This window comes from Terrabacter terrae, from assembly GCF_039529575.1.
Classification (GTDB): Bacteria; Actinomycetota; Actinomycetes; order Actinomycetales; family Dermatophilaceae; genus Terrabacter; species Terrabacter terrae.
Map to the genome: position 1 here is coordinate 1072866 of NZ_BAAANB010000021.1, position 112610 is coordinate 1185475.

The 112610-nt window shown below is 71.7% G+C and carries 102 protein-coding genes, 3 tRNA genes, 1 other RNA gene and 1 pseudogene (1 of these 107 only partly in view); 65 read left to right on the forward strand and 42 right to left on the reverse strand.

Going from position 1 to position 112610, the window contains the following annotated elements:
- A protein-coding gene (locus ABD194_RS15080) for a cation-translocating P-type ATPase (protein WP_343992792.1) crosses the window boundary here: on the forward strand, nucleotides 1–1062 show its end. Its footprint begins 1716 nt before the window's first position; the window shows 1062 of its 2778 coding nt (coding positions 1717–2778); its start codon lies beyond the left edge, outside the window; it ends in the stop codon at nucleotides 1060–1062.
- Between the two features lie 42 nt (nucleotides 1063–1104).
- Here ABD194_RS15080 and ABD194_RS15085 read toward each other — a convergent pair whose 3' ends face one another.
- Nucleotides 1105–2226, reverse strand: a complete 1122-nt coding sequence (locus tag ABD194_RS15085) for an Lrp/AsnC family transcriptional regulator (protein ID WP_343992794.1) — start codon at nucleotides 2224–2226, stop codon at nucleotides 1105–1107.
- A gap of 119 nt (nucleotides 2227–2345) precedes the next feature.
- Between ABD194_RS15085 and argE the strand changes: the two genes are divergently transcribed.
- A complete protein-coding gene (gene argE, locus ABD194_RS15090; protein ID WP_343992796.1) occupies nucleotides 2346–3572 on the forward strand; it encodes an acetylornithine deacetylase in 1227 nt (408 codons plus the stop codon).
- A gap of 24 nt (nucleotides 3573–3596) precedes the next feature.
- On the forward strand, nucleotides 3597–4883 hold the full coding sequence (locus ABD194_RS15095; RefSeq protein WP_343992798.1) for an MFS transporter: 1287 nt from the start codon (nucleotides 3597–3599) through the stop codon (nucleotides 4881–4883).
- A 193-nt stretch (nucleotides 4884–5076) separates the two neighbouring features.
- Here ABD194_RS15095 and ABD194_RS15100 read toward each other — a convergent pair whose 3' ends face one another.
- The gene (locus tag ABD194_RS15100) at nucleotides 5077–6297 is read right to left on the reverse strand and encodes a dipeptidase (RefSeq protein ID WP_425579992.1); all 1221 of its coding nucleotides are present in this window, start codon (nucleotides 6295–6297) and stop codon (nucleotides 5077–5079) included.
- A gap of 28 nt (nucleotides 6298–6325) precedes the next feature.
- On the opposite strand from ABD194_RS15100, the gene rimO reads away from it, so the two are divergent.
- From rimO to ABD194_RS15130, 6 genes are read left to right on the forward strand one after another with little or no spacing between them, the layout of a single operon-like run.
- Nucleotides 6326–7801: a 30S ribosomal protein S12 methylthiotransferase RimO gene (rimO, locus tag ABD194_RS15105; RefSeq protein WP_343992803.1), complete on the forward strand. Its 1476-nt coding sequence runs from the start codon at nucleotides 6326–6328 to the stop codon at nucleotides 7799–7801.
- A complete protein-coding gene (gene pgsA / locus ABD194_RS15110) occupies nucleotides 7798–8499 on the forward strand; it encodes a CDP-diacylglycerol--glycerol-3-phosphate 3-phosphatidyltransferase (protein WP_343992806.1) in 702 nt (233 codons plus the stop codon). Before rimO ends, pgsA begins: the two co-directional genes overlap by 4 nt.
- A 1-nt stretch (nucleotide 8500) precedes the next feature.
- Nucleotides 8501–9112 (forward strand): CinA family protein, encoded by a 612-nt coding sequence (locus ABD194_RS15115; RefSeq protein WP_343992808.1) that lies wholly within the window; start codon nucleotides 8501–8503, stop codon nucleotides 9110–9112.
- An 11-nt stretch (nucleotides 9113–9123) separates the two neighbouring features.
- A complete protein-coding gene (locus ABD194_RS15120; RefSeq protein WP_142204762.1) occupies nucleotides 9124–9426 on the forward strand; it encodes a helix-turn-helix domain-containing protein in 303 nt (100 codons plus the stop codon).
- Nucleotides 9427–9443: 17 nt separating this feature from the next.
- A complete protein-coding gene (locus ABD194_RS15125) occupies nucleotides 9444–10331 on the forward strand; it encodes a serine hydrolase (RefSeq protein ID WP_343992809.1) in 888 nt (295 codons plus the stop codon).
- On the forward strand, nucleotides 10328–11434 hold the full coding sequence (locus ABD194_RS15130; protein ID WP_343992810.1) for a mandelate racemase/muconate lactonizing enzyme family protein: 1107 nt from the start codon (nucleotides 10328–10330) through the stop codon (nucleotides 11432–11434). The genes ABD194_RS15125 and ABD194_RS15130 overlap by 4 nt, the downstream gene beginning before the upstream one ends.
- A gap of 72 nt (nucleotides 11435–11506) precedes the next feature.
- Here ABD194_RS15130 and ABD194_RS15135 read toward each other — a convergent pair whose 3' ends face one another.
- Nucleotides 11507–13138: a DUF3352 domain-containing protein gene (locus ABD194_RS15135; RefSeq protein ID WP_343992812.1), complete on the reverse strand. Its 1632-nt coding sequence runs from the start codon at nucleotides 13136–13138 to the stop codon at nucleotides 11507–11509.
- Nucleotides 13139–13297: 159 nt separating this feature from the next.
- Here ABD194_RS15135 and ABD194_RS15140 point away from each other — a divergent pair, with 159 nt between their 5' ends.
- From ABD194_RS15140 to ABD194_RS15150, 3 genes are all read left to right on the forward strand, one after another.
- Nucleotides 13298–13564 (forward strand): DUF3046 domain-containing protein, encoded by a 267-nt coding sequence (locus tag ABD194_RS15140; RefSeq protein ID WP_343992814.1) that lies wholly within the window; start codon nucleotides 13298–13300, stop codon nucleotides 13562–13564.
- Nucleotides 13565–13825: 261 nt separating this feature from the next.
- Nucleotides 13826–14875, forward strand: a complete 1050-nt coding sequence (gene recA / locus ABD194_RS15145) for a recombinase RecA (protein ID WP_343992816.1) — start codon at nucleotides 13826–13828, stop codon at nucleotides 14873–14875.
- Nucleotides 14876–14877: 2 nt separating this feature from the next.
- Nucleotides 14878–15738: a regulatory protein RecX gene (locus tag ABD194_RS15150; RefSeq protein WP_343992818.1), complete on the forward strand. Its 861-nt coding sequence runs from the start codon at nucleotides 14878–14880 to the stop codon at nucleotides 15736–15738.
- Between the two features lie 193 nt (nucleotides 15739–15931).
- Here ABD194_RS15150 and ABD194_RS15155 read toward each other — a convergent pair whose 3' ends face one another.
- A complete protein-coding gene (locus ABD194_RS15155) occupies nucleotides 15932–16537 on the reverse strand; it encodes a YceI family protein (RefSeq protein WP_343992820.1) in 606 nt (201 codons plus the stop codon).
- 215 nt (nucleotides 16538–16752) lie between these two features.
- Between ABD194_RS15155 and miaB the strand changes: the two genes are divergently transcribed.
- The 4 genes from miaB to dapF all read left to right on the forward strand — a co-directional run bounded on the left by miaB (nucleotide 16753) and on the right by dapF (nucleotide 20883).
- Entirely contained in the window at nucleotides 16753–18285 is a 1533-nt protein-coding gene (gene miaB, locus ABD194_RS15160; protein ID WP_343992822.1) for a tRNA (N6-isopentenyl adenosine(37)-C2)-methylthiotransferase MiaB, read from the forward strand.
- 42 nt (nucleotides 18286–18327) lie between these two features.
- A complete protein-coding gene (def, locus tag ABD194_RS15165; protein WP_343992824.1) occupies nucleotides 18328–18981 on the forward strand; it encodes a peptide deformylase in 654 nt (217 codons plus the stop codon).
- A gap of 131 nt (nucleotides 18982–19112) precedes the next feature.
- Nucleotides 19113–20030 (forward strand): tRNA (adenosine(37)-N6)-dimethylallyltransferase MiaA, encoded by a 918-nt coding sequence (gene miaA / locus ABD194_RS15170; RefSeq protein WP_343992826.1) that lies wholly within the window; start codon nucleotides 19113–19115, stop codon nucleotides 20028–20030.
- Nucleotide 20031: 1 nt separating this feature from the next.
- A complete protein-coding gene (gene dapF / locus ABD194_RS15175; RefSeq protein ID WP_343992828.1) occupies nucleotides 20032–20883 on the forward strand; it encodes a diaminopimelate epimerase in 852 nt (283 codons plus the stop codon).
- 298 nt (nucleotides 20884–21181) lie between these two features.
- On the opposite strand, the gene ABD194_RS15180 is transcribed toward dapF, so the two are convergent.
- Nucleotides 21182–21793 carry a class I SAM-dependent methyltransferase gene (locus tag ABD194_RS15180; protein WP_343992830.1) on the reverse strand — a complete coding sequence of 204 codons (612 nt, stop codon included), beginning with the start codon at nucleotides 21791–21793 and terminating at the stop codon, nucleotides 21182–21184.
- Nucleotides 21794–21915: 122 nt separating this feature from the next.
- Here ABD194_RS15180 and hflX point away from each other — a divergent pair.
- Nucleotides 21916–23424, forward strand: a pseudogene (gene hflX / locus ABD194_RS15185) (GTPase HflX).
- Between the two features lie 50 nt (nucleotides 23425–23474).
- Here the strand turns inward: hflX and ABD194_RS15190 are convergent.
- Nucleotides 23475–23825, reverse strand: a complete 351-nt coding sequence (locus ABD194_RS15190; protein WP_343992832.1) for a hypothetical protein — start codon at nucleotides 23823–23825, stop codon at nucleotides 23475–23477.
- 128 nt (nucleotides 23826–23953) lie between these two features.
- Here ABD194_RS15190 and ABD194_RS15195 point away from each other — a divergent pair, with 128 nt between their 5' ends.
- Entirely contained in the window at nucleotides 23954–25060 is a 1107-nt protein-coding gene (locus tag ABD194_RS15195; RefSeq protein WP_343992834.1) for a GNAT family N-acetyltransferase, read from the forward strand.
- An 89-nt stretch (nucleotides 25061–25149) separates the two neighbouring features.
- On the opposite strand, the gene ABD194_RS15200 is transcribed toward ABD194_RS15195, so the two are convergent.
- Nucleotides 25150–26853, reverse strand: coding sequence for a formate--tetrahydrofolate ligase (locus ABD194_RS15200; RefSeq protein WP_343992836.1), 1704 nt, complete (start codon nucleotides 26851–26853; stop codon nucleotides 25150–25152).
- Between the two features lie 207 nt (nucleotides 26854–27060).
- Between ABD194_RS15200 and ABD194_RS15205 the strand changes: the two genes are divergently transcribed.
- The 3 genes from ABD194_RS15205 (at nucleotide 27061) to rpsT (ending at nucleotide 30781) form a co-directional block, all read left to right on the forward strand.
- Entirely contained in the window at nucleotides 27061–29301 is a 2241-nt protein-coding gene (locus ABD194_RS15205) for an ATP-dependent DNA helicase (RefSeq protein ID WP_343992838.1), read from the forward strand.
- A gap of 54 nt (nucleotides 29302–29355) precedes the next feature.
- Nucleotides 29356–30315 (forward strand): DNA polymerase III subunit delta, encoded by a 960-nt coding sequence (gene holA / locus ABD194_RS15210; protein WP_343992840.1) that lies wholly within the window; start codon nucleotides 29356–29358, stop codon nucleotides 30313–30315.
- Nucleotides 30316–30520: 205 nt separating this feature from the next.
- Nucleotides 30521–30781 carry a 30S ribosomal protein S20 gene (gene rpsT / locus ABD194_RS15215; protein WP_343992842.1) on the forward strand — a complete coding sequence of 87 codons (261 nt, stop codon included), beginning with the start codon at nucleotides 30521–30523 and terminating at the stop codon, nucleotides 30779–30781.
- A 55-nt stretch (nucleotides 30782–30836) separates the two neighbouring features.
- Here the strand turns inward: rpsT and ABD194_RS15220 are convergent, their stop codons facing one another.
- Nucleotides 30837–31370, reverse strand: a complete 534-nt coding sequence (locus ABD194_RS15220) for a type II toxin-antitoxin system PemK/MazF family toxin (RefSeq protein ID WP_343992844.1) — start codon at nucleotides 31368–31370, stop codon at nucleotides 30837–30839.
- Nucleotides 31371–31508: 138 nt separating this feature from the next.
- Between ABD194_RS15220 and ABD194_RS15225 the strand changes: the two genes are divergently transcribed.
- On the forward strand, nucleotides 31509–32747 hold the full coding sequence (locus tag ABD194_RS15225) for an MFS transporter (RefSeq protein WP_343992846.1): 1239 nt from the start codon (nucleotides 31509–31511) through the stop codon (nucleotides 32745–32747).
- 6 nt (nucleotides 32748–32753) lie between these two features.
- Here the strand turns inward: ABD194_RS15225 and ABD194_RS15230 are convergent, their stop codons facing one another.
- The gene (locus tag ABD194_RS15230) at nucleotides 32754–33794 is read right to left on the reverse strand and encodes a M48 family metallopeptidase (RefSeq protein WP_343992848.1); all 1041 of its coding nucleotides are present in this window, start codon (nucleotides 33792–33794) and stop codon (nucleotides 32754–32756) included.
- Nucleotides 33795–34017: 223 nt separating this feature from the next.
- Here ABD194_RS15230 and lepA point away from each other — a divergent pair, with 223 nt between their 5' ends.
- Complete coding sequence (lepA, locus tag ABD194_RS15235; RefSeq protein ID WP_343992850.1) at nucleotides 34018–35862, forward strand: translation elongation factor 4; 1845 nt, start codon at nucleotides 34018–34020, stop codon at nucleotides 35860–35862.
- Between the two features lie 110 nt (nucleotides 35863–35972).
- Nucleotides 35973–36239 (forward strand): VOC family protein, encoded by a 267-nt coding sequence (locus tag ABD194_RS15240; RefSeq protein WP_343992852.1) that lies wholly within the window; start codon nucleotides 35973–35975, stop codon nucleotides 36237–36239.
- 22 nt (nucleotides 36240–36261) lie between these two features.
- On the opposite strand, the gene ABD194_RS15245 is transcribed toward ABD194_RS15240, so the two are convergent.
- Nucleotides 36262–37131: a tyrosine-protein phosphatase gene (locus ABD194_RS15245; RefSeq protein ID WP_343992854.1), complete on the reverse strand. Its 870-nt coding sequence runs from the start codon at nucleotides 37129–37131 to the stop codon at nucleotides 36262–36264.
- A gap of 121 nt (nucleotides 37132–37252) precedes the next feature.
- Between ABD194_RS15245 and ABD194_RS15250 the strand changes: the two genes are divergently transcribed.
- From ABD194_RS15250 to ABD194_RS15265, 4 genes are all read left to right on the forward strand, one after another.
- Nucleotides 37253–38503, forward strand: coding sequence for an MFS transporter (locus ABD194_RS15250; RefSeq protein WP_343992856.1), 1251 nt, complete (start codon nucleotides 37253–37255; stop codon nucleotides 38501–38503).
- 424 nt (nucleotides 38504–38927) lie between these two features.
- Nucleotides 38928–40163, forward strand: a complete 1236-nt coding sequence (gene hemW / locus ABD194_RS15255) for a radical SAM family heme chaperone HemW (protein ID WP_343992858.1) — start codon at nucleotides 38928–38930, stop codon at nucleotides 40161–40163.
- Nucleotides 40164–40186: 23 nt separating this feature from the next.
- Nucleotides 40187–41641, forward strand: a complete 1455-nt coding sequence (locus ABD194_RS15260; protein WP_343992860.1) for an aldehyde dehydrogenase family protein — start codon at nucleotides 40187–40189, stop codon at nucleotides 41639–41641.
- Between the two features lie 162 nt (nucleotides 41642–41803).
- The gene (locus ABD194_RS15265) at nucleotides 41804–43492 is read left to right on the forward strand and encodes a CHAP domain-containing protein (RefSeq protein WP_343992862.1); all 1689 of its coding nucleotides are present in this window, start codon (nucleotides 41804–41806) and stop codon (nucleotides 43490–43492) included.
- Nucleotides 43493–43526: 34 nt separating this feature from the next.
- Here the strand turns inward: ABD194_RS15265 and ABD194_RS15270 are convergent, their stop codons facing one another.
- A complete protein-coding gene (locus ABD194_RS15270; protein ID WP_343992864.1) occupies nucleotides 43527–44411 on the reverse strand; it encodes a DUF3097 domain-containing protein in 885 nt (294 codons plus the stop codon).
- 207 nt (nucleotides 44412–44618) lie between these two features.
- Here ABD194_RS15270 and hrcA point away from each other — a divergent pair, with 207 nt between their 5' ends.
- The 3 genes from hrcA to ABD194_RS15285 all read left to right on the forward strand — a co-directional run bounded on the left by hrcA (nucleotide 44619) and on the right by ABD194_RS15285 (nucleotide 47693).
- Complete coding sequence (hrcA, locus tag ABD194_RS15275) at nucleotides 44619–45680, forward strand: heat-inducible transcriptional repressor HrcA (protein ID WP_343992866.1); 1062 nt, start codon at nucleotides 44619–44621, stop codon at nucleotides 45678–45680.
- A 117-nt stretch (nucleotides 45681–45797) separates the two neighbouring features.
- On the forward strand, nucleotides 45798–46931 hold the full coding sequence (dnaJ, locus tag ABD194_RS15280; protein ID WP_343992868.1) for a molecular chaperone DnaJ: 1134 nt from the start codon (nucleotides 45798–45800) through the stop codon (nucleotides 46929–46931).
- An 18-nt stretch (nucleotides 46932–46949) separates the two neighbouring features.
- On the forward strand, nucleotides 46950–47693 hold the full coding sequence (locus ABD194_RS15285; protein WP_343992870.1) for a 16S rRNA (uracil(1498)-N(3))-methyltransferase: 744 nt from the start codon (nucleotides 46950–46952) through the stop codon (nucleotides 47691–47693).
- 164 nt (nucleotides 47694–47857) lie between these two features.
- Here the strand turns inward: ABD194_RS15285 and ABD194_RS15290 are convergent, their stop codons facing one another.
- A complete protein-coding gene (locus ABD194_RS15290) occupies nucleotides 47858–49093 on the reverse strand; it encodes a Gmad2 immunoglobulin-like domain-containing protein (RefSeq protein ID WP_343992872.1) in 1236 nt (411 codons plus the stop codon).
- Nucleotides 49090–49725, reverse strand: coding sequence for an RNA polymerase sigma factor (locus tag ABD194_RS15295; protein ID WP_343992874.1), 636 nt, complete (start codon nucleotides 49723–49725; stop codon nucleotides 49090–49092). Before ABD194_RS15295 ends, ABD194_RS15290 begins: the two co-directional genes overlap by 4 nt.
- 79 nt (nucleotides 49726–49804) lie before the next feature.
- Between ABD194_RS15295 and ABD194_RS15300 the strand changes: the two genes are divergently transcribed.
- The 8 genes from ABD194_RS15300 to ABD194_RS15335 all read left to right on the forward strand — a co-directional run bounded on the left by ABD194_RS15300 (nucleotide 49805) and on the right by ABD194_RS15335 (nucleotide 59338).
- On the forward strand, nucleotides 49805–50164 hold the full coding sequence (locus tag ABD194_RS15300; protein ID WP_343992876.1) for a histidine triad nucleotide-binding protein: 360 nt from the start codon (nucleotides 49805–49807) through the stop codon (nucleotides 50162–50164).
- On the forward strand, nucleotides 50161–51693 hold the full coding sequence (locus ABD194_RS15305; protein ID WP_343992878.1) for a S10 family peptidase: 1533 nt from the start codon (nucleotides 50161–50163) through the stop codon (nucleotides 51691–51693). The genes ABD194_RS15300 and ABD194_RS15305 overlap by 4 nt, the downstream gene beginning before the upstream one ends.
- A gap of 13 nt (nucleotides 51694–51706) precedes the next feature.
- Entirely contained in the window at nucleotides 51707–52939 is a 1233-nt protein-coding gene (locus ABD194_RS15310) for a PhoH family protein (RefSeq protein WP_343992880.1), read from the forward strand.
- On the forward strand, nucleotides 52936–53403 hold the full coding sequence (gene ybeY, locus ABD194_RS15315; RefSeq protein WP_343992882.1) for an rRNA maturation RNase YbeY: 468 nt from the start codon (nucleotides 52936–52938) through the stop codon (nucleotides 53401–53403). Before ABD194_RS15310 ends, ybeY begins: the two co-directional genes overlap by 4 nt.
- A gap of 28 nt (nucleotides 53404–53431) precedes the next feature.
- Nucleotides 53432–54757: a hemolysin family protein gene (locus ABD194_RS15320; protein WP_343992884.1), complete on the forward strand. Its 1326-nt coding sequence runs from the start codon at nucleotides 53432–53434 to the stop codon at nucleotides 54755–54757.
- Complete coding sequence (gene era, locus ABD194_RS15325; protein WP_343992886.1) at nucleotides 54738–55712, forward strand: GTPase Era; 975 nt, start codon at nucleotides 54738–54740, stop codon at nucleotides 55710–55712. The genes ABD194_RS15320 and era overlap by 20 nt, the downstream gene beginning before the upstream one ends.
- A gap of 298 nt (nucleotides 55713–56010) precedes the next feature.
- Nucleotides 56011–57780 (forward strand): 2-isopropylmalate synthase, encoded by a 1770-nt coding sequence (gene leuA, locus ABD194_RS15330; RefSeq protein WP_343992888.1) that lies wholly within the window; start codon nucleotides 56011–56013, stop codon nucleotides 57778–57780.
- A gap of 16 nt (nucleotides 57781–57796) precedes the next feature.
- Nucleotides 57797–59338, forward strand: a complete 1542-nt coding sequence (locus tag ABD194_RS15335) for a glycosyltransferase family protein (protein ID WP_343992891.1) — start codon at nucleotides 57797–57799, stop codon at nucleotides 59336–59338.
- On the opposite strand, the gene ABD194_RS15340 is transcribed toward ABD194_RS15335, so the two are convergent.
- Together ABD194_RS15340 and ABD194_RS15345 are read right to left on the reverse strand one after the other, a co-directional pair.
- On the reverse strand, nucleotides 59319–60134 hold the full coding sequence (locus ABD194_RS15340) for a maleylpyruvate isomerase family mycothiol-dependent enzyme (protein WP_343992894.1): 816 nt from the start codon (nucleotides 60132–60134) through the stop codon (nucleotides 59319–59321). The genes ABD194_RS15335 and ABD194_RS15340 overlap by 20 nt on opposite strands.
- A 12-nt stretch (nucleotides 60135–60146) precedes the next feature.
- Complete coding sequence (locus ABD194_RS15345) at nucleotides 60147–60797, reverse strand: alpha-ketoglutarate-dependent dioxygenase AlkB (protein WP_343992896.1); 651 nt, start codon at nucleotides 60795–60797, stop codon at nucleotides 60147–60149.
- Between the two features lie 122 nt (nucleotides 60798–60919).
- On the opposite strand from ABD194_RS15345, the gene recO reads away from it, so the two are divergent.
- Both recO and ABD194_RS15355 read left to right on the forward strand, forming a co-directional pair.
- A complete protein-coding gene (gene recO, locus ABD194_RS15350; RefSeq protein ID WP_343992898.1) occupies nucleotides 60920–61648 on the forward strand; it encodes a DNA repair protein RecO in 729 nt (242 codons plus the stop codon).
- 63 nt (nucleotides 61649–61711) lie between these two features.
- Nucleotides 61712–62488: an isoprenyl transferase gene (locus ABD194_RS15355; protein ID WP_343994173.1), complete on the forward strand. Its 777-nt coding sequence runs from the start codon at nucleotides 61712–61714 to the stop codon at nucleotides 62486–62488.
- Between the two features lie 31 nt (nucleotides 62489–62519).
- Here the strand turns inward: ABD194_RS15355 and ABD194_RS15360 are convergent, their stop codons facing one another.
- The 6 genes from ABD194_RS15360 to ABD194_RS15385 form a co-directional block, all read right to left on the reverse strand.
- Entirely contained in the window at nucleotides 62520–63446 is a 927-nt protein-coding gene (locus ABD194_RS15360) for an SMP-30/gluconolactonase/LRE family protein (RefSeq protein WP_343992900.1), read from the reverse strand.
- A gap of 123 nt (nucleotides 63447–63569) precedes the next feature.
- Entirely contained in the window at nucleotides 63570–63989 is a 420-nt protein-coding gene (locus ABD194_RS15365) for a Fur family transcriptional regulator (RefSeq protein WP_343992903.1), read from the reverse strand.
- Nucleotides 63986–65077: a metal ABC transporter permease gene (locus ABD194_RS15370; RefSeq protein WP_343992905.1), complete on the reverse strand. Its 1092-nt coding sequence runs from the start codon at nucleotides 65075–65077 to the stop codon at nucleotides 63986–63988. The genes ABD194_RS15365 and ABD194_RS15370 overlap by 4 nt, the downstream gene beginning before the upstream one ends.
- Nucleotides 65074–65934, reverse strand: a complete 861-nt coding sequence (locus ABD194_RS15375) for a metal ABC transporter ATP-binding protein (RefSeq protein ID WP_343992907.1) — start codon at nucleotides 65932–65934, stop codon at nucleotides 65074–65076. The genes ABD194_RS15370 and ABD194_RS15375 overlap by 4 nt, the downstream gene beginning before the upstream one ends.
- Nucleotides 65931–66914: a metal ABC transporter substrate-binding protein gene (locus ABD194_RS15380; RefSeq protein ID WP_343992909.1), complete on the reverse strand. Its 984-nt coding sequence runs from the start codon at nucleotides 66912–66914 to the stop codon at nucleotides 65931–65933. The genes ABD194_RS15375 and ABD194_RS15380 overlap by 4 nt, the downstream gene beginning before the upstream one ends.
- Before the next feature lie 61 nt (nucleotides 66915–66975).
- Nucleotides 66976–67266: a DUF6703 family protein gene (locus ABD194_RS15385; RefSeq protein WP_343992911.1), complete on the reverse strand. Its 291-nt coding sequence runs from the start codon at nucleotides 67264–67266 to the stop codon at nucleotides 66976–66978.
- A 78-nt stretch (nucleotides 67267–67344) separates the two neighbouring features.
- Here ABD194_RS15385 and ABD194_RS15390 point away from each other — a divergent pair, with 78 nt between their 5' ends.
- Nucleotides 67345–68739 carry a glycine--tRNA ligase gene (locus tag ABD194_RS15390; RefSeq protein ID WP_343992913.1) on the forward strand — a complete coding sequence of 465 codons (1395 nt, stop codon included), beginning with the start codon at nucleotides 67345–67347 and terminating at the stop codon, nucleotides 68737–68739.
- Between the two features lie 160 nt (nucleotides 68740–68899).
- Here the strand turns inward: ABD194_RS15390 and ABD194_RS15395 are convergent, their stop codons facing one another.
- Nucleotides 68900–69739 carry a sulfurtransferase gene (locus tag ABD194_RS15395; protein ID WP_343992915.1) on the reverse strand — a complete coding sequence of 280 codons (840 nt, stop codon included), beginning with the start codon at nucleotides 69737–69739 and terminating at the stop codon, nucleotides 68900–68902.
- Between the two features lie 25 nt (nucleotides 69740–69764).
- Here ABD194_RS15395 and ABD194_RS15400 point away from each other — a divergent pair, with 25 nt between their 5' ends.
- Together ABD194_RS15400 and dusB are read left to right on the forward strand one after the other, a co-directional pair.
- Nucleotides 69765–70514 (forward strand): alpha/beta fold hydrolase, encoded by a 750-nt coding sequence (locus ABD194_RS15400; RefSeq protein ID WP_343992918.1) that lies wholly within the window; start codon nucleotides 69765–69767, stop codon nucleotides 70512–70514.
- 8 nt (nucleotides 70515–70522) lie between these two features.
- The gene (gene dusB, locus ABD194_RS15405; RefSeq protein ID WP_425580018.1) at nucleotides 70523–71785 is read left to right on the forward strand and encodes a tRNA dihydrouridine synthase DusB; all 1263 of its coding nucleotides are present in this window, start codon (nucleotides 70523–70525) and stop codon (nucleotides 71783–71785) included.
- A gap of 3 nt (nucleotides 71786–71788) precedes the next feature.
- Here dusB and ABD194_RS15410 read toward each other — a convergent pair whose 3' ends face one another.
- Nucleotides 71789–72493 (reverse strand): hypothetical protein, encoded by a 705-nt coding sequence (locus ABD194_RS15410; protein ID WP_343992922.1) that lies wholly within the window; start codon nucleotides 72491–72493, stop codon nucleotides 71789–71791.
- A 64-nt stretch (nucleotides 72494–72557) separates the two neighbouring features.
- Between ABD194_RS15410 and ABD194_RS15415 the strand changes: the two genes are divergently transcribed.
- Nucleotides 72558–73196, forward strand: a complete 639-nt coding sequence (locus ABD194_RS15415) for a YdeI/OmpD-associated family protein (protein WP_343992924.1) — start codon at nucleotides 72558–72560, stop codon at nucleotides 73194–73196.
- A gap of 11 nt (nucleotides 73197–73207) precedes the next feature.
- Here the strand turns inward: ABD194_RS15415 and ABD194_RS15420 are convergent, their stop codons facing one another.
- Nucleotides 73208–73345 carry a hypothetical protein gene (locus ABD194_RS15420; protein ID WP_343992926.1) on the reverse strand — a complete coding sequence of 46 codons (138 nt, stop codon included), beginning with the start codon at nucleotides 73343–73345 and terminating at the stop codon, nucleotides 73208–73210.
- Nucleotides 73346–73449: 104 nt separating this feature from the next.
- On the opposite strand from ABD194_RS15420, the gene ABD194_RS15425 reads away from it, so the two are divergent.
- The 4 genes from ABD194_RS15425 to ABD194_RS15440 all read left to right on the forward strand — a co-directional run bounded on the left by ABD194_RS15425 (nucleotide 73450) and on the right by ABD194_RS15440 (nucleotide 77430).
- Nucleotides 73450–74679 carry a deoxyguanosinetriphosphate triphosphohydrolase gene (locus ABD194_RS15425; RefSeq protein ID WP_343992928.1) on the forward strand — a complete coding sequence of 410 codons (1230 nt, stop codon included), beginning with the start codon at nucleotides 73450–73452 and terminating at the stop codon, nucleotides 74677–74679.
- A gap of 51 nt (nucleotides 74680–74730) precedes the next feature.
- Nucleotides 74731–76686 (forward strand): DNA primase, encoded by a 1956-nt coding sequence (dnaG, locus tag ABD194_RS15430; protein ID WP_343992931.1) that lies wholly within the window; start codon nucleotides 74731–74733, stop codon nucleotides 76684–76686.
- A complete protein-coding gene (locus ABD194_RS15435) occupies nucleotides 76686–77204 on the forward strand; it encodes a hypothetical protein (RefSeq protein ID WP_343992934.1) in 519 nt (172 codons plus the stop codon). Before dnaG ends, ABD194_RS15435 begins: the two co-directional genes overlap by 1 nt.
- 153 nt (nucleotides 77205–77357) lie before the next feature.
- Nucleotides 77358–77430, forward strand: a tRNA-Asn gene (locus tag ABD194_RS15440).
- Between the two features lie 111 nt (nucleotides 77431–77541).
- On the opposite strand, the gene ABD194_RS15445 is transcribed toward ABD194_RS15440, so the two are convergent.
- The 6 genes from ABD194_RS15445 to ABD194_RS15470 all read right to left on the reverse strand — a co-directional run bounded on the left by ABD194_RS15445 (nucleotide 77542) and on the right by ABD194_RS15470 (nucleotide 83434).
- A complete protein-coding gene (locus tag ABD194_RS15445; protein WP_343992936.1) occupies nucleotides 77542–78450 on the reverse strand; it encodes an amino acid ABC transporter permease in 909 nt (302 codons plus the stop codon).
- Nucleotides 78447–79112 (reverse strand): amino acid ABC transporter permease, encoded by a 666-nt coding sequence (locus tag ABD194_RS15450; protein WP_343992937.1) that lies wholly within the window; start codon nucleotides 79110–79112, stop codon nucleotides 78447–78449. The genes ABD194_RS15445 and ABD194_RS15450 overlap by 4 nt, the downstream gene beginning before the upstream one ends.
- Nucleotides 79113–79180: 68 nt before the next feature.
- On the reverse strand, nucleotides 79181–80014 hold the full coding sequence (locus ABD194_RS15455; protein ID WP_343992938.1) for a glutamate ABC transporter substrate-binding protein: 834 nt from the start codon (nucleotides 80012–80014) through the stop codon (nucleotides 79181–79183).
- A 73-nt stretch (nucleotides 80015–80087) separates the two neighbouring features.
- Nucleotides 80088–80816, reverse strand: a complete 729-nt coding sequence (locus tag ABD194_RS15460; RefSeq protein WP_343994175.1) for an amino acid ABC transporter ATP-binding protein — start codon at nucleotides 80814–80816, stop codon at nucleotides 80088–80090.
- A gap of 286 nt (nucleotides 80817–81102) precedes the next feature.
- The gene (locus ABD194_RS15465) at nucleotides 81103–82428 is read right to left on the reverse strand and encodes a M23 family metallopeptidase (protein WP_343992940.1); all 1326 of its coding nucleotides are present in this window, start codon (nucleotides 82426–82428) and stop codon (nucleotides 81103–81105) included.
- A 932-nt stretch (nucleotides 82429–83360) separates the two neighbouring features.
- Nucleotides 83361–83434 (reverse strand) — tRNA-Ile (locus ABD194_RS15470).
- Nucleotides 83435–83599: 165 nt separating this feature from the next.
- On the opposite strand from ABD194_RS15470, the gene ABD194_RS15475 reads away from it, so the two are divergent.
- Together ABD194_RS15475 and ABD194_RS15480 are read left to right on the forward strand one after the other, a co-directional pair.
- Nucleotides 83600–83941, forward strand: coding sequence for a bifunctional 3-phenylpropionate/cinnamic acid dioxygenase ferredoxin subunit (locus ABD194_RS15475; protein ID WP_343992942.1), 342 nt, complete (start codon nucleotides 83600–83602; stop codon nucleotides 83939–83941).
- A gap of 207 nt (nucleotides 83942–84148) precedes the next feature.
- Nucleotides 84149–84664 (forward strand): DUF3145 domain-containing protein, encoded by a 516-nt coding sequence (locus tag ABD194_RS15480; protein WP_343992944.1) that lies wholly within the window; start codon nucleotides 84149–84151, stop codon nucleotides 84662–84664.
- A 125-nt stretch (nucleotides 84665–84789) separates the two neighbouring features.
- On the opposite strand, the gene fabF is transcribed toward ABD194_RS15480, so the two are convergent.
- From fabF to argG, 7 genes are all read right to left on the reverse strand, one after another.
- Entirely contained in the window at nucleotides 84790–86040 is a 1251-nt protein-coding gene (gene fabF, locus ABD194_RS15485) for a beta-ketoacyl-ACP synthase II (RefSeq protein ID WP_343992946.1), read from the reverse strand.
- 155 nt (nucleotides 86041–86195) lie between these two features.
- Nucleotides 86196–86444: an acyl carrier protein gene (locus ABD194_RS15490; protein WP_045193252.1), complete on the reverse strand. Its 249-nt coding sequence runs from the start codon at nucleotides 86442–86444 to the stop codon at nucleotides 86196–86198.
- A 99-nt stretch (nucleotides 86445–86543) separates the two neighbouring features.
- Nucleotides 86544–87596: a beta-ketoacyl-ACP synthase III gene (locus ABD194_RS15495; protein ID WP_425579993.1), complete on the reverse strand. Its 1053-nt coding sequence runs from the start codon at nucleotides 87594–87596 to the stop codon at nucleotides 86544–86546.
- A 136-nt stretch (nucleotides 87597–87732) separates the two neighbouring features.
- Nucleotides 87733–88662, reverse strand: a complete 930-nt coding sequence (locus tag ABD194_RS15500; protein WP_343992950.1) for an ACP S-malonyltransferase — start codon at nucleotides 88660–88662, stop codon at nucleotides 87733–87735.
- Between the two features lie 46 nt (nucleotides 88663–88708).
- Nucleotides 88709–90058, reverse strand: coding sequence for a PucR family transcriptional regulator (locus tag ABD194_RS15505; protein WP_343992952.1), 1350 nt, complete (start codon nucleotides 90056–90058; stop codon nucleotides 88709–88711).
- Between the two features lie 92 nt (nucleotides 90059–90150).
- The gene (locus ABD194_RS15510) at nucleotides 90151–90858 is read right to left on the reverse strand and encodes a class I SAM-dependent methyltransferase (RefSeq protein WP_343992954.1); all 708 of its coding nucleotides are present in this window, start codon (nucleotides 90856–90858) and stop codon (nucleotides 90151–90153) included.
- A gap of 382 nt (nucleotides 90859–91240) precedes the next feature.
- Nucleotides 91241–92665 carry an argininosuccinate synthase gene (gene argG / locus ABD194_RS15515; RefSeq protein ID WP_343992956.1) on the reverse strand — a complete coding sequence of 475 codons (1425 nt, stop codon included), beginning with the start codon at nucleotides 92663–92665 and terminating at the stop codon, nucleotides 91241–91243.
- 282 nt (nucleotides 92666–92947) lie between these two features.
- Between argG and ABD194_RS15520 the strand changes: the two genes are divergently transcribed.
- The gene (locus ABD194_RS15520; RefSeq protein ID WP_343992958.1) at nucleotides 92948–93904 is read left to right on the forward strand and encodes a type IV toxin-antitoxin system AbiEi family antitoxin domain-containing protein; all 957 of its coding nucleotides are present in this window, start codon (nucleotides 92948–92950) and stop codon (nucleotides 93902–93904) included.
- Between the two features lie 171 nt (nucleotides 93905–94075).
- Here the strand turns inward: ABD194_RS15520 and aceE are convergent, their stop codons facing one another.
- Entirely contained in the window at nucleotides 94076–96847 is a 2772-nt protein-coding gene (gene aceE / locus ABD194_RS15525; RefSeq protein ID WP_343992960.1) for a pyruvate dehydrogenase (acetyl-transferring), homodimeric type, read from the reverse strand.
- 352 nt (nucleotides 96848–97199) lie between these two features.
- Between aceE and ABD194_RS15530 the strand changes: the two genes are divergently transcribed.
- The 8 genes from ABD194_RS15530 to ABD194_RS15565 all read left to right on the forward strand — a co-directional run bounded on the left by ABD194_RS15530 (nucleotide 97200) and on the right by ABD194_RS15565 (nucleotide 102679).
- The gene (locus tag ABD194_RS15530) at nucleotides 97200–97616 is read left to right on the forward strand and encodes a DUF3052 domain-containing protein (protein ID WP_343994179.1); all 417 of its coding nucleotides are present in this window, start codon (nucleotides 97200–97202) and stop codon (nucleotides 97614–97616) included.
- 70 nt (nucleotides 97617–97686) lie between these two features.
- Nucleotides 97687–98223, forward strand: a complete 537-nt coding sequence (locus ABD194_RS15535; protein WP_343992962.1) for a peroxiredoxin — start codon at nucleotides 97687–97689, stop codon at nucleotides 98221–98223.
- 57 nt (nucleotides 98224–98280) lie between these two features.
- Nucleotides 98281–98353 (forward strand) — tRNA-Val (locus ABD194_RS15540).
- A 1-nt stretch (nucleotide 98354) separates the two neighbouring features.
- On the forward strand, nucleotides 98355–99272 hold the full coding sequence (locus ABD194_RS15545; RefSeq protein WP_343992964.1) for a Nif3-like dinuclear metal center hexameric protein: 918 nt from the start codon (nucleotides 98355–98357) through the stop codon (nucleotides 99270–99272).
- The gene (locus tag ABD194_RS15550; protein WP_343992966.1) at nucleotides 99200–100009 is read left to right on the forward strand and encodes a zinc ribbon domain-containing protein; all 810 of its coding nucleotides are present in this window, start codon (nucleotides 99200–99202) and stop codon (nucleotides 100007–100009) included. Before ABD194_RS15545 ends, ABD194_RS15550 begins: the two co-directional genes overlap by 73 nt.
- 7 nt (nucleotides 100010–100016) lie before the next feature.
- Nucleotides 100017–101018 (forward strand): reverse transcriptase-like protein, encoded by a 1002-nt coding sequence (locus ABD194_RS15555; RefSeq protein WP_343992968.1) that lies wholly within the window; start codon nucleotides 100017–100019, stop codon nucleotides 101016–101018.
- A gap of 24 nt (nucleotides 101019–101042) precedes the next feature.
- A complete protein-coding gene (locus ABD194_RS15560) occupies nucleotides 101043–101456 on the forward strand; it encodes a rhodanese-like domain-containing protein (RefSeq protein WP_343992970.1) in 414 nt (137 codons plus the stop codon).
- Nucleotides 101453–102679, forward strand: a complete 1227-nt coding sequence (locus ABD194_RS15565; RefSeq protein ID WP_425579994.1) for an O-succinylhomoserine sulfhydrylase — start codon at nucleotides 101453–101455, stop codon at nucleotides 102677–102679. The genes ABD194_RS15560 and ABD194_RS15565 overlap by 4 nt, the downstream gene beginning before the upstream one ends.
- A gap of 56 nt (nucleotides 102680–102735) precedes the next feature.
- Here the strand turns inward: ABD194_RS15565 and ABD194_RS15570 are convergent, their stop codons facing one another.
- Both ABD194_RS15570 and ABD194_RS15575 read right to left on the reverse strand, forming a co-directional pair.
- A complete protein-coding gene (locus ABD194_RS15570; RefSeq protein ID WP_343992974.1) occupies nucleotides 102736–103830 on the reverse strand; it encodes an SLC13 family permease in 1095 nt (364 codons plus the stop codon).
- A gap of 1 nt (nucleotide 103831) precedes the next feature.
- The gene (locus ABD194_RS15575; RefSeq protein WP_343992976.1) at nucleotides 103832–104581 is read right to left on the reverse strand and encodes a YaaA family protein; all 750 of its coding nucleotides are present in this window, start codon (nucleotides 104579–104581) and stop codon (nucleotides 103832–103834) included.
- A 117-nt stretch (nucleotides 104582–104698) separates the two neighbouring features.
- Between ABD194_RS15575 and ABD194_RS15580 the strand changes: the two genes are divergently transcribed.
- A complete protein-coding gene (locus tag ABD194_RS15580; protein ID WP_343992978.1) occupies nucleotides 104699–106135 on the forward strand; it encodes an RNB domain-containing ribonuclease in 1437 nt (478 codons plus the stop codon).
- A 121-nt stretch (nucleotides 106136–106256) separates the two neighbouring features.
- Here the strand turns inward: ABD194_RS15580 and ABD194_RS15585 are convergent, their stop codons facing one another.
- Entirely contained in the window at nucleotides 106257–107096 is an 840-nt protein-coding gene (locus ABD194_RS15585; protein ID WP_343992980.1) for an RAD23 family protein, read from the reverse strand.
- A gap of 174 nt (nucleotides 107097–107270) precedes the next feature.
- Between ABD194_RS15585 and ABD194_RS15590 the strand changes: the two genes are divergently transcribed.
- Together ABD194_RS15590 and ABD194_RS15595 are read left to right on the forward strand one after the other, a co-directional pair.
- Nucleotides 107271–108935 (forward strand): peptide chain release factor 3, encoded by a 1665-nt coding sequence (locus ABD194_RS15590; RefSeq protein ID WP_343992982.1) that lies wholly within the window; start codon nucleotides 107271–107273, stop codon nucleotides 108933–108935.
- 117 nt (nucleotides 108936–109052) lie between these two features.
- Nucleotides 109053–109364 carry an STAS domain-containing protein gene (locus tag ABD194_RS15595; RefSeq protein WP_343992984.1) on the forward strand — a complete coding sequence of 104 codons (312 nt, stop codon included), beginning with the start codon at nucleotides 109053–109055 and terminating at the stop codon, nucleotides 109362–109364.
- A gap of 35 nt (nucleotides 109365–109399) precedes the next feature.
- Here ABD194_RS15595 and ABD194_RS15600 read toward each other — a convergent pair whose 3' ends face one another.
- A complete protein-coding gene (locus tag ABD194_RS15600) occupies nucleotides 109400–109801 on the reverse strand; it encodes an ATP-binding protein (RefSeq protein ID WP_343992986.1) in 402 nt (133 codons plus the stop codon).
- A gap of 66 nt (nucleotides 109802–109867) precedes the next feature.
- Between ABD194_RS15600 and ABD194_RS15605 the strand changes: the two genes are divergently transcribed.
- Together ABD194_RS15605 and rnpB are read left to right on the forward strand one after the other, a co-directional pair.
- A complete protein-coding gene (locus tag ABD194_RS15605; protein WP_343992989.1) occupies nucleotides 109868–111667 on the forward strand; it encodes a GAF domain-containing SpoIIE family protein phosphatase in 1800 nt (599 codons plus the stop codon).
- A gap of 105 nt (nucleotides 111668–111772) precedes the next feature.
- An RNA gene (rnpB, locus tag ABD194_RS15610) (RNase P RNA component class A) lies at nucleotides 111773–112149 on the forward strand.
- The last annotated feature ends 461 nt before the right edge of the window (nucleotides 112150–112610 follow it).

Below are 112610 nucleotides of genomic sequence, written 5' to 3' on the forward strand. Positions count from 1 at the left end.
CGCATGATCACGGGGGACCACGCCGTCACCGCCGCGGCCATCGCGGCCGAGCTCGGCATCGAGGGACGCGCCGTCACCGGTGCGGAGTTCGTCGCCCTCGACGACGAGCAGGCGGCCGCGCAGGTCGAGGAGATCGGTGTGGTCGCGAGGGTCGCGCCCGAGCACAAGGTCAGGCTGGTCGAGGTGCTGCGGCGCAACGGCCACATCGTGGCGATGACCGGGGACGGCGTGAACGATGCACCTGCCATCGCCGCCGCGGACATCGGCATCGCCATGGGCATCACCGGCACGGACGTGGCCAAGGGCGCGGCCAAGATGATCCTGGCCGACGACAACTTCGCGACCATCGTCGCCGCGGTCGAGGAGGGCCGGTCGGTCTACGACAACCTGCAGAAGTTCCTGCGGATCCAGATCGCGAACCTCTTCATGTTCATCCTCGCGTTCCTGGGCTCGAGCATCTTCCGGGTCGCCGGCACGGCGCTGCTGATCCCGTCGCAGGTGCTGTGGATCCACATGGCGGTGGTGGCTCCGCTCGGCGCCGTGATGGGCCTTGACGTCGCCAACCCGGGGATCATGCGCCGGTCACCGCGGCCCTTCGACCAGCCCATCATCGTCAGGTCGATGATGCTGCGGCTGCTGGTCAACGGCCTCTTCATGGCCGCCGCGACGCTCGTCCTGGTCCAGATCGGGAAGACGACCTACGGCTCGCTCCAGGTGGGGCAGACCATGGCCCTGGTGGGCCTGTCCCTGATGAACGCCTTCCTCGCGCTCAACCTGCGCTTCCCCCAGGACAGCGCCTTCGGGAGCGCGACGCTGTCGAACCCGAAGCTGCTGTGGGCACTGGCGTGGACGATCGTCAGCGCGATGCTCATCACGCAGGTCCGTGTGCTGCAGGACCTCTTCGACACCGTCCCCCTCACCGGCAGGCAGTGGGCCATCGTCCTCGTTCCCGGCGTCGTCCTGCTGGCCCTGGGCGAGCTCTTCAAGGTGGTGCTGCGGATGCGGCGGGCCTCACACGAGGTTGCCGTTCCCAGCCAGGACGCGTCCTCTGCGGTGCCGTGAGAGCGAGTGCACCTCTGCCAGCAGGCGGCTGAGGCCACGCACTCAGCCCGCCGGCGGGGAAGCGGTCGGGTCGGCCCAGATGTCGAGCGGGACCGCCCGGACGCTCCGGCCGTCGGCGTCGAGTGCGCGCCCCATCCGCTTGACCGAGCGCAGGACCATCGACCGGTCGAGGATGGACATGCGGGGCACCTCGGCCGCCAGGCGGGCCTCGACGAGCGACAGCTCGTGGAGGGAATGCGTGGTCAGAGCCAGCATCAGGTTGGGCCGGCCGCCGGAGATGCGCCAGCACACGCGGATGCCCGGCAGGCGCCGCAGGGCCATGGCGACGGCGTCGACATCGGCCGCGTCGGCGTAGGCCCAGAGCCAGCTGATCACCGGCCAGCCGGAGTCGGGCAGGGCCATGTCACAGCGCAGGACGACGCGTCCGCTGTCGACCAGAGCGGCCAGGCGCCGGCGCACCGTGCTCTCGCTCAGGCCTGCCCGGGCGGCGATCGTCGACACCGGCATCCGGCCGTCCTCGCCGAGGAGCAGGGTGACCTGACGGTCGACGGCGTCGTAGGGACGTGAGAGGTTGGCCTGGTCGGAGGTCAGCCCGTCGACGCGCGGGTGCGGCGCGCGCATCATGACGGCACGCTGCGCGGCATCGAGCACGTGCAGCTGCCAGTGGTCGCCCATCGAGTAGACCTTCGTCACGGCGTGGCTGCTCGTGGTCACCACCCCGGGGATCGAGCCCAGCGACTCGAGCAGGAAGCGGGACAGGAAGGCGAGGTCCCTGACCTCGACCAGGACCGTGAGCGACCGGGGGCCGCTCGTGTGCTCGACGCTCAGCACGTGCGGGAGCTCGGTCACGCGCGCCGCGATGGCGAGGGTCTCCGCGGCGGTGCAGCTGAGCTCGACCACGGCAAGGCAGGACTCGGGCAGGCCCTGCCCGGTCGCCCGACCCGAGACCCAGGCGATGCCGGCCGAGGAGAGACGCTGCCAGCGACGGGCGACCGTCACCGGGTCGACGTCGAGCGCAGCCCCGACAAGGGTCCACGAGGCGCGTGGCTGCAGCTGCAGACAGTTGACGACGGCCAGGTCCAGCTCGTCCACGCCGTTGGCGGAATGCTGCGTGATCTCACCACGCGTCGCGTGATCCTGCGTCGCAGCGCCTCTCGCCGGCATGCCTGCAATCCTCGACCCCCGGAGCGCAAAGCCGCAAATGCGGCCCGCCGACCCGACGGCACCGGAGCCGCCCCGTCGACCGCCGCCGCACCGATCCTCGACCCCATGGAGCCCCACGTATGCCGCTTGAGACCACTGCTGCCGACACGCCGACCGCAGACCAGAAGGCCTTGGCCGCGACACCGAGCCTCGAGTGGATCGTCCGGCTCCTGCGCATCGACACGACGAGCCGCAACAGCAACCTCGAGGTCATCGACCTGCTGGCCGACGAGCTCCGCGCCCACGGGGTGGAGCCCGTCCTCGTCCCCAACGAGGACGGCAGCAAGGCCAACCTGCTCGCGACCTTCCCCGCGGTCGACGGCACCACGAGCGGCGGGATCGTGCTGTCCGGGCACACCGACGTCGTCCCGGTCGACGGGCAGGACTGGGCGAGCGCGCCCTTCGTGCCCGAGGTGCGGGACGGCCGCCTCTACGGCCGAGGCACCTGCGACATGAAGGGATTCGTCGGGTCGGTGGCCGCCAAGATCGGGCAGCTGGCCGACACCCCGCTGAGCGAGCCCGTACACCTCGCCTTCTCCTACGACGAGGAGGTCGGCTGCGTCGGCGCCATCTCCCTGGTCGACGAGATCGTCCGGCGTGGCCTGCAGCCCCGAGCCTGCATCGTCGGCGAACCCACGAGCATGCGCGTGATCCGCGGGCACAAGGCGCTGACGATGGTCCGCGTCACCCTGCACGGCGTCGCGGCCCACTCGTCGCGAACGCCCTACGGCGTGAACGCGATCGAGTACGGCGCCCACATGGTGCGCTTCGTCCGGGAGGTGGCCGACGAGTTCCGGACGGCCGGACCGTTCGACGAGCACTACGACGTGCCGTTCACCACCGCCACCGTCAACCAGATCGAGGGCGGCATCGCCGTCAACACGGTCCCCGCGGAGTGCACCCTCACCTTCGAGTTCCGTGCCGTCGCGGCCGTCGACGTCGATGCCACGGTCGACCGCTTCCGCGCCGAGGCGGCACGCATCGAGGCGTTGATGCGTGAGGAGAACCCCGACGCGCGCATCGAGGTCTCAATCGGCGCCCAGGCACCCGGGCTCGAGACCGACGCCGACGCGGACGTGATCGAGCTGGTCACCCGGCTCGGTGGGCTCCCGTCGACCGAGAAGGTCGCCTACGGCACCGAGGCGGGCCTGTTCCAGCGGGCGGGCATCCCGACGGTCGTGTGCGGCCCCGGCGACATCGCACAGGCCCACGCTCCCGACGAGTTCGTCGAGCTCGACCAGATCGGCCGTTGCGACTCCCTCCTCGACAGCCTTCTCACCCACCTCCGCGCCGAGCCGAGCGCCTGACCGGCCGTCCGGCCAAGGAGCACCATGACCGTCCTCACGCACACCCCCACGGATGTCACTCCGGAACGCCTCGCCCAAGCGCGCAAGGCCGTTCTCAGCAGCTCCATCGGAGCCGCGCTCGAATGGTTCGACATCATCGTCTACGCCTCCTTCGCGCTCGTCATCGCGGACAACTTCTTCCCGCAGACGGACAAGACCCTGGGGCTGATCCTGACGTTCGCGACGTTCGCCATCTCCTACCTGGTGCGGCCGCTCGGCGGCATGCTCATCGGTGGCTACGGCGACCGGCACGGCCGCAAGAAGGCCCTGACCCTGACCCTGCTGCTGATGATGGTCGGAACCCTGCTGATGGCGGCGGCACCCACCCACGCCGCGGTGGGCGCCTGGGCGGGAGTCATCATCCTCGTCTCACGCCTCGTCCAGGGCTTCTCCGCGGGCGGTGAGTTCGGCTCCGCGACGACGTTCCTCGTCGAGACCGCCCCGCACCGCAAGGCGTACTACGCGTCGTGGCAGGTGGCGAGCCAGGGCATCTCGATGTTCCTCGCCTCCGCCTTCGGCTACGTGCTGTTCAACCAGCTCTCGAAGCAGGACCTCTACTCCTGGGGCTGGCGCATCCCGTTCCTGCTGGGCTGCCTCATCGGTCCGGTCGGCCTCTACATCCGGGCGCGCCTGTCCGAGACGAAGGAGTTCACCGACAGCACTCCGCACCAGGCGCCGATCCGCGCGACCTTCACGCACCACCTCGGTCGCGTCCTGACCGGCTCGGCCTGCGTCGGTGTCGCCACGATCTCGGTCTACCTCATCCTCTTCATGCCGACCTACGCGGTGAAGAACCTGGACGTCCCCGCCAGCGCCGCCTACCTCGGCGGCATCGTGGCCGGTGTCGTGACCATGGTGGGCGTACCGCTGGTCGGCCGGCTGGCCGACCGCGTCGGCCCGGCGAAGGTGATGGTCTGGGCGGCCGTGGGCGCACTGGTTCTGGCCTGGCCGCTCTTCGCCATCGTCATCGCGTCTCCGACGGTCCCCGTGCTGGTGGTCGCGATCGGCGTCCTCGGCGTCATCATGGCCTTCTACTTCGGTCCGCTGCCCGCGCTGCTCTCCGTCCTCTTCCCGAGCGACGTGCGGGCCACGGGCGTCTCGGTCACCTACAACGTCGGCGTCACGGTCATGGGCGGCATCGCCCCACTCGTGCTCACCTGGCTCATCGGTCTGACCGGTTCTCTCAGCGCGCCCAGCTTCTACTACATGGTGGTCGCGGTCATCTCCCTGGTGGGCCTGGGCGTCGCGCGGCGGCGGTACGGCGTCGGCTGACACGGTGGGCGGCGGCCGTCGCGCTCGCCCGACGATCGCCCGAGTGCGCACACGGCATACGCCCGACGACGTATGCCGTGTGCGACGTGGCGCTGACGGCGTCGGCCGAGCGGGCCTTCCACCTGGTGCAACTGCCTCGGGCAGCCGTCCCGCGCGCGTCCCGTGCGCGGCAGCCCTCTCGGAGGGCTCGTTCTCAGCGGGGTCCGTCGAGCTCGGCGAACGTGCGAAGGCTCGGGGCGCGGGTCTGCTGCAGGTCACGGGCCACCGCTTCGACGTCACGCATGACGCGAAGGGTGTTGCCGCGTACGAGCTTGGCGACGTCAGCCTCCGACCAGGAGCGCTCGAGGAGCGCGGCGACGAGGCGCGGGTAGCCGCTGACGTCCTCGAGGCCGACGGGAAAGGTGTCGGTGCCGTCGTAGTCGCCGCCGATGCCCACGTGGTCGATGCCGGCGACCTCGCGCACGTGCTCGAGGTGGGCGACGACCTGCTCGATGGTGGCGTCGGGCTTCGGGTGCTCGTGCCGCCAGGTGGCGGTGAAGCCTCCGAAGGCCTCCCAGTCGCGGGCCTCCACGCCGACCTGCGCGGCTGCCGCTGCGGCCTCGACCCTCCAGGCCGCGGTGGCGGGGGAGACGAACTCGGGCACGAACGTCACCATGCAGGTGCCGCCGTTGTCGGGCAGGGCCGCGAGCACGTCGTCGGGCACGTTGCGGGGTGTGTCGCACCGGGCGAGCGCCGAGGAGTGGCTGAAGATGACGGGCGCGTCGGTCGTCTCGAGGGCGGCTCGCATCGTCGTCGCGGCGACGTGGCTGAGGTCGACCATCATGCCGAGGCGGTTCATCTCGCGGACGACCTCGCGACCGAACTCGGTGAGGCCACCGACAACAGGCACGTCGGTCGCCGAGTCGGCCCACGGCGTGTTGTCGTTGTGCGTCAGTGTCATGTACCGCACCCCGAGGACGTGGAGCATCCGCAGGGTCCCGAGGGAGCAACCGATCGAGTGGCCGCCCTCGGCGCCGAGGAGCGAGGCCACCCGGCCCGTCTCGCGGGCCCGGTCCACGTCGTCAGCCGTACGCGCGAGGGCCAGCCGGTCGGCATACGCGCCGATCATGCGGTGGACGGCGTCGACCTGCTCCAGCGTCGCCGTCACGGCGAGGTCGCCCTGGAGCGTGCTGGGCACGAACACCGACCAGAACTGGCCGCCGACGCCGCCGTCGGACAGGCGCGGCAGGTCCGTCTGGGTGCTCGTGAGCCGGCTGGCGATGTCGAGGGCGTCGAAGTCGTAGCCGACGAGCTCGCGTGCGGCCCAAGGAAGGTCGTTGTGGCCGTCCACGAGCGGGTGGCTGCGCAGCAGCTCGCGTGCCCGGGTGAGCAGCTCGTCCTGGCCGAGGGGGGCGGTTGCCGGCATGTCGGCCATTGAACACCCCGCCATCTAGAGTGGACGCATGACCCCTCCCCACCCGAGCGCCGACAAGAGCGTCGCACTCGTCACCCTCGGGTGCACGCGCAACGAGGTCGACTCCGAGGAGCTGGCGGGCCGACTGCTGGCGGAGGGCTGGCGTCTCGTCGACGACGCCGCCGAGGCCGACGTCGCCGTCGTCAACACGTGCGGCTTCGTCGAGCAGGCGAAGAAGGACTCGATCGACGCGCTCCTCGAAGCCTCCGACCTCAAGGGCGAGGGAAGCCGCACGCAGAAGGTCGTCGCGGTCGGCTGCCTCGCCGAGCGCTACGGCAAGGAGCTGGCCGACCAGCTGCCCGAGGCCGACGCCGTGCTCGGCTTCGACTCCTACCGCGACATGAGCGCCCACCTGCAGACGATCCTCGCGGGCGGCCACGTCGAGAGCCACACGCCCGGCGACCGGCGCACACTGCTCCCGCTGACCCCGGTCGACCGCCAGCAGGGCTCTGCCTCCGTCGCCCTGCCGGGCCACGGCGACACGCGGCCCGACCTCGCGGAGGCCGGCGTCCCGACTCCCGCCTCCGGCCCGCGGGTCATCCGCGCCCGCCTCGACGGCCGCCCCTGGGCGCCACTCAAGATCGCGTCGGGCTGTGACCGTCGCTGCTCCTTCTGCGCCATCCCCATGTTCCGGGGCGCCTTCCTCTCCCGTCGTCCTGCCGACGTCGTCGCCGAGGCGCGCTGGCTCGCCGAGCAGGGCGTCAAGGAGCTCTTCCTCGTCTCCGAGAACTCCACGAGCTACGGCAAGGACCTCGGCGACCTCGCGCTCCTCGAGAAGCTGCTGCCCGAGCTGACGGCCGTCGAGGGGATCGAGCGGGTGCGGGTCTCCTACCTCCAGCCCGCCGAGATCCGCCCGGGCCTGCTTCGCGCCATGGCCGACACCCCGGGCGTCGTGCCGTACTACGACATCTCCTTCCAGCACGCCTCCGAGCCGCTGCTGCGCTCGATGCGCCGCTTCGGCTCGCGCGAGGCCTTCCTCGACCTGCTGGCGCGCGTGCGCGCCGACGCGCCGCACGCCGGCATCCGGTGCAACGTCATCGTCGGCTTCCCCGGCGAGACCGAGGCCGACCTCGTCGAGCTCGAGGCCTTCCTCACCGAGGCACGCCTCGACGTCGTCGGCGTCTTCGGCTACTCGGACGAGGACGGCACCGAGGCGGAGGGGTATGCCGGCCACCTCGCGCCCGAGGTCGTCGCCCAGCGCCTCGACCGCTTCACCCGCCTCGTCGAGGAGCTCAACGCGCAGCGCGCGGAGGAGCGCATCGGCGAGCACGTGGTGGTCCTCGTCGAGGAGATCGACGACGAGGACGGCTCGGCCGTCGGCCGGGCGGACTTCCAGGGCCCCGACGTCGACGGGGTCACCATCGTGCACGTGCCCGAGGGTGCGCCGGTTCCCGCTGTGGGCGACCTGGTGTCGGCCGTCGTCGTCGGCACCGAGGGGATCGACCTGCTCGCGGAGCCGCGATGACCCCGCAGACCTTCCATCGGGGCGAGGGGCCCTCGCCGCGCCCCACGGACTGGAACCTCCCGAACGCCCTGACGGTCCTGCGCTTCCTCCTGGTCCCGGTCTACGGCGTCCTCCTCTTCCAGGCCGGCGGCACCGAGCCGTGGTGGCGGTTCTGGGCCTGGGTCGTCTTCGCCCTGGCCGCCGTGACCGACGGCGTCGACGGCAAGCTCGCGCGCCGGCGCGGCGAGATCACCAACTTCGGCAAGGTCGCCGACCCGATCGCCGACAAGGCGCTGACGGGAACGGCCTTCATCGGGCTGTCGCTCCTCGGCGTCATCTGGTGGTGGGTGACCGTGGTGATCCTCGTGCGCGAGGTCGGCATCACGGTGCTCCGCTTCGTCGTCATCCGGCACGGGGTGATGCCCGCCGGGCGCGGCGGCAAGCTGAAGACGATGCTGCAGACCCTGTCCCTGGGCGCTCTGACCTTCCCGTTGTGGGTGCTGCCCTTCGGGGACGCATGGCTGTCCGTGTCCTACGTCGTCCTCGGAGCGGCCCTCGTCATGACGGTGGTCACCGGCGTCGACTACGTCTTCAAGGCCGCGCGGCTGCGCGAGACGAGCGAGCGCACCCGGGCGCGTCGGGCCGCGCGGAGCGGGCGGGCCGTGACCGGTGCTGCCGGCGAGTCCACCCCGCCCGACCGCACGGCCAGCCGCGACTGACATGGTTCCCGCCGCTGCCGCTTCCCAGCCCGACGGCGACGCCGGCACGCCCGGGGCGCAGCTGGTGGCTCGCCTGACCGAGTCCGGCGGCACGGTGGCGTGCGCGGAGTCGCTGACCGCGGGCCTCGTCGCAGCCACCATCGCCGACACGCCGGGTGCCTCGGTGGTGCTCCTCGGGGGAGTGGTCGCCTACGCCGCAGAGGTCAAGACGCGACTGCTCGACGTGCCGGCCGGGCTCGTGGCGCAGGTCGGTACCGTCGACCCCGCCGTGGCCGTCGCCATGGCCGAGGGCGTACGCCGTCGGCTCGGCTCCACGTGGGGCCTGTCGACGACCGGCGTGGCGGGTCCCGGGCCCTCCGAGGGCAAGCCGGCCGGCACGGTGCACATCGCCGTGGCCGGACCGTCGGGAACAGTGACGCGACAGCTGGAGTTGAACGGGACCAGGGCGCACATCCGCTCGGCGACCGTCGACGCGGTGCTGCGGCTCGCGGTCCACGAGTCGGGCGCCACGCGCCGAACACCTACGCCGCCGTCGGAGGCTCGGGGTACGGTAGGGCTGTCGGGTCACCCCGGCAGTGGCTCTGCTTCCGACCGCACGACACCAGCGACCTGAAGGAGGACGGCATGACGACACTGTTGCGACGCGAGCTCGGTGACGTCCTGCGCGAGCGCCGGCGCGCCCAGGGCCGCACCCTCCGCGAGGTGTCCGCCACGGCGTCGGTCTCGCTCGGCTACCTCAGCGAGGTCGAGCGCGGCGAGAAGGAGGCGTCCTCCGAGCTGCTCGCCTCCATCTGCAGCGCCCTGCGGCTGCCCCTGTCCGAGGTCCTGGTCGACGTGTCCAACCGGATGGCCGAGAGCGAGGGTCTCGCACCCACCGTTGCGCTTCCCGTCCCGTCGGGTGACGTGGTGTCCGCCTCCGCGGCGTGATCTTCTAGCCTTCTGGGGTGCCGACCCCACCAGCAGAGCTCGACTCCAGACTCGACCAGGCGATCGCACGCCTGACTGCCGTGGCTCGCCGCGGCGATGGTGCCCCGCCCGTCGTCTCGGTGTGGCTGGGCGACCTCACGGGGCGCCCCCGCCTCGAGCGCGAGGCGCTGGCTCCCCACTACGCGGCGTCGACGATGAAGCTGCCGCTGGTCATCGCGGCGTTCCGCCGCGCCGTCCGGGGCGAGCTCGACCTGGCCGCGCCGGTGCAGGTGACGGGGACGTTCGCCTCAGTCCTCGACGGGTCGCCGTTCTCCATGGACGAGTCCGACGACCAGGACCCCGAGACCTGGGCGGCGGTCGGCCGCACCCGCACCGTCGCCGAGCTGGCCGAGGCCGCCATCACCCGGTCGAGCAACATCGCGACCAACCTGCTCATCGACGTCGTCGGCCTGGACGAGGTCGCCGAGGTCCTCCGGATCGTCGGCTGCTCGCCGGCCACGGTCGTGCAGCGCGGCATCGAGGACGCCGCAGCCCGCGCGGCCGGCATCACCAACACCGTGACGGCCGCCGACCTCGGGCTGCTGATGGCCGCCGTGGGCCGCCGCGAGCCTGTCCTCGGGGGCGACGCGGTGCTCGCTCCCGTCGAGCGGCTGCTCGGCCGCCAGGAGCACCGCGACCAGATCCCGGCCGGCCTGCCGACGGGCACCCCGACCGCGAGCAAGTCCGGGTGGATCCCCGGGGTCTCCCACGACGTCGCGCTCGTGCGCCCAGACGGGGAGGAGCCGTTCGTCCTCGCCGTCTGCACGACCGTCGACCTCGACGAGACGCGGGCCGCCTCGCTGGTGGCCGAGATCGCCGTAGAGGTCTGGAGGGCCGAGCACCCGGCAGGCGAGGAGCGGGCATGACCACCATCGACCGAGTGACGTGCACCCCGTCCTCGGTGCGGCTGCACACACCGTTCGTCACGTCGCTGCGACGCACCGAGACCACCGACACCGTCGTGGTCACCATCACCGACAGCGACGGGCGCACCGGCTGGGGGGAGGCGCCGCAGGTGTGGCAGGTCACGGGGGAGTCCCTGGCCGGCGCCACCGCCTGCATCGAGCTCATGCTCGCCCCCGCCGTCCGGGGTCGGGCCCTCGACGACCGCGACGACCTCACCGCCGCTGCCGGAGCCGTCCAGCGCGCCGTGGCACGCAACTTCGGGGCGAAGGCGGCGGTCGACGCAGCCCTGCACGACCTGCTCGCGCAGGCGGAGGGCACCTCGGTCGCGGCGGCGCTCGCGACGCGGCGGGACGGCATACCCGGCGTCCTGACGACCGACGTCACGCTCTCCGCGGGGGCGCCCGACGCGCTGGCCGACACGGCACGGCGCCGCGTCGCCGAGGGGTTCACCACGCTCAAGATGAAGGTCGGCACCGATGCGAGCACCGACGTGCAGCGCGTGGCCGCCGTGCGCGACGCCGTCGGTCCCGACACCGCCATCCGGCTCGACGCGAACCAGGGGTGGAGCCGCGAGGAGGCGGTCCAGGTGATCCGCGCACTCGAGGTCGCCGAGGTCGGTGTCGAGTTCGTCGAGCAGCCCGTCGTCGCGGAGGACGTCGAGGGCCTGGCCTGGGTGCGCGAGCGGGTCGGGCTGCCGATCATGGCCGACGAGTCCTGCTACGGGCCCTACGACCTCGAGCGGATCATCCGGCTCGGTGCCGCCGACCTGGTCAACGTCAAACTGGCCAAGTGCGGCTCCCTGACCGTCGGTCGCGACATGCTCCGTCGTGCCCACGACGAGGGACTGCGCACCATCGTCGGTTCCATGATGGAGAGCCACATCGGAGTCGGAGCCGCCGCCGCCCTCGTCGCGGCCGAGCCCACCACCGAGGTGAGCGACCTCGATGCCGCGTGGTGGTCGGTCAGCTCACCCGTCGTCGGGGGAATCGCGTACTCCGCCAACCAGATCCGGCTTCCCGAGACGGCTGGCTTCGGCATCTGCGGCTTCGCGACCGGCGGGTGAGACCCAGGCGGTGACGTACGAAGGGCCCCACGGCAGGGGGGCCCTTCGTGGCGGTGATGCCGGCCGTCGCCGTCAGTCGCCGACGACCCGGAGGGTGAACGTGCCCTCGCCGTTGCCGGTCGAGGAGGCGTTGACGCCGACCGCGCGCAGCGACTCGAGGAAGGACTTCGCCTCGCCGTGCACCTCACCCTTGACGAGGTCGTCGACCTTGTCGAGGTCGACGAAGAGGGCCGCGTTGGAGCTGCTGACGTCACCCACGGCCAGCTTGAAGGCGTCGCTGTCGCCGAGCTTGCCGCCGGCCTGGAGGTCGTCGGCGTAGCCGGGTGTCGTGGCCACGAAGAGCCTGTCGCCGTCGACCTTGTGGGTCAGGACCCCGCTGGGGGCGCCGGTCTTCTCCAGGATGCGACCCACGAGCGCGTCGGCCCGCTTGGCGTCGCTCGACACGACCTTCGCGCCGATGGTGGGCATCTCGGACTTGAAGTCCTGTCCGGGCACCGCGAGGGTGAACGACCGCCCCAGCAGGACCTTGAGGTCGTCGGGCAGCTTGATGTCCAGCTCCTGCTCGATCTCGCCGACGAAGTCCGCCGAGCCCATCCCGGAGGACCCGAGGGACTGCAGCTGCTTCTCGAACGCCGGCCAGCCGGCATCGATGCCTTGGTCGGCTCCGGAGATGGTGAGGGCGGCCATCGTGTTGGCGGGCAGGGAGGCCAGCTCTCTGCCGTCCCCCTTGACGGCCTTGGCAGCGTCGGCGCCGCGGACCTTGCCGGCGAGCTCGACATAGTCGGCCTGGAAGCGCAGGGCCATCGCGAACCGGCCCTTGGCGCCTGCTGCGGTCGACATCGATCCCATGGTGCCCATGTCGCCGAGAGTGCCCAGCCCCGAGGCCCCACCGAGCTTGACCAGCTCCTTGGCGCCGGTGCTCATGTCGAACCAGCCGGACATGACTCCCTGCTCGCCTAGGGCGGCCATGTCCTGCGTGAAGGTGGGGTTGGCGGCGAGAGAGCCCTTGTCGACGGCTGCGAGCGTCGCGTCGCCTGTCCCGCGCGGTGTGACGATCGCGTAGCCGTCCTTGATCCGTACCTCGGCCGGGGTGCCGCTCTTGTCGCAGGCGAAGAGACGGGTCAGCGTGTCCTTGGCTGCGCCGTCGTCCTTGACCTGGATGGCGACGGCGACGTTCGGCTCCTTCGCCGTGCCGCCCGGGCGGACGGCCAGGCCCACGCGGTCACCGAGCCAGGGAGCGATGTCGTTGTCGTAGCTGAACTTGGCGATGCAGGCGTTGCTCGCGTCCTTGGAGGCGAGCTCCCAGAGCTTCTTGCGGGGGTCGCCGCTGTCGAGCGTGTCCTTGACCTGCGGCAGCTTGCCGAGGAAGCGCACCGCCGCGATCTTCTGTCCGGCCGAGGGGTCGATGTCGAGCCGAAGGTAGGCGTACGCGTCGCCCGGCAGCACCTCTGCCGGCTGGGACCCGCTGCCGCTCAGCTTCTGGAAGGCGAGCGCTCCGCCTCCGCCGAGCGCCAGGGCCGCCACGACGGCGCCCACGAGCAGGACGGGGCGCCGACGACCGGCCGGCGTCTTGCCCTCCGGGTCGTCAGACAGCGTGACCTCGCCGGGCACCGTCTGGGCAGCGCCCGCGGGGAGCGGGTAGGTGTAGGGCTGGCTGGTCCCCGAGGTGGGCCCGGAAGTAGGCCGGGAAGTGCGCTCGGACATGGTGGTGCTCCCCCTGATGATTGGATGTGCCACGCGGCGGCCCGCGGGACGAGTGGACGATACCGGCACGGATGCCACCTTGGTGGGCAGTTGCGGCAATGCTCCGACGACGCCGGGCGAGCGCCCGGTTCCTCGTCCAGCGGGTGGCAGACTGCTGTGGTGCGGATCAGCCACTTCTGGACCCTGATGGACGACGAGTTCGGCGCGGCGTATGCCGGGTCGCTCGCCCGCGACCACGTGCTCGGCGCGCTGGGCAACCGCACCGTGGTGCAGGCCCTGGCGGACGGCGAGCCGCCCCGCGCGGTCTGGGAGGCGATCTGCGTCGACATGGACGTGCCCCCCGAGCGGCGCCTCGGCCGGGACACCCGGGTCGCCCGCGGTGCCCAGGGCGGGCAGGCGGGACAAGGTGGCCGGTCGAGCCGCTGAGCCGTGTCTCACCGGTGGGTCGGGCGTGACTGTGCAGGGAGGCCGTAGGACGGGCGGCGTGTCGCGTTCACTTCGAACACGTGTTCGGTACTGTTGTCCACAGGTCCTGCGCCACCACCCGCATCGTCCACAGGCCGTCTCGTGGTCCACCCGATGTCGGCGCCGGCACCTAACGTCTGACCCGACAGCGAATCTCAGGACGAGCCGTCGCCCGGGTCGAAGGTAGACGACCGCAGCGCAGACGGCAGATAGGTGACCGACATGGCATCGGTGCAGCTGAAGGACAAGGACAAGGCTCTCGCCTCGGTGATGGGCCAGATCGAGAAGAACTACGGCAAGGGCGCGGTGATGCGCCTCGGCGACGACGTCCGGCCACCGATCGAGGTCATCCCGACCGGGTCGATCGCGCTCGACGTGGCGCTCGGCATCGGCGGACTCCCGCGCGGCCGCATCATCGAGGTCTACGGCCCCGAGTCCTCCGGCAAGACGACGGTCGCGCTCCACGCGGTCGCCAACGCGCAGAGGGCCGGAGGCATCGCGGCGTTCATCGACGCAGAGCACGCGCTCGACCCCGACTACGCCAAGAAGCTCGGCGTCGACACCGACGCGCTGCTCGTGTCGCAGCCCGACACCGGTGAGCAGGCGCTCGAGATCGCCGACATGCTGATCCGCTCGGGAGCCATCGACATCATCGTCATCGACTCGGTGGCGGCCCTGGTGCCCCGTGCCGAGATCGAGGGCGAGATGGGCGACAGCCACGTCGGTCTGCAGGCCCGCCTCATGAGCCAGGCCCTGCGCAAGCTGACCGGTGCCCTCAACAACACCGGCACGACGGCGATCTTCATCAACCAGCTCCGCGAGAAGATCGGCGTGATGTTCGGCTCGCCCGAGACCACAACCGGTGGCAAGGCGCTGAAGTTCTACGCCTCGGTGCGCCTCGACGTCCGTCGCATCGAGACGCTCAAGGACGGCACCGAGCCGGTCGGCAACCGCACCCGCGTCAAGGTCGTCAAGAACAAGGTGTCCCCGCCCTTCAAGCAGGCGGAGTTCGACATCCTCTACGGCCAGGGCATCTCCCGGGAGGGTGGCCTCATCGACATGGGCGTCGAGCACGGCTTCGTCCGCAAGGCCGGTGCCTGGTACACCTACGAGGGCGACCAGCTCGGTCAGGGCAAGGAGAACGCCCGCAACTTCCTCAAGGACAACCCCGACCTCGCCGACGAGATCGAGAAGAAGGTCAAGGAGAAGCTCGGGGTGGGTCCGCGCGTCGACCAGCCGGCTCCGGTCACGGACGTGCCCGTCGACTTCTGATCATGGGGTTCTCCGAGCAGGAGACCACGCAGGACCGCCTGGCCCGCGCCGCGGCCGCCCTCGCTGAAGCAGAGGTCGTGGCCCGGGCGCGGGCCGGTGGTCCCTCCGGTACGCCGGATCCCGTTGGCGAGCCGGCCCCGCCGTCCGCGGTCTCCGGTGCAGCGGGGCCCGACGCCACGGCTGCGGCCCGCGGCGCCCGCACGCGTCCCCGGCCGGTAGACGGTGGCGCCGCCGGGCCGCGGTCAGGGCGGTCGCGACAGTCCCGGCACTCCCCACAGTCCCGGCCGAAAGGGCGGGCCACGGGCTGGGGCTCGGCGGATCCGGGGGAGAGGCCCGACTGGGCGCCTCCACCCGAGGATGTCGAAGTCGCGGTCTCCGACGCCGATGCCGAGTCGGTCGCCCGCGCCATCGCGCTGCGACAGCTCAGCATGGCGCCGCGCAGTCGCTCACAGCTCGAGAAGAAGCTGCGACAGCGCGGGTGCGACGACGACGTCGCCGCCCGGGTGCTCGACCGCCTGACCGAAGTCGGCCTCATCGACGACGAGGCGTACGCCCAGATGCTCGTGCGCTCCAAGCAGGCCGGAAAGGGCTTGGCGCGCAAGGCCCTCTCCCACGAGCTGCGCAAGCAGGGCATCGACCAGGAGATCGCCGACGAGGCTCTCGGCCAGGTCGGAACCGGCGACGAACGGGCCCGGGCGGAGCTGCTCGTCGTGAAGAAGCTGCGCACCATGCGGGGCCTCGACCCGGCCGTCCAGGCGCGCCGTCTGGCGGGGATGCTCGCCCGCAAGGGCTACTCCGGCGAGATCGCCTGGCCGGTGATCCGCGACGCCATCGACGGGCTCCCCGAGCACCAGCGCGACTGACGACGTCAGGGTCTCCACCGGTGCACGAATGCCCACTCGACGTCGAGTCGAGTGGGCACTTCGGCACCTCACACAGGGTGCGTGGACCACTGGCCGGCGCAGCCCGCACCGGTGCCAAGGGCCTCGGCGGACGACGAAGGGGGTGAGGACCGGCTGGTCCTCACCCCCTCGGGTGTCACTGTGGTCCTGCGGCTCAGACCTCGGCCGGCACGTTGGCGATGGCCGAGACGTCGAACTCGAGCTTGACCTTCTCGCTGACGAGGACGCCGCCGGTCTCGAGGGCCGCGTTGAAGGAGAGGTTCCACTCCGTGCGGTCGATGGTGACGTCACCCTCGAAGCCGACGCGGGTGTTGCCGAAGGGGTCCTTGGCCGAGCCGGTCTCCTCGAAGGGGATCGTGACGGACTTGGTCACGCCGTTGATCGTCAGGTCGCCGGTGATGGCCCACTCGGCGCCGTCGCGCTCCACGTCCGTCGAGACGAAGGTGATCTGCGGGTAGTTGGCGATGTCGAAGAAGTCGGGGGTCTTGAGGTGGCCGTCGCGCTGCTCGTTGCCCGTGGTGACGCTGGCCGCCTGGATCGTCACGGAGACGGACGACTTGGCAGGGTCGACGGTGTCGACGTGCGCGCTGCCCTCGAACTCGTCGAAGTGGCCACGGACCTTGGTGACCATCGCGTGGCGGGCCGAGAAGCCGACGCGGGTGTGGCTGGGGTCGATCGTGTAGTCGCCGGAGATGCTCTCCACGGCCACGGAGGGGGTCTCGACGACGGTCTCGTCCTTGCTGCGGTTGAACAGGCCCATGATGACGTCCTTCAGGTAGTTATTGAATCTTCAACAACTATGATGCTCACAAGTTGTTGAACTGTCAAGCATCTGAACCGCGGCCCGGCCGCAGTTATTCCGCCCGGCCCCGGTGGTCTGCCTCCGACTCCCGGTGCGGCCGCCGCCGACTCCTGGCGCGGCTGCACCGGCGCCGTCGTGCGGCCCGCGCAGCGGGACGTACCCTTGTCGGTGCCATGACAACGCAGAACGCAGCCCCGAGGACGTACGACGTCCGCACGCACGGGTGCCAGATGAACGTGCACGACAGTGAGCGCCTCGCCGGCCTGCTCGAGACCGCTGGCTACGTCGACCTCTCGAGCCTCCCCGCGGGAGAGCGACCCGAGGTGGCCGACGTCGTGGTGTTCAACACGTGTGCCGTGCGCGAGAACGCCGACAACAAGCTCTACGGCAACCTGGGGCAGCTGCGGCCGGCCAAGCAGAAGAACCCGGACATGCAGATCGCGGTCGGTGGCTGCATGGCCCAGAAGGACCGCGGCACGATCGTGCAGCGAGCACCGTGGGTCGACGTCGTCTTCGGCACCCACAACATCGGGTCCCTGCCGGCGCTGCTCGACCGCGCCGCCCACAACAAGCGCGCCGAGGTGGAGATCCTCGAGAGCCTCGAGGTCTTCCCGTCCACCCTGCCCACCCGCCGCGACTCCGCCTACAGCGCGTGGGTGTCCATCTCGGTCGGCTGCAACAACACCTGCACGTTCTGCATCGTCCCGAGCCTGCGTGGCAAGGAGCAGGACCGGCGCCCCGGCGAGATCCTCGCTGAGATCGAGGCGCTCGTCGCGCAGGGCGTCGTCGAGGTGACCCTCCTCGGCCAGAACGTCAACACCTACGGCGTCGAGTTCGGCGACCGTCTCGCCTTCGGCAAGCTGCTGCGCGCCTGCGGGCAGATCGAGGGGCTCGAGCGCGTGCGCTTCACCAGCCCGCACCCGGCCGCCTTCACCGAGGACGTCATCCTCGCCATGGCGGAGACCCCGAACGTCATGCCGAGCCTGCACATGCCGCTGCAGTCGGGGTCCGACAAGGTGCTCAAGGACATGCGCCGCTCCTACCGGAGCAAGAAGTTCCTCGGCATCATCGAGAACGTCCGTCGCCACATCCCCGATGCAGCGATCACCACCGACATCATCGTCGGCTTCCCGGGCGAGACCGAGGAGGACTTCCAGGGCACGCTCGACGTCGTGCGCGAGTCCCGCTTCTCCAGCGCCTTCACCTTCCAGTACTCGATCCGCCCCGGCACGCCCGCGGCGACCATGGCGCACCAGGTGACCAAGGAGGTCGTCCAGGAACGCTTCGAGCGCCTCATCGCCCTCCAGGAGGAGGTCAGCTGGGCCGGGAACCGGTCCCTCGAGGGACGTGAGGTCGAGGTCCTCGTCGCGCCCTCCGAGGGACGCAAGGACGTGGAGACCAAGCGCCTGTCCGGCCGGGCCCGCGACAACCGACTCGTGCACTTCGCGGTGCCCGACGGCGCCGAGGTGCCGCGCCCCGGCGACATGGTGACGGTCGAGGTCACGTACGGCGCGCCGCACCACCTCGTCGCCGACTCCGGCGTGCAGGGCGGCACGTATGCCGTCCGGCGCACTCCCGGCGGTGACGCGTGGGCAGCTCTGCAGGACGCGCCGCAGGGCACCGGCAAGCCGGCTGTCAGCCTCGGCATGCCCTCGATCGGCAGGCCGGCCCAGGTGCCCGCCGCCCCGGGCTGCTCTGTGGGCTGAGCCGATTCGGGTCGGTGCGCCGGCTCGTGCTTGACTTGGCGCATGAGCGTGCGTCCCATCGTGATCACCGGTGAGCCCGTCCTGCACCGGGCGGCGGCTCTCGTCACGGAGTTCGACGACGAGCTGCGCACGCTCGTCGACGACATGTACGAGACCAACGTCGCGGCCAACGGCGTGGGCCTCGCCGCGCCGCAGGTCGGCGTGGGCCTGCGCGTGTTCGTCTGGAAGATGGCCAACGAGGACGGCGTGCCCGAGCAGGGGCACGTCATCAACCCGACCGTCACCACCTCGCGCATCCCGCAGGAGCGCCCCAATCCCGACGAGGAGACCGAGGGCTGCCTCTCGGTGCCGGGAGAGGCCTTCCCGCTCAAGCGTGCCGACAGCGCTCACGTGGTCGGTGTGGACCTCGACGGCAACCGGGTGGAGTTCGACGCAACCGGGTGGTTCGCCCGCTGCATGCAGCACGAGTACGACCACCTCAACGGCACGCTCTACGTCGACCGCCTCGACGACCGCCAGGCCAAGAAGGCCCGCAAGGCCGTCAAGCGCAACGGCTGGGGCAAGCCCGGCAACGCGTGGCACCCCGGGGTCGACCGTGACCCGTTCGGCCACGACGAGCACGACGAGCACGAGCACGACGGCCACGCCCACGACGCGGCCACTGCTGACCGGCACGCCGACGAGCTCATCGGCTGAGCGCCACTGCCCGTGACGCACACGTCCCCGCACCGCCCCGCCGGCCGCATGCCGTGACGCCCGGGTCCACGAGCGGCGAACCGCTCTGCCGGCCGACGTCCACCCCCTCGAGCCCGCCCATCGTCGCGGTGGTGGGCCCCACCGCAACCGGCAAGTCCGACCTGGCTCTCGACCTCGCCGAGCGAGTAGGGGGAGAGGTCGTCAACGCCGACGCCATGCAGCTCTACCGCGGCATGGACATCGGCACAGCCAAGCTGCCACGAGCGCAGCGTCGGGGCATCCCGCACCACGAGCTCGACGTGCTCGAGGTGACGCAGGAGGCCAGTGTGGCCGCCTACCAGGTGGCGGCACGGGCGCACTTCGACGCCATCGCGGCTCGCGGGCACCGACCGCTGCTCGTGGGCGGGTCGGGTCTCTACGTCCGTGCAGCCCTGGACCGGCTCGAGATCCCGCCGACAGACCCACGGGTGCGCGCGCGCATCGAGGCAGAGGGCGAGCAGGTCGGCCCCGATGTCCTCCACGCTCGGCTACGGGCTCTCGACCCCGAAGCGGGAGCGGCGATCCTTCCCGGCAACGTGCGCCGGGTGGTCCGCGCGCTCGAGGTCATCGAGCTCACGGGACGCCCGTTCAGCGCGAGCATGCCGACGCGGGAGCTCGCCTCTCCCGCGATCATCCTGGGACTCCGGGTCGAACGCGAGGTGCTCGACGAACGCGTCGCTCGCCGGGTCGACCGGATGTGGGACGCCGGCCTCAGGGCCGAGACCGAGACCCTGCTCGGGGCGGGTCTGCGCGAGGGCGTGACAGCCAGCCGGGCCATCGGCTACGGCCAGGCCATCGCGGTCATCGACGGCGTCATGGGTGAGCGGGAGGCGCGTGAGGACACTGCCCGGGCCACGCGTCGCTACGCACGACGCCAGGAGTCCTGGTTCCGTCCCGACCCGCGCATCGTGTGGCTGGACGCGCAGGCCCCGGGCCTGCTCGACCGGGCGCTCGCGGCAGTGCGCGAGGCAGACGTGAGGGTGCGACCCGGCATACCGGAGAATGGCTGACATGACGCGCTTCACGAAGGGCCACGGAACCGAGAACGACTTCGTGCTGATCCCCGACCTCGAGGGCACCCTCGAGCTCACTCCCGCGCAGGTGCAGCGCATCGCCGACCGCCACGCGGGCCTCGGCGCCGACGGCGTGATCCGCGTCGTGCGCACGGCCCTGTCCACCGACGAGGCGGTCCGGGCGCAGTCGCACGACGCCGAGTGGTTCATGGACTACCGCAACGCCGACGGTTCACTCGCCGAGATGTGCGGCAACGGCACCCGCGTCTTCGCGGACTTCCTGCGCCGTGAGGGTCTCGCCTTCGGGCGCCAGATCACCATCGCCACCCGCGCCGGCGTCAAGACCGTGCGCGTCGTGGAGGAGGGGTATGCCGTCGACCTGGGCCCGTGGCGCCTGGCCGACGAGGCCGCGGCCCGCGCCGACGGCTTCGACCTCATGGTGCGACCGCGGCACGGCAAGCCGGTCCCGGCGCTCTCGGTCGACATGGGCAACCCGCACGCCGTCGTCATGCTCCCCGAGGGGATCGAGCTCGAGCAGCTCGACCTGACCGGTGCGCCCGAGGTGCAGCCGGAACAGCGCGAGGGGGTCAACGTGGAGTTCGTGCGTGCTGTGGGTCCGGGGCACATCGCGATGCGCGTGCACGAGCGCGGTGTGGGGGAGACGCGATCGTGCGGCACCGGGGCGGCAGCCGCGGCCCTCGCGACGCGCTTCTGGTCCGGTGTCGAGGACCTCAGCCCCTGGACCGTCGACGTCCCCGGCGGACGTCTCACCGTGACCCCGCTGCCGGGCCAGCGGGTCGAGCTGGCCGGACCGGCGGCCCTCGTCGCCGACGGCGACTTCCCACTGTGACGGCGCGGCCACCGAGGACCTTCCCGTCGGCGACGCTGCAGGGCGACGGCTTCGTGCTGCGTCCCCTACTGGCCGAGTGGGCCATGCTGGAGCAGGGTCTCGAGCGCGTCGCCGTGCGTGCGGCCACGGGCAATCGCCCGTCGCAGCGGGCGGCTGAGTAGGCCGGGCTCGTCCGCGAGGGCGTGGCGCGCAACGCCGGCTACGTCCACGCGGGCCGTGTCGATCTGGTGGTCTATTCCCTCATCACCTCCGACCTGACCGCGTAGGACGACTCTGGCGGTGTAGTCGCCTTGCGCGGTCAGGCGCGGCGGACCTCGAGGATGCGGAAGGCCTTGGCCGAGGACAGGCGCGTGCAGTCCAGGCCCCAGTCCCGGGCGTTGAGCCACTTCTGGAGCGAGTCCGACCCGAGGTGCTTCTGCACGACGAGGTGGGCGACGCCGTCGTCCGCGAGGCGAGGCAGCCACTGCTCGAGCAGCGCGTGCAGCGCGGGCTTGCCCACGTGGATGGGCGGGTTGGACCAGATCGTGGCGAAGCGCACGTCTTGCGGCACGTCGTCGGGCTCGCAGAACGTCACGTTGCCGACACCGGCCGCGACGGCATTGGCCCGCGCGAGGTCCAGGGCGCGGCGGTTGACGTCGACGCCCCACACGCGCGCCCGGGGTGAGCGCAGCGCCAGGGTGAGGGAGATCGGTCCCCAGCCGCAGCCGATGTCGAGCAGGTCGCCGGTGGGGCTGGGGTCCGGGGCGCCGGCGAGCAGGACCGCGGTGCCGGGGTCGAGCCGGTCGGGGGAGTAGACGCCGCGGGCCGTGGTGAGCGTCAGCCGACGCCCGTCGAGGGTGACCTCGATCGAGCGGCGCTCCTCCGGCGTGGCCGGCTCGGCGGTGAAGTAGTGGTCGGTCGGCTCGCTCATCAGGGGTCACGGTACCGGCCGCGCCCTCGAGGCCGGCATGGCCGCGGGCGCCTGCGGGTATGCGGGCAGTGGGCACAAACGAGTGGCTCGTGGCGTTGCACCAGTGGAACGATAAGGAGAACATGACCAGCAACCACACCAAGCACCCCAGTGAGTCCGCCCGCGCCACGCGGGAGCAGGACCTGTTTGCCACCCGTGCCGAGGCGCTCGCTGCGGAGGTCGACGGCCGGCCAGACCTGGACGGCGCCGTCCCCCTCTACGACGGTGAGCAGCTCGACCGCGAGGAGCGTGCGGCGCTGCGCCGGGTCCACGGGCTCTCCACCGAGCTCGAGGACATCACCGAGGTCGAGTACCGCCAGCTGCGCCTCGAGCGCGTCGTGCTCGCCGGCGTCTGGACCGACGGCACGGCCGATGACGCGGAGAACTCCATCCGCGAGCTCGCTGCTCTGGCCGAGACGGCCGGTTCCACCGTACTCGAGGGCGTCATCTAGCGTCGTCAACGCCCCGACCCGGCCACCTGGCTCGGCAAGGGCAAGGCCATCGAGCTGCGCGACATCGTCGTCGGGGAGGGCGCCGACACCGTGATCTGCGACGGCGAGCTGGCCCCGAGCCAGCGCCGCGCACTGGAGGACGTCGTCAAGGTGAAGGTCATCGACCGCACCGCCCTGATCCTCGACATCTTCGCCCAGCACGCCAAGAGCCGCGAAGGTCGTGCCCAGGTCGAGCTGGCCCAGCTCCAGTACCTCCTGCCGCGCCTGCGTGGCTGGGGTGAGTCGATGTCCCGGCAGGCCGGTGGTCGTGTCGCCGGTGGTGAGGGCATCGGTTCGCGTGGTCCCGGTGAGACGAAGATCGAGCTCGACCGCCGTCGCATCAACACCCGGATCGCCAAGCTGCGCCGCGACATCAAGGGCATGAAGACGAGCCGCGACACCCGACGGCACTCCCGTCACGCCGGCGGCGTCCCCTCCGTGGCGATCGCCGGCTACACCAATGCCGGCAAGAGCTCGCTGCTCAACCGCCTCACCGGTGCGGGTGTGCTGGTCGAGAACCAGCTGTTCGCGACCCTCGACCCGACGGTGCGCCGCACCGAGACCGCCGACGGCCGCGTCTACACGCTGGCCGACACGGTCGGGTTCGTGCGCAGCCTCCCGCACCAGCTCGTCGAGGCGTTCCGCTCGACGCTGGAGGAGGTCTCCGACTCCGACCTGCTGCTGCACGTCGTCGATGGCTCGCACCCCGACCCCGAGGGCCAGATCTCGGCCGTGCGGGAGGTGCTGGCCGACGTCGGCGGCGACCAGATCAAGGAGATCATCGTCGTCAACAAGGCGGACATCGCCGACCCGGAGGTGCTCGACCGGATCCGGCGCCACGAGAAGCACTGCGTGACGGTCTCGGCGCGCACGGGCGCAGGGCTCGACGAGCTGCGCGCCCTCATCGACGAGGAGCTGCCCAAGCCGGACGTCGAGGTCGAGGTGCTCGTGCCCTACGACCGCGGCGACCTCGTCTCGCGGCTGCACCAGGAGGGCGAGATCCTCGAGAGCGAGCACGTCGCGGAGGGCACCCGGGTGCGCGCGAAGGTCACGGCGACCCTGGAGCCCGACCTCGCGGCATACGTCGTCGTCGCCAGCTGAGCCGACCAGCCGCGACGGAGGGCCCGAGCACGGGTCCTCCGTCGTCGGCGTCAGGCGCAGGCCGTGGCTGACGCCGGTGGAGCCGACACCCGACCGAACAGCTCATGGTGACCCGCGTCATCGGTGAAGACGGCGTCCCGACCGGCACGGGTGACCCGGCCCGGCTGGGTCGGGTTGCCCCAGCCCGGCGGCGGGTTGCCGTCCCGGGCAAGCGGGCCGCCCACGCGCTCGAACCAGTCGTCACCGACCTGAAGGAAGCGTATGCCGCAGTGGGTGGACAGCTCGACGGGCGTGCCCGCGCTCGTCCCGGCGGGAGGCGAACCCGACGCGGAGGTGCAGCCGCCGAGGACGACAGCGGCGCCACACGCGACGGACACCGCAGCTGCTCGAACCGATCGCATGCCTGACCCCTGTCCCCGAGCCCGTGAGAGCGCCATCGTAGGACCGTTGCTGCCGCGGCAGGCCTCCGCGCGCGGACCGTCGGCGGCTTCGGCGAGGATGAGGGCATGCACGCGAGGAGCATGGCGCCGTGAGCGCGATCGACACCGACACCAAGCCGCATGAGCCGGGTGAGGCCCCTGAGCCCGGCGACGTGTGGCTGACGACCGAGCGCGTCGTGCTGCGTCGTCCCGTGCCCGGAGACCTCGAGGACTACGTGCGGTTGCACACCGACCCACGCACCTACGCCCACGCGCCGTCGAGCATGCCCAGCCCCGAGCGGTGCCGCGAGCGACTCTCGGACGACCTCATCGACTGGGAGCAGGACCACGTGGGGTATGCCGCCGCCCTCGACCGCGCGTCCGGCCAGGTCATCGGGTGGGCGGGCCTGCGACACAAGGACTCTGACCATCGCGCCTTGAACCTCTACTACCGGCTTGCCCACGACCGGCTCGGTGGCGGGCTCGGCCGCGAGATCTCCCGTGCTCTCGTCGCATGGGCCGTGGAGCACCGCCCGCAGTCCCTGGTCACCGCGATGGTCGACGACGTCAACGCGGCGTCGCTGCGCACGGCCGCGTCGGCGGGGCTGGTGCAGGTGGGCGTGCGGCGGATGGGGGACGAGCCGGACGGCAAGCCCATGGCCTACTTCGAGGCCCCGCGGGTCGAGGCGGTACCCGTGGCGATGCTGGGGGAGGAGCTGCAGGAGGCGGCGCTCGGGCTGTGGCGGGAGGTCAACGACTCCGGTGGCTCGGTCGGGTTCCTGCCGGGGGCCTCCCGGCACGCGGTCGCCGCGGTCCTCGACCGGCACCTCGAGGACGCGCGCGAGGGGCGCTCGATGCTGTGCGTGCTCCGCCACCCCGACGGCCACCTGCGGGGCCTCGGCTTCTGGCAGCACTCGTTCGGGTTCCCCTACGAGCACGTGGCCCGGCTCGAGCGGCTCATGGTCGACCCCTCGGTGCAGCGCCGCAACCTCGGGCGCATCCTTCTCGGTGGCATGGTCGGCATCGCCCGGCGGGAGCTGCCGCACGTCGAGCTGCTGCGGCTCGACTACCGGGGCGGTCTGGGGCTCAGGAGCTTCTACGCCACGGCGGGCTGGAGCGAGGTGGGTCGTCTGCCGCGCGGTCTGCGGCTCAGCGCCACCGACTACCGCGACGACGTCGCGATGGCCCGCCGGGTAGACGGGCAGCTGCTGGGCTGAGCAGATGGTGCCGGCCGGCCGGGGAGTGGGCGCCGGCGGCCGGTCGGCAGGCGCTGACCGGCGGACGAAGGCGGGCGGACGGTGCGGCCTCAGGACAGGCCCGTGACGGAGCCGTCCTCGTCGAGGTCGACCCGTTCGGCGTTCGGCGAGCTCGACAGGCCGGGCATGGTGCGCATGTCGCCGCAGATCGCGTAGACGTAGCCGGCGCCGACGGCAGCGCGCACCTCGCGCACGGGGAGCCGCCAGCCGCGCGGCGCCCCGCGCAGGGTGGGGTCCGAGGAGATCGAGAGGTGCGTCTTGGCGATCACCACGGGGAGGCCGCCGTAGCCGAGCCGCTCGTAGTCCTCGAGGGCGCGCGCCGCCGCCGGGCTCACGTCGACGCCGTCGGCGCCGTAGACCTGCGTGGCGATCGCCTCGATCTTCTGCTCCAGCGGCAGGTCCAGGGGGTACAGGAACTCGAAGCTGCTCGGCTCGTGGGCGGCCTCCACGACGACCTCGGCCAGCTCGAGGGCACCGGCGCCGCCCTCCGCGACGTGGCGGGTCACCGCCGACCGCACCCCGAGCCGGTTGCAGAACCGGCGCACCACCGCGTGCTCGGAGTCGTGGTCCTGCGGGAACGCGTTGACGGCGACGACCGGCTGCACCCCGAAGCGCCTCACGATCTCGACGTGCTTGCGCAGGTTGGGCAGGCCGGCCTCCACGTCCTCCGGCCGCTCCTCGAACAACCCGGTGGGCAGGGGCTTGCCGGCAGTCACGGCATACCGCCCCGAGTGGGTCTTCAGGGCGCGCACGGTGGCCACGATGACGGCGACGTCGGGCTTGAGCCCGCTCACCCGGCACTTGACGTCGAAGAAGCGTTCGGCGCCCATGTCGGCGCCGAAACCCGCCTCCGTGATCGCGTACTCGCTGCCGCGTACGGCGATGAGGTCGGCGGTCACCGACGAGGTGCCGGTGGCGATGTTGCCGAAGGGACCGCAGTGGATGATCGCGGGGCCGCCCTCGAGGGTCTGGAGCAGGTTCGGCTTGAGCGCGTCGGCGAGGAGGGCCGCCATCGCCCCGGCCGCGTGCAGGTCCTCGGCGGTGACGCTCCGGCCCTGCGTCGTGTAGCCGATGACGATCCGCCCGAGGCGCTCGCGCAGGTCGCGCAGGGAGGTCGCCAGGGTGAGCAGGACCATCACCTCGCTGGCGGCCGTGATGTCGAACCCGGTCTCCCGGGTCACGCCGTCCTGTCGGGCTCCCAGCCCGACGACGATGTTGCGCAGCGACCGGTCGTTGACGTCGAGGACCCGCCGCCAGGTGATGTTGCGGAGGTCGATCCCGAGCGCGTTGCCGTGGTGCAGGTGGTTGTCGACCATCGCGGCCAACAGGTTGTGCGCGGCCGTCACGGCGTGGAAGTCCCCGGTCAGGTGCAGGTTGAGCCGCTCCATCGGGACGACCTGGCTGTAGCCGCCGCCCGCGGCGCCACCCTTGATCCCGAAGGTGGGGCCCATCGACGGCTGGCGCAGCGCGACCACGGCTCGCCTGCCGAGGCGCTGCAGCGCCTGCGCCAGCCCCACTGCGGTGGTCGTCTTGCCCTCGCCGAGCGGGGTCGGCGTCACGGCGGTGACGACGACGTACTTGCCGCTCGATGGGCCCGCCGACCCGTCGAGGACCGCGAGGTCGATCTTGGCGACGTCCCGGCCGTACGGCTCGAGATGTTCCGACGACACGGACAGGTCGGCCGCCACCTCGGGGAGCGGGCGCAGGGTCGCGGACCGGGCGATCTCGAGGTCGGTCGGCAGGGAGGTGCTCATGCCACCGATGAAACCTCCGCACCGGTGACCTCGCGACCGCAACCGCCAGAACACCCTTCGGTGACATTCGTCGCAGATCGGCCGGGGCGCGGCGCTCGGGCCGCCGCCCCGGAAGGACGGACGACCTCGCCAGGTCGTTCCGAGGAGCCTGTCGCGGGCGGGGGACGGGTGCGACGAGAGGTCGGCCTGGCGGCATACGCTGGCCCAATGGCCAAGCGACCCGCGCTCGACGACCTCCTCAACGCCGCGGTGTCGGGGGTCAGGGGCGCCACGCGTCCCGGCCAGGTCCAGATGGCGCACGCGGTCGCGCACGCGATCGACGAGGGGGAGCACCTGCTCGTGCAGGCCGGCACCGGCACCGGCAAGTCGCTCGCCTACCTCGTCCCCGCCGTCGCACACGCCTTCGAGGCCGGCAAGCCCGCCGTCGTCGCGACCGCGACGCTCGCCCTGCAGGCGCAGATCGTCGACCGCGACATGCCCCGTGTGGCCGATGCCCTCGCGCCGGTCCTGGGGCGACGACCGACGTATGCGCTCGTCAAGGGCCGGCGCAACTACGTCTGCCTCAACAAGCTCGAGGGCGGCATCCCGGACGACGACGACGGCCTGCTCTCCGTCGGCCAGGTCGATGCCTCGGTCGGGCGCCTGGGCCAGGAGGTGCTGCGGCTGCGCGAGTGGGCGTCCAGCACCGACTCGGGCGACCGGGACGAGCTCGTCCCCGGCGTGTCGGAGCGCGCGTGGCGACAGGTCTCCGTCTCGGCGCACGAGTGCATGGGCGGCAAGTGCCCCCTCGTGGCGGAGTGCTTCGTCGAGCGCGCCCGCGAGGCCGCCAAGGACGTCGACGTCATCGTCACGAACCACTCGTTCATGGCCATCGACTCGTTCGAGGGCCGCCAGATGCTGCCCGAGCACGACGTGCTCGTCGTCGACGAGGCGCACGAGCTCGTCGACCGCGTGACCGCCACCATCACCGACGAGCTGACCGGCACCATGGTGATGAGCGCTGCCAAGAAGGCCGGCCGGATGTCGGAGAACACCGCGCCCCTCGACGAGGCAGGAGCGATGCTGGCGCAGGCGCTCGAGCCCCTCGAGGAGGGCCGGATGCTCGGCATCCCCGACTCCGTGGGGCTGGCCCTGGCCCGCATCCGTGACACGGCACGCGCCGTGCAGAGCGACCTGAAGCCGCCGCCGGGCCAGGAGGCCGACGGCGCACGTCAGGTGGCCCGCGCCGCCGTCGATGAGATCCACGAGAACACCGAGCGCATCCTCGAGGAGCGTGAGCTCGACGTCGTGTGGCTGAGCCGCGACCAGCGTCGTGGCCCCGTCCTGCGAGTGGCGCCGATGAGCGTGGCGATGCTCGTGCGCGACAAGGTGTTCGACGAGCGCACGGTCGTCCTGACCTCCGCGACGCTCGAGCTCGGCGGCACCTTCGACTCGGTCGCCGGCACCATCGGCTTGCGGGGCGAGGGTGCGCCGAAGTGGCAGGGCCTCGACGTCGGCAGCCCCTTCGACTACCCCAAGCAGGCCATCGCCTACGTCGCCGCCCACCTGCCCCCGCCGGGGCGCGACGGCGCCGGCGACGACACGCTCGACGAGATCGAGCAGCTCGTCCGCGCAGCCGGGGGCCGGGCCCTCGGGCTCTTCTCCTCGATGCGCGCCGCTCAGACGGCGGCGGAGATCATGCGCGCCCGCTTTGGGGACGACATCCCGGTGCTGTGCCAGGGTGAGGACCAGATCACGACCCTCGTGCGGCAGTTCGCCCGAGACCCCCGCACCTGCCTCTTCGGCACTCTCACCCTCTGGCAGGGCGTCGACGTGCCCGGCTCGTCGTGCCAGCTCGTCATCATCGACCGCATCCCCTTCCCGCGGCCAGACGACCCGCTGGCGTCGGCGCGGTCCCAGGCGATCGCCAGGATGGGCGGCAACGGCTTCATGGCCGTCTCGGCCACGCACGCGGCGCTGCGCCTCGCGCAGGGCGCCGGCCGCCTGGTGCGGCGCGGTGACGACCGCGGGGTCGTGGCCTTCCTCGACTCCCGGATGATGACGGCGAGGTATGCCGGCTTCCTCCAGCGCTCGCTGCCGCCCTTCTACCCGACGACCGACAAGAAGATGGTGCTGGCGGCACTGGCCCGGCTCGACGCCATGGCGCCCCCGCCGGTGGAGGTCGAGGAGCCGGCGCTGCGGTCGCTCACCGGCGCCAGGACCGAGGCCGACGGCACGGAGCACCCCCGACCGGTCGCCGTGGACCCCCCGGCCCCGGCGTCCTCGCGCAGCGCCGTCACGTCCGGGCACGCCTGGACCGACGAGCAGGACGAGGAGCTGCGCGACGCCGCCGAGTCGGGCATGCAGCTCGAGGAGCTCGTCGACCACTTCGAGCTTCCGGAGCAGGTCATCGCGTCGCGCGTCCAGCAGCTGGGCCTGCGCATCGCGTCGGGCGCGCTCTTCGACTGAGGGCCCGGTGTCGACCGCGTCGGAGTGTCTGCATCGCATGGCACAGTTGCCTCCATGACCGACCCGGCCGCGCCTCCCTTCGTCCTCGTGACCGGACCGGAGGGCATCCTCGTCGAGCGGGCGGTCGCGGGCGTCCTGGCTGCCGCGCAGGGGAGCGACGTGGAAGTCATCCGCATCGACCCTGCGACGTACGAGTCGGGCGCCCTGCAGATGCACGCCAGCCCGTCCCTCTTCGGTGGCGCCAAGACGATCGTCGTGCGCGACCTCCACGAGTCGCCCGACGACCTGCAGCTGGACCTGCTCTCGCTGCTCGCCACGCCGGACCCCGACCTCGGCCTCGTGGTCGGCCACGGCGGCGGTGTGAAGGGCAAGAAGGTCCTCGACACGATGCGCAAGGCCGGCGCCCGCGTCATCGAGTGCCCGGCGATCAAGACCGACCGCGACAAGACCGACTTCGTGCTCAAGGAGTTCGCGGCGGCGCGGCGCAAGATCACGAGCGAGGGCGTGCGTGCCCTCATCGAGGCGGTCGGCAAGGACGTGCGCGAGCTCGCCGCGGCGTGCTCCCAGCTCATCTCCGACACCGAGGGCGCCGTCGACGACGCCGTCGTCGACACCTACCACGGCGGCAAGGTCGAGGCGACGGGCTTCCGGGTGGCCGACGCCACCGTCGCCGGTCAGTCGGGCGAGGCCCTGCGCCTGCTGCGCCACGCCATCGCCACCGGCGTCGACCCGGTGCCGATCGTCGCCGTCCTGGCCTCGCAGCTGCGCCAGCTCATCAAGGTCGGCGCGGCCGGTCGCGGCAGCTCGGCGCAGCTCGCCAAGAGCCTCGGCATGGCGCCCTGGCAGATCGACAAGGCACGCCGAGCCGTCACCCACTGGAGCGCCGACGGCCTCGCCGAGGCCGTGCAGGCCGTCGCCGCCGCCGACTTCGAGGTCAAGGGAGGCGGGCGTGACCCCGTGTATGCCGTCGAGCGGGCCATCCTGACCATCGCGCGGGCCCGCGCCGGCCACTGACCTGCAACCTGTAGGGACGGCATGCCGCCGGTTTGGTCGAGCGGCGACGCCGCTGGTAACTTTGACCGTCGCGTGCGCGCCCAGGTCGTGCGCGCATGCATGCTCCACCCAGAGCTGCTCACGCAGGGTGTCCCCACGCCCGGTCCCGAGCAGCTTTGCCGCCCTCTAACGGCAACCATCCGACCGAACGAAAGAAACCATCAACGTGGCAAACATCAAGTCGCAGCTCAAGCGCATCAAGACGAACCGCACGCGCACCGAGCGCAACAAGGCCGTCAAGAGCGAGCTTCGCACCTGGGTCCGCAAGGTCCGCGTGGCCGCCGACGCCGGCGACAAGGACGCTGCTGCCGAGGCCCTCAAGAACGCCTCGAAGAAGCTCGACAAGGCCGTCTCGAAGGGTGTCATCCACCAGAACCAGGCGGCCAACAAGAAGTCGGCGCTGGCCAAGAGGGTCGCGTCGCTCTGAGGCACACGCTTTCCTGACCGGGCCCGTCACCGCATGGTGACGGGCCCGTTCTGCGTCATCCGCGCTGCAGGGCGCGCGCCGCGGCGACGACCTCCTCGTATCGGTCACGCGGCAGTACCGCCCCCTCGCGCCGCACCCCGTCGGGGTCGACCCGCACGAGGCGGTTCACCCGGACCTCGCTCGGACGTCCCCGCGGATCCCAGGCGCCGGTGCCGATGTCGACCCACTCGCGCCCGGAGCGCCGTTCCTGCTGCTCGTCGCGGTCGTGGTCCTTGCTGGTCAGGGCAAGGGCCACCAGCCACCGGCCCTCGTGGCCGATGACGAGGACGGGACGGTCCTTGCCCTGGCTGTGGTCCTCCTCGAAGGGCACCCAGGTCCACACGATCTCCCCGGGGTCGGGACGGCCGTCCTGCCGAGGTGCGTACGTCGTGTCGGGCAGTCGCGTCGCGTCACCCGGGTAGGAGGTCGTGGGGATCGTGCGCAGAGACGCCGGGCCGGGGTGGGCTGAGGTCGTGCGCGTGCGGGCAGGCGCCGAGCGGCGGACGATGCCGCGCAGGCGGCCGAGGAGGTTCTCGAGGGTGCTGGACACGGGAATCACCGTAGTGGGCGCCGTCGTTACGGTTGGAGTCCGAGAACGGGTCGACGGCGATCCGAGCCCTGCCGCACCGCCACAGCCCGCGCATCCCGCGTGGCGGCGCAGACCGACGACCGAACCCGGAGAACCCTTGTGAGCCCCGCACGACGCCGCACCGCCCTCGCCCTCCTCGCGATCGCGGTCGGTGGATTCGCCATCGGCACGACGGAGTTCGTGACCATGGGCCTGCTGCCGCAGATCGCCAGAGGCACGGGGGTGGACATCGCGACCTCGGGACACTACGTGTCCGCGTACGCGCTGGGCGTGGTCGTCGGTGCGCCGGTCATCGCGGTGGCCGCCGCCAAGGCGCCGCGCAAGGGGCTGCTCATGGGGCTCATGGCCTTCTTCGCCGTGGCGCACCTCGGGATCGTCGCCGCCGACAGCTACCCGACCGTCATGGCGGCCCGGTTCCTCGCGGGACTGCCGCACGGCGCCTTCTTCGGGATCGGGTCGGTGGTCGCGGCCTCCCTCGTGTCGCACGAGCGGCGGACCGCCGCCGTCGCAGCGATCCTCGGCGGCCTCGGTGTCGCCAACGTCGTGGGTGTGCCGGTCGCGACCCTGCTCGGCCAGCGCTTCTCCTGGCACCTGCCCTACCTGCTCGTCGGGACCGTCGCGGCGCTGACCGTCGTGGCCATCGGGGTCTTCCTGCCGCACCAGCCCTCCAGCGGTGACGAGTCCATGCGCGCCGAGATGCGGGCGCTGCGCCGTGGCCAGGTGTGGCTGGCGCTGCTCATCGGGGTGGTGGGCTTCGGCGGCATGTTCGCGATGTACTCGTTCATCACGCCGACGATGACGGAGCTCGCCGGGCTGGACGAGCGCTACATCCCGTGGGTGCTCGCGGCATACGGCATCGGGATGGTCACCGGCATGGTGCTGAGCGGACGGGTCGCCAACCGGGTCGGCGTCCTCAAGGGGATCATCGCCGCCTTGGGGGCCATTGCGGCCCTGCTCGCCGTCTTCGGCTGGGCGGTGCACCTGCTGTGGCTCGGCGTCGCCATGGTGTTCGTGCTGGGGCTGTTGCCCTCGATCGTCGTGCCGCTGCTGCAGACCCGCCTGATGGACGTGGCGCACGAGGGTCAGTCCCTCGCTGCCGCGCTCAACCACTCGACGCTCAACACGGCCAACGCCCTCGGCGCGTGGCTGGGCTCGGTCGTCCTCGCCGCCGGTTGGGGCTACGGGGCACCGAGCCTCGTCGGCGCCGGTCTGGCCGTGCTCGGCGTCGGTGTGGCGGTGCTGTCCGCCGGGCTCGAACGCCGGTCGCACCGGGCGCTCGCGCAGGGGAACGGATCGCCGCAACCGACCGCCGACGCAGCCTCCGCCAGCACCGCCTGAGCGCGCTCAGTCGGGGAGCGACCGCACACCCGAGTCGGTCGGGGCCACGACGGCGACCACCGGTGCGGGCGCGGCCTCGGGCACCGCGGGCACCGAAGGTGCCGCCGGCTGGGGGAGCGGGGTGGGCTGGAAGCCGACCATCGCGGGAAGGGCGTACGCGTCGGGCGCTGCCGGCGTGCCCCACTGCCACGGCTCCCGCGGCCTCCAGAGCAGCCGCCCGGGACGACGCCGGTCACGCAGGGCGTGGGTGCGCCAGAGCAGGACCGGGTGGCTCGCTGCTGCATTGGTGAGCCACACGAAGAAGCCCGGCTCGGTGACGGCCCGGTCCGCCATGGCGTCGACGTCGACGGAGCGGCCGAGGTACTTGCCCCCGGCCAGCGTGGCCATGGCCGAGCGGGCGCCCTCGGGAGCGAGCGCGTGCCCGTAGTTGTCGGCGGTGTACTCCTGGGCGCGGCTGAGGGTCGAGCCGACGAACGGGAGCCACTGCGAGGCGAAGGCTCCGAGAATGCGCCAGTAGCTGGTGTGCCCCGCGGCGATGTGGCCGACCTCGTGCGCGATGACGAAGCGCAGGGCCTCCGGCTCCCGCGCCGCGCCGCCCACCTCGAGCAGGTCGCTGTTGACGAACACGAAGCGTCGGAAGCCGTGCCCGGAGGCCGCGGCGTTGATGACCCCGTTGCCGAGCACGACGTACGCGTCCGGCACGTAGGAGAGACCGGACCGGGCCGCCGCGTCGACGAGCATCGCATACGCCTCGGGGAACTGCCCGGGGCTCAGCTTGACGCCGCTCAGCCGCTGCTGGGCCCACAGCTGTCCGCGCCCGAACCAGACGAGCAGCGGGGCGAAGACCAGGGCCAGCGCGTAGACGTCGGGGTCGCGCTGCTCCTGGACGGCGGAGACCAGCTCGGTGACGGCGAGCGCGAGCAGCAGCAGGGAGGCGAGGACCGCCACGACGAGCGCCAGGATCTCCCGCGGGTGCCGGACGTAGCGACGCATCGGCACCTGTGCACCCGGAGCCAGGGGCAGGACTTGCATGGGTTCGGCGCGCATGCCCGCCATTGTGGGTCACCGGCAGCCGGCAGCAGGGGAGCCACTGCGACGGAAGGCGCAGGGGTGAGCACCGGCCCGGCAAAGCATGGGAGACTGTGCTGGCTGCGGGCGGCCCCGTCGCGCGAGCGTCGGAAGCCCGGCCGAGCACGATCAGCACGACCCGGCTCCACCCCAGCACCGTTCCCGTCACCTGACTCTGCGAGGTTCGTCCCACGTGTCGCCCATGGCCCGCTCCGCGTTGGCTCCCAACGCAACGCCGCCGGACCTGATCCGCAACTTCTGCATCATCGCGCACATCGACCACGGCAAGTCGACGCTCGCCGACCGGATGCTGCAGCTGACGGGTGTCGTCGACGCACGCGCTATGCGGGCGCAGTACCTCGACCGCATGGACATCGAGCGCGAGCGCGGCATCACCATCAAGAGCCAGGCCGTGCGCATGCCGTGGGAGCTCGACGGGACGACGTACGCGCTCAACATGATCGACACGCCGGGACACGTCGACTTCACCTACGAGGTCTCCCGGTCCCTGGCGGCCTGCGAGGGCGCGGTCCTCCTCGTCGACGCGGCCCAGGGGATCGAGGCGCAGACCCTCGCGAACCTCTACCTGGCGATGGAGAACGACCTCACGATCATCCCGGTGCTCAACAAGATCGACCTGCCGGCGGCCCAGCCGGAGAAGTACGCCGAGGAGCTGGCCAAGCTGATCGGCGGCGAGCCCGAGGACTGCCTCCGCGTCTCCGGCAAGACCGGCGAGGGCGTGGAGCCGCTGCTCGACCAGATCGTGCGGCAGCTGCCCGCCCCGACGGGCGACGCCGACGCCCCGGCCCGGGCCATGATCTTCGACTCCGTCTACGACACCTACCGCGGCGTGGTCACCTACGTCCGGGTGGTCGACGGCAACCTCAACCCGCGCGAGCGCATCGTCATGATGTCGACGAGGGCCACGCACGAGCTGCTCGAGATCGGCGTCATCAGCCCCGAGCCGGTCCCGGGCAAGGGGCTCGGCGTCGGCGAGGTCGGCTACCTCATCACCGGCGTGAAGGACGTGCGCCAGTCGCGCGTCGGTGACACCGTCACCAACGCGGGCAAGCCGGCGACGCAGAGCCTCGGCGGCTACCGTGACCCCAAGCCGATGGTCTTCTCGGGGCTCTATCCCATCGACGGGTCGGACTACCCCGACCTGCGCGAGGCGCTCGACAAGCTCAAGCTCAACGACGCCGCGCTCGTCTACGAGCCCGAGACGTCGGCGGCCCTCGGCTTCGGCTTCCGGTGCGGCTTCCTCGGACTGCTCCACCTCGAGATCGTCCGTGAGCGGCTCGAGCGCGAGTTCGGCCTCGACCTCATCTCGACGCAGCCCAACGTCGTCTACGACGTCACCATGGATGACGGCAAGCAGATCCACGTGACCAACCCGAGCGAGTTCCCCGAGGGCAAGATCTCCGAGGTGAGCGAGCCGATCGTGCGTGCGACCATCCTCGCTCCCAGCGACTTCGTCGGCGCCATCATGGAGCTGTGCCAGCAGAAGCGCGGCAACCTGCGCGGCATGGACTACCTCTCCGAGGACCGCGTCGAGATGCGCTACACCCTCCCGCTCGCCGAGATCGTCTTCGACTTCTTCGACCAGCTCAAGTCACGCACCCGCGGCTACGCCTCGCTCGACTACGAGCCCGACGGCGACCAGGTCGCCGACCTCGTGAAGGTGCAGATCCTGCTGCAGGGCGAGTCCGTCGACGCCTTCAGCGCCATCGTGCACAAGGACAAGGCGTACGCGTACGGCGTGATGATGGCCGGCAAGCTCAAGGACCTCATCCCGCGTCAGCAGTTCGAGGTGCCCATCCAGGCCGCCATCGGCTCGCGCATCATCGCCCGCGAGAACATCCGCGCCATCCGCAAGGACGTGCTCGCCAAGTGCTACGGCGGTGACATCAGCCGCAAGCGCAAGCTCCTCGAGAAGCAGAAGGAGGGCAAGAAGCGCATGAAGATGGTCGGTCGGGTCGAGGTGCCGCAGGAGGCGTTCGTGGCCGCCCTCTCCAGCGACGCCGACCAGGCCAAGACCAAGAAGTAGCCCGTCGAGGGGACGCTCCGCCGTCCGGCACCGTCACCGACCCCCGCCGCCGGCCCACGGCATACGGCTCGGTCGTCGCCGGCGAGGGGGCCGGTCGGCTCCAGGAGCGGTTGCACACCACTGACTGCTGGGCCGAGCGGTTCGGCGGCCGTGTCATGGTGAGCAGCCGCGCGAAGGTCGACCGGACCTTCGTGTCGCCTCCGGGAGCGGGCACGGTCTACGTCGTGACCGACGATCCCGACGCGGTGTGGCAGCGTGCCCAGAGCCTCGAAGCGCGGGTGCTTCGGCCGCTTGAGGAGACCGACTACGGCTCCCGCGGGTTCTCCGTGGCGGACCCCGAGGGCACGAGCCGGAGCTTCGGAACGTACGCCGGCTGACCCGTGCCCCGGCGAGGAGCGCTCAGTCGTCGAGGAGCTTCCGGCGCAGGCGCTCGGTGTCCGACGGCGTCCAGCCCTGCGTGTCGAGCCAGCCGAGCGCTCCGCCGTAGCGCTCGTCGAGGGTGGTGAGCAGCAGGCGCATCGTGTCGGTCGTGGGCGACTGCTGCGCCACGGTCTTGTCGCGCAGGTTGGCGGCGTACGCCGGCTTGACCCGCAGCCGGTCCATGATGGCCGCGACGCGCTCGGCCGACGCCGCGTAGTCCGCGATGACGAGGTCGTCGGGAACGCCGACGGCCTTGAGCGCAAGGCCCACGACGGTCCCGGTCCGGTCCTTGCCGGCCGCGCAGTGGACCACGACCGCGCCGTCGCTCGAGGCGATGGCGTGCAGGGCGGCGACCACCGAGTCGGGGCGGCTGGCGAGGTAGCTGAGGTAGTGCTCCGACCAGAACTCGTCGTGGCTCTGCCCGGGGCTGCGGCGCTGCTCGGGCTCGCTGGGCGGCTCCGGAGAGACTTCGGAGGCGACTGTGGCGGCACCCGTGGCGGCGTGGCGGCGCTCGTCGGTCTCCCACGGCAGGGCGCGCTCGGCGGCCGGGATGCCTGACTCGGCGCTGTCCTCGCGGTAGAGCGTGTGGTGGTGGTGGCGTACGCCCGCGACAGCGCGCAGCGGGCCGTCGCCCTCCTTGGCGACCTCGACATGCGTGCGCAGGTCCACGACGTCGCGCAGGCCGAGACGTGAGACCAGCACCTCGACCGACTCGGGCGTCAGGTCCTGGAGGTTGTCCGAGCGAAGCAGCCGACGCGGACGGACGGTGTCGCCGTCGGTGGTCACCATCCCCCCGAGGTCACGCATGTTGACGACGCCGTCGAGCTCGATCCAGTTGGGGCGGTACACCCTCGCACCATAATGCGACCGCGGATAACCGGTTGCACCGGTGCGACCGCCCTCAGGTATCTTGACGTCGAGATACTTTGGCGACCGAGTGCGAGAGCACCGCAGAGGACGGAGCGCGCCCATGACGGCGACGACGCACCCACCGCTGACCCATCGCGGCATCCCCGTCGACCGGGACCTGCGCATCCTCGCCCTGGGCTCGTTCGCCAACCGCTTCGGCGCGGGAGCCGTGCTCACCACGAGCGCCCTCTACTTCACCCGGCAGGTCGGGTTCAGCGCCACCGAGGTGGCCCTCGCCATGTCGGTCTCGGCCATCGTCGGCATCGTCGTGCAGGTCCCGGCGGGCCATCTCGGCGACGTCCGGGGACCGCGTCAGGTCCTGACCGCGTTCATGGTGGGAGCCGCCGTCTTCAGCGCCCCGCCGGTCCTGGCGAGGACGCCGTGGATGCTCGCCATCCTGCTCGGCCTGCTCGCCCTCTTCGAGCGCGGTGCCGGTGCCGTCAACCAGGGCGTCATCGCGCAGCTGGCCACCGGTGGACGGGGCGTCCTGTTCAAGGCCTACCTGCGGGCGGTCACCAACACGGCCCTCGGCCTCGGCTCCGTCTTCGGCGGCGCCGCGCTGGTGATCGACGAGCGCTGGGCCTACGTCGCGGTCTTCGTGCTCAACGCGCTCTTCACCGGCTTCGCCGCCTGGAACTCCACGCGGCTGCCGCACCTGGCTGCGCACACCCGCGCCGAGGGGGAGCCCAGGCTCGCCGTCATCCGCGACTGGCCCTACGTCGTCATCACGGTCATCACCGGACTCTTCTCGCTGCACTTCTTCGTCATGGAGCTCGGACTGGCGCTCTTCGTCTCGGCCCGCACCCAGGCACCCACGGTGATGGTGGCCGTCCTGCTCATCCTCAACACCGCCGCGGTGGCGCTCTTCCAGGTGCGCCTGTCTCGCCGGGCCGACTCCGTCGAGGCCGGTGCTCGCGCCCTCGTGCGCGGCGCCTGGTGGATCGCAGGCGGTTTCGCCATCGTCGGGCTCGCCGAGCGCGGCACCATGTGGGTGGCCGTCGCGGCGCTGGTGGTCGGCTCGCTCGTGCACGTCGTCGGCGAGATGATCGGCTCGGGCGGTCAGTGGGGGCTGCAGATGGGCCTGGCACCGCACGAGCGGCAGGGCCAGTACCAGGGCTTCGCCGGCCTCGGCTTCAGCGTGCTCGCGGTGGTGGCACCGCCGGTCGTCACGTACTTCTGCGTCGACCGGGGCGAGGTGGGGTGGCTCATGCTCGCCGGCTTCATGGTGGTCATTGCGCTCGTCTCGGTCCCGGCGGCGCGCTGGGCGCTCCACTCCCGCGCCCGCTACGGGGTCACGACGCACTCCGGCTGAACCTGGGCATCTGCCCCGACGGGCGTCACCCGCCAGCCCGGCGTCGAGGGACGTCCAGCGCCGACTCGACGGTGTACGTGCGGCTGCTGGGGAGGTTCTCGGCCGGGAGCCGATAGCCCGGGTCCTCTCGGCGGGCAGTCGGGCGGTCGCCACACCCGAGGAAGGTGGCCGGGGGCAGGGGAGACGCCGTGCGGCGGCACAGGCTCTGGTCCCAGTGTCGGCCCGCGCCAGCGTGACCAAGATGCCACGCTCGCGGGCGCACGGTCGCCGTGGAGCAGCACGTGCAGGTCACCGCAGCTCGTGCGCACGGCGGCATGCCATTCAGATCCTGCCGCAGGGACGGGTGATGCCTCCCCCTCCGTCATGGCGGGAGCCTAGGGCTCTCGTGGACCGGGCACTGCCGTTCGGCTGGGACAATGGGGGTATGCCGCCCTCCGCCCTTCCCGACGGCGACCCCGCGCCCGCGACCGGCGAGCTGCCCGCCGCGGCGCTCGAGGGTCTCGAGGGTGCCGACCTCGGGATCTACGTCCACGTGCCGTTCTGCACGGTGCGCTGCGGCTACTGCGACTTCAACACCTACACCCTGACCGAGCTGGGCGGCCGCGGGGCCAGCATCGGGATCGACACCTACGCCGACGCCGCGCTGCGCGAGCTCGACCTCGCTCGAGCCGTGCTGGGCGACGAGGCGCCTTCTGTGTCAACGGTGTTCGTGGGGGGTGGGACGCCCACGATGCTGAGGTCAGGCGACCTCGTGAAGGTGCTGGACGGCATACGCCACCGGTTCGGGCTGGCCCCGGACGCGGAGGTGACGACCGAGGCGAACCCCGACTCGGTGACGCCCGAGTCGCTGCGCGAGCTCGCCGAGGGCGGCTTCACCCGCGTGTCGGTGGGCATGCAGTCCGCGGTGCCGCACGTGCTGCGCACGCTCGAGCGCACCCACGACCCCGACAACGTCGCGCGGGCAGTGACGGCGGCCCGGGACGCGGGCCTGCAGGTGAGCGTCGACCTCATCTACGGCACGCCGGGGGAGTCCCTGGACGACTGGCGACGCAGCCTCGAGGCGGCGATCGCGCTCGAGCCCGACCACGTCTCCGCCTACGCGCTCGTCGTCGAGGAGGGCACGAAGCTGGCCGCGCAGGTGCGTCGCGGGCTCGTCGCCGCCCCCGAGGACGACGACGAGGCCGACAAGTACGAGCTGGCCGACGAGCTGCTGACCGCGGCCGGCTTCGGCTGGTACGAGGTGAGCAACTGGGCGCGCAACGAGGAGACCCGTTGCCGCCACAACGTCGCCTACTGGTCCGGCACGAACTGGTGGGGGATCGGTCCGGGTGCGCACAGCCACGTCGGAGGCGTTCGGTGGTGGAACGTGAAGCACCCCAGCGCGTATGCCGCCCGGCTCGGTTCCGGGGAGTCGCCGGCGCACGCGCGTGAGGCGCTCACCGACGAGCAGCGCTACGACGAGCGTGTGCTCCTCGGCACACGGCTCGTCGAGGGCCTGCCCGTCGCCGATCTGCGAGGATCGGGACGCACCGCGGTCGCCGGACTCATCGCCGACGGGCTCGTCGAAGGGCCTGCCGTCCTCCGGGGCGGGCGGCTGGTGCTCACCCGGCGCGGGCGGCTGCTCGCGGACACCGTGGTCCACCGGCTCCTCGCCGACTGAGGGCCGACGACGAAGGAGACCCCATGACGCGGACCGTGCCGGAGACCGTCCCCGAGGCGATGCGCGAGACCGCAGCCACCACGCCGGCGCAGGCGGTGGCGAGGGCCCAGGAAGCCTTTCACAGCGGCGTCACGAAGCCGCGTGCCTGGCGGGAGGCGCAGCTGCGGGCCCTGCGCACGATGCTGGTCGAGCACGAGCACGAGGTCGCGGAGGCGCTGCACGGTGACCTGGGCAAGAGCCCCACGGAGGCGTGGATCACCGAGACCGGGTTCCTCGTCCGCGAGATCGACCACACCCTGCGCCACCTGCGTGCCTGGACGACGCCCCGGCGGGTGCCCGTGCCGCTCTCCCTCGCACCCGGACGGGCCAAGGTGGTGCGCGAGCCGCTCGGCGTCGTCCTCGTCATCGCACCGTGGAACTACCCGCTCCAGCTGTGCCTCGCTCCGCTGGTCGGGGCGCTCGCCGCCGGCAACGCCGTCGTCGTCAAGCCGAGCGAGGTGGCGCCGGCGACGTCGGCGCTGCTGGCGCGGCTGCTCCCGCAGTACCTCGACCGGTCAGCCGTGCACGTCGTCGAAGGCGGTGTCCCGGAGACCACCGCGCTGCTCGCCGAGCGGTTCGACCACATCTTCTACACGGGCAACGGGACGGTCGGCCGGATCGTGCTCGAGGCCGCCACCCGCCACCTCACCCCGGTCACGCTCGAGCTGGGCGGCAAGTCACCGGCCTACGTCTCCGAGGACGCCGACCTGTCGGTGACCGCGCAGCGGCTCGTGTGGGGCAAGTTCACCAACGCGGGCCAGACGTGCGTGGCGCCCGACTACGTCCTCGCGACGCGCAAGACCATTGACGGGCTGAAACCGCTTCTGGCCCAAGCGATCACGGCCGCCTTCGGGGAGGACCCCTCACGGTCGCGGGAGTACGGCCGCATCGTCAGCACGCGCCACTTCGAGCGGCTCACCGCCATGGTTCACCACGACCGCGTCGTGACGGGCGGTCGGTCGGACGCCTCGACCCGCTACCTGGAGCCGACGGTGGTCGAGGTCGACGACCCGGACGACCCCGAGCAGCTCGTCATGCAGGAGGAGATCTTCGGGCCCGTGCTGCCGCTCGTCGAGGTCGACGACCTCGACGCGGCGATCGACTTCGTCAACCGGCGGGAGAAGCCGCTGGCGCTCTACGTCTTCACCTCCTCCGACCGCGTGCGGCAGCGCTTCACACGCGACACCTCGTCGGGGGCGCTCACGTTCAACGTGCCGCTCGCCCACCTGGCCGTGCCCGGCCTGCCGTTCGGCGGGGTCGGCGCCAGCGGGACGGGCGCCTACCACGGGGAGCACTCGGTGGAGCTCTTCTCGCACGCCAAGTCGGTGCTCTCGCTGCCGACCCGTCCGGACGCGACGGTGTTCGTGCGACCGCCCTTCACGGCGCTCAAGGAGGCGGTCGTCAGCCGCGTGGCGTTCCCCGGCCGACGCACCCGGTGACGGCTCGGCGGGTCGAATGACAGCGGTGTCATTATCACACCGAGTTGCCTGAGGGTTGCAAGTCGACTGGCGTGTCGGGTGTGATTTCTGGGAAAAGACGCCCCGGATGGTTCCTATGTCCTAGATTGCGGGTGCACCTCACACGCAACCCAGGAGACCGACATGCCCATGGCCCCTGCCCACCCGGCTGCCGGCATTCCGCGCGTGCGTCCTCCGCGCATCCGGCGCGGGCTCTCACTCGTGCTCACCGCCCTGGCCGTGCTGGTCTCCACCGTCGGTCTCGCCGGTCCGGCCCGCTCGAGCGAGTGGATCGTGCTGTGCACCGGCTACGACCCCTGCCAGACCGCCGGCTACCCGAACGCGGGCTACAAGGACACCAGCTCGGCGAGCTACTGGCTTCAGTCGACGGGCCACAACTGCACCAACTACGTGGCCTACCGCCTCGTCAAGAACGGCCTGCCCAACGTCCGGCCGTCGAGCCTGAGCGGCAACGCCCTGAACTGGGGCCCGGCGTTCCCGGCGCAGACGAACACGAGCCCGGCCGTCGGCTCGATCGCCTGGTGGGACTCCTCGTTCTCCTCCACGGGGCACGTAGCCTACGTCGAACAGGTGCTCTCGGCCTCCGACATCATCATCTCCGAGGACAACTGGGGCGGCGACTTCCGCTGGCGCCGCGTCACGCTCACCGGGGGTCGCTGGCCCAAGGGCTTCATCCACCTCAAGGACCAGGGTCCCACGGTCGCCACGGACACGCGCGCCTGGCAGGTCGCCGCGCCGGCCCGGCTGCTCGACACCAAGACCGGCATCGGCGCGCCGGTGGCCAAGGTGCAGGCCGGGAAGGCCGTCACGGTGCAGGTCACGGGTCGCGCCGGCGTGCCGGCGAGCGGCGTCGCCACCGTCCTGCTCAACGTCAACGCGACCGCCCCCTCCGCTGCCGGCTACCTGACCGCCCACGCGAACGGCACGACCCAACCCGGGTCGCGCGCCGTCTCGTACGCCGCCGGCGGGGTCACGACCACCCTCGTCTCGACCCGAGTGGGCACCGACGGCAAGGTCCGGATCTACTCCTCGGCCGCCACCGACCTGTCCGCCGACCTCGTCGGCTGGTCCCCGAGCGGCGGCTACGTCTCCGGGGGCGCCCCGGTGCGGGTCCTCGACACGCGCACGGGCGTCGGGACGCCCAAGGCCAGGCTGGCCGCCGGAGGCACCCTCACGCTGCCGCTGGCCGGCAAGGCCGGCATCCCGGCCACGGGTGTGGCCGCCGTGCTCCTCGACGTCTCCGCGTCCGCGCCCACCGCGGGTGGGTGGCTCACCACCTGGCCGACCGGCGCCACGCGGCCCGGGGCGCCCCAGGTGCGCTACGAGACCGCGGGTACCGCCACGGGACTCGTCGAGGCCCGCCTCGGGACGAACGGCGCGGTGTCGATCAACTCGAGCGCCCAGACCGACGTCCTGGTCGACGTCGTCGGCTGGCTGCCGACGGGCGCGGACCAGGTGCCGGTCGGGCCGGCCCGAGTCTTCGACAGCCAGAGCGGTCTGGGTTACCCGGTCGGCCGGGTGGCCGCCGGGCAGGCCCCGAGCGTGCCGGTCGTCGGACAGGCGGGTGTGCCCACCAGCGGGGTGCGGGCTGCGCTCGTGACCGTGACGGTGGTCTCGCCGACCGCCGCCGGCTACGTCACGGCCTACCCCAGTGGCTCGGCCGAGACGCCGTACGCCACCGTGAAGTACGCGTCTGGGCGCACCGTGACCAACACCGCGCTGGTGCCGGTCGGCCTCGACGGGAAGGTCCGGGTCAAGACCTCGGCAGCTGCCTACCTCAAGGTGGACGTCCAGGGCTACGTGCGCTGGTGAAGCGGCAGCCCGGGAGTGAGTCGGACGTGCCGGCTCACGTTCCGGGCTCGGTGACGAAGTCGATGAGCTCCTCGACGCTCGCGAGGAGGGTCGGCTCCAGGTCGGCGTAGGTGCGCACCGTGCCCAGGATGCGCTTCCACGCGTTCGCGATGTCGGCCTGGCTGGAGTGGGCCCATCCCAGCTCGGCGCAGATTCCGTGCTTCCACGACGTGCCGCGCGGGATGACCGGCCACCGCTGCCAGCCCAGGCGCTCGGGACGCACGGACTGCCAGACGTCGACGTAGGGGTGGCCGAGGATCTTCACGTGCTTGCCGAGCCCGGAAAGGGCACGCGCCTGCTCGACGATGCGCGCCTCCTTGGTCCCGGGCACGAGGTGGTCCACGAGCACGCCCATCCGCCGTCCCGGTCCCGGCTGGAACTCGGCGATGATGCCCGCCAGGTCGTCGACGCCGTCCATGAGCTCGACCACGACGCCCTCGACGCGCAGGTCGTCTCCCCACACCTTCTCGACGAGCTCGGCGTCGTGCCGGCCCTCGACGTAGATGCGCGAGCCGCTGGCGACCCGGGCGCGTGCGCCCTCGACCGCCACCGATCCGCTCGCCGTCCGTGACGCGGCCTTGCGCGCGGCCGCGAGCGCGGCCCCGGCGGCGGCGGTGGGTGGGGTCAGCGTGACGGGCGCGCCGTCGAGGAGGAACCCGGGTCCGAGGGGGAACGCCTTGGTGCGACCGTGGCGGTCCTCGAGGTGGACCACGTGCATGCCCCCGGCCTTCTCGACGCGCACGACGGCGCCGACCCAGCCCGTCTCCACCTCCTCGACGACGAGGTCCGGCTCCGCCGGGGTGGGGGTCGAGCGGCCGCGCCGCGGGGCGCGCCAGTCGCCGCTGAGCACGTCTGATCCGTAACGGTCGTTGGGGGACACGACAAGGGAGGGTATGCCGCCCGGCCCGCTGCGCCTCGGCCGCCACGCGGGCACGGGCGCACCCGGGTCGCGGCGCCCCGGCATACCGTTGGACGGAATCGGAGATCCGGCGCCCACGACGTAGACTTGGCACTCGTCAATCGAGAGTGCCAGACCGCCCGTGAGGCGACGCGTGGGCACGACCGAGGCCCGTGAAGGAGGGACGCGATGAGCGAGGACCGCAGGTTGATGGTGCTGCGCGCCATCGTCCAGGACTACGTCCAGACCTCCGAGCCCGTCGGCAGCAAGGCGCTGGTCGAGCGCCACCACCTCGGGGTCAGCGCGGCGACCGTGCGCAACGACATGGCCCTGCTCGAGGAGGAGGGACTCATCCACGCGCCGCACACGTCGGCCGGGCGGGTGCCCACCGACGCCGGCTACCGCGTGTTCGTCGACCGGCTCAGCGCCATCAAGCCTCTCGGGCCGGGGGAGCGGCGCGCCATCACCCAGTTCCTGCAGGGCGCCGTCGACCTCGACGACGTCGTCGACCGCACCGTGCGGCTCCTCGCGAGCCTGACCCGCCAGGTCGCCGTGGTGCAGTACCCGTCGCTGACCCGCTCGACGGTCCGGCACATCGAGCTGGTCCCCCTCGGCGCCACCCACCTGATGATCGTGCTGATCGTCAACACGGGCCGGGTCGAGCAGCGCGTCGTCGACACCGGCCGCTCCCTGGTGGGTCCCGACGGCGAGGGCCTGGTGGCCTCGATGCGCGCCCGCATCAACGAGGTGGCCGCCGGCGTGCCGTTCACCGTGGCGGCCACCCGGCTGCGGCGCCTCGTCGACGACACCGAGGGCGAGGGCGGCCTCGACGCCGGCGACCGGGCCGTGATGCAAGCCGTGGTCTCGGCCCTCGGGGACGCGCTCGTGGAGGAGCGCGAGGAGCGTGTCGTCCTCGCCGGCCAGGCCAACCTCGCACGCTCCGGCGCAGACTTCCCGCGCACCATCGGCCCGATCCTCGAGGCGCTGGAGGAGCACGTGACCCTGCTGCGCCTGCTCGGCCAGCTGGGCGACGACCCCGACCTCGTCTCGGTGCGCATCGGCTCCGAGAACCCCGTCTCGGGCCTGCAGACGACCTCGCTCGTGTCGATGGGGTACGGCTCCGGGGCCGAACGCGTCGCGAGCCTGGGCGTCCTCGGCCCGACACGCATGGACTATCCCACGACGATGGCCTCCGTCCGTGCCGTCGCCCGCTACGTCTCCGAGATCCTCGACGACAACCAGGCCACCTGACGAGCACCACCCGACCAGCACCACCTGACCAGCACCACCTGACCAGCACCACCTCGGCCAGTCCGCCGGCGCACGCCGCGCCGGAACCGAAGAGCACCACACACCGAAGGAACCAGCTTGAACGACTACTACGCCGTCCTCGGGGTCTCGCGCGACGCGAGCCAGGAGGAGATCAAGAAGGCCTACCGTCGACTGGCCCGCAAGCTGCACCCCGACGTCAACCCCGGCCACGAGGCCGAGGAGGAGTTCAAGCGGGTGTCGCAGGCCTACGACGTGCTGTCCGACCCCCAGAAGCGCCAGTCGTTCGACATGGGTGCCGACCCCTTCGCCACCGGCGGCGGCGCGGGCTTCGGTGCGGGCCAGGGCTTCTCGTTCAGCGACGTGATGGACGCCTTCTTCGGTGCCGGTGCCACGGCAGGGTCGCGCGGACCGCGCTCGCGGGTGCAGCGCGGCCAGGACGCCCTGGTCCGGCTCGACATCGACCTGGCCAAGGCCGTCTTCGGCTCCGAGGAGGAGCTGACGCTCGACACCGCGGTGGGCTGCAAGCGCTGCGACGGTGACGGCGCCGAGCCCGGCACCGGCCGCCAGACCTGCCAGATCTGCCACGGCACCGGTGAGGTGCAGCAGATCCAGCGCAGCTTCCTCGGCCAGGTCATGACCTCGCGCCCCTGCGTCAACTGCCAGGGCTACGGGTCGACGCTGACCGACCCCTGCCACGACTGCTCCGGCGACGGGCGCGTGCGCACCAGGCGCACCCTCAAGCTCAAGGTGCCGGCGGGCGTCGACACCGGCACGCGCATCCAGCTGACCGGAGAGGGCGAGGTCGGTCCCGGCAACGGGCCCAACGCCGACCTCTACGTCGAGATCCGCGTCGTCAACCACGAGACGTACACCCGCCGGGGCGACGACCTGCACTGCAGCGTCGAGCTGCCCATGGCCGCGGCCGCGCTGGGCACGAGCTTCAAGCTGTCGACCTTCGACGGCATGCAGGACCTCGAGATCAAGCCCGGCACCCAGAGCGGCGACGTCCTCACCCTGCGCGGCCTCGGGGTGACGCACCTGCGTCACGGCGGCCGCGGCGACCTGCTGGTGCACACCACGGTGCAGACGCCGACCCGGCTCACCGAGGAGCAGGAGGAGCTGCTGCGGCAGTTCGCGGTCCTGCGCGGCGAGGACAGCCCCCAGGGTCGCCTCACGCCGGCCAACAAGGGGCTGTTCGGCAAGCTTCGCGACGCCTTCAAGGAGAAGTGACCCTCCCGTGAGCGCGCGGTGACCCACCAGCTCTTCCTGGGAGAGCCAGCGACGGTCGCCCAGGCCGTCGTCGGCGCCTCCCTGCTGCTCGACGGCGACGAGGGCCGTCACGCGGCCACGGTCGTGCGCATCCGCCCCGGCGAGCGCTGCTTCGTCGCTGACGGCGCCGGGCGGCGGGTGCTGCTCGAAGCCACCGAGGTCGACCGCTCGTGGGTGCGCGGCCGGGTGCTCGACGTGAGCGACGAGCCGGAGCCCGCGCCGCGTCTGGTGCTCGTCCAGGCCCTGGCCAAGGGCGACCGCGACGAGCAGGCGGTCGAGGCGGCCACCGAGCTCGGCGTCGACGAGGTCGTGCCGTGGCAGGCCGAGCGGTCGGTCGTCGTCTGGCGCGGTGACCGTGCAGCGAAGTCCCTCGCGAAGTGGGCGGCCGTCGTGGCCCGGGCCACCAAGCAGTCCCGGCGCGCACGTATGCCGGCGACGACCTCCGTCGTCGGCCTCGACGCGCTCGCGGCCCGGGTGCACGACGCGGCCCTCGCCCTCGTCCTCCACGAGGACGCCACCGAGCCGCTCGCCTCCGTGGAGCTGCCCGGGTCCGGCGACGTCCTCGTCGTCGTCGGCCCTGAGGGCGGGATCACCCCGCGCGAGCTGGAGGCGCTCGGCGCAGCCGGTGCCCGGCCCGTCCGGCTCGGCTCGACGATCCTGCGGGCCTCGTCCGCCGGCCCGGCGGCGCTCGCCGTCCTCAGCGCTCGCGCCCGCTGGCGCTGAGCGCGTACGGGAGCGACGGCATACGCCGGTTGGCGCGGGCCGTCGGCGCGTTCGAGGTGATGACGACACGTAGGGGCCGTCACCTCGAACGAGAGGTGCCAGCCGGTCGGTCGAGGTGGAACCGCGCCCCCGGGAGTGCCGCGATCACCTCGACCAGGGGTGGGTCAACGGGCGGTCAGGGGGACGCGCTGCTCGGCCACGGTGCTCCCGTCGTTGGCGCTGCTCTCGAAGACACGCAGCACGTAGCTGCCGGCGGGCACGGGCTTGGTCGAGAACGTGTAGGGCGCTCGCGCCGGCGCGGCCTGGGCCGCGGTGGTGACCCCCCTGTCGACGCGCCTGCCGTCCCGGAGCAGCTCCCACTCGACGGTCGCCTCGAAGGTGCTCGCGACTCCCGTGACCGGAAGGGGCGCCCCTGCCGTGACGACGGCCCCGCGGGCCGGCTCGTCCACCCAGATGGGTGCCACCTGGGCGAGCACCGCCATCGGGTCGGTGGGCCGCGTGTAGGACGCCGTCGCCGGGTGACCGGGCGAAACCGAGGAGCCGCCGTCGGCGAGGGTGAACCCGACGGGGAGCGACTTGCCGAGCGCCGCCTGCACCGTCCATACGAGCTGCTCCGTCGCGAGCGGCTCGGCCGACGTGCTGCCGGACGACAGCCGGACGGTGATGCCCGCGGGGCCGAGGAGCACCGACTGCGGTGACACGCCGTTCCAGGCGGAGCGGTAGGAGGAGCCGGCCGCCGGCGTTCCCATCGCCAGGCGGAGGGCAGCCAGCGCCCTGCTCTGGCCCGTCGCCGGTGAGCCCGCCGTCGTGGTCACGAACTCACGGAAGAGGCGGACCTGGGCGCTGCCGCCCACGACGGGACCCAGGTAGTAGACCGGGACGCTGACCGGGACTGTGGCGGGAGGCGGGACAACGGTGGCGGACGCCGACACCGTCGGCGGCGGTGAGGGCCGCTCGGCCGTCTGCGTGGGGATGCTCGACGGGCTGCCGGACGGTGTCGGGGCGGTGGAGGGTGGCGTCGTCGCGCTCGGCGACGTCGCCGCGACGGGTGGCGCCTGCACCGGGAGACGGTCGACCGCCCACACGGTCCCCGCCACGACCAGTGCGACGGCGGCGGCGGCGGCAGGGAGCAGCCAGCGCCGGTGCCGGCTGTTCAGGCCGTCCGGTGAGCCGGAGGAGCCACCCCGGACGGAGGAGAAGGACTCCCCGTGCGCGTCGGCGAGGATCGCCTCGAGCCGGTGGGTGGGTGTGACCGACCGGGCGTCCTGCTCGAGTGCTCGGCGCAGCCGGTCCTCGGTCGCTCGCAGGCCAGGGTCCGTGCCGCTGTGGCCGATGTTCACGGGGATCCCGACGGGCTCGCCCTCGGAGCCGGGGTCGGATCCGGTGGGGACGGGGTTCATGACAGCTCCAAGGGGTCGATGGTGCGGCGCAGACTGGTCAGGCCGCGGTGGGCGTGCGTCTTCACGGCCCCGCGTGAGATCTCGAGCGCGGCCGCGATCTGCGCCTCGGACAGGTCCGCGTAGTAGCGCAGCACGAGGACCTCACGCTGGCGGGTCGGCAGGGCATGCAGTGCGCGGGCCACGGCGGCGCGCTCGGCCGACCTCAGCGCCTCGCTCTCTGCGCTGTCGTGGCTGCCCCGTGCCGGCGTGTCCGCGGCCGCGGCGTCGCGGGCGTTCTGCCGGTCGACCACCACCTGGTGCCGCTGGACCGAGCGGCACCCGTTGACGACGGCCGCATGCAGGTATCCGACGACGCGCCCGCCGTCGCGGATGGAGGCCCAGCTGCGGTGCGTGGCGACGAACGCGTCCTGCACGACGTCCTCGGCGGCGAGCTGGTCGCGCAGCAGGAGCCAGGCGAGGCGCACGAGCCGGTGCCAGTGGGCGTCGTAGAGCTCGGTGACCGCGACGTCCGGGTCGCGGGGAAGGTCGTGGCCCTGCAGGGAAGGAGCTGGCCCAGCGGAGTCGGGCCGGGGGTCGGGCCGGGGACCGGGCCGTGGGTCGGGGCAGGGGTCGCTGCGCTGGCCGGCCGGCATGCCCAACGTTCTCACGGACGGTAGACGCGCACGGCCACGTCGAGGTTGACGCGCCCGTCCACGTGCCTAGGGTGCAGTCATGACGCCGCAGACCGACAGTGACTGCCTCTTCTGCAAGATCGTCGCGGGCGAGGTCCCCTCGGACCGGGTCGCCGAGACCGAGCGGTCCATCGCCTTCCGGGACATCAGCCCCGCGGCGCCGGTGCACGTGCTCGTGGTGCCCCGCCGCCACGAGCCGACCGTCGGCGCGCTGGCCGCGGCCTCGGGGGACGACCTGACCGACGTCTTCCGGCTCGCGGCCCGGGTCGCCGAGCAGGAGGGGGTCGCCGAGGCCCACCGTCTTGTCGTCAACACCGGCCGCGGCGCCGGGCAGACGGTCTTCCACGCCCACGTGCACGTGCTGGGCGGCACCACCTTCACCGAGGGGAGGATGGTGTGAGCGACGAGGCCGGCGCCGCCGCGCCCGTCGCGACCGACGAGGGCACCAGCCCGCCCGGCGACACGACGGCGGCTGCGCCGGGGAAGGACAAGCCCGAGCCCGTCGACGACCTGGTCACCACGCACCACGCCCTGAAGGTCGGCCGCCGCAGCCTGCGCTACACCGCGACCACCGGCCGCGTCGTGCTGCGCGAGGAGGAGCACAAGGAGGGCACGTTCGGCGGGCACCAGGCGCGTGCGGAGCTGTCCATGACGAGCTACGTCCTCGACGATGCCGACCCGCGCACTCGGCCGGTGACGTTCGCCTTCAACGGCGGGCCCGGCAGCTCGAGCGTCTGGCTGCACCTGGGCCTGCTGGGCCCGCGGCGGGTCGTCAGCGGCGACGTGGGCGCCCTCGTGCCGCCGCCCTACGACCTCGTCGACAACCCCCAGTCCCTGCTCGCCGTCAGCGACCTCGTCTTCCTCGACCCCATGTCGACCGGCTACTCCCGCGCCGTCGAGGGCGGCAAGCCGGGGGAGTACCACGGCTACCAGAAGGACGTGGAGTCGGTCGCCGAGCTGATCCGCCTCTGGACCTCGCGCAACGGCCGCTGGATGTCGCCGAAGTTCGTCGCCGGCGAGTCCTACGGCACCCTGCGCGGCGCCGCGCTCGCCGAGCACCTCCAGTCCCGCTACGGGATGTACCTCAACGGGCTCATCCTCATCAGCAGCGTCCTCGACCTCGGCTCGGTCGACTTCGAGAACCAGCGCAACGACCGCGCCCACGCCCTCTACCTGCCGACGTATGCCGCCGTGGCTCACTTCCACGGCAGGCACGGCCGCCGCTCCCTCCGCGACGTGCTCGACGAGGCCGAGGCCTATGCGACCCGCGACTACCCGTGGGTCCTGTCGCGCGGCAACCGGCTCACGCCCGCGGAGCGCGCCCAGGCGGTGTCGACCCTGGCACGCCTGTCCGGCCTGAGCGAGGACTACGTCGACCGCGCAGACCTGCGCATCGAGCACTGGCGCTTCTTCACCGAGCTGCTGCGCGACCAGCGGCTGTCCGTGGGCCGGCTCGACGCGCGCTACACCGGGCCCGCCGCTGCCGCGATCGCCGAGAACATGGACGCCGACCCCTCCCACGACGCCCTCACCGGACCGTATGCCGCCGCTTGGAACCACTACGTCCGCGACGAGCTCGGCTACCGCAGCGACCTGCACTACGAGCAGATCTCGCGGCTCGTGCACCCCTGGTCCTTCAAGGACTTCGAGGGACGGCCGGTCGACGTCTCCCCGAAGCTGGAGCGGGCCATGCGGCAGAACCCGCACCTGAAGGTGCACATCGCCTACGGCTACTACGACGGGGCGACGCCCCACTTCGCGGCCGAGGACGTCGTCGCGCACCTGCAGCTGCCGCAGGACCGGTTCGCGAACGTCGAGCGCGCGTACTACGAGGCGGGGCACATGATGTACGTGCACGAGCCGTCGCGCCTGCGGCAGAGCGCAGATCTGGCGGATTTCGTGGTGAGGAGCGCGAGCCGCGACACGTAGACTCGTGTCCACGATGAATGATGCGCAGCCACGACCATCCGAGCCCGACGGCCACCTCGACAGCCACCTCGACAGCGACACGGCCGGACGCCCCGCAGGCGCCCGCAGCGCAGCTGCTGGCCGGGGTGCCGACGCCCCGGTCCTGACCCGGGAGATCCCGCCGCCGATCGAGATGGTGACCCTGCTCGGCCCGCGTGACGAGCTGCTGCGCACCATGGAGCGGCAGTTCCCGCTCGTCGACACCCACGTGCGCGGCAACGAGATGACGTTCACCGGACCGGCGGGCGAGCTCGAGATCATCGACAGCCTCGTCGACGAGCTGCTCGTCATCGTCGAGACCGGCCAGCCACTCAACCGCGACGCGGTGGAGCGCTCGATCTCGATGCTGCGCAGCCAGACGGTCGAGCGCCCCGCCGACGTGCTGACGATGAACATCGTCAGCAACCGCGGCCGCACCATCCGGCCGAAGACTCTCAACCAGAAGCGCTACGTCGACGCGATCGACCAGCACACCATCGTCTTCGGCATCGGGCCGGCCGGCACGGGCAAGACCTACCTCGCCATGGCCAAGGCCGTGGCGGCCCTGCAGGCCAAGCAGGTCAACCGGATCATCCTCACCCGCCCTGCCGTCGAGGCGGGCGAGCGGCTCGGCTTCCTGCCGGGCACGCTCAACGACAAGATCGACCCCTATCTGCGGCCCCTCTACGACGCGCTGCACGACATGGTCTCGCCCGAGACGATCCCCAAGCTGATGGCCTCCGGCACGATCGAGGTCGCGCCGCTGGCCTACATGCGTGGCCGCTCGCTCAACGACGCGTTCATCATCCTCGACGAGGCACAGAACACCTCGAGCGAGCAGATGAAGATGTTCCTCACGCGCCTCGGCTTCGGCTCCAAGATGGTCGTCACCGGCGACGTCACCCAGGTCGACCTGCCGGGCGGCACCCGCTCGGGGCTCCGCGCGGTACGCGACATCCTCGGTGACGTCGAGGACATCCACTTCGCCGAGCTCACCTCGCACGACGTCGTACGCCACCGGCTCGTCAGCGCGATCGTCGACGCCTACGACCGCACCGACGCCCGCGACCGCAAGCGGGCCGCACGCCGCGCCGCCGAGGGTGACCGGAGTGGGCCGACGTCAGCCAAGCGGATCCGGACGCGCGGTTCGTCGACCGCGTCGGCTACGTCGGCAGGGTCGTCGGCCTCGGCGGCCGACGACGCGCTGGCCCAGGAGGACCCCGCGTGAGCATCGACGTGCTCAACGAGACCGACCACGACGTCGACGAGCTGGAGCTGCTGTCCTGCGCTGGCTACGTCATGGAGCAGATGCGCGTGCACCAGCAGGCGGACCTGTGCATCAAGCTCGTCGACGAGGACGCGATGGAGGTCCTCCACGTGCAGTGGATGGACCTGCCGGGGCCGACCGACGTCATGAGCTTCCCGATGGACGAGCTGCGCCCCGGACGGGAGGGGCAGGAGCCCGAGGAGGGCACCCTGGGCGACATCGTCCTGTGCCCGTCCGTGGCGACCAAGCAGGCGGCCGAGGCGGGGCACGCCCCGATGGAGGAGATGCTCCTGCTGACGGTGCACGGCATCCTGCACCTGCTCGGCTACGACCACGCCGAGCCCGACGAGGAACGGGAGATGTTCGAGCTGCAACGCCAGCTCCTGCTCACCTTCCTCGCCTCGCGCAACCGCCCCAGCGCCTGACGGCCGGGCAGAGACTCGAGAGAACGAGATGCTTCCGCAGTTCGCCCTCCCGGCCCTGATCAGCATCGTCGTGGCGTTCCTGCTGTCGGCCGCCGAGGCCGCCATCTTCCGCATGTCCCGCGTGCGTGCCCAGGAGCTCTTCGACGAGGGCCGCTCGGGGGCCAGGTCGCTGGTCACCGTCGTCGGTGACTCACCGCCCTACCTCTCCGTCATCGCCTTTCTGCGCGTCGTGGCCGAGGCGACCGCTGCCGTGCTCGTCACGCTCGCCGTCGCGGCCCGGTTCGAGTCGACGTGGAGCCGCGCGCTGCTCAGCATCGCCATCATGGCGGTCGTCTCCTTCGTGGTCGTCGGCGTGTCGCCGCGCACGCTCGGCCGGCAGAACTACGACACGGTGGCGCTCTGGAGCGCACCGTTCGCCGTCGGTCTGCGCCGCGTCCTCGGCCCGCTGGCCAAGCTGCTCGTCGTCCTCGGAAACGCCGTGACGCCCGGCAAGGGCTACACCGACGGGCCGTTCCAGACGGAGTCCGAGCTGCGCGACCTGGTCGACATGGCGGGCGACACCGACGTCATCGAGGCCGACGAGCGCGAGATGATCCACTCCGTGTTCGAGCTGGGCGACACCGTCGCCCGGGCGGTCATGGTGCCGCGCACCGACATGGTCACGATCGACGCCGACAAGAGCCTGCGCAGCGCCATGTCCCTCTTCCTCCGCTCCGGGTTCTCCCGCATCCCGGTCATCGGTGAGGACAGCGACGACGTGCGCGGACTGCTCTACTTCAAGGACGTGGCCCGCCGGCTCAACGCAGCCCCCGAGGACGGTCGGCACCCGGCCACCGAGGTGATGCGACCCATGCACTTCGTGCCCGAGAGCAAGCCCGTCGACGACCTCCTGCGCGAGATGCAGCTCGAGCAGAGCCACTTCGCCATCGTCGTGGACGAGTACGGCGGCACGGCCGGTCTCATCACGATCGAGGACATCATCGAGGAGATCGTCGGCGAGATCGCCGACGAGCACGACCGCGAGGCTCCCGGCGTCGAACAGCTGGAGGACGGCACGCTGCGGGTGCCGGCCTCGATGGACATCGACGACCTCGGCGAGCTGTTCGACGTGACCATCGACGAGGACGACGTCGACACCGTCGGTGGCCTGCTCACCAAGGTCATCGGACGGGTGCCGATCGTCGGGTCCTCCGGTACGGTCGCTGGGCTGGAGCTGACGGCCGAACGGATGGCCGGACGCCGCCACCGCGTCGCGTCGGTCATCGTGCACCGGGTGTCGGTGCCGGAGGACGACGCGGCGCTCACCGAGGCGCACACCAAGACGGAGGACGCCCATGGGCACCCAGGACGCTGACCCGACGCAGAGCGAGGGCCCGGGCGCCCTCCCCGGCGGACGCTCCGAGGACTACCGCGCGGGCTTCGCCTGTCTCGTGGGCCGGCCCAACGCGGGCAAGTCGACCCTGACGAACGCCTTGGTCGGCCAGAAGGTCGCCATCACGAGCTCGAAACCGCAGACGACGCGCCACACCATCCGCGGCATCGCGACCACGCCCACGGCGCAGGTGATCCTCGTGGACACCCCCGGCCTGCACAAGCCGCGCACACTGCTCGGCGAGCGGCTCAACGACCTCGTCCGCGAGACGCTCCTCGAGGTCGACGTCATCGGCTTCTGCCTGCCCGCCGACCAGCGCATCGGGCCCGGCGACACCTTCATCGCGAACGAGCTGAAGGAGCTGCGCTCGGTCCGTCGTCGTCCGGTGGTCGCCATCGCCACCAAGGCCGACGCCGTCGACCGTGAGCGGCTCGCCGAGCACCTGATCGCGATCGACCGGCTGGGGGAGTGGGACGCCATCATTCCGTGCTCCGCGGTGTCGGGAAGCCAGGTCGAGGAGGTCCGCGACGTCCTCGCCTCGTTCCTGCCCCGCTCGCCCCAGCTCTACCCGGACGGCGTGCTCACGGACGAGCCGGAGATGGTCATGATCGCCGAGCTGGTCCGCGAGGCGGCGCTGGAGGGCGTGCGCGACGAGCTGCCCCACTCGCTCGCCGTGGTCGTCGAGGAGATGGTGCCGCGGGAGGGGCGCCCGGAGGACAAGCCGCTGCTCGACGTGCGCGTCAACGTCTTCGTGGAGCGTCCCAGCCAGAAGGCCATCATCATCGGTCGCGGCGGCTCGCGGCTGCGCGAGGTCGGGACCAACGCCCGCAAGGGCATCGAGGCGCTCCTCGGCCAGAAGGTCTACCTCGACCTGCACGTCAAGGTCGCCAAGGACTGGCAGCGAGATCCCAAGCAGCTGCAGCGCCTCGGCTTCTGACGGCAGTCGCCTCCCGCCACCGGTCCGACGAGCCGGAACGGGCCGACGAAACGCCGTCCGTTCCCGCAACGCGCTCATGGTCTGCCAGCGCGCGTGAGCGGCCGAGCACGTCTCACGATCCGGGCCGGCAGTCCCGAGCGGTGGACGCGGACGAAGCCACCGGCATACGGTGGCGGGGTGCGAGCGGTGAGCCTCCTCCTTCTCTGCCGCGACGAGGCCTGATCCCGGCCCTCCTCGTCGCGGAGTTTCCCGTGTCCGGCCGGACACCGAGCGAGACGCAGACGAAGAGAGTGCAGCGATGATCCACCCCCAGCAGACGTCGGGAATGCCGTTCCGCAAGTACGTCCCGTTCCACGAGCAGATCCCGTTCGACCTGCCCGACCGCACCTGGCCGACCAAGCGCATCGACAAGGCGCCGCGCTGGTGCGCCGTCGACCTGCGCGACGGCAACCAGGCGCTCATCGACCCGATGAACTCGGAGCGGAAGCTGCGGATGTTCCAGCTGCTCGTGAAGCTGGGCTACAAGGAGATCGAGATCGGGTTCCCGTCGGCGAGCCAGACCGACTTCGACTTCTGCCGCGAGCTCATCGAAGGTGGTCACATCCCGGACGACGTGACGATCCAGGTGCTGACGCAATGCCGCGACCACCTCATCGAGCGGACCTTCGACGCGATCCGCGGGGCGAAGGAGGCGATCGTCCACTTCTACAACTCCACCTCGATCCTGCAGCGCCGCGTCGTCTTCGGCCTCGACCAGGACGGCATCGTCGACATCGCGGTGCAGGGTGCGCGGCTGATCAAGAAGCTCGAGGAGACGATCCCCGACACGACGATCTACTACGAGTACTCGCCGGAGTCCTACACCGGCACCGAGCTCGACTTCGCGGTGCGCATCTGCAACGCCGTCATCGACGTGATCGACCCGAGCCCCGACCACAAGATGATCGTCAACCTGCCGGCCACGGTCGAGATGATCACCCCGAACGTCTACGCCGACTCGATCGAGTGGATGGTCCGCCACCTCGACCGCCGCGACTCGCTCGTCGTGAGCCTGCACCCCCACAACGACCGCGGCACCGGCGTGGCCGCCGCCGAGCTCGGCTACCTCGCCGGCGCCGACCGCATCGAGGGCTGCCTCTTCGGCAACGGCGAGCGCACCGGCAACGTCGACCTCGTCACGCTCGGCATGAACCTCTTCAGCCAGGGCGTCGACCCGCAGATCGACTTCAGCGACATCGACGAGATCCGGCGCACGGTGGAGTACTGCAACCAGCTGCCGGTCGGTGAGCGCCACCCCTACGGCGGCGACCTCGTCTTCACGGCCTTCAGCGGCTCGCACCAGGACGCCATCAAGAAGGGCTTCGAGGCGATGGAGGTCGAGGCCAAGGAGAAGGGCACCAGCGTCGACGACCTCGTCTGGGGCGTTCCCTACCTGCCGGTCGACCCGCACGACCTCGGCCGGTCCTACGAGGCGGTCGTACGCGTCAACAGCCAGTCCGGCAAGGGCGGCGTCTCGTACATCATGAAGTCCGAGCACCAGATGGACCTGCCGCGGCGGCTGCAGATCGAGTTCTCCGGCGTCGTGCAGCGGGGCGTCGACCAGGACGGTGGCGAGGTCGCTCCCGCCGAGCTGTGGGCCAGGTTCCAGGACGAGTACCTCCCCGACCCCGCCAATCCGTGGGGTCGGTTCGAGCTGGTCAACGTCGTCACCGACTCGACGGTCGACGGGGCCTCGACCATCGAGGCGACCATCACCGACCACGGCGAGCCGATCACCATCACCGGCCGGGGCAACGGCCCGATCGCGGCGTTCCTCGACGCCTTCATGACGATCGACGGGGCCCCGGACATGCGGGTTCTCGACTACGCCGAGCACGCGCTGTCGGCAGGTGGCGACGCGCGCGCCGCGGCCTACGTGGAGTGCGCCATCGGGCCGCGGGTGCTGTGGGGCGTCGGAGTGGACTCCTCCATCGTCACGGCCTCGCTGAAGGCCGTGGTGTCGGCGTGCAACCGTGCCTTCCGCGACCGCACCGCCGAGGAGGCCGCGGCCGCGGGTGCAGCGGGCTGAGGTAGCCTCACGCCCCATGGAGTCCCCGGTCGGTCGAGCACTCCTTCGACTGACCGGGGCCTCGCTCGTGCTGGTGGCGCTCGTCGGGCTCATCGCGCCACGAGCGGTCAACGTCACGCACCGCTGGCAGGTCGTCCTGCCGGTCACCCTGGGCCTCGTCCTGTCGGCCCTCCTCGTCCGGCTCCCGGCGTGGGCCAAGACCCGCTGGACGCCCGTCGTCGTGTCGCTCGCCGGCGGCGTCGTGGCGACGTTCGTCGGGTTGATGACGCGCTACCACTACGGGTGGGACGCCCGCGTCGTCATGGACATGGCGCGGGCCGTGCAGGCCGGCCGTGCGCTCGGCGCGGCCGACTACGACTATCTCTCGATGTACCCGAACAACCTGCCCCTGCTGGCCATCGACCGCCTGGGTGCGGCCGTGTCAGGCACCTTCTCGCTCGCGCCCGACGCCGTCCTCGTCCCGGTCAACGGCATCTGCGTCGCGGTGACGTTGTATGCCGTCCACCTCCTCGTCGCCCGGGCCGCCGGCCGTGGGCCCTCCCTCGTCGCGCAGCTCGTGACACTGGTCCTGGTCGGCACGAGCCCGTGGCTCGCTGTCCCCTACACCGACTTCTACGCGATGCCCTTCGTGGTCGGGGGAGTGGCCCTGGCCGTCAAGGCGCTGGCGCCGGGCCGGCGCTCCCGCCGAGTGCTGCTGTGGCTGCTGGCCGTGGTCGCGGTGTCCGTCGCCTACGCCATCAAGACGACGCCGGTCGTCATCGCCATCGCCGCGGTGCTGACGGCGGTCCTCGCGATCTTCGACCACGACCTCGCTGCGGGACGGCGCGCCGGTGTCGTCGCCGCGTGCGCCGTCTCCTCGCTGGCCTTCGTCGCGCTGGGGCTGGGCCTGTCCAGCGCCGCAACCGTCGCCAGCGGGGTCGACGCCTCCCGCATCGACGCGTCGACCTCGCCGCCGCTGCTCTGGTGGGTCGCCCTCGGCGCCGACGAGCAGCGCGCGCCCGGTGGGATCGTCAACTACGGCGCCTACTCGCGCGAGATGGTCGACGCCGTGGCCGGGCGCAGCCAGGACGAGACGAAGGCGTATGCCGCCGGCTTCCTCGCCGACCGTTGGGCCGAGCGCGGCCTCGGGGGAACGCTCGCGTTCTACGGCGACAAGGCCGCGTGGAACTGGGGCGACGGCATGTTCTGGGCCTGGGGAGAGGGGCCGGACTCCCTGCCCGGCGCGCTCGCGCCGGCGACCGGGCTGACGGGACTGGTGCACGAGGTCAACGGGTTCCACGGGTCGGCCTATCCGCTGCGCGCCGACCTGACCCAGGCGCTGTGGCTGGCCGTGCTGCTCGTGGCGGGTGCGGGGCTGCTGCGCGCCCCGTACCGTCGCGAGACCGTCCTGCTCGCCGTGTCGGTCCTCGGCATCGCGGCGTTCACCGTGGTGCTCCAGGGCCGGTCACGCTACCTCTTCGCGTTCGTCCCGCTCGTCGTGGCGCTCGCAGCGGTGGCGCACGGGTCCCTGCCACGGCTGGGGGGCCGCCGAGGTCGGGTCAGTCGATCGAGTCGGTGAGGACCGCGTCCACCGCGGCGAGAGCGGCCGCGTCGCCCTCCCGGGTGATCGCGCCCTCGGCGGGTCGGTTCCACAGCCAGCAGTCGAGGTCGGCGGCGGAGCCGCAGATCTCGGCGGCTGCCGCCGCGTCGGGTCCGTCGCTGACCAGGAGGCGTTGCACGTCGACCGGCCGGCCGTCGAAGGTGCCGGTCACCCGCACCGGCGTCACCGTCCACGAGTGCATCGCATCGACGGTCGCGATCGTGACCGGCGGCGCGCTGCTCGTGTGCGTCAGCCCGGGCTCCGGCTCGTAGCCGCGCATGATGCGGAGCACCTCGTCGACGCCGTCGGCCGCGAGCCGGCAGTCAATGGGCGTGCGGTCACCAACGGTGAGCTCGGCATCGAGGCGGTGGACCAGCGCCTCGTGGGCCTGGCGGCGCCGGATGTAGCCGGCCGTCTTGTCGTCGGCCCACATCCACAGCGGGGTCTCGGGAGCCAGGCCGTCCAGCATCCGCTGCAGCCGTTCGCTGGCGCGGTCGAAGAAGCCGAGCAGTCCCGCACGGTCACCCGGCCGCGCCTCCCGCGAGGCGTTCAGGGCGTCCAGGGCCGCCGGGTCGGTGAGCCGGCGCTCGGCGATCTCGCCCCAGAACCACTGCACCTCCCCGAGGTGCCACAGCAGGTCGTCGGCGTCCCAGTCGGGCCACGTCGGCGCGCGCACGTCGCCTGGCGCGGTGGTCAGCACCTCGCGGAAGCGCACCGAGTCGGCCGCCAGGTGGTCGAGGAAGGGCAGGGAACCACCGGAGGGGCGGGACGGCATACGGGGTCTCCTTCAGCGAACGCCGGCGACACGGAACTGGACCGAGATGCGCGGGCCCATCGGCTCGGAGGTCTTGGGAACCGCGTGGTCCCACGTCCGCTGGCAGGACCCGCCCATCACGACGAGGTCACCATGTCCGAGGGGGTAGCGCAAGGTCTTCTGCGTCGTGCCGGGGATGGGGCCGCCGTCGCGCGGTCGCAGGGTGAGGGTGCGCGCGGACCCGAGCGACAGGATGGCGACCATGGTGTCGGTGTCGCGCGAACGCCCGATGCGATCGCCGTGCCACGCCACGCTGTCACGGCCGTCGCGGTAGAGGCAGAGCCCGGCCGTGACGAACGGCTCGCCCAGCTCGGCCGCGTAGTGACGGCTCAGCGCCTCGCGCGCCTCGACGAGGATGGGGTGGGGCAGGCGCTCCTCCGCGGCGTAGAACCTGGTGAGCCGGGGGACGTCGACGACGGAGTCGTACATCTGGCGGCGCTCGGCGTGCCAGGGCACCTCGTGCAGCAGCGTGCTGAACAGCTCGTCGCCCGCGGCGAGCCAGCCGGGTCGCACGTCGACCCACGCACCGCGCGTCAGCCTGTGGCGGGTCAGCCCCGTGCCGACGTCGCGCAGGGTCATGGCGTCGGTGAGATCGAGCAGCGAACCCTGGAGAGAGAGGTCCATGCCTCCACGATAACCCATGTCTCGAACGGGTGTTCGACTCCGGTGCGGATCGTCGCGACGGCGCAGCGGCGCCACGGCGCGTGCGGTCCCACCGGCCCCGGCGCGCGGTGGAGAATGGACCCATGCCCCTCTACCGTGACGAGGCGATCGTCCTGCGCACCCACAAGCTGGGCGAGGCCGACCGCATCATCACGATGCTCACGCGGACCCGCGGTCGGGTCCGTGCCGTGGCCAAGGGCGTGCGGCGCACGAAGTCCCGGTTCGGCTCGCGCCTCGAGCCGGGCATGGTCGTCGACGTCCAGTGCTACGAGGGGCGCAACCTCGACACCGTGACGCAGGTCGAGACGCTCGCCCCCTACGGCGACGCGATCGCCCGCGACTACACGGCCTACACGTGTGCGACCTCGATGCTGGAGACGGCCTTGCAGCTCACCGAGGAGCACGAGCCGCAGACCCAGCAGTACCTCCTGCTCGCCGGGGCGCTGCGCTCGCTGGCCGAGCGCGCCCACGACCCGGGACTCGTCCTCGACGCGTACCTGCTGCGCTCGCTCGCCGTGGCGGGCTGGGCACCGAGCTTCGTCGACTGCGCGAAGTGCGGCGCGCCGGGTCCCCACCGGGCGTTCAACGTGCAGGCCGGCGGCGCGGTGTGCTCCGTATGCCGTCCGCCCGGCTCGAGCGCCCCCGCCCCCGAGACCTTCACGCTGCTCGCGTCCCTGCTGACCGGCGACTGGGACGTCGCCGACGCGAGCGAAGACCGGCACCGTCGCCAGGGCAACGGGCTCGTGTCGGCGTTCCTCCAGTGGCACATCGAGCGCGGGCTTCGGTCGCTGCGCCTCGTCGAGCGTGCCTGAGCGCCGGCGGGCTACAAACGAGCTGTGCCCCAAGTGAAGCCGACCCCGACCGACCGGAGAGCCGTGTACGCCAAGCCCTTCCCGCACCCGACCGGTGCGACCGCGCCCGTCATCCCGGCCGACGTGCTGCCCAGGCACGTCGCCATCGTCATGGACGGCAACGGCCGCTGGGCCAACGCGCGCGGCCTGCCCCGGACGAAGGGGCACGAGGCGGGGGAGGCGTCACTGCTCGACGTCGTCGCCGGCGCGATCGAGGTGGGCGTCACGCACCTGTCGGCATACGCCTTCTCCACGGAGAACTGGCGGCGCTCGCCCGAGGAGGTGCGTTTCCTCATGGGCTTCAACCGTGACGTCATCCGCCGGCGCCGGGACCAGCTGCACGAGTGGGGAGTTCGCATGCGCTGGGTCGGGCGTGCGCCCCGCCTGTGGCGTTCGGTCATCAAGGAGCTCGAGGTCGCCCAGGAGCTGACCCAGCACAACACCGGGCTCACGCTCTACTTCTGCGTCAACTACGGCGGCCGCGCCGAGATCGCCGATGCCGTCCAGCGGATCGCCCACGACGTCAAGGACGGGCGCCTGCGCCCCGGCTCGGTCGACGAGAAGACGATCATGCGCTACCTCGACGAGCCGACGATGCCGGACGTCGACCTCTTCGTCCGCAGCTCCGGTGAGCAGCGCACGAGCAACTTCCTGCTGTGGCAGTCGGCCTACGCGGAGATGGTGTTCCAGAACAGGCTTTGGCCCGACTACGACCGGCGCGACCTGTGGTCGGCGATCGAGGAGTACGTGGCCCGCGACCGCCGTTACGGTGGCGCCGTCGACACGCCCACCAAGGCTTGACCCAAGGCTTGACGCCGGGGTCGGTGTCGGGTCAGCGGTCGACGATGGTCACCTCGTACTGGCTCGCCTTGGGCGGGAACCCGGTGTCGAACTTGGCGTTGACGACGGCCAGGTGGTCACCGAAGCGCGCGACGGTGGTGGGCACCTCGAACTTCGGGCTCGTGATCGTCTCGAGGAGACGACCGGACGACAGGCCTTCCGAGAGCCGCCACTCCGTCACCTTGTTGGAGAAGTTCTGCACGGCGTAGACGGTGCGTCCCTGGAGCAGGATGCCGTCGACGTTCGGCACGCTGACGCCGGTGATCGTCGCGCTGGCGCCGCTGACCGGGTCGACGGTGTTGAGCACCGCCGAGTTGGTGTGGGCGACGACGAGCGTGTGCCCGTCAGCGCTCGCCTGGATGCCGTTGTTGTTGAAGCCGGACTTGAGGACGGCTGCGGGTCCGTGCAGCTGGAGCGTTCGCACCGCGCCGAGGGTCCCGCCCCGGCTGATCGGGATGAAGTACAGCTTCGCTTGCGACGAGTCGGTGAACCAGGCGCCCTTGCTCGTCACAGCGACGTCGTTGATGACCGAGGTCCCGGTGGTGAGCTGGTACGCCTTGACGGGCGCCCCCGTCACCGAGTCGTAGACGTAGGCCTGCCCCGTGAAGCCTCCGGCGGCGAAGAGGAGGTGGTGGGGCCGGTCGAGCCGCAGCCCCAGGGCCATCCGGCCCTTGGGTGCGGTGATGAACGTGGAGGCTGTCCGGGTCCGCACGTCACCCCGGTAGATGTTGCCGGTGAACAGCTCGCCGGCGTAGAACGTGGTGCCGGTCCCGGCCGTTATGCCCTCGGCGGAGTGGGCACCCGGCAGGACGATCTGGTCCGGCCGGTGGTCCGCCTGCGCGGGGGACAGGCCGAGGACGACGGTGAGTGCTCCGGCGAGGAGAGCTGCGAGACGTGCGCGCCTGGCGATCCCTGACATGTGGCCACCCCTTCGGTCGTGCCGCTCGCGGCCCTTCACCACGTCCGCGGCCTTCCGAACAGGGTCGACCTTGCGTCGCCCGAGCCGCAAGATCACAGAGCGGCACCTACCGGACCCGTTGCGTCAGGACGTGGCGCAGTCGGCGCAGGTCCCGAAGATCTCGAGGGTGTGCGTGACTGCCGTGAAGCCGTGCTCGGTGGCCACCTTGTCGGCCCATCGCTCGACGGCCGGGCCCTCGACCTCGACGGTGCGGCCGCAGCTGCGGCACACGAGGTGGTGGTGGTGGTGCGTCGAGCAGGCGCGGTAGACGGCCTCGCCCTCGTCGGTGCGCAGCACGTCCACGGTGCCGGCCTCGACCATCGACTGGAGGGTCCGGTAGACCGTGGCGAGGCCCACGCCCGCACCGGACTCGCGCAGTCGGGCGTGCACCGTCTGGGCCGAGGTGAAGTCGTCGGACCGCTCGAGCAGCTCTGCCACCGCAGCCTGCTGCCGGGTCGGCTTGCGCGAGACGGGAACTCCCTTGGTGCTGTTGCTCCCGTTCATCGCGTCCTTCCCGTCGTTCGTGTCGTTCCGGCCGTTCCTGTCCGGGCCCGGGACGCGGTGCCGACCGGGTCACCGCCTCCGGCTGCCGCTGCCTCGTCGCCACGGTGCGTGCTGTGCTGGTGCAGGTCCCCGTGCTCGTCGTAGTGGCCCTCGTGGGCCGCGTGCAGGTGCCCGTCGTGGAGGTAGTCCACGTGGTCGCCGTGGGTCACCGCCGGGTGGCCGCACTCGCTGCCGTGCTCGTGGCTGTGTGTCTCGGCCACCTCGTGCTGCCGGTTCCCCGCTCTGGACAGGACGCCCGTGACCACGGCCGTCACGACGAAGAGGGCGACGGCGAGCAGGACGATGGTGCCCCCCGAGGGGGTGTTGAGCGGGTAGGAGAGAGCGACGCCCCCGACGGAGGAGACCAGGCCCAGGGCGATCGCCCACCGCAGCCCACCGCTGAACGACCTGGCCACGAGCTGGCTGGCGGCGTTGGGCACGATCATGAGCGCGCTGATGAGCAGCAGCCCGACGACGCGCATGGCAACGACGACCGTCGTCGCCGTGAGCACGGCCAGCACGATGTTGAGGGGCAGGACCGGGAGCCCGACGGCCCGGGCGTACTCCTCGTCGTTGGCGACCGCGAAAAGACGCGGGCGCAGGGCCCACGTGGTCACGGCGACGACGAGAGCGAGCCCCGCGAAGACGTAGAGGTCGCCGCGCTGGGTCGTCAGGATCGAGCCGAACAGGTACTTCATGAGGTTTCCCGGGGTGCCCTCGGCCGACTTGCTGATGATGACCACCCCTGCCGCGATGCCGCCGTAGAAGATCACCGCGAGGGCGACGTCGCCGTTGGTGCGCCCCTTCGTGCGCAGCAGCTCGATGACGACGGCCGCGAGCACCGCCGCGACGAGCGCCGTGAGCACGGGGGCGGTACCGGTGACGAGGCCCACGGCGACGCCGGCGAGGGCGACGTGGCCCATGCCGTCTCCGATCAGCGACAGCCGCCGCTGGACGAGGAAGATGCCGACCATGGGCGCGACGGTGCCGACGAGCAGGGCCGCGATCAGGGCCCGCTGCATGAAGTCGACGGTGAGCATCTCGATCACGGTCGGGCTCCCTGCTGCCGGGTGTCGGTGTGGCTGGCGTCGAGGGGTCCGTGCGCCAGTGCCTGGTGCGCCTCGAGCTCGAGGTCGTGGTGGTGGCTGTCATGGTCGTGGTGCACGCGCTCGCGGGCGACGGCATACTCCTGCGGGGTGCCGTCGAAGGTGATCCGGCCCGTGTCGACGACGACGATCCTGGTCAGCAGTCGTTCGAGCGCGCCCAGCTCGTGGGTCACGATGAGCATGGTGACGCCGCGGCGCACGAGGCGTTCGAGGACGTCGGCCAGCACGTGCTGGTTCGCCGCGTCGACGCCGGCGGTGGGCTCGTCCATGATGAGGACGTCGGGCTGCCCGGCGAGCGCCCGCGCGATCAGGACGCGGCGCTGCTGGCCGCCCGAGAGCGTGCTGACCTCGGTCGCGGCCCGGTCGGCGAGGCCGACGACGTCCAGCGACCGCGCGACGAGCTGGCGGTCGGTGGCCCGGAGGCGTCCGAGCCAGCCGATGCGCGGGAGCCTGCCCGTCGCGACGATCTCCTCCGCCGTGGCCCGCACCGACGCCGAGAGCGTGTGGCGCTGGGGGACGTAGCCGAGGCGGGCGCGTTCGCGCAGCTCGTGGCTCGGCACGCCGAAGAGCGTCACGCTGCCCGAGATGCGCTCGTTGAGCCCGAGAACGCCCTTCATCAACGTCGACTTGCCGGAGCCGTTCGGCCCGACGACCGCCACGATCTCGCCGTGGCGGACGGTCAGTGACGCGTCGGCCAGGACGGCGCGCTCGCCGTAGCCGAAGGCCGCGTGCTTCAGCTCGATGACCACCTCGTCCGAGGGCGAGGTCGTCCCGTCGGTCCGTGCCGTGGTGGAGGTCACGAGCACCCCAGCCCCTTCTGCAGCGCGTGCAGGTTGCTGCGCATGACCTCGAAGTAGTCGCCGCCTGCTGAGGCACTGGTGATCCCCTCGAGCGGGTCCAGCGTCGCGACCGAGGCGCCGGTCGAGCCGGCGACGGTCTGGGCGAAGTGGGGCTCCACGAGCGTCTCCTGGTAGATGGTCGTCACGCCCTGGCTCCGGACGAGGTCGGAGATCTGCTTGAGCCCGGCGCCGCTCGGCTCGGCGTCGGGGGAGATGCCGGTGATGCCGTGCTGCTGCAGGCCGTAGCGCTGGGCGAGGTAGCCGAACGCGGCGTGGCTCGTGACGAGCACCCTCGCGCGGCACGAGGTGAGCCCCGAGCGCAGCTGCCCGTCCAGCGCCGTCAGCTTCGCGACGAACGCGGACGTGTTCCTGCCGTATGCCGCCGCGCGCGCCGGGTCGTCCTTGCCCAGTCGCGCCCCGATGACCTTCGCCACCGCTGCGTAGCGCTGCGGGTCGAGCCAGAAGTGCGGGTCGCTGCCGGCGTGGTCGTGGGCGTCGTGCTCCTGGGTCGAGCCGCCATCGTGCCCGGACTCCTCGGCCAGGGTCAGCGACAGGTCGGCGGCGTCGGCGACGTCGAGCACCGAGGTGGGCTGGACCTCGGCGATGGCCTCGTCGACGGCCGGCTGGAAGCCGTCGGCATAGACGACCAGCCTGGCCTTGCTCATGCGTGCGACGTCCTGGGGTGCCAGCTCGAGGTCGTGCGGCTCGGTGCCCGGCTTGGTCAGCACGGTGACGGGGACGGCGCCCCCGGTGATCTGCTCCACCGCGAACTGCAGGGGGTAGAACGAGGTGACGACGGCCTGCTCAGGGTCCGAGGGGGAGCCGGAGCCGGATCCGCCACCCGGCTGGGTCCCGCAGGCGGCGGTCGCCATGACGAGCGCCGTCGCGGCGAGCAGCACTGCCAGTCCGGAGCGGAGCTGGCGAGCAGGGGAGGGCGGCATGGGCGCCATCCTCCCCCAAGTGAGAATGATTGTCAAAACCGTTCTCGTGGAGCGGTCGGGCTCACCCTGCCGGAGCGACCCGCACCACGGCCACCGCGACGGCGAGCACGAGCACGGCCACCCGCATCAGGCGCTCTGGCAGGGTCAGGCGCTGCCACGTCAGGAAGAGCAGCCAGCCGACGAAGGCGGCCACGACCAGGAACGCGATGCCGCCCCACGGCCGCGGTGCGACCACGCCCGCGACGATCAGGGCCACGAGGAGGACCAGCCCGACGGGGCGCGGGACGGTGTTGAGCCGCTCGACCCAGGGGGCGGAGGCGTGCTCGAGACGGGAACGGAAGCTCAGGGCCACGGAAGGAGCCTAGGGGACGCGGCGGCATACCCGGGACGCGTGGCAAAGCACTGGCCTGCGCCCGATAACCTGTGCGGCATGGCCAAGCAGACATCCACCGTGGACACCGTCGTCAGCCTCTGCAAGCGCAGGGGCTTCGTCTTTCCCAGCGGCGACATCTACGGAGGCACGCGGTCCGCGTGGGACTACGGCCCGCTCGGCGTCGAGCTCAAGGAGAACATCCGTCGCCAGTGGTGGAAGGCCATGGTCACGAGCCGCGACGACGTCGTCGGCCTCGACTCCTCGATCATCCTGCCCCGCGAGACGTGGGTCGCATCGGGCCACGTCGGCACCTTCACCGACCCGCTGGTCGAGTGCCTGAACTGCCACAAGCGCCGTCGCCAGGACCACCTGCAGGAGGCGCTCGCGGAGAAGAAGGGCATCGAGGACCCCGACTCGATCCCGATGACCGACATCGTGTGTCCCGACTGTGGCACCAAGGGCCAGTGGACCGAGCCGCGCGAGTTCAACATGATGCTCAAGACCTACCTCGGCGTCATCGAGGACGAGTCCGGCCTGCACTACCTGCGCCCCGAGACGGCGCAGGGCATCTTCGTCAACTTCAACAACGTCATGCAGGCCTCGCGGAAGAAGCCGCCGTTCGGCATCGCCCAGACCGGCAAGAGCTTCCGCAACGAGATCACGCCCGGCAACTTCATCTTCCGCACGCGCGAGTTCGAGCAGATGGAGATGGAGTTCTTCGTCAAGCCGGGTGAGGACGAGGAGTGGCACCAGTACTGGATCGACGAGCGCACCCGCTGGTACACCGACCTCGGCATCAACCCCGACAACCTGCGCCACTACGAGCACGCGAAGGAGAAGCTCTCGCACTACTCCTCGCGGACGGTCGACATCGAGTACCGCTTCAACTTCGCAGGCTCGGAGTGGGGCGAGCTCGAGGGCATCGCCAACCGCACCGACTTCGACCTGTCGACGCACAGCCAGCACTCGGGCACCGAGCTGGTCTACTTCGACCAGCAGACCGGTGAGAAGTACACGCCCTACGTCATCGAGCCGGCTGCCGGTCTGTCTCGCTCGCTCATGACCTTCCTGGTCGACGCGTACTCCGAGGACGAGGCGCCCAACACCAAGGGCGGTGTCGACAAGCGCGTCGTGCTGCGCCTCGACCCGCGCCTGGCGCCGGTCAAGGCCGCGGTGCTGCCGCTGTCGCGCAACACCGACCTCTCGCCCAAGGCGCGCGACCTCGCCGCGCAGCTGCGCCGCCACTGGAACGTCGACTTCGACGACGCCGGCGCCATCGGCAAGCGCTACCGCCGCCACGACGAGATCGGCACGCCGTACTGCATCACGGTCGACTTCGACACGCTCGAGGACCATGCGGTGACCATCCGCGAGCGCGACACGATGGCCCAGGAGCGCATCGCCCTCGACCAGGTCGAGGGCTACCTCGCGCAGCGCCTCGTCGGCTGCTGACACCTCCCTCGCGCACCCGCTGACGGATGCCGTCCGCCACCCGGGCGGGCGGCATACGTTCGTCAGGGGTGGCCCGACGGACCGCCACGAGCTCTGCGTCCACGCCCGGACCGGCTGCCCAACGCCGGTTTGTGGCGGTCCGCCGGTCCGGCGGCGTCGGTCAGCCAGGCTCCGACCCGGTCGCGACCGGGCGTGAGGGGTCGCGAATCCACTCGCTCCACGAACCGGGGTAGAGCACCGTGTCGACGCCGAGCTGGGCCAGCGCGAGCATCTCGTGCGCCGCGGTGACGCCGGACCCGCAGTAGACGCCGACCGGCCCGGCCTGGGCCTCCCTCCCGTCCGTCACGCGCTTCCAGACCTCCGCGAGGTCGCGCCGGAACGAGCCGTCCTCGGCGAGCCAGGCTGCTGTGGGGCTGTTGACCGCCCCCGGGACGTGGCCGGCGACGGGGTCGATCGGCTCGGCCTCGCCGGCGTAGCGCTCGGGCGCGCGGGCGTCGAGCAGCAGTCCCTCGCGCGCCAGCCGTGCCGCGCCCGCAGCATCGAGCGTCGGCAGCTGGCCGGGGCGAACTGCGAAGTCCCCGTGCCGGTCCGCCGGCTCCTCCGTCGAGACGGGCAGTCCGGCCGCGAGCCAGGCGGCATAGCCGCCGTCGAGCACGCGGACGTCGGGAACGCCGGCCCAGCGCAGCACCCACCACGCCCGCGCGGCGGCATACGACTCCTTCGCGTCGTAGACGACGACGCGGCTGCGCTCGGTGATGCCGGCGCGACGCGCCAGCGCCTGGACGACCGCAGGATCTGGGAGCGGGTGCCGACCGCCCTCACCGGCGGGAGCGGCGAGCTCGGTGTCGAGGTCGACGAAGAAGGCGCCGGGCACGTGGCCGGCCTCGTAGTCGGCCCGGCCCGCGCCGGTGTTCGCGGTCGTGAGGGCCCAGCGGACGTCGAGGACGACGACGTCCTCGATCCCGTGGGCCAGGTCTGCGGCGCTCAAGAGGTGGCTCACCGGCTCATCGTGGCATCCTCGCGGTGTGCGTGCTCACCTGGTCCTCGTGCACGGCTCACGGCTGGCGAGCAGCCAGTGGGCCCCGCAGGTGGCGCTGCTGCAGGGCCAGGTCGACCTCAGCCTCGTCGACCTGCCGGGACACGGCGTGCGAGCGGGCGAGGACTTCACGTTGGACGGGTGCGTCCAGGCGATCGACGAATCGGTCCGGGGCGTCCTGCCGAGCACCCCGGTCGTGCTCGTCGGCCACTCGCTGGGCGGCTACGCCGCGATGGCGTATGCCGCAGCCCACCCCGACGCGCTCGACGGGCTCGTGCTGGCCGGGGCGAGCGCCACGCCGACCGGACCGGGGGCGGCCGTCTACCGGGGCGTCGCAGCCCTGACCGACCGCATCGGCCCGGAGCGGATGACGCGGCTCAACGACAGGATCCTGCGCCGGCTCTACCCGGCCGAGCGCATCGAGCCCGTCATCGCGGGGGGCTACTTCTTCGCACCGACCGCCGCCGCCTGGCGGGAGGTCATGACGCACTGCCGCCCGTCGATGCTCGAGCGGCTGAGCTGTCCCGTCCTGCTGCTCAACGGCCAGTTCGACCAGCTGCGGGTCGGGGTGCGCGACTACCTCCGGGCCTGCCCGACGGCCCGCGAGGAGGTGATCCGGCGCGCGAGCCACCTGTCGAACCTCGACCAGCCGAAGGCCTTCGCTGACGCCCTCCTGCGCTTCACGCGGGAGGTCCTCGATTCGGCGCCAGGCTCCTCATCGGGGAGAATCGGGCGGTGACCGACGTGATGACACCCCCGACGCAGGCCGGTGAGGCCCCCTCCGCAGACCTCGCGCGCCCGGCCGCGGCGACGGCGGGCGCCGTGCTGGCGCCCCTGCGCATCGGCCGCCACGTCATCGAGTCACCCGTGGTGCTCGCCCCGATGGCCGGCATCACCAACCGCGCCTTCCGGCGCCTGTGCCGCGAGCACGGCAACGAGGGCACCGCGCTGTCAACGGCGCGGGGCGCGAGCGGCGCCACGAGCCTCTACGTCAGCGAGATGATCACGACGCGGGCCCTGGTCGAGCGCAGCCCCGAGACGATGCGCCTCATCGAGCACGACCCCGACGAGAACCCGCGCTCGATCCAGCTCTACAGCGTCGACCCCGCCACGGCCCGCGCTGCGGCGCGCATCCTCGTGCAGGAGGACCGGGCCGACCACATCGACCTCAACTTCGGCTGCCCGGTCCCCAAGGTCACCCGCAAGGGCGGTGGCTCCGCGCTGCCGTGGAAGAAGGAGCTCTTCCGGTCGATCGTCGGCGCGGTCGTCGAGGAGGGTGCCAGGCGCGACATCCCCGTCACGGTCAAGATGCGCAAGGGCATCGACGACGACCACCTGACCTTCCTCGACGCCGGGCTGGCCGCCGAGGCCGAGGGTGTCGCCGCCGTCGCGCTGCACGGGCGTACGGCTGCCCAGTCCTACTCCGGCACCGCCGACTGGAGCGCCATCCGGATGCTCAAGGAGACCGTGACCAGCATCCCCGTCCTCGGCAACGGCGACATCTGGTCGGCCGAGGACGCCCTGCGCATGGTCCGCGAGACCGGCTGCGACGGGGTCGTCGTCGGCCGCGGCTGCCTCGGACGGCCCTGGCTCTTCACAGACCTCGCGGCGGCCTTCGCCGGCACCTCGGCGCGGGTGACGCCGACGCTCGGGGAGGTTGCGGACACGCTCCGGAAGCACACGGCATACCTCTGCGACTTTTACGGCGAGGAGGAGCGCGCCTGCCGCGACATCCGCAAGCACATCGCCTGGTACCTCAAGGGCTTCCCGGCCGGGTCGACGATCCGCAACTCGCTCGCCCTCGTCGACTCGATGGCCTCGCTCGAGGCGCTGCTCGCCACGCTCGACCCGGAGGCGCCGTGGCCGGGGGAGGCGGCGGAGGGCCAGCGCGGTCGCGCGGGCTCGCCGCGCAGCGTGGCCCTGCCGGACCGGTGGCTCGAGTCGCGGGAGCTCTCCGAGGAGCACCGCCGCACGATCGCCGAGGCCGAGCTGTCGGTCAGCGGGGGCTGAGCGTCACTTCAGCCAGACGCTGAGCGGCCCGAGCCGCTCGCACCCGGCCGCGACCGCGGCCTCGACGGAGGCGCCGGCCTCCCACCCGACCAGCGGTAGGCCGCCGACGATGTCACGGGCGGCAGCGGCAGCCTCACGCCACGTGTCCATGGCGTCGCCCTCGAGCGCGAAGACGTTGCCGAGCCCGGCGACCTCGCCGGCGACGTGGACGATCGCCCCGGCGACGAGGGGCGCGTCAGAGGCGTCGGAGGCGTGGGCGGCGAGGAGGTGGACGCCCCCCTCGCCGAGCAGCGCTGGGCGAAGGATCGCCTCGGCGTCGGGGTCGCTCGCCCACGCGTGCACCCAGGCGGCCATCCCCTCGGTCGTGGTGACGCGACGCCAGGAGCGAGCGGACGGGGACGGGACGGAGGCCGTGGGGTCGAGCCAGACCCACTCACCGACCACCAGGCGCGCAAAGTCCTCCAGCGAGAGGTCGAGGCGTGACCAGGAGTCCTTGACCGAGCACCCGTCGGAGTCGTCGACGCGCGCGAGGACGTCGTACTCGCCGACGTCCGCGGAGAGGGTCACGGCGTCGGGGTAGTAGGGCGGCGTACGCGTCGCGGCGGTCCAGGCGGTGTCGTCCATCGTCGTGCGGACCCCGTGGGAGCGGGCGACGGCGTCGCACCACAGGGCGTTGTTGCGGGCGGCGAGGACGATGCGGTCGGTCACGCCCGCCATCCTCGCCCATCCCGTCACGGCTGTGAGTGTCGGTGCCCGGTGGCAGGATCGGCTCATGCACGAGGGCGGCACCGAGGAGCGGCCGGCACTCTTCTTCGACGACGCGAAGGAGTTCCGCGCCTGGCTCGAGCTGCACCATGCGAGCGCCACCGAGCTGTGGATGGGCCTGCTGAAGAAGCACGTGGAGCCGCGGGGACTCCAGTGGGCGGAGGCCGTTCGCGAGGCGCTCTGCTTCGGGTGGATCGACTCGGTGGTGCAGCGCATCGACGGCGACGCGGTGCGCCAGCGGTGGACGCCCCGCAAGCCCGGGAGCAACTGGAGCACCGTCAACATCCAGGCGGTCGTGGAGCTGACCGCAGCCGGGCGCATGCACCCTGCCGGCCTCGCGGCCTTCGCGAGGCGGCGTGAGGACCGATCCGGCGTCTACGCCTACGAGAACCGGGAGCTCACCTGGCCCGACTCCTACGAGGCGTTGCTGCGCGCCGACGAGCGCGCGTCGAGGTTCTGGGACGGGGCAACCCCGTCCTACCGCAAGGTCGCGACCAACTGGGTCGTCACCGCCAAGCAGGAGACCACCCGTGACAAGCGGATGGCTGAGCTGGTCGACGACTGCGCCCACGGCCGGCTCATCAAGATGCAGCGCTACGGCACCGAGCCGACGTGGGTGCGCCGGATGCGCGACGAGCTCGGCTGACCCCCGGCCCCTCAGCGTCGACCGCGAGGCGGCACGATCTCGGTGTGACCGCCGCTCTTCTGGTCGGCCTTGGCGTGCTTCTCGGCCCGCTTCTCCTTGATCGACTTCGACTTGGTGGTCATGTGGGACCTGGGTGACTTGTCGGCCATGACGAGCTCCTGCACGCTCCGGGGCCGTGAGCCGGCCCCACCCCGCCAGTCTGCCCCCGCGGCGACGCAGCCGCCATGGGGTTTCCACCCCCTAGAGTGCCGCTGTGGGCTACGAGGGTCGCGACCGTGAGCGCTGGGTCGCGGAGGACCCTGCCCAGAAGCGGGCCGACCGCGACGACTTCGCCCGCGACCGCGCGCGGGTGCTGCACTCCTCGGCGCTGCGGAGGCTGGCGGCCAAGACGCAGGTGCTGGCGCCCGGCCACGACGACTTCGTCCGCAACCGCCTCACCCACTCGCTCGAGGTCGCCCAGATCGGCCGCGAGTTCGGTGCGGCCCTGGGCTGCGACGCCGACGTCGTCGACACCGCCTGCCTCGCGCATGACCTCGGCCACCCGCCCTTCGGACACAACGGCGAGACGGTGCTCGACGAGATCGCCTCGGGGATAGGGGGATTCGAGGGCAACGCGCAGACCCTGCGCCTGCTCACACGCCTGGAGGCCAAGCGGTTCCACGCCGACGGCAGGTCGGCCGGACTCAACCTGACGAGAGCCAGCCTCGACGCGGCGACGAAGTACCCGTGGCGGCGAGGCGAGGGTCCCACCGGCACGGCCAAGTTCGGCGTCTATGCCTCCGACCTGCCGGTGTTCCAGTGGGTCCGGGAGGACGCGCCCCCGGGTGTCCGCTGCTTCGAGGCGCAGGTCATGGACTGGTCCGACGACGTCGCCTACTCCGTGCACGACGTCGAGGACGCCATCGCGTCGGGTTGGATCGACCCCTGCGTCCTCCACTCGGACGACCTGGCCGACGTCGTCGACATCGCCGGCAGCGCCTACGCACCCGACCTCGGGAGCGATGTCCTCGGGGCAGCGCTGGAACGGCTCCTGCAGTCCGGGGCGGTCCCCACGGCATACGACGGCTCGCGCGGCGACCTCGCACGCCTCAAGGACATGACGAGCCGGCTCATCGGGCGCTTCGTCCTCTCGGTCGAGCAGGCGACCCGAGAGCGCCACGGACCCGGGCCACTGTGCCGCTACGAGGCCGACCTCGTCGTGCCCGACGGCACGCGGGCCGAGTGCTCCGTGCTCAAGGCGGTCGCCAACCACTTCGTGATGACGGCCGAGGAGCGGCTGGCCGTCATGTCCACGCAGCGCGACGTCGTACGCGACCTCGTGGAGGCGTATGCCGCCTCGCCCGCCGAGCGCCTCGACGTGGCCTTCCGGGCGGACCACGCTGCGGCGGCCGACGACGGGGAGCGCCTCCGCGTCGTCGTGGACCAGGTGGCGTCCCTGACGGACGTGCGCGCCCTCGCCCTCCACAGCCAGTGGTGCCGGTGACGGGGACCGTCGCGCCGACGAACTAGGATCACGGGCAGCGACAGGAGGCAGATGGCGGGGCTGATCAACAGCGAGGACATCGCGGCGGTCAAGGCGCGGTCGTCCCTCGAGGACGTCGTGCGCGAGCACGTGACGCTTCGCTCCGCCGGCCCGGGGTCGCTCAAGGGCCTGTGCCCCTTCCACGACGAGAAGACGCCGTCGTTCAACATCCGGCCGGCCGTCGGCGCCTGGCACTGCTTCGGCTGCCAGGAGGGCGGCGACGTCATCTCCTTCGTCCAGAAGGTCGACCACCTGAGCTTCTCCGAGGCCGTCGAGCGCCTCGCGCAGAAGCTCGGCATGGAGCTGCGCTACGAGGACGGCGTGCGGCCGCGCGAGGAGGGCCTGGGGCGACGCAGCCGGCTCATCGAGGCGCACCGCGTGGCCGAGGAGTTCTACACCGAGCTGCTGCTCGGCAGCCAGGCGGCGCGGCAGGGGCGGGACTTCCTGCGGGCCCGCGACTTCAACAGCGAGCACGTGAAGCAGTTCGGGATCGGCTTCGCGCCGCGCGGCGGCGAGGACCTCGTGCGCCACCTGCGCGGCAAGGGGTTCACCGACGACGAGCTCGTCACGGGCGGTCTGGCCGGTCGCGGCGCACGCGGGCTCTACGACCGGTTCCGGGGCCGGCTCGTGTGGCCGATCCGCGACATCACGGGCGACACCGTCGGGTTCGGAGCGCGCCGACTCTTCGACGACGACCGCATCGAGGCGAAGTACCTCAACACGTCCGAGACGCCGATCTACAAGAAGTCGACGGTGCTCTACGGGCTCGACCTCGCCAAGAAGAAGATCTCGCAGGGTCGGCAGGCCGTGGTCGTCGAGGGCTACACCGACGTGATGGCGTGTCACCTCGCCGGCGTCGACACGGCCGTGGCGACCTGCGGCACGGCCTTCGGCGCCGACCACATCAAGACCCTGCGCCGCCTGATGCGCGACGAGGCGGGCCTGGCCCCGGCCAAGGTGATCTTCACCTTCGACGGCGACGCCGCCGGCCAGAAGGCCGCGATGCGGGCCTTCGCCGACGACGAGAAGTGGACCTCCCAGTCGTTCGTGGCCGTCGAGAAGTCCGGCAAGGACCCGTGCGAGCTGCGGCAGGCCGGGGGAGACCCGGCGGTGCAGGCCCTCATCGAGGACGCCGTGCCGATGTTCGAGTTCGCGGCGCGCACGACGATCAAGCGCTTCGACCTCGCGACCGCCGAGGGACGCATCCAGGCGGTCCGCGCGGTGGCCCCCATCGTCGCCACGATCCGCGACCGGTCCCTCCAGCCCGAGTACACCCGCGAGGTCGCGGGCATGCTGGGTCTCGACGTCGAGCAGGTGGCCGGCGAGGTCTCGCGCGCCGGGAAGCTCAAGGTCGACGAGGACGCCCGTGTCGGTCGAGCCGATGGCGCCCGCAACGGGCGAGGGGCTCGGGACGGCCGCGATGCGCACGACGAGGTCGAGCCGAGCGCCACGGAGGCGGGGGTCTTCCCGGTGCCGGACCGTCGCGACCCGGTGGTCCTGGCCGAGCGGCAGCTGCTCCAGGTGCTGCTGCAGTTCCCGACCGTCTTCAAACCCGGGGCCATCGACCTGCTGACCCCCGAGTCCTTCTCGGCGCCCGCGCACCGGGCCGTCTTCGACGGCATCCGCATCGCCCACCACAGCGCCGACAAGGCCAGCGCCCGTGCCTGGACCTCGGCGGTGTCGGAGGCGGCGCCCGCACCGGTTGCCGGGCTCGTGAGCGAGCTCGCCGTCGACACGCTCCCGACCCGTATGGACGCCTCCACGGGGCTGCCGACCTCCCGCTACGTCGACGAGCTCTTCGACCGCGTGCGCACCATCGCGCTGACCCGCCGGATCGCGGACGCCATGAGCGAGATGCGCCGCCTCGACCATGCCGAGACCCCCTCACCCGAACGTACGCGCGAGCTCGGCATCCAGCTGCAGACCCTGCAGCGCGAGCTGGCGGCGCTCAAGGCAGGAATGGGCTGATGTCACTCTTCGACCGCCGGCGGCGACCGGTGCTTCCCGCCGAGGTGCGCTCGGCCGTGCCGCTCGACGGCGGGGAGCAGGTGCTGGCCTGGGCACGTGACGAGACCAGTCAGGCCCACGTCGTCGCGACCACCTGGCACCTGGTGCTCGTCGGCGCCGACGGTGCGTTGGCCTGGCGCAGGCCCTGGCACGAGGCCGAGGCCGCCACGTGGCAGGGCGAGTCGTCCCTGCTGACCGTCACCTGGGTCGACCGTGGCAGGCCGTCGCGGTGGCGGCTTCCCGAGCCCTCACTGCTCCAGCAGGCGCTGCGCGAGCGCCTACAGGCCAGCGTCGTGCTGGCCGACGAGTTCCGCACCGCAGGCCGCCGCACGGTGCGGGTCGTCATCAGGCAGGACCTCTCCACCGGTGCGCTCCTCGAGCAGACCATCCCCGGGCGGGGAGCCGACCTCGGTGACCCCGAGGTCGCCCGTGAGGCCGCCCAGCGGATGGCCCGGCTCCGCTCCGAGGTCGGGCTCTGAGACAGCCCTGGAGCAGGCTCTGGGGCAGGCTCGTGGGCAGGCTCTGAGGCAGTCCCGACCTCTTCGTCGCGGGGCCGTCAGCGGGGTCGCGGCCCGGGTCGGACCCCGATTTAGTCTGGGGGCAGTCCCTTTGCTATGGTTTCCCAGCAGCATTCCCCTGTAGCTCAATTGGCAGAGCAGCCGGCTGTTAACCGGCAGGTTATTGGTTCGAGTCCAATCGGGGGAGCACGACGAGAGAGGGCCCCGACACCACTGGTGTCGGGGCCTTCTCTGGTCTTCCGGGCCGCGCTCCGGGCCCGCCGCCCGGAGCAGGCGGCCGGCCCGGAGCGGGCCGGTCTCAGACGTCCCGGGACGAGACCGGGCCCGGCAGCCCCGGGCCGGCCTCGGTCTCGCCGACGCCGGGGCCCACGCCGGTCCGGCGCGCGCCACCGCGGCGCTTCAGCCGCCGCTCCACCGTCGCGGCCAGCCGGGTCAGCAGGTAGTTGATGACGATGAAGATGACTGCTGCCACGAGGTAGGCCGGCACCGTGTTGGCGTAGGCCGAGCCGAGCGTCTTGGCGGCGTTGAGCAGCTCAGGGTAGGTGATGACGTAGCCGAGGGCACTGTCCTTGAGCACGACCACCAGCTGGCCAACCAGGGCCGGCAGCATGGCCGTCAACGCCTGGGGGAGCTGGATGGAGCGCAGCACCTGACCGGGGGTGAGCCCGATGGAGAGCCCCGCCTCGCTCTGGCCCTTCGGGAGGCCGAACACCCCCGAGCGCACCAGCTCGGCGATGACCGAGCCGTTGTAGAGCGTCAGGGCGAGGACGACGGCCGCCAGCGGTGCCGTGTCCGCCGAGACGAGATTGCTCGTGGCGAAGTAGCCGAAGTAGAAGAAGACCATCATGAGCAGCACCGGCACCGACCGGAAGAACTCGACGACCACGCCGGCCGGCACGGTGATCCAGCGGTTCGAGGACAGCCGCGCCATGCCGAAGAGGATGCCGAAGATGCCGGCGAAGACCACCGAGAGCGCCGCAGCCTTGAGGGTGCCCCAGAGGCCCGGCAGGAGGTACTGGGTCCACACGTCGGGGTCCGTCACGAACGGGGACCACATGTAGCCCTGGAGCTGGTTGGCCTCGGCCATCTTGCGGATGACCACCCAGAGGATGCCGACGGCGAGGAGGAGGCCGACGATCGTGAGGATGGTGTGACGCCGCCGGGCCTTGGGCCCCGGCGCGTCGAAGAGGACGATCTGCGAGCTCATCGCTTCACCGCCAGACGCTGGGAGAGATGGGTGAACAGCAGGCCGATCGGCAGCGTGAGGATCACGAAGCCGAGCGCGAAGATGAAGAAGGTCGGCAGGCTCGCGCCCTCGTTCTCGGTGATCTGCGCGAGCAGGCCGGCCGACTCCTTGGTGCCGAGGATGACTGCGGCGACCGTGGTGTTCTTGACCAGCGCGATGAGCGTCGACCCGAGGGGGGCGATGGCGCCGCGGAAGGCCTGGGGGAGGAGCACCTCACGCATGGACTGGGCGAAGGTGAGCCCGATGGCGCGAGCCGCCTCGGCCTGCCCCGTCGAGACCGTGTTCACGCCGCTGCGCAGGGCCTCGCACACGAAGGCGGCGTGGTAGACCGAGAGCACGACGACCGCCCAGAGGTAGGCGTTGCGCGACAGGTCCTGCGAGAGGTTGAGCCCGAGGATGAACGACAGGCCGAGGATGCTGAAGACCATGAGCAGGGTCAGCGGGGTGTTGCGGAAGACGTTGACGTAGCTGGTGCCGATGAGCCGCAGGATGCGGACCGGCGAGACCCGCAGGATCGCGACGACCGTGCCGATGACCAGAGCGCCGATCGCGGACAGGACGGACAGCTGGATGGTCACCCAGAAGGCGCCGAGAATGTCGTACTTGCTCAGGATGTCGCCCATCCATCACCTCTCGTGCTCTACCCGCGTGCGGGGGCCCGTGCTTGGGGCCCCCGCAACGGGGTGGTCGGTCAGGAACAGGCGTCCGGGGTGGGCGGGTTGCCGGCGCCGGGCTTGTAGCCGGCGGGGCCGAGGTTGTTGTCGACCGCCTTCTGCCACGAGCCGTCCGAGACCATCTTCTTGATGGCGTCGGTGACCTTCTGGCACAGGGCGGTGTCGCCCTTCTTGATGCCGATGCCGTACTTCTCCGTGGAGAAGGGCTTGCCGACGACCTTGAGCTTGCCCTTGTACTGGTCCTGCGCGGCGTAGCCGGCGAGGATCGTGTCGTCGGTGGTCAGCGCGTCGATGGCGCCCGAGGCGAGAGCGGCGACGCACTCGGAGTAGGTGCCGAACTGCTGGAGGTTGACGCCCGGGACCTTCTCCTGCACCTTCTGGGCCGACGTGGACCCGGTGACGGAGCACAGCTTCTTGCCCGCGAGCGTGTCGGGCCCGGTGATCGAGGTATCGTTGCTGCGGACCAGCAGGTCCTGACCGGCGATGAAGTAGGGGCCGGCGAAGCTGACCTTCTCCTTGCGCTTGTCGGTGATCGAGTACGTCGCCACGACCATGTCGACCTGGCCGGTCGAGATGAGCGTCTCGCGCTGGGCGCTGGGCGCCTGCACCCACGTGATGTCGCCCTCGCTGGTGCCGAGCGACTTCGCGACGTACTTGGCGACGTCGACGTCCATGCCGGTGAAGTCGCTGCCCTTCTTCAGGCCGAGGCCGGGCTGGTCGAACTTGATGCCGATCTTGAGTCCCTTGCCTCCGCTCGCGCCGCCGCCGGCCTTGTCACCAGAGCCGCACGCGGCCATGGTGAGGGCGAGCGTCGCGGCGGCCGCGAGGGCTCCGAGTCGTCGTGCCTTCATGTGGGTTCCTCCTGGGTGGTGTCCGGCGTGCGCGCGGAGTGCGCGCCGCTCCCTGCCGGGTGGCTTGGCTGGCTCAGTGCGTGAGGATCTTGCCGAGGAAGTCCTTGGCGCGCTCACTGCGGGGGTTGGTGAAGAAGTCCTGGGGGGTGCCGACCTCGACGATCTGTCCGTCGGCCATGAACACGACGCGGTCGGCGGCCTTGCGGGCGAAGCCCATCTCGTGGGTGACGACGATCATCGTCATACCCTCCCTGGCGAGCTCCACCATGACGTCGAGCACCTCGTTGACCATCTCGGGGTCGAGGGCGGAGGTGGGCTCGTCGAAGAGCATCACCTTGGGGCCCATGGCCAGCGACCGGGCGATGGCCACGCGCTGCTGCTGCCCGCCGGAGAGCTGGGCGGGGTACTTCTCGGCCTGGGCCTCGACGCCCACGCGCTTGAGCAGCACGTCCGCCTGCTTGTCGGCGTCCGCCTTGGACTTCTTGCGGACCTTGACCGGCCCGAGCGTGACGTTCTCGCGGATCGTCTTGTGCGCGAAGAGGTTGAAGGACTGGAAGACCATCCCGACGTCGGCGCGCAGCTCGGCGAGCGGCTTGCCCTCCTCCGGCAGCTCCTTGCCGTCGATCGAGATGGCGCCGGACTCGATGGTCTCGAGGCGGTTGATGGCGCGACAGAGCGTCGACTTGCCTGATCCGGAGGGGCCGAGGACCACCACGACCTCGCCCTTGCCGACCGTCAGGTTGATGTCGCGCAGCACGTGGAGGTCGCCGAAGTGCTTGTTGACGCCCTCGATGACGACCATGGGGTCGCGAGGCGTCTGAGGGGTCCGATCGGTCGATGCCCCGGTGTCGGGTTTCACGTCGTCCATCCGCGCAACCTATCGCGCCCGCGAGGGCGACAGGCACCCCTCCGCACCGAGCGTGCCCGAATCGTGAGCCCACGCCCGAGAACGTATGCGTTCGGCGCGTATGCCGATCGACCTCCGTGGGTCTCCACGGAGGTCGATCGGTGCGGCGTCTCCGTGGCGCCCGGGGCCCTGCGAAGTGGTCTCCGGTTGCCCGAGGCCTGTGGCTGCGGCGCGTGCCCGACTACGGCTGCGTGGTCGGTTTGGTGGGGCAGGCCGAGCTGGACGCGCTCGACGGGCTCGGTGAGGTCGTGGTGTCGGTGCCGGTCGGCGAGCAGCTCGCGGTCGCGACACTCGTGGCGACCTGGGTCGCGGTCTCCAGCACCTGGGTGGCCGTCGTCGTCAGGGTCGCGGTCGTCGTGGGCGTGGAGCTGGAGGTCGCCGGCGTGCTGCTGGAGGAACCGACGCTCGTCTCCGGCGCCGCGGCGGTCGTGGTGGTCGTCGTGCTCGTCGTGGTGGTCGTCGTGCTCGTCGTTGTGGTCGTGGTGGGCGGCGGCGTCGTCGTCGTCGCTGGCGGCGTGGTCGTCGTCGCTGGCGGCGTCGTGGTCGTGGTGGTGGGCGGCGTCGAGCTCGGCGCCGGCCTGGTCGTCGTCGGAGTCGACGTGGACGTGGACGTCGGTTTCGGTGCGCTCGGCGTGCTCGTCGTCGGCGTGGCCACGGAGGATGGTGTGTCCGGCCCGGCCGTCGCCACGGCAGTCGACGGCGTCGGTGTCCCGCTCGCGTCCGGGATCGGCACGTCGCCGTCCTCGACGGTGTGGATGACACGGCCGCCCTGGTCGAGCACGAGGTGCGGGACGACGGCATACGGCACCGACGCGCTGGCCGAAGCCGGGAAGCCGAGGTACGGGGCGGGGTCGACGTAGCGGTCGTCGACGATGACGTCGAAGTGCAGGTGGCAGCCCGTGGACCAGCCGGTCGTGCCGCTGAGCCCGATGACCTGGCCCTGCTTGACCTTCTGGCCCTCGGTGACCAGGAACTTCGACTGGTGGCCGTAGGCGGTCTTGAGCGTCGGACTGTGCTGGATGATGGTGCGGCCGCCCCACGAGGCCGAGACGCGTGCGTAGATCACGGTGCCGTCGGCTGCGGCGTGGATCGGGGTCCCGCAGACCGCTGCGAGGTCGATGCCCGTGTGGAACATGGGACGGCCGAGCAGTGGGTGGATCCGTGGACCGAACGGTGACGTCTCAGCCCCGTTCACCGGGTGCACGAACAGCGGCAGGCCGGTGATCGGCGCCACCATCGCCTGGGCGGTGAGCGGGGTCAGGCCGATGGCAGGGAAGAGGAACAGGCCGCCGCCGACCGCGTCGGAGAACGCCGAGCCCGCCGGTGCCGCAGCGGCGGTGGCCGGCGAGACCGCTTGGGATGCCGACAGCTGGTCCCGGGCATGGCTCACGGCGTCGGCTGCGTCCTGCACTGCTGCTCGTGACCCGGCGGCCAGCACCACGGATGTCGAGGGCGTTCGTGGTGCGCTCCCACCGAGGAAGGGCAGCAGCACGAAGAGCACGAGCATCGCTGCGAGTGGAACAAGACGACCGCTCATCCTGATGTTCAGGACGAGCGGGCCACTTCCGTGATCGGTCTTACGCACCTGCGGGCCACCCCCCTCGAGCCGATTTGGCTGTCACCGTGGAACCTTTCCCGGTGGACGTCTCCACCGCAACCGGACGGCCTGTCCCGTGCCCCCGCACGGGCCTGCCGGTCCCCTTCACCATATGGAGGCCACTTGGTCAAGGGGGCACTTCCGCGAAAATGTACCGAGTTCGGTGGCCCCTGTGACCGGTGGGGCCAGAGTCCGGCCTCGCGTGGAAGCGGCCGTCGTCCATGCCTCGGACGTGCCCCGCGACGACGAGTCGGTGCACGACGTCCACCATTGTGCTGGGGCGGTACACCCGCGCGTGCCGCTTGCACGAACCTTGCGGAAACTCGAGCCTTTCGCCGCCCCTCGGCTTGCAGGCCGCGCGGCAGAGTTGTCCGTGCGGGGCGGAGGAGAAGCGCACCGACGGCGGGCAACGACGTCGGGCCGAGGACCGGTGGGGGAACCGGTGCGAGGCATCACAGAGGTGGGTCCTGTCGGGGGAGTCGGCGGGGCCCACCTCGGCCCGGTGCCCCAGCGGATCGACGGCTTCCGCGACTTTCGTGCGGGTTCACCCGGATGTGCGCATTTCGCCCCATTGGTGAGAGTCGTGGGGGAGACTAGTCACAGGTTCCGCGGCGGCCCCTTCTCGGGAGAAGGGTCGTCGGGTTCCTCCGGACGGTGCGACCCTCGCGGTCGACAAGCGCGTGGCCTGCCTCCCACCCCCGACCTCGCGCGGACCCCCAACGCCGTCCGGACGCCGACCGGACCCAGGTGCGGTCCCTCGGCGCGCAACGGCCGGCGGCCTTCGAACCGCCGGCCGTTGGCCGTACCCTGGGGCGGTCGACGGCGCAGTTGGGGCACGAGAGTGGGGCAGCAGGGGCTTGAACCCTGGACCGACGGATTATGAGTCCGCTGCTCTGACCGGCTGAGCTACTGCCCCGGGACCGCTTCCGCCGTGGCGGCCGAGGTCGGCTCGGAGTCTAGCCGCGTCGGGGGCGGTCTCTGCGTGCCGGTCGCCTCGCACCGGTGCCTGCCACCTGCTGGACGACTTTCCCCACCCTCTAGGCTCGCGGGGACCGACGACTCGAGGTGACAGGGAGAGAGCATGAGCGACGGCATCAGGGTGGCGGCGGTCGACGACGTGGAACCCGGTGAGGCGCTCGTGCTGGACATGGAGCTCACGGGAACTGAGGAGCCCATCTCGCTCTTCCGCGACGACGACGGGACGTACTACGCGCTCGACGACACCTGTTCACACGAGGACGCGTCGCTGGCCGAAGGCTGGGTCGAGGCCGGCGAGGTCGAGTGCCCGCTGCACGCGACGCGCTTCTGCCTGGCTGACGGCAGGCCGATGTGCCTGCCGGCCACCAAGCCGGTGCGCACCCACCGGGTCGAGCTGCGCGGTGACGACGTCTACCTCTACCCGGGCGTCCCGGCCACCGGCTGAGCGGCCGCGCGCACCGTGCGTGCTCCCGGGCCGGGGCGTGACTCGGGCATATCGACCCGTGGGACTGCTGGTGCACCTGTGTCCGATGGTGCACAATGAGCGGGTGCTCGCCGTCGAGCACTCGTGACCGGCACACCGAGCAGACCACCGGTACTTCCGAACAAGCAGGCGTTGGGGAAGACGTCCCTGCAACTTCAGGAGGTTCGGATGTCTGTGGCGACGCCGCGCACCACGACACGTGGGGTCCTGTTCGTACACGGGGCCCCGGCCGCGCTGTGCCCGCACATCACGTGGGCCGTCGAGGCCGTCCTCGACCAGCGCGTGGCCTTCGACTGGATCCCGCAGCCGGCTGCGCCCCGACTGGTGCGCACCGAGCTCTCCTGGTCCGGTGCCGCAGGTACGGGGTCCGCGCTGGCCAGCGCCCTGCGCGGCTGGGACGGCCTGCGCTACGAGGTCACCGAGGACCCGTCGCCGGGCTGTGACGGATCTCGGTGGTCCTACACGCCGAGTCTCGGCATCCACCACGCCATGACCTCCGCGTCGGGCGACGCCGTGGTCCAGGAGGACCGGCTGCGCGAGGCGATCGTGCGGACGCGCGGCGACGCCGAGGCGCTGCAGGACGAGATCGACCTGCTCCTCGGCGTGCCCTGGGACGAGGAGCTCGAGGTGTTCCGTTACGCGAGCGACGGTGCGGCCGTGCGCTGGCTGCACAAGGTCGGCTGACCCCGGGGAGTCTCTCCGGTCGGTCTGCGCTCCGCCGACCACGGGTGGGGACGAGGGCCCGGGAGGTTCGTGCTCCCGGGCCCTCGTCGCGCCCGCTGGGCGGTGCGTCCGTTCAGGCGCGCGCCTCAGATGCTGCGGATCGCGAGGGCGACGTTGTGGCCGCCGAAGCCGAACGAGTTGTTCAGGGCCGCGATGTCGCCGTCGGGCAGCTGCTGCGCCTCGCCCGTGACGACGTTGAGCGAGATCTCCGGGTCCTGCTCGTCGAGGTTGATCGTCGCCGGCACGAGCCGGTTGTACACCGACTGGATGGTGATGACGGCCTCGAGGGCGCCGGCGGCACCGAGCAGGTGGCCGGTCATGGACTTCGTCGCCGTCACCGAGAGGTTGTCGGTCAGGTCACCGAAGGCACGCCGGATCGCGTTGTACTCCGCGACGTCGCCGACCGGCGTCGAGGTCGCGTGAGCGTTGATGTGGATGATGTCCGACGGGGACAGATCGGCCCGCTCGACGGCATACAGCATCGCGCGGGAGGCCCCGGAGCCGTTGGGCTCGGGAGCCGTGATGTGGTGGGCGTCGGCGGACATGCCGACGCTCGCGAGCTCGGCGTAGATGCGCGCGCCGCGGGCACGGGCGTGCTCCTCCGACTCCAGGACGATGACGGCTGCACCCTCACCGAGGACGAAGCCGTCCCGGCCGGTGTCGTAGGGGCGCGACGCCTTCTCGGGCTCGTCGTTGCGGGTCGAGAGCGCCTGCATGGCGGCGAAGCCGGCGATCGGCAGCGCGTGCACGGCCGCCTCGGTGCCGCCGGCGACGACGACGTCGGCCCGGCCGGTGCGGATCATGTCGATGGCGTAGCCCATGCTCTCGGCGCCGGAGGCGCAGGCGCTGACTGTCGTGTGGGCCCCGGCGCGAGCGCCGAGGTCGAGGGACACGGCGGCCGCGGGACCGTTGGGCATGAGCATCGGGACGGCGAGCGGGTAGACGCGGCGGGGGCCCTTCTCGCGGAGGTTGTCCCACTGGTCGAGCAGGGTCCAGACGCCCCCGATGCCGGAGCCGATGGCCGCGCCGAGGCGCTCGGGGTCGACCTCGGGCTTGCCGGCGTCGGCCCACGCCTCACGTGCGGCGATGAGGGCGTACTGGCTCGAGGGGTCGAGGCGACGCGTCTCGACCTTGGTCAGGACCTCGTCGGGCCGGGTGGCGATGGTCGCGGCGAACGTGACCGGGAGCTCGTACTTGGCGACCCAGTCGAAGTCCATGGGTCGGGCGCCGGACCGGCCGGCGAGCAGGGCCTCCCACGTCTCCGTGGCGGTGCCGCCGAGTGGCGTGGTGGCGCCGAGACCGGTGACCACGACGCGTCGGTCGCGATTGGACGTCATGGTGACGTGCTCCTCTGGGTGGGGTGTTTGGTGCGAGGGGTGGCTGGACGACGATCAGGTGATGCGGGCGCGGTGTGGCCACTGCGACGTGGGCCGGCGGCCCGAGGTCGGCGCCCGGCGCACCCTGACGGTGCGTGCGGGCGCCGACCCGAGGGTCAGGACTGCGCGCCGTTGATGTAGGTGACGGCGTCGCGGACGGTCTTGAGGTTCTTGACCTCGCTGTCGGGGATGCGCACGCCGAACTTCTCCTCGGCGTTGACGACGATCGTCATCATCGAGAGGGAGTCGATGTCGAGGTCCTCGGTGAAGGACTTGTCCATCTCGACGGACGCGGTGTCGAGGCCGGTCTCCTCGTTGACGATCTCGGCAAGACCCTCGAGGATCTCCTGCTCGGACTGAGCCATCTGTCTACTCCTTGGTTGTGGTGCCTGGTGGGTGTCGTTCCGTGGCCCGAATGACCCGTCGGACCGGCGGGAGTGCGAGGACTGCCCGGCTGGGAGGGCTCAGGGCAGCACGACGACCTGGGCGGCATACACGAGCCCTGCACCGAAGCCGATCTGCAGCGCGAGGCCACCGCTCGGGATCTCCTTCTCGGCGAGCATGCGGGTCGTCGCGATCGGGATGGAGGCGGCCGACGTGTTGGCCGTCGTGACGATGTCGCGGGCGACGGGGATGTCGGCCGGCAGCTTCAGCTGCTTGACCATCGCGTCGATGATCCGGATGTTGGCCTGGTGGGGGATGAAGGCGTCGAGGTCGTCGGCCTTGATGCCCGCCTTGTCGATGGCCTGCTGGGCGACGGGCGCCATGCCCCACACGGCCCAGCGGAACACGGTCTGCCCCGCCATCCCGATGGCGGGCCAGACGTTCTTGTCGGCCTGGGCGGACTGCCAGGACTCGCGCACGTCGGTCCACGCCTGCTTCTGGGTGATCGCATCGCGCTGGGTGCCGTCGGAGCCCCACACGGTCGGGCCGATGCCGGGGGTGTCGCTCGGGCCGATGACGCACGCGCCGGCACCGTCGCCGAAGATGAAGGCGCTGCCGCGGTCGTAGGGGTCGGTGAAGTCGCTCAGCTTCTCCACCCCGACGACCAGGACGTAGTCGGCCGAGCCGCCCTTGACCATGTCGCTGGCCATCGCGACGCCGTAGCAGTAGCCGGCGCACGCGGCGGAGATGTCGATCGCCGGCGCCGTGGAGCCGAGTCGCGAGGCCAGCTCTGGCGCGGCCGCCGGCGTCTGGTACGGGTGCGTCACGGTGGCCACGAGGACGAACCCGATCTGCTCGGGCGCGATGCCGGCGTGCTCGAGCGCCTGCCGGGACGCGGCCTCGGCCATGTCGATGACGCTCTCGTCCTCGGCGGCGAAGTGGCGGCTGATGATGCCGGACCGCTCGCGGATCCACTCGTCGCTCGAGTTGATCTTGTCGACGATCTCGGAGTTCATGACGACGCGCGCCGGGCGGTAGGCGCCCACGCCCATGATCCGGGAGTGGCGCGCGGCGCCGTTGTCGACGAGGGTGCCGGTGCCCTTGGGCGTCGGCACGGTACTGGGGGATGTCACGTGAGGCCTTCTCGAGGGTGAGGGTTCAGGTGGGGGGAGCGGCGCTCGGCGAGTGCGACGACGGGGTCACCGTCGGGCAGCACCTGCCACGAGCGTGCCCCTGCCGGGGCCGCTGCGCCAGTCAGGGGTCCTGTCATCAGGCCGTGTGGGTCTGGACGAGGGTGCGTGCGGCGTCGAGATCGTCGGGGGTCTTGACAGCAAGGGTCTCGACGCCCTTCATGGCTCGCTTGGCGAGGCCGACGAGCGTGCCTGCCGGGGCGAGCTCGAGCAGGCCGGTGACGCCGAGGGCGAGCATGGTCTCCATGCAGAGGTCCCAGCGCACCGGGTTGCTCACCTGGCGCACGAGCCGCTGAACCGCGTCGGGACCGTCGGCCACCGTGGCGCCGTCGGCGTTGGAGAGCAGCCTCAGGCGGGGGGCCGACGGGGTGACGTCCGCGGCGGCGGCCGCGAGGGCGTCCACGGCGGGGGCCATGTGCTCGGTGTGGAAGGCGCCGGCGACCTGGAGCGGGATGACGCGCGCCTTGGCCGGCGGCGCCTCGCGCAGGGCGTCGAGCTGCTCGAGCGTGCCGGCCGCAACCACCTGCCCGGCGCCGTTGACGTTGGCGGGCGTCAGGCCCTGCGCCTGGAGGGTCGCGAGCACCTCGTCGGGGTCGCCCCCCAGCACGGCGGCCATGCCGGTGGGGGTCACGGCGCTCGCCTTGGCCATCGCGCGCCCACGCGTGGCGACGAGGGAGATGGCCTCCTGGTCGGTCAGAACGCCGGCCAGGGCGGCGGCGGTCAGCTCGCCGACCGAGTGACCGGCCAGGACGGCGCCCGTGGCGTCGAGCCCGTCCCGCTCGGGGAAGAGCGCCGACGCGGTCACGAGACCCGCCGCGACGATGAGGGGTTGGGCGACGGCCGTGTCCTTGATGGTCTCGGCGTCGGACTCGGTGCCGTGCGCGACGAGGTCGTGGCCGGCGGCCCGACCGAGGGCGGTCAGCTGCTCACGGGCGCCGTCGAGCTCGAGCCACGGGGCGAGGAAGCCGGGGGTCTGGGAGCCCTGTCCAGGGCACACGATCGCTAGCACGTCTCCAACCCTTCCTGCTCGCGGCGGTCGACCTCGCCGTCGAATGTCACGAAGTCGCGGGAGATAGTTTGGAGGTTTCCTCCAACAGGACATCCGCCGTCGGCGCGACTCCGCCTCGTGGCGTCCGGGACCTGCCGGCCCCATCGGAGGAGGGGCCGCCCGTGCCTGTGCCGCCACCCGTGTCTGTCGGACCGCGTGACAAGTCGGCGGCAGGTCTCGAGCTGCGCGTTGCGGCCAGACGCCCCAGGGCGAGCGCGATGCGCACGGTCCAGGCCTCGCGGGGGACGGTCAGGTCGTAACCCGTCGCGTCGCAGATGCGACCGAGCCGGTAGCGCACGGTGTTCGGGTGCACGAAGAGGGTGCGTGCAGTGGCTTCGAGCGCCCCGCCGCTCTCGAGGTATGCCGTGGCGGTCGTCAGGAGGGCCGCGTGGCTCGCCGCGGCGAGCGGCCGGTGGACCCGGTCGACCAGCGTGCGGCTCGCCGGCTGGTCTCCGGCGAGCGCGCGCTCGGCGAGCAGGGCGTCGGACTCGACCACGCGCGGCGCCGCGGGCCAGGCGGCTGCCGCGGAGAGACCGCTGAGCGCGGCCCGGGCGGAGCGACCGGCCGCGAAGAGGTGCGGCACCGTGGGTCCGAGCACCACCGGGCCCGGGCCGAAGCAGTCCGCCACCGCCTCGACGACCGGCAGCGCGTCCCGCGTGCCGCCGAGGATCGCGATGAGCCGGGAGCGCTGGACGATGGCCAGCGCCTCCACGCCGTGCTGGCGGACCGAGCGGCGCAGGTCGTCCACCGCCGGCACCGCGCCGCCGGCGACGGAGGGGGTGCTGCCCACGACGAACGTGACGTCGGCGACCTCGCCCCACCCGAGGGCGCTCGCCCGCGACTGCATGGACTCGTCGGCCTCGCCGCGCAGCACCCCGTCGACGACGAGTGCCTCGAGGCGTGCGTCCCAGGCGCCGCGCGCCTCTGCGGCGCCGGCATACACCTCGGCTGCGGCGAAGGCGATCTCTCGCGAGAAGCGCAGCACCGACTCGCGCAGCAGCTGCTCGTCGCCTGGGCCGGCGAGGCTCTCGACCCGCGACTCGACGACGTCGACGACGGTGCGGACGAGGTCGAGGGTCTGGCGCAGGCTCACCGAGCGGGTCAGCTCCTGCGGCGCGTTGGCGAAGATGGAGATGGCCGACGGCGGGTGGCTCTCCTCCTGGTGGAACCACGCGATGAACTGCGAGATGCCGGCCTGGGCGACGAGCCCCACCTGCGACCGCTCCTCGGCGGACAGCTCGCGGTACCACCGCAGGTGCTCCTCCATGCGCTGGGAGGCGAGGGTCGCCAGCTCGCCGGCGCTGCGCTCGACGGCCCGCGAGGTGGCCTCGCTGGGGTGCCCCCGGTGTCTGCTCACGACGTCAGCCTAGGCCCGGCGGATCACCGGCTTTGTATGCCGCTCACAAAGGGCACGTCCGGACCGGTCGGGCGTCCCACCGAACCGGGGTGTCAGTGCGCCGTCAGGACGGCGGTGTGGCCGGCATACGCCCTCGGGCCGTCGAAAGGCGGCAGCGCCTGCGCCAGGTCGGGGGCGAAGGTCGCGAGGTAGGCGCAGGCCGCGGCGTGGTCGGGGAAGGTCGCCCGCGTCTCCACGTCCCGTTGCACGACGTGCTCGAAGTGGCGGCCGAGGAGCCCGGCGGCGTTCTCCGAGGTGAACTGTGTGACCAGTGCTTCGCCGCCGGCGTCGCGCAGCAGACCACCCAGGTGTTCGCGGCCGTTGGTCGCGACGTGCAGGGTCCCGCCGTCCCTGAGCACCCGGCGCAGCTCGGCGAGCGTGCCGTCGAGGTCGGGCACGTGGTACAGCATCCAGGCGGCGACGGCGCCGTCGAACCAGCCGTCGGAGAAGGGCAGCTCGTCCGCCGGTGCCACCTCTGCGGGGACGCCCAGCGCGCGGGTGGCCTCGACCATCGCGGGGGACAGGTCGGTCGCGAGGTAGTCGGTGCTCGGCGCCTCGTCCAGGACGGAACGGGCGAACTGGCCCGTGCCGCAGCCGACCTCGAGGACTCGTCGTGCGCCCGAGGCCACGACGAGCGTGCGCAGCACGTCGACGGGCGACACCCCTTCCGGGCCGGGGCCCCACACGCTCCGGCGGGTCTGGAGCCGCTCGACGCTCGCGTACTGGGTCCCGACGGTGCCCGGGTCGGTCATCTCGCGCATCGGTGGACCCTATCGGGACGCAGGCCCGGACGGGGCCGTGCGCCGGCGGAACAGCTCACCGACGTGCACGCGGTGCCCCGTGATGGCCAGCGCCCCGCGGTAGACCGTCGAAGCGAGCCAGATGCATCCGAGGCCGGACAGGGCCGTGAGGAGCAGGGCGAGGAGCAGCTGGTGGACGGGAACGTCCCGCGCCGTTCGGTCCGAGCAGACCGGTCAGCACACCGGGCGTGATCTCGAAGCTGACCCCGTCGAGGGCCACCCGCCCGCCGTAGGAGTACGCCACGTCCCAGACCTCGAGGGCCATACCACCACGCTAGCTCCGGGCGCGGCGCCCGACAGGCCGGTTCGGCGGTACGCCGGTTCGACCTGCCGGTGCGGGCCGTCAGTCGGTGCCGAACTCCATGGCGGCGCGGTCCAGCGCGTCGTCCTGCTCGTCGACGTCGAGCGCGGCGGGGTTGGCCGAGATCGCAGCCGCGCCGCCGGGGGTGAGCTCGCCGACGAGGTCGTGGGCGTCGGCACCCAGGAGGCCCTGGGCGGCATACAGCTCGAGCTTGGCGCGCGAGTCGGCGATGTCGAGGTTGCGCATGGTCAGCTGGCCGATGCGGTCGACGGGGCCGAAGGCGGCGTCCTCGGTGCGCTCCATCGAGAGCTTCTCGGGGTGGTAGCTGAAGGCCGGCCCGGACGTGCCGACGATCGACCAGTCGTCGCCGCGGCGCAGGCGGATCGTGACCTCGCCGGTGACGGCCGAGGCGACCCAGCGCTGGAGCGACTCGCGCACCATGAGCGACTGCGGGTCGAGCCAGCGACCCTCGTAGAGAAGGCGGCCCAGCTTGCGGCCCTCGGCGTGGTAGTTGGCGATCGTGTCCTCGTTGTGGATCGCGTTGAGGAGGCGCTCGTAGGTGATGTGGAGCAGCGCCATGGCCGGGGCCTCGTAGATGCCGCGCGACTTCGCCTCGATGATGCGGTTCTCGATCTGGTCGCTCATGCCGAGGCCGTGGCGGCCCCCGATGCGGTTGGCGGCGTCGACGAGGGCCACGGCGTCGGCATACTCCGTGCCGTTGATGGCGACGGGACGGCCACGCTCCCAGCGGACCGTGACGTCCTCGGTCTCGATGGTGACGGAGGGGTCCCAGAACTTGACGCCCATGATCGGCTCGACGACCTCGATCGACTCGTCGAGGAACTCGAGGGTCTTGGCCTCGTGCGTCGCGCCCCAGATGTTGGCGTCGGTCGAGTACGCCTTCTCGGCGCTCGCGCGGTAGGGGAGCTCTCGGGCCGTCAGCCACTCCGACATCTCGTGCCGGCCACCGAGCTCCGTGACGAAGTCGGCGTCGAGCCAGGGCTTGTAGATGCGCAGGTTGGGGTTGGCCATCAGGCCGTAGCGGTAGAACCGCTCGATGTCGTTGCCCTTGAAGGTCGAGCCGTCGCCCCAGATGGAGACGCCGTCCTCCTGCATGGCGCGCACGAGCAACGTGCCGGTGACGACGCGGCCGAGGGGAGTCGTGTTGAAGTACGTCTTGCCGCCGCTGCGGATGTGGAAGGCACCACAGGCGATGGCCGACAGGCCCTCCTCGACGAGCGCGGCCTTGCAGTCGACGAGGCGGCTGATCTCGGCGCCGTACTGCCCGGCGCGGCCGGGGACCGAGTCGATGTCGGGCTCGTCGTACTGCCCGAGGTCGGCCGTGTAGGTGCAGGGCACGGCGCCCTTCTCGCGCATCCACGCGACCGCAACAGAGGTGTCGAGGCCGCCCGAGAAGGCGATGCCGACACGTTCACCGACGGGGAGCGAGGTCAGGACCTTGGACATGAATGCAAGTATATGCATAGCCGCGCATACCTATCCAATCGCGTATGCCGTGTGGCCCGGTCCGCGCCGGCGCTGGGCCGCGTCGCCCGCCCGCGACTTCTGCAGGTGCTGTGCTTCGCGGCGGCACCTGTCCGGTGACTGACCTGCCCCGTCGCAAAGGCCGGCTCGTGTGACGAACCGCGCCGGGTGCCGCCGTCCACATCCCCCTGCTCAGGAGGCCGCCGTCCACAGGGGAGCCACCCTCGGTCTGCGGCGCGCCGCGCGACGGGGGACGGTCGAGTCATGGACCTGCGCCTCATCGCCCGCGACGGCATCTTCAGCACGAGCGAAGCCGAGCGCCTCGGCATCGACCGACATGCCCTGACCCGGCTGTGCCGGAGCGGCGAGGTCGCTCGGCTCACTCGTGGGTGGTACGCCGTCGTCGCCTCGGACGTGCCGGACCGGACGGAGCTGCACCGGCTGACCGCGCTGGCCCTCGGCCGCCAGTTCAGAGCGCGGGCGGTGATCAGCCACCACTCGCTGCTCCTGCTCAGGCGTCTGCCCACCTTCCGCCCCGACCTCGGGGTCGTCCACCTCACCTCCGCCGTGGACGACGGTCCGGGCGCCGACGCCGGCGGCCGGACAGGGGCCCGCCGCACCGTCACGGTGCGGCGCCCCGGCCTCGTCATCCACCGGCCGGTGGGCGCGCTGCGGCTGTCCACCCCGGGACCGGACGGCGACCGCCCAGCCACCATGCCGCTCGCTCACGCCGTCGTGCAGGCGGGCCTGCTCGGTGGTCCCGTCAGCGCCCTCGTGCCTGCCGACGCTGCGATGCGTGCCGGCTCGGTGACCCCGGCCACGCTGGCGGCTGCCGTCGCGGACCTGCGCCACCACACGGGCATCGGTCCGGTACGGGTCGCGCTCACGGGGGCGGACGCCCGGCACGAGTCACCGGGGGAGACGCGCACGGCATACGTCCTGCGGCGTCTCGGCTTCGAGGTGGAGCCGCAGCTGGAGGTGGTGGCCGAGGGCCGTCTCTTCCGGGCGGACTTCCGCATCAAAGGCACCCGCGTACTCGTCGAGTTCGACGGGGCGGTGAAGTACGCCGACGGACGGCGGTCGACGCTCTTCGAGGAGAAGCGGCGCGAGGACGCCCTCCGGCGCGAGGGCTGGGTGGTGGTCAGACTCGTCTGGGCCGACCTCGAGGATCCGCAGCGGGTGCGTCGCCTCGTGCTCGACGCGGTCGCACGAGCCGCCTGACGCGGGAAAGGCTGTGGTTCGGGGCAGGCGCAGCCCGGGTCCGCGCGCGCCGTGCCGCGAGATGCAGTGCCTGCGAGGGCAAAGGGCGCCGTGTCGCTCGAGCCCCGGGCAGGCGTGTGGCCCGGTCCCAGGAGCGGGACCGGGCCACACGGCATGCTCAGCGGGAGAGCGTCAGCTCTCGCCGCCCGCGTTGCCGGACGTGCCTGCTGTGACGTCGTCGAGGCGGTACTTCTCGGCGGCGCGGCGCGGGACGTCGGCGTCGACCTTGCCCTCCCTGGCGAGCAGCTGCAGCGTCCGCACGGCGACCGAGGGGCCGTCGATGTGGAAGAAGCGGCGCGCCGCCGGGCGGGTGTCGGAGAAGCCGAAGCCGTCGGCGCCGAGCGAGGCGTACGTGCCCGGGACCCACTCGCGGATCTGGTCCTGGACGGCGCGCATGTAGTCGGAGACCGCCACGACGGGGCCCTCGGTGCCCTCGAGGCACTGGGTGACCCACGGGACGCGCTTCTCGGCGTCGGGCGAGAGGAACTCCTGCTCGTCGGCGGCGAGGCCGTCCCTGCGCAGCTCGTTCCACGAGGTCACCGACCACACGTCCGCGGCCACGCCCCAGTCGTCGGCCAGCAGCTGCTGGGCCTCGAGCGCCCACGGCACGCCGACGCCCGAGCCGAGGATCTGCGCACGAGCGGGCTCGTGCGTCCAGCCCTCGGTGTTGGCCGGTGCGATCCGGTGCATGCCGCGCAGGATCCCCTCGACGTCGACGTCCTCGGGCTCCTTCGGCTGCTGCAGCGGCTCGTTGTAGACCGTGAGGTAGTAGATGACGTTCGACTCCTCGGGCGTCTTGCCCTCGCCGTACATCCGCTCCAGGCCCGCCTGGACGATGTGCGCGATCTCGTACGCGTACGCCGGGTCGTAGTGCACGACGGCCGGGTTGGTCGAGGCGAGCAGCGGGCTGTGCCCGTCGGCGTGCTGCAGGCCCTCACCCGTAAGGGTGGTGCGGCCGGCCGTCGCGCCGATGAGGAAGCCGCGCGTCATCTGGTCGGCGGCCGCCCAGATGCCGTCACCCGTGCGCTGGAAGCCGAACATCGAGTAGAAGACGTAGACCGGGATCATCGGCTGGCCGTGCGTCGCGTACGACGTGCCCGCCGCGGTGAACGCCGCGACCGAGCCCGCCTCGTTGATGCCCAGGTGGAGGATCTGGCCCGACTCGTTCTCGCGGTAGGCAAGCATCAGCTCGGCGTCGACCGGCGTGTAGTTCTGCCCGTTGGGGTTGTAGATCTTGATCGTCGGGAAGAACGCGTCCATGCCGAAGGTGCGTGCCTCGTCGGGGATGATCGGCACGACCCGCTTGCCGAACTCCTTGTCGCGCAGCAGGTCCTTGAGCAGGCGGACGAACGCCATCGTGGTGGCGACCTCCTGCTTGCCCGAGCCCTTCTTGACCTGGGCGTACGCCTCGTCGCCGGGCAGCTTGACCGGCTCGAAGTCGACGCGGCGGCTCGGCAGCGTGCCACCGAGCTTCTGGCGACGGTCCACCGAGTACTTGATGACCTCGCTGTCAGCGCCGGGGTGGTAGTACGGCGGCTGGTAGGGGTTGGCCTCGAGCTGCTCGTCGGTGATCGGGATGCGCAGGCTGTCGCGGAAGGCCTTGAGGTCGTCCAGCGTCATCTTCTTCATCTGGTGCGTGGCGTTGCGGCCGGCGAAGTGCGAGCCGAGGCTGTAGCCCTTGATCGTCTTGGCGAGGATCACGGTCGGCTGGCCGGTGTGCTCACGCGCCGCCTTGTAGGCCGCGTAGACCTTGCGGTAGTCGTGGCCGCCGCGCTTCAGGTCCCACCAGACCTGGTCGTCGGTCCAGTCCTCGACCATCTTGGCCGTGCGCGGGTCGCGCCCGAAGAAGTGGTCGCGGACGTACTTGCCGTCGTTGGCGCGGAAGGTCTGGTAGTCACCGTCGCTCGTGGTGTTCATGACGTGCACGAGCGCACCGTCGCGGTCGGCGGCGAGCAGCGGGTCCCACCCGCGACCCCACACGACCTTGATGACGTTCCAGCCGGCGCCGCGGAAGAACGCCTCGAGCTCCTGGATGATCTTGCCGTTGCCGCGCACCGGGCCGTCGAGCCGCTGCAGGTTGCAGTTGATGACGAAGTTGAGGTTGTCGAGCTCCTCGTTGGCCGCGAGCTGCAGCAGGCCGCGCGACTCGGGCTCGTCCATCTCGCCGTCGCCGAGGAAGGCCCACACGTCCTGCTGGCTCGTGTCCTTGATGCCGCGGTTGTGGAGGTACTTGTTGAACTGCGCCTGGTAGATCGCGTTCATCGGGCCGATGCCCATCGACACGGTCGGGAACTCCCAGTAGTTCGGGAGCAGCCGCGGGTGCGGGTAGGACGGCAGCGCCTCGATCCTGCCGTCGACGAGGTGGCTCTTCTCCTGGCGGAAGCCGTCGAGCTGCGCCTCGGTCAGGTGGCCCTCGAGGAAGCTGCGGGCGTACATGCCGGGGGAGGCGTGGCCCTGGAAGTAGACCTGGTCTCCGCCGCCCGGGTGGTCCTTGCCGCGGAAGAAGTGGTTCATGCCCACCTCGTAGAGCGTCGCGGCGCTCGCGTACGTGGAGATGTGGCCGCCGACGCCGATGCCCGGCTGCTGCGCGCGGTGCACCATCACCGCGGCGTTCCACCGGATGTAGCGGCGCATCTCGCGCTCGATCTCCTCGTCACCGGGGAACCAGGCCTCGCGCTCGGGCGGGATCGTGTTGATGTAGTCGGTCGCCGTCAGGGACGGCACGCCGACCTGCTGCTGGCGGGCGCGCTCGATCAGCTTGAGCATGATGTAGCGCGCTCGGGTCCGGCCCTTCTCGTCGAGGACGGCGTCGAGGGAGTCGATCCACTCCTGCGTCTCGTCCGGGTCGATGTCCGGGAGCTGACTGGGGATCCCGTTGAGGATCGGTCCGGCCTCGGATGCCACGTCGTGGGTCCTTTCTCGTCGCGAGGCGGCGCCCGCGGCCGGTCGGCCACGGCGCTGCACGCATCCATCCTCTACCCAACGGTGGCGGCCATCACAATTGGGTCCCTTTCGCAGGCGGCCCTGCTACGGCGTCCGCCTCCCACGGGGTGGTATGCCGTCCGCCTCCTCCCGCGGTCGCCGCCCGGTTGGGCGCGGCGTGGGCGTTGTGCCGGACGGACCCCTCCTTGCGCGATAGCGTCGGACCCAGTGCACTGATGTCGTGGAACCTACTGCGGCGACACGACATGACGACGACACCAACGGCGACATCAACCACGACATCAACCAGGGACGATGGAGAGGACCGGTGACAGTGAGCGAGACCGCGGGAGCGGCGTCCTTCAGCAAGCTCGGATTTGCCAAGGGGCAGGTCATCCAGGAGTTCGGCTATGACGACGACGTCGACGATGCCCTGCGTTTCGCGCTCGAGGACGTCATCGGCAACGAGCTCGAGGACGAGGACTTCAACGACGGCGCGGACGGGGTGATGATCTGGTACCGCGACGGTGACGACGACCTCGTCGACCTCATGGTCGACGGTCTGACGAAGCTGTTCGACCAGGGCTTCATCGTGCTGCTGACGCCGAAGGCCGGCCGGTCGGGTCACGTCGACGCGAGCGTGGTCGAGGAGGCCGCCTCCACGGCCGGCCTGATCACCGGCGGCCAGGTCAACGTCGCCGCCGACTGGGCGGCCACGCGGCTCATGCCGCCGAAGGGCCCGCGCCGCTGACCGCAGCCCTTTGTGGGGCGGTGGTCGAGGGTGGCACGCGCCCTCGAGTGGTGGTGCCACACTTGCCGCCATGACCAACGCGCACCCGACCGACACCCATGTCCGGGCGGTCGAGGCGCCCGCGCCGCTCGGCGTCGGCGAGATCGCCCCGGACTTCACCCTCGTGGACCAGTACGGCGTCGACGTGAGCCTGTCAGCGGTCCGGGGCGTCAAGAACGCGGTCGTCGTCTTCTACCCAGCCGCGTTCTCGGGCATCTGCCGCGGCGAGCTCCGCGAGATCCGCGACGGGCTCGAGGACTTCCAGGACGGCGACATCCAGGTCTTCGCCGTCTCCTGCGACTCGATGTACACATTGCGCGCGTGGGCCGATGTCGAGGGCCACTTCTTCCCGCTGCTGTCGGACTTCTGGCCCCACGGCGAGGTGGCCCGGCGCTACGGCGTCCTGAACGACGAGGACGGCTTCGCGCTGCGGGGGACCTTCCTCATCGACCGGTCCGGGCGGGTCGTGTGGACCGAGGTCCGCGACATCGGGCACGGACGTGACTTCACGGCATACCGCGAGGCACTGGCGAGGCTCCGCGCGAGCTCGCCCGATGCCGTAGGCTGACCGCCGCCTCCCGGTGACCCATGGCGACGTCCTCGGATCACCCGGTGGGCACGTGAGGGGCCTGTAGCTCAGTTGGTAGAGCACCGCGTTTACACCGCGGGTGTCGTCGGTTCGAGCCCGGCCGGGCCCACGTGGACGATCCCGCCCGCGACCCAGAGCGCCGCGACCCCGACCGGCGCGACCTCCGGCTCCGTGACGTCGTCGCGGCGCTGGAGTCGCTCTACCCCCTCGAGAGTGCCGCTGACTGGGACCGGGTCGGCCTGGTCACGGGCGAGCCTGACCAGCCCGTACGCCGCATCCTCTTCGCGCTCGACCCGACCCTCGCCGTGATCGACGAGGCCCGCGACTGGGGCGCGGACCTGCTCGTCACGCACCACCCGCTGCTGCTGCGCGGCGTGCACTCGGTGGCCACGACGAGCGCCAAGGGCGCCTCGGTGACCGCGCTCGTGCGAGCCGGGGTCGCCCTGTGGGTGGGGCACACGAACGCCGACGTCGCGGACCCCGGCGTCTCGACGGTGCTGGCCGACGCGCTCGGGATCGCCGACCAGCGTCCCCTCTCGCGGGACGGGACGGATGCCGGCCGGGTGGGCGAGCTCGCCTCGCCCGCGAGACTGGCCGAGTTCGCCGACGTCGTGGCCTCGGCGCTCCCCGCGACCGCCGGGGGCATCCGGGTCAGCGGCGACCCGAACGCGGAGGTTCGCACGGTCGCGGTGATGGGCGGGTCCGGCGACGACCGCTTCGACGACGTCCGGGCGGCTGGCGCCGACGTCTACGTCACCGCCGACCTGCGCCACCACCCCGTGCTCGAGGCGCGCGAGGAGGCCCGCGGCGGCCCGCCCTACCTCATCGACGCCGGTCACTGGGCCACCGAGTCGCTGTGGCTCGAGAGCGGGCGCGCGCGACTGCTGGGCGCGCTGGGGCACCCAGCCGCAGCGGCTAGGGTCGAGACCAGAGTCTCTGCCATCCGCACCGAGCCGTGGACGTTCGTCGTCGGTGCCAATGCCGCGCGGCCCACGCCCGCGGTCCCCCCAACCGGAGGTGTGTCCTGAAAGCCGACCCGTCCCGCCAGTGGCGCCTGCTCGACCTGCAGGCCATCGACACGCGCCTCGACCAGATCCGGCACGCCAAGGCGACGCTGCCCCAGACCCCTGCGGTCGAGGCCGCCCGTCGGGAGCTGGCAGCGCTGGAGACCCAGATCGTCAACGCCCGCACCGCCGCCGGCGACGTGCAGCGAGAGGTGTCCAAGTCCGACCAGGACGTCCAGCTCGTGCGCGACCGCGCCGCCCGCAACCAGGCGCGCCTGGACGCCGGTCAGGGCAGCGCCAAGGACCTCCAGGCCCTCCAGCACGAGCTGACGTCGCTCGCGCGGCGCCAGGCGGAGCTCGAGGAGCTCGAGCTCGAGGTCATGGAGCGCGCCGAGACGCTGACGGCACAGGTCGCCGAGCTCGAGGCCCGACGGGTCGAGCTCGTCGACCGCGCCCAGGGCCTCGAGACCGAGCGCGACGCCGCGCTCGCGAAGCTCGACGCCGAGGCGGCCACCGTGGCCGCCGGCCGTGCCGACATCGTGGCCGGCATCGGCGACGACCTCGCTGCCCTCTACGAGAAGATCCGCGCGAGCAGTGGTGGTGTGGCCGCCGCGGAGCTGCGCCACCGTCGGTGTGGCGGCTGCCGCCTCGAGCTGGGCAACGTCGACCTCGACCGCATCCGCAAGGCGCCGGAGGACGAGGTCGTGCGCTGTGAGGAGTGCCGGCGCATCATGATCCGGACGGGCGAGTCCGGCCTGTGAGCGCTCGGTGAGCGCCGCCTCCCGAGGCGCCGCCCGCCGGCTCGTGGTCGAGGCCGACGGCGGCTCGCGGGGCAACCCGGGCGTCGCCGGCTACGGCGCACTCGTCCGCGACCCCTCCACAGGCAGGATCCTCGTCGAGCTGGCCGAACCGCTCGGCACCGCGAGCAACAACGTCGCCGAGTACTCCGGCCTGCTCGCCGGGCTCCGCGCCGTCCTCGACATCGACGCCGGCGCGAGCGTGCGAGTCAAGATGGACTCCAAGCTCGTCGTCGAGCAGATGTCCGGGCGGTGGAAGATCAAGCACGAGGACATGCGCCGGCTCGCGCTCGAGGCGCGTGAGCTGTGCACCGAGATCTCCCGGGCCGGCGGCAGCGTCGACTTCGAGTGGATCCCCAGGGAGAAGAACAAGGACGCCGACGCCCTCAGCAACGACGCGATGGACGGCAGGAGCGTCCACCGGGTGCTGGCTGCGGAGGGCGCCGAGGCAGCCACCGCCGGTTCGGAGGCTGCCTCTGCGACCGCCTCCCTTGCTGCGGCCGCCACGACGCCGACGTCGAGCGGCGCAGGCCCCCTGCGGCTCCTGCTCGTCCAGGCCCCGCTCGAGGCGGCCGCGACGCCGCGCATCGTCGCCGCGGTCCGGCGCCTGGTCGGGCCGGGCGCGAGGGTCGTCGGCTCGGACGAGCTGCTCGCCACGCACGTCGCCGCAGATCTCGCCTCAGCCCTCGAGGTCGACGCGTCCACCTCGCGGCAGTGGTCGGGGGAGGCACCCGGCGAGGGCGCCGACGAGAGGGTGCTGACGGCATACCGATCGCTCGTGACCGACGGCGGCACCGTCGTCGCCGTGACCAGCCGACGAGGGGTCCTCTCGGTGCTGAGCGACGTCCTCGCCACGCCGGCCGACAGGTTCTGGGCGGTGGCCACGGCGCCCGGGAGCCTGAGTGCCGTGGAGGTGTGGGAAGACGGCTCCGCCTCGGTCGCTTTCACCAATCGGACCGACCATCTCGCGTGACGGACGCTGTGCGATATTCGGTCCATGAGCTATGCCGGTGACGTGACCCCCGAGCAGGCCTGGGTGGCCTTGCGCGACGAGGCCGGTGCGGTGCTCGTCGACGTGCGCACCCGGGCCGAGTGGTTCTACGTGGGACTGCCAGACCTCGCGGAGGTGGGCAAGCAGCCGCTCCTCATCGAGTGGCAGACCTACCCGGACGGCGCCGTCAACGAGCGCTTCACCGCGCAGCTGGAGGCGGCGGGCGTCGCCAAGGACGCGCCGGTCTACTTCCTCTGCCGCTCGGGCGTCCGTTCGGTCTCGGCGGCCACGACCGCGACGCAGCACGGCTGGTCGCGCTCGCACAACATCCTGCAGGGCTTCGAGGGACCGCACGACGACTCGCGCCACCGCACCGTGGCCGGCTGGAAGGTCGCGGGCCTGCCGTGGGTGCAGGGATGAGGGCGGGCGACGTGAACGAGCCGGACGTGGCCGAAGCGGGCGACCCCGAGACGCGGCGCACGTGGCGGCCCGACACCGTCGCGGTGCGAGGAGGCTTGTCGCGCAGCGGTTTCGACGAGACGTCCGAGGCGATCTTCCTCACCTCCGGCTACGTCTACCAGACCGCGGAGGACGCCGAGGCGGCGTTCAAGGGCGATGTGGACCGCTTCGTCTACTCCCGGTACGGCAACCCGACCGTGACGATGTTCGAGGAACGGCTGCGCCAGATCGAGGGCGCCGAGGCGTGCTTCGCGACCGCGTCGGGCATGTCGGCGGTATTCGTCGCCCTGGCCGCGCTTCTCGCCAAGGGCGACCGGGTGGTGTCCTCGCGCGCCCTGTTCGGCTCGTGCTTCGTCATCCTCGACGAGATCCTTCCGCGCTGGGGTGTCGAGACGGTCTTCGTCGACGGCGCCGATCTCGACCAGTGGCGTGAGGCGCTCTCCGAGCCGACGACGGCGGTCTTCTTCGAGACGCCGAGCAACCCGATGCAGGAGCTCGTCGACATCGCCGCCGTGACCGAGCTCGCACACAGCGCCGGCGCGAAGGTCGTCGTCGACAACGTCTTCGGCACGCCCGTCTTCTCCAAGCCGCTGGAGCTCGGCGCCGACATCGTCGTCTACTCGGCCACCAAGCACATCGACGGCCAGGGCCGCACCCTCGGCGGCGCGGTGCTCGGGCCGAAGGAGTTCATCGACGGCCCGGTGCAGAACCTCATGCGCCACACCGGGCCCTCGATGTCGCCGTTCAACGCGTGGGTCCTCGTCAAGGGCCTCGAGACGTTGTCGCTGCGGGTGGAGCGGATGGCCGGCAGCGCGCTCGAGGTGGCCCGTTTCCTCGAGTCGCATCCCAAGGTGACGCGCGTCGTCCACCCATTCCTCGAGTCGCACCCGCAGCACGAGCTCGCGAAGCGGCAGATGCTCGCCGGTGGCACTGTCGTCACCTTCGAGCTCGACGGCGGCAAGGACGAGGCCTTCGCGCTGATGGACGCGCTCGAGGTCATCGACATCTCCAACAACCTCGGCGACTCGAAGTCGCTCATCACGCACCCCGCGACAACGACCCACCGCCGGCTCGCGCCGGAGGCTCGCGCCGCCGTCGGCATCACCGACGGCGTGCTGCGCGTCTCGATCGGTCTCGAGGACGTCCGCGACCTCGTCGACGACCTGGCCCGCGCGCTCCGCTGACCACGCCGTCCCGACGAACCAGTGGGCGGGTATGCCGTCGCGCGGGGTCGGACGGGTCAGATCGGGATGGTGAGGGCCAAGGTCGCTGCCGTCACGGTCGCCACGGCACACAGCAGGCCGGTGCGGGCGATCCGGCCGGGCTCGACCCGCAGCTCGGCCGAGCGGCAGCGGGCTGCCCAGAGCAGGGTGGCCACCGACCCCCACATGGTGACGATCGGGCCGGCGTTGACGCCGACGAGCAGGGCTGCGAGGCGCCTGGGGGAGTCGGTCACCGTGGGCTCGAGCGCGAGATAGGCGGGCAGGTTGTTGATCCCGTTGGACGCCAGGGCGCCCACGCCGCTGACGCGCAGCAGGTCGACGACGCTGGTGCCGTGCCCAACGACGGTGCGCAGCGACGCCTCGAGGCCCGCGCGCCGGGTGGCGTCGACGATGACGAAGAGCACGCAGATGCCGAGGACGGTGAGCCACGGGACGGCGATGCGCCGGAGCAGCTCAGGGGCGCGCCAGTAGGTCGCCGCGAGCAGGACGAGGGCGGCGGGCACGGCTGCGAGGGCGGGCTGGATGCCGGCGACGAAGGCGGGAGCGAGCAGGAGGCACACGCCGCCGCTGATCTGCATCAGCAGCCGGTCGTGCGGCGACGCCGGAGGCGGGGTGGTGTAGGTGTGGCGCAGGTCGTGGCGGTGGAGCAGCCACAGCACGGCCACGGTGGCGACGATCGCCGCGAGCGCCGGCAGCGCCATCAGCCGGATGTAGCCCAGCGTGCCGACTCCCGACCCCGAGAACGGGTGCAGCGCCAACAGGTTCGTGAGGTTCGAGACCGGCAGCAGCAGCGACGCGGTATTGGCGAGCCACAGTGTCGTCATCGCGAAGGGCAGGGCAGGGGCCCGGACCTGGCGTGCCACCGCGATGGCGACCGGGGTCAGCAGCACGGCCGTGGTGTCGAGGCTGAGCACGACGGTGGACGCCACCGCGAGCCCGACGATGAGCAGCCACAGCAGGACGACTCGCCCCCGGGCGACGCGCGCGGCCCGGTGCGCCAGGGTGTCGAAGAGGCCCGCCAGGTCGCAGATCTCGGCCACCACGGTGATGGCCACGAGGAAGACGAGGATGGGCGTGACGCGCTCCACGAGCGGTCCGAGGTCGAACGGCATGTCAGGCCCTCGGCGTGGTGGCCAGCTGCCACGGCCGGCCCGGCCGCGCCGGCGCGGTGAGCTCGACGTCGAACGCCGCCGACAGGCTCTCGGCGAGTCCCTGCGGCGTGCGCGGCGCCTCGGCCTGGACCAGCCGGCGGACCACCAGCCCCCGGGTGTGCTTGGCCATGTGCGAGGCGCCCGGGACCGTCACGTGCACCCAGCGCTCGGCGCGCTCGCCCGTGGGACGCCACACGCCGGCATACGTGCTCGACCGGCAGTCGACGACGAGCTCGCGCGACTTGACCGACGGCTCGAGCGCTGCTGTGACCTCACGGCGCCACTCCGTGGAGAGGTGCCCGACCCCGGGGAGGGTGCTGCAGATGTTGACGCGATAGGCGGGGATGCGGTCGGAGAGCCGCAGAGCTCCGAAGAGGGCCGACACGACGACGACCCAGCGGTTCGCTCGTCGCTTCGAGGCGGCGTCGAGCGAGTCGAGGTCGAGGGCCTGGTAGAGCACGCCGCTGTAGACGTTCGAGGCCGTCGCGGTGGGTGCGGTGAGCAGGCGGGTGTTGCGGTCGAGGTCGTCCACGAGGTTGGGGTTGACATCGAGCAGGCCGGCCGCGTCCGGCTCAGCGCTCAGTCGGGCCACTGTCTCGACCACCGACTCGCGCAGCGGCGTCAGCTGCGGGAAGGAGAGGGAGGACAGGTCGAGGGAGCGTCCGCGCCGGGGTGGGATCTTGCCCTCGGACGGCGGGAGCAGGATGAGCACGGGGGCCAGCCTAGGCAACCTGGGGACCGATGTCCGATTGCTCCCGCGTGTCGGCGGCCGAGGGAGGGTCTGGCGCGCCACGGGCTGTGCCGCCGACGGCGTGCATAGGGTGGCGCCATGGCCAATCGACACATCGTCTTCCGCCCGGCGCCGCAGCCCGGTGGGGTGGCACAGCAGCTCACGGAGCGCTTCGAGGCGGTGCGCCGGGAGTTCGAGGTTGCCGACGAGTTCCCGCCGGACGTCGTCGCCGAGGCCGCCGCAGCCGCCGGCGCAGCCAGGCTTCCCGAGCGGGACGAGACGGCCGTCCCGTTCGTGACCATCGACCCACCCGGCTCGATGGACCTCGACCAGGCGATGTCGATCGAGCGCCGCGGCGACGGCTACCGGGTGCGTTACGCCATCGCCGACGTGCCGGCCTTCGTCCGTGCCGGGGGAGCCGTCGACACCGAGGCGCGCCGCCGCGGCCAGACGGTCTACTGCCCCGACGAGCGCATCCAGCTGCACCCGTCCGAGCTGAGCGAGGGGGCGGCCAGCCTGCTGCCCGACGAGGTGCGACCGGCGTTCGTCTGGGACATCACCCTCGCCGCAGACGGCGAGGGGACCGCCGTCGAGGTCTATCGCGCGATGGTGCGCAGCGTCCGGCGCTACGACTACGAGCAGGTGCAGAAGGAGGTCGACGCCGGCACCGCCGAGGAGTGCCTCGTCCTGCTCAAGGAGGTCGGCGAGAAGCGGGTCCTGCTCGAGCGGGCGCGTGGCGGGGCCAGCCTGCCGATGCCCGAGCAGGAGGTCGAGGAGGGCGAGGAGGGCACCTTCCGCATCTCCTTCCGTCCGGTGCTGGCGGCCGAGGACTGGAACGCCCAGATCTCCCTCCTCACCGGGATGGGCGCGGCGGACCTGATGCTCCGGGGCAAGGTGGGCATCCTGCGCACGATGCCCCCTCCCGATCCGCGCGACCTCGCGCGCTTCCGCCGCCAGGCAGTCGCCGCGCGCGTCCCGTGGCCCGAGCACCTCGCGTACGGCGAGTTCCTCCGCACGCTGGACCGCACCGACCCGCGGCACCTGGCCCTCATCCACGAGGCGACCGCGCTCTTCCGGGGCGCCGGCTACACGCCCTTCGAGGGATCGCTGCCCGAGCAGCCCCTGCACGCGGCAGTCGCGAACCCGTACGCCCACGTGACGGCGCCGCTGCGTCGGCTGGTCGACCGCTTCGGCCTCGTCGTGTGCGAGGCGCTCTCCTCCGGTGAGCCGGTGCCCGCGTGGGTCCGCGAGGCGCTGCCCACGCTGCCCGAGATCATGGTGGCCTCGGACCGGCGCGCCAACGGTGTGGAACGTGCGTGCACCGATGCCGTCGAGGCGGCCGAGCTGCGGCCCTACCTCGGCCGCACGCTGGAGGCGGTCGTGGTCGAGGAGAACAGCAAGGGTGTCGTCGTGCAGCTGATCGACCTCGCCGTCGTCGCCAAGGCGGGCGGGAGTGCGAAGGCGGGCGCCACCGTGTCGGTACGCGTGGAGGCGGCCGACGTGACGACCGGAACCATCACGCTGACCGTCGTCTGAGACGAGAGCTTCCGGCGCCAGCTGCTGGCATATGCCGGCACGCCCCGTCGGAGTGGCCGCCCACGGCGTCCGCGCCCAGTCGGGGTGCCTTCTCGTGCCAGCTCAGGAGGGCAGGGAGTGGTCAGGGAGCGGTCGGAGCGGGAGCGGCCTCGGGCGGCGTGGCTGCCTCCGACGGCGCCGTGGAGGCAGGAGCGGGACCTGGCGCCGTGACCGAGGGCGCCGGCGTGGCCGGATCCGTCGTGACGGGAGGACCATCCGGGGTCGTCACCGGCTGGGACGTCGTCGGTGCCGTCGCCGGCTCGGACGTGGTTGGCGTGGACACGGGCGACGTCGCGTCAGAGTGCGTGGGCACGACGCCGCCGGGGGAGCTGCCGGGCGACGGGACGCGGCTGACCGACGTGCGGGTGCCGATGTCGGTGCCGGTCACCTGCGCGCCCGTGGTCAGCTGCAGAACCGTGATGACGACGGCGGCGATGGCGAAGACCGCGGCGGCCATGAGCAGCAGCCGGCGCGTCGTCGCCCTGTCCAGCCGCTGCCACCAGCTGCCCTCGCGGGCGGCGTCGCGGGGCGTCGCGACCTTCTCGGTCGCCACCTGCACGACGCGGCCGTCGGCGAGCCGGCGCGAACGCACGACCACGACGGCGTCGCGGGCGCGGGCCATCGAGTTGGTGTAGACGTTCGCCGCGATGGCGGAGACGATGCTCAGCACTGCTGCGCCGGTGATGGTGCCGGCGACACCGAGGCGCGAGCCGAGGGCCGCGGCCGTCGCGGCCGCCATGGACCCGGCCAGCAGCTGGCTCAGCGAGAGGTCGAGCAGCTTCTTCCGAGGCGCGTCGTCGGCCCGCGCACCGATCTGCGGGTCGCGCGCTGTGTCGTGCCGGGTGTCGTGCTGGGTGTCGTCTGCGTGTGGCGCGGAGCCGGGTCTGGGGGCGGTCAGGTCTTCAGCTGGCTGGTGCGTCATGGTCCCGAAGTCGGTTGCGGCGTGTTCGTCCAGGTTGGAACGAACGGCAGCGGGGAATCGTTTGCGATCCGCCCGCGTTGTGACCTGTGTCACCTGTCCCACCCGTCGACGGGTATGCCGATGCGGGGGATGGTGCGCTCCGGTGACACACTCGGTGGCGATCACTGGAGGACCATGGACACCACCGCCCTGCACGCGCCCGAGCTGACCGACCACCGAGAGGCCGGGGAGGCATCGGAGCGCCGCGAGTCACGCCGCCACGGGGGAGAGGCGGGCGAGGTAGCCGCCGAGGCAGCCCGCCGGCGCACCTTCGCGGTCATCTCGCACCCCGACGCCGGCAAGTCGACCCTGACCGAGGCGCTGGCGCTGCACGCGCATGCCATCGGCGAGGCCGGCGCGGTGCACGGCAAGGGAAACCGCCGCGGCGTCGTCTCCGACTGGATGGACATGGAGAAGGACCGGGGCATCTCCATCACCTCGGCCGTCCTGCAGTTCGCCTACGACGGCACGGTCGTCAACCTCCTGGACACGCCCGGCCACGCGGACTTCTCGGAGGACACCTACCGCGTGCTGGCCGCCGTCGACGCCGCCGTGATGCTCGTCGACGCGGCCAAGGGGATCGAGCCGCAGACCTTCAAGCTGTTCGAGGTCTGCCGCGCCCGCGGGGTGCCCGTCATCACGGTCGTCAACAAGTGGGACCGCCCCGGGCTCGACGCGCTCGCGATCATGGACGAGCTGACGACGCGGATCGACCTGCACCCCATGCCGCTGACGTGGCCGGTCGGTGTCGCCGGTGACTTCCACGGGGTGCTCGACTGCGCGACCGGCGATTTCGTGCAGTTCACGCGTACGCCGGGCGGCGCCACCGAGGCGATCACCACGCGAATCAGCGCCGCGGAGGCGGAGCGGTTGCTCGGCTCGGTGTGGACCGACGCCGTCGAGGAGTACGACCTGCTGCGCTCGTCCGGCCACGACTACGACCACGAGCTGTTCCTGTCGGGCGCCGCGTCGCCGGTGCTGTTCGGTTCGGCCGTCCTCAACTTCGGGGTACGCCAGCTGCTCGACACCCTGGTGGAGCTGGCTCCCGCTCCGGACGCGCGCCCCGACCGGTCCGGGGCGCCGCGCCCCGTGAGCGCGCCGTTCTCCGGGTTCGTCTTCAAGATCCAAGCGGGCATGGACCGCGCGCACCGCGACCGGCTCGCCTTCGTGCGGGTCTGCTCGGGCCGCTTCACCCGCGGCATGGTGGTCACGCACGCCGAGACGGGACGTCCCTTCGCGACGAAATACGCGCAGAGCGTCTTCGGACGCGACCGGTCCACGCTCGACGAGGCGTTCCCCGGGGACGTCATCGGCCTCGTCAATGCCAACGCGCTGCGCGTCGGTGACACGCTCTTCGCCGAGGAGAAGGTCGCCTTCCCCCGCATCCCGCTGTTCGCTCCCGAGCACTTCGCGGTGGCGCGCGCCGCCGTGACGGGCAAGCAGAAGCAGTTCCGTCGCGGGATCGAGCAGCTCGGCGAGGAGGGCGTCGTGCAGGTGCTGCAGTCCGACCGGCGTGGCGCCCAGGCGCCAGTGCTGGCCGCCGTGGGCCCGATGCAGTTCGACGTCGCGAGTCACCGGATGGAGCACGAGTTCGGGGCACCGATCCGGCTCGAGTCGCTGGCCTACTCGGTGGCGCGCGCCGTCACCCCTGTGGCCATCCCGATCGTCGACAGCCGCAGCGGCGCCGAGGTGCTGACGAGGGCGGACGGGGTGCACCTGGCGGTGTTCGCCGACAAGTGGCGCCTCGCCTCGGTCGAGCGAGACCTGCCGGCCGAGAGCCTGACGCCGATCTTCGGCTGAGAGCCGCCTGGGTCCGGTCGCCGATTTCCGGTCTCGGTCTTTCGTCGCTTTCTCCCGCGCGGCCCGTCGAGCGCCTAACGTGGGCAGGGTCGCCATTCAGGGGGGGAAGGACACGACGTGAACGCCCAGGTCTCAGAGTCTGACGGCGTGGCCACGGTCCGCCTGTCCGGCGAGATCGACACCTACACCGTGCCGGAGGTCCGTCGGGCCTTCGACAAGGTCGTTGCCACGACCGGCGCCAAAGTGGTCGTCGACCTCCGGGATGTCACCTTCCTCGACTCCTCGGGGATCGGTGCCATCATCTCGCTCCACCGCCGTGTGGTCGCCGCGGGTGCCCGGCTCGAGCTGGTCTGCACGGGGATGCCCTTGCAGCTGATGAGGCTGATGAGCATCGACCAGGTCATCGACGTGGTCCCGGTCGCCTGCTGAGCTTCGCCGGCTGCCGAGGGAGCCGAGGGAACGGATCAGGAGACGAGGGACAGGTGCACCCGGACGCGCGTGTGGCTGGGGCGGGCGTCGATGACGAGCTGGTCGCTCAGGCGCTGGGCGATCCACAGCCCCCGGCCGCTCGTCGCCTGGTGGTCGGCGGCCGACACCAGCTGGGGGACCGTGCCCGTGCCGTCCTCGTCCTCGACGGTGAACACCAGCGCGTCATCGGTCTCGTCGATGCGCAGGACCCCGTGGCCGCCGCCGTGGATGATGCTGTTGACGGCCACCTCGTGCACCGCAAGCACTGCGTTGTCGGCCCGGTCAGGGATTCGCTCCGCGGCGATGGTGCGCACGACCTCGCGCACGCGACGCAGGTCATCCGGGCCGAACTCGACGCACCCGAGCTCCCTGCCCGAAGCGAACGCTGATCCTGTCACACGTGCATGCTCCCACTTCTGCGCGACCTGTGGGCGTTTGGGGCCCTTGGCTGTAAAGATGTGCCCATGAACGTGCCGTGGCAGAGCCCGGAGGCCGAGCGGACGGCCGTCTCACCGCGCCTTGCCGCCCTTGCCCGCATCGCGGCACAGGTGGCCTCGGCCACGACGATCTCGGACCTCACCGAGACCATCACGGAACGGGCGTCGGCCGTGATGGGGGCGTCTCGGTCGGTGCTGGCCGTGCGTGAGGGGAAGACCCGGCTTCGCACCATCGCCACCCACGGCATCAGCCCCGACGACGCCCGGGACTGGGACGACCTCATCGTCTCGGAACGGTCGCCGCTGGCCGAGGCGGTGCGCACCAACCGGGTCGTCAGCATCCACAGTCGCGCTGACCTGCTGGCGCGCTATCCTGAGCTCGACGACGGGACGGAGCGGTCCTCGGTGACGCTCCCGCTCATCTCGCGCACGAGCGGGGAGTCGGTCGGCGCCCTCGGCTTCCGCTTCGACGGGCGGATCGGACCCGTCGACCCCGACCTGCTGTGGGTGCTCGGGGTGCTCAGCGACGTCTGCGCCCAGACCATGCTTCGGCTACGGGCCGAGGAGCACAGTGCGGACCAAGCCGCCCAGCTGCAGTTCCTGGCCGACGCCTCGCAGGCCCTCGCCGCTTCTCTGGACTATCGGCAGACGCTGCGCCAGGTCGCCTCGCTGGCCGTACCGACGCACGCGGACTGGTGCTCGGTGCAGCTGGTCGACGACGGGGTGCTGCGCACCCTCGCCCTCGCCCACGTCGACCCCGCCAAGGTGGCGCTCGCCCGCGATCTCGAGACCCGCTGGCCGCCCGACCCGGACCGGCCGAGCGGCCCGGCGGAGGTGGTGCGGACCGGCAAGAGCATCCTGATCGAGTCCATCACCGACGAGATGCTCGTGGCCGCGGCCCGCGACGAGGAGCACCTACGGGTGGCCCGCGAGCTGGGGCTGCGAAGCGCCATGACGGTCCCGCTCATGGCCAAGGACAGGGCGCTCGGGGTGTTGAGCTTCGTTGCCGCAGAGTCGGGTCGGCGCTACACGGCCCAGGACGTCACCTTCGCCGAAGACCTCGGTCGACGCGCCGGCCTGGCCATCGACAACGCCGACCTCTACTCCCAGACCCGACGCGTTGCCGCAGTGCTGCAGGCCACCCTCATGCCCCAGGACCTGCCCGAGCTCGAGGGGTGGCAGGTCGGGACCGTCTACCGCCAGTCCGGGCGCACCGACGTCGGCGGTGACTACTACGACGTGACGGGCCTGCCGGACGGTCGGGTCGTCGTCGTGCTCGGCGACGTCATGGGGCGGGGCGTCGACGCGGCGGTCGCCGGCTCCCACATGCGCTCTGCCGCGAAGGTCCTCGCCACGCAGGACCCTGAACCCGAGGCGCTGGCCGGGGCCATGGACCGCTTCATGTCGACCGAGCCACCCACCCAGATGGCCTCCAGCGTCTACCTCCTCTTCGACCCCCGGCACGACGTCGTCTCCCTCGTCCGCGCCGGCCACCCGCCGCCCCTGCTCGTCGACAAGAGCGGCATCCGCTTCCTCGCGGAGGTCGGCTCGCCGGTGCACGGCCTCGGCGAGGTCCCGCGCCCGGCCCTGCGTGAGGCCTTCTGCGTCGGTGACGTGCTGCTCCTCTACACCGACGGGCTCATCGAGCGGCGCGGCGAGAGCATCGAGCTCGGACTGGCGCGCCTGCAGGCGGCGGGAAAGGAGCTGCTCACCGGGCTCGACGACGAGGCCGACCTGGACGAGGTGCTCGCCAAGCTCGCCGAAGCCGTGTCGGACCCCGATCGCCACGACGACGTGGCCGTGCTGGCCTTGCGCCGCCTGGTGTGACCCGACGGTCGGGTGTGGCGCCACGGGCGTCGACGCGCCCAACACGTCCTGGGCACCCCCACCGCGACGCAGCGAATGGCATACGCCCCTATGCTGGGGGGCGGATGAGTCGGCCAGGCGGTCGCGTCAGGACCACGGTCCTGCCGAGGAACGTCCGGGCTCCACAGGGCAGGGTGGTGGCCAACAGCCACCCGGGGTGACCCGCGGGACAGTGCCACAGAGAACAGACCGCCGGCAGCCTCGGCAGCCGGTAAGGGTGAAACGGTGGTGTAAGAGACCACCAGCGCTCCAGGTGACTGGAGCGGCTCGGTAAACCCCACCCGGAGCAAGTCCAGACAGTGCACGTTCGAGACCGGCCCGGTCGAGTGCACGGGTAGGACGCTCGAGCCGGCCAGCAATGGTCGGCCTAGATGGATGGCCGTCGCCGCGCCACGGGCAACCATGGCGCGGAACAGAACCCGGCGTATCGGCCGACTCATCCACTCAACCGGTGCTCAGCCAGCACGATATGGGTGCTGACCTGCGGAAACGTGAAGGGAACGTTAGGGAGTCGGAGGCCCGATCACGTCCTCGCGGCCACGCACCTTCACGCACCAGAGGAGCAATCGGGCCGCGCTCTCACGCACCTGGCACGCACCAGAAAACTGTCGCGCGCCGGCGGTCGCGACGCATGTCCTCGACGGCTACTTCTTGGTGGCCCGGTAGGCGGCCTTGGCTCGCTCGGCCGCGAGGAGAAGCCCTTCGATGTCTGGAGAGAGGGCCGGTGGGGCGGATTCAGATCGGTGTCTGGCACGGTGGAACTGGTTCGCTAGCTCACGATCGCATTGCGCCTCGAGATCCAGCCACCTCTGCAGCAGATGTAGTCGTTCCGGCCCATCGCCCACCTCTGGCGTCGGCTCACGTCCCACACTGGAAACGGTACCGAACCGTTTTGCCCGGTTCC

What these genes read in the sequence shown, in the direction of transcription:
- ABD194_RS15455 (WP_343992938.1), bottom strand. Translation starts at nt 80,014, where the DNA reads ATGAAGGCACGACGACTCGGAGCCCTCGCGGCCGCCGCGACGCTCGCC.
- hemW (WP_343992858.1), top strand. Translation starts at nt 38,928, where the DNA reads ATGCCGCCCTCCGCCCTTCCCGACGGCGACCCCGCGCCCGCGACCGGC.
- miaB (WP_343992822.1), top strand. Translation starts at nt 16,753, where the DNA reads ATGACAACGCAGAACGCAGCCCCGAGGACGTACGACGTCCGCACGCAC.
- ABD194_RS15420 (WP_343992926.1), bottom strand. Translation starts at nt 73,345, where the DNA reads ATGGCCGACAAGTCACCCAGGTCCCACATGACCACCAAGTCGAAGTCG.
- ABD194_RS15135 (WP_343992812.1), bottom strand. Translation starts at nt 13,138, where the DNA reads ATGTCCGAGCGCACTTCCCGGCCTACTTCCGGGCCCACCTCGGGGACC.
- ABD194_RS15100 (WP_425579992.1), bottom strand. Translation starts at nt 6,297, where the DNA reads ATGGCCGACATGCCGGCAACCGCCCCCCTCGGCCAGGACGAGCTGCTC.
- ABD194_RS15380 (WP_343992909.1), bottom strand. Translation starts at nt 66,914, where the DNA reads ATGCCGCCCTCCCCTGCTCGCCAGCTCCGCTCCGGACTGGCAGTGCTG.
- leuA (WP_343992888.1), top strand. Translation starts at nt 56,011, where the DNA reads ATGATCCACCCCCAGCAGACGTCGGGAATGCCGTTCCGCAAGTACGTC.
- ABD194_RS15250 (WP_343992856.1), top strand. Translation starts at nt 37,253, where the DNA reads ATGACGGCGACGACGCACCCACCGCTGACCCATCGCGGCATCCCCGTC.
- dapF (WP_343992828.1), top strand. Translation starts at nt 20,032, where the DNA reads ATGACGCGCTTCACGAAGGGCCACGGAACCGAGAACGACTTCGTGCTG.
- dusB (WP_425580018.1), top strand. Translation starts at nt 70,523, where the DNA reads ATGACACCCCCGACGCAGGCCGGTGAGGCCCCCTCCGCAGACCTCGCG.
- ABD194_RS15295 (WP_343992874.1), bottom strand. Translation starts at nt 49,725, where the DNA reads ATGCCGGCCGGCCAGCGCAGCGACCCCTGCCCCGACCCACGGCCCGGT.
- ABD194_RS15320 (WP_343992884.1), top strand. Translation starts at nt 53,432, where the DNA reads ATGCTTCCGCAGTTCGCCCTCCCGGCCCTGATCAGCATCGTCGTGGCG.
- dnaG (WP_343992931.1), top strand. Translation starts at nt 74,731, where the DNA reads ATGGCGGGGCTGATCAACAGCGAGGACATCGCGGCGGTCAAGGCGCGG.
- ABD194_RS15560 (WP_343992970.1), top strand. Translation starts at nt 101,043, where the DNA reads ATGAGCTATGCCGGTGACGTGACCCCCGAGCAGGCCTGGGTGGCCTTG.
- ABD194_RS15520 (WP_343992958.1), top strand. Translation starts at nt 92,948, where the DNA reads ATGGACCTGCGCCTCATCGCCCGCGACGGCATCTTCAGCACGAGCGAA.
- lepA (WP_343992850.1), top strand. Translation starts at nt 34,018, where the DNA reads ATGGCCCGCTCCGCGTTGGCTCCCAACGCAACGCCGCCGGACCTGATC.
- ABD194_RS15465 (WP_343992940.1), bottom strand. Translation starts at nt 82,428, where the DNA reads ATGCTCGTGCTCTTCGTGCTGCTGCCCTTCCTCGGTGGGAGCGCACCA.
- ABD194_RS15120 (WP_142204762.1), top strand. Translation starts at nt 9,124, where the DNA reads ATGACGACACTGTTGCGACGCGAGCTCGGTGACGTCCTGCGCGAGCGC.
- ABD194_RS15150 (WP_343992818.1), top strand. Translation starts at nt 14,878, where the DNA reads ATGGGGTTCTCCGAGCAGGAGACCACGCAGGACCGCCTGGCCCGCGCC.
- ABD194_RS15360 (WP_343992900.1), bottom strand. Translation starts at nt 63,446, where the DNA reads ATGTCAGGGATCGCCAGGCGCGCACGTCTCGCAGCTCTCCTCGCCGGA.
- ABD194_RS15565 (WP_425579994.1), top strand. Translation starts at nt 101,453, where the DNA reads ATGAGGGCGGGCGACGTGAACGAGCCGGACGTGGCCGAAGCGGGCGAC.
- ABD194_RS15475 (WP_343992942.1), top strand. Translation starts at nt 83,600, where the DNA reads ATGAGCGACGGCATCAGGGTGGCGGCGGTCGACGACGTGGAACCCGGT.
- ABD194_RS15115 (WP_343992808.1), top strand. Translation starts at nt 8,501, where the DNA reads ATGGTTCCCGCCGCTGCCGCTTCCCAGCCCGACGGCGACGCCGGCACG.
- ABD194_RS15155 (WP_343992820.1), bottom strand. Translation starts at nt 16,537, where the DNA reads ATGGGCCTGTTCAACCGCAGCAAGGACGAGACCGTCGTCGAGACCCCC.
- ABD194_RS15340 (WP_343992894.1), bottom strand. Translation starts at nt 60,134, where the DNA reads ATGCCGTCCCGCCCCTCCGGTGGTTCCCTGCCCTTCCTCGACCACCTG.
- ABD194_RS15310 (WP_343992880.1), top strand. Translation starts at nt 51,707, where the DNA reads ATGAATGATGCGCAGCCACGACCATCCGAGCCCGACGGCCACCTCGAC.
- ABD194_RS15585 (WP_343992980.1), bottom strand. Translation starts at nt 107,096, where the DNA reads ATGACGCACCAGCCAGCTGAAGACCTGACCGCCCCCAGACCCGGCTCC.
- ABD194_RS15265 (WP_343992862.1), top strand. Translation starts at nt 41,804, where the DNA reads ATGCCCATGGCCCCTGCCCACCCGGCTGCCGGCATTCCGCGCGTGCGT.
- ABD194_RS15510 (WP_343992954.1), bottom strand. Translation starts at nt 90,858, where the DNA reads ATGCGCGAGATGACCGACCCGGGCACCGTCGGGACCCAGTACGCGAGC.
- ABD194_RS15300 (WP_343992876.1), top strand. Translation starts at nt 49,805, where the DNA reads ATGACGCCGCAGACCGACAGTGACTGCCTCTTCTGCAAGATCGTCGCG.
- holA (WP_343992840.1), top strand. Translation starts at nt 29,356, where the DNA reads ATGACCGACCCGGCCGCGCCTCCCTTCGTCCTCGTGACCGGACCGGAG.
- ABD194_RS15290 (WP_343992872.1), bottom strand. Translation starts at nt 49,093, where the DNA reads ATGAACCCCGTCCCCACCGGATCCGACCCCGGCTCCGAGGGCGAGCCC.
- ABD194_RS15415 (WP_343992924.1), top strand. Translation starts at nt 72,558, where the DNA reads ATGCACGAGGGCGGCACCGAGGAGCGGCCGGCACTCTTCTTCGACGAC.
- ABD194_RS15200 (WP_343992836.1), bottom strand. Translation starts at nt 26,853, where the DNA reads ATGAGCACCTCCCTGCCGACCGACCTCGAGATCGCCCGGTCCGCGACC.
- era (WP_343992886.1), top strand. Translation starts at nt 54,738, where the DNA reads ATGGGCACCCAGGACGCTGACCCGACGCAGAGCGAGGGCCCGGGCGCC.
- ABD194_RS15130 (WP_343992810.1), top strand. Translation starts at nt 10,328, where the DNA reads ATGACCACCATCGACCGAGTGACGTGCACCCCGTCCTCGGTGCGGCTG.
- ABD194_RS15605 (WP_343992989.1), top strand. Translation starts at nt 109,868, where the DNA reads ATGAACGTGCCGTGGCAGAGCCCGGAGGCCGAGCGGACGGCCGTCTCA.
- def (WP_343992824.1), top strand. Translation starts at nt 18,328, where the DNA reads ATGAGCGTGCGTCCCATCGTGATCACCGGTGAGCCCGTCCTGCACCGG.
- ABD194_RS15445 (WP_343992936.1), bottom strand. Translation starts at nt 78,450, where the DNA reads ATGAGCTCGCAGATCGTCCTCTTCGACGCGCCGGGGCCCAAGGCCCGG.
- ABD194_RS15180 (WP_343992830.1), bottom strand. Translation starts at nt 21,793, where the DNA reads ATGAGCGAGCCGACCGACCACTACTTCACCGCCGAGCCGGCCACGCCG.
- ABD194_RS15450 (WP_343992937.1), bottom strand. Translation starts at nt 79,112, where the DNA reads ATGGGCGACATCCTGAGCAAGTACGACATTCTCGGCGCCTTCTGGGTG.
- ABD194_RS15580 (WP_343992978.1), top strand. Translation starts at nt 104,699, where the DNA reads ATGGCCAATCGACACATCGTCTTCCGCCCGGCGCCGCAGCCCGGTGGG.
- ABD194_RS15490 (WP_045193252.1), bottom strand. Translation starts at nt 86,444, where the DNA reads ATGGCTCAGTCCGAGCAGGAGATCCTCGAGGGTCTTGCCGAGATCGTC.
- ABD194_RS15460 (WP_343994175.1), bottom strand. Translation starts at nt 80,816, where the DNA reads ATGGTCGTCATCGAGGGCGTCAACAAGCACTTCGGCGACCTCCACGTG.
- rimO (WP_343992803.1), top strand. Translation starts at nt 6,326, where the DNA reads ATGACCCCTCCCCACCCGAGCGCCGACAAGAGCGTCGCACTCGTCACC.
- ABD194_RS15435 (WP_343992934.1), top strand. Translation starts at nt 76,686, where the DNA reads ATGTCACTCTTCGACCGCCGGCGGCGACCGGTGCTTCCCGCCGAGGTG.
- argG (WP_343992956.1), bottom strand. Translation starts at nt 92,665, where the DNA reads ATGTCCAAGGTCCTGACCTCGCTCCCCGTCGGTGAACGTGTCGGCATC.
- ABD194_RS15535 (WP_343992962.1), top strand. Translation starts at nt 97,687, where the DNA reads ATGACCAACGCGCACCCGACCGACACCCATGTCCGGGCGGTCGAGGCG.
- ABD194_RS15205 (WP_343992838.1), top strand. Translation starts at nt 27,061, where the DNA reads ATGGCCAAGCGACCCGCGCTCGACGACCTCCTCAACGCCGCGGTGTCG.
- ABD194_RS15095 (WP_343992798.1), top strand. Translation starts at nt 3,597, where the DNA reads ATGACCGTCCTCACGCACACCCCCACGGATGTCACTCCGGAACGCCTC.
- ABD194_RS15190 (WP_343992832.1), bottom strand. Translation starts at nt 23,825, where the DNA reads ATGCGATCGGTTCGAGCAGCTGCGGTGTCCGTCGCGTGTGGCGCCGCT.
- argE (WP_343992796.1), top strand. Translation starts at nt 2,346, where the DNA reads ATGCCGCTTGAGACCACTGCTGCCGACACGCCGACCGCAGACCAGAAG.
- hrcA (WP_343992866.1), top strand. Translation starts at nt 44,619, where the DNA reads ATGAGCGAGGACCGCAGGTTGATGGTGCTGCGCGCCATCGTCCAGGAC.
- ABD194_RS15365 (WP_343992903.1), bottom strand. Translation starts at nt 63,989, where the DNA reads ATGAACGGGAGCAACAGCACCAAGGGAGTTCCCGTCTCGCGCAAGCCG.
- recO (WP_343992898.1), top strand. Translation starts at nt 60,920, where the DNA reads ATGCCCCTCTACCGTGACGAGGCGATCGTCCTGCGCACCCACAAGCTG.
- recA (WP_343992816.1), top strand. Translation starts at nt 13,826, where the DNA reads ATGGCATCGGTGCAGCTGAAGGACAAGGACAAGGCTCTCGCCTCGGTG.
- ABD194_RS15480 (WP_343992944.1), top strand. Translation starts at nt 84,149, where the DNA reads ATGTCTGTGGCGACGCCGCGCACCACGACACGTGGGGTCCTGTTCGTA.
- pgsA (WP_343992806.1), top strand. Translation starts at nt 7,798, where the DNA reads ATGACCCCGCAGACCTTCCATCGGGGCGAGGGGCCCTCGCCGCGCCCC.
- ABD194_RS15570 (WP_343992974.1), bottom strand. Translation starts at nt 103,830, where the DNA reads ATGCCGTTCGACCTCGGACCGCTCGTGGAGCGCGTCACGCCCATCCTC.
- ABD194_RS15230 (WP_343992848.1), bottom strand. Translation starts at nt 33,794, where the DNA reads ATGCGCGCCGAACCCATGCAAGTCCTGCCCCTGGCTCCGGGTGCACAG.
- ABD194_RS15260 (WP_343992860.1), top strand. Translation starts at nt 40,187, where the DNA reads ATGACGCGGACCGTGCCGGAGACCGTCCCCGAGGCGATGCGCGAGACC.
- ABD194_RS15085 (WP_343992794.1), bottom strand. Translation starts at nt 2,226, where the DNA reads ATGCCGGCGAGAGGCGCTGCGACGCAGGATCACGCGACGCGTGGTGAG.
- fabF (WP_343992946.1), bottom strand. Translation starts at nt 86,040, where the DNA reads ATGACGTCCAATCGCGACCGACGCGTCGTGGTCACCGGTCTCGGCGCC.
- ABD194_RS15590 (WP_343992982.1), top strand. Translation starts at nt 107,271, where the DNA reads ATGGACACCACCGCCCTGCACGCGCCCGAGCTGACCGACCACCGAGAG.
- ABD194_RS15335 (WP_343992891.1), top strand. Translation starts at nt 57,797, where the DNA reads ATGGAGTCCCCGGTCGGTCGAGCACTCCTTCGACTGACCGGGGCCTCG.
- ABD194_RS15345 (WP_343992896.1), bottom strand. Translation starts at nt 60,797, where the DNA reads ATGGACCTCTCTCTCCAGGGTTCGCTGCTCGATCTCACCGACGCCATG.
- ABD194_RS15390 (WP_343992913.1), top strand. Translation starts at nt 67,345, where the DNA reads ATGGCCAAGCAGACATCCACCGTGGACACCGTCGTCAGCCTCTGCAAG.